Consider the following 112788-nt stretch of genomic DNA (forward strand, 5'->3'; position numbering starts at 1 on the left):
CACTTGCGCTTTCGATCTCTCGTTAGCGGGAGGCGAATTCTACAGCGTTACTCGCTGCTGTCAACACCTCTTTTTCAACTCCTTTCGCGCTTCGATGACCTGAAGCAACTCACTGCCGAAAACCGCGTAACTCTTTGTTTACCAAGGAGTTTTCCGTTTCGACTGCGCCGGAAGTGGGGCGAATTATAGACATCCTGAATCTGCCGTCAAGCACTGATTTTGCTTTTCCTTCAATAACTTATGAAAAGGGCCAAAAACGTGTAGTGCGCACTATATAGAGAGAGACCCAATCACTCCCTCTATATAGAAGGAATGCTCAGAGCACCCCAGCTTGTTTGAAATTCGCTACCGCATCTGCATCCAGCCCCAACACACGCTGCAGAACCTCCAGCGTGTGTTCACCCAATAGTGGAGGCGCATTACGGTACTCCACAGGCGTCTCCGAAAGCCGAATAGGGCTCGCCACCTGCGGAACCATCCCTGCCAGGACGTGAGGCAACTCAATCGCCAAACCACGAGCCTTGACCTGAGGATCGGCAAACATCTGCGCCAGATCATTGATCGGCCCACAGGGCACACCCGCTTGCTCCAGCTGCAATACCCACTCCGCAGTAGTCTTGAACACCGTTGCCTGACGGATGAGCGGGATCAACTCCAGACGATTCGCCACCCGCAGCTTGTTGGTCGCAAACCGCGGATCATCAGCCCACTGCGGTTGACCAGCCACTTCAGCGAACTTGCGAAACTGCCCGTCATTTCCCACCGTGAGGATGAAATCCCCATCTGCCGTAGGAAAGTCCTGATAGGGGACGATGTTCGGATGCGCATTGCCCAGCCGCTTTGGCGCATTTCCGGTAGTGAGGTAGTTCATCGCCTGGTTGGCCAGACATGCCACCTGGACATCCAGCAGCGCCATATCAATATGTTGCCCCCCGCCGTCATGATCTCGATGCGCAAGCGCCGCGAGAACCGCCACAGTCGAATAGAGCCCGGTCAAAATATCGGTCAGCGCCACGCCAACCTTCACCGGGCCTGCGCCCTCATCCCCCTCAGGTCGACCGGTCAGACTCATCAGACCGCCCAACCCCTGGATCATGAAGTCATACCCTGCGCGCTTGGCGTAAGGCCCCGTCTGACCAAACCCGGTGATCGAGCAATAGATCAGATCAGGATTGATCGCCCTGAGCGACTCATAGTCCAATCCATACGCCGCCAACCCCCCGACTTTGAAATTCTCAATTAGGATGTCCGACTTGGCCGCCAGATCACGCACCAGTTGCTGCCCCTCCGGCCGAGTGAAATCGATGGTGACCGATTGCTTGTTCCGGTTGGCCGACAGGTAATACGCTGCCTCGCTGGTGTTCTCACCATAGGCGTCTTTCAGGAACGGAGGTCCCCAGGCGCGCGTGTCATCGCCATTGCCCGGACGCTCGACCTTGATCACTTCAGCGCCAAGGTCCGCCAGAATCTGCCCGGCCCACGGCCCAGCCAACACTCGCGACAAATCCAGTACCCGTAGATGCGAAAGCGCGCCCATGGTCGTTCTCCTATTAATAGAACGCCTGGAGGCCGGTCTGCGCGCGACCAAGGATCAGCGCGTGGACGTCGTGAGTACCTTCATAGGTATTCACCACTTCCAGATTGACCAGGTGACGAGCAACCCCAAACTCATCGGAAATGCCGTTACCGCCCAACATGTCACGGGCCATACGGGCGATGTCCAATGACTTGCCGCAGGAGTTACGCTTCATCATCGACGTGATCTCAACCGCCGCAGTCCCCTCATCCTTCATACGACCCAGACGCAGGCAACCTTGCAGCGCCAGAGTGATTTCGGTCTGCATGTCGGCCAGCTTCTTCTGGATCAGCTGAGTAGCCGCCAAAGGACGCCCGAACTGCTGACGATCCAGCGTGTATTGGCGAGCGGTGTGCCAGCAGAACTCGGCCGCACCCAGCGCACCCCAGGAAATCCCGTAACGTGCCGAGTTGAGGCAAGTAAAAGGACCCTTCAGGCCACGGACATCCGGGAAGATGTTCTCTTCTGGAACAAACACGTTGTCCATGACGATCTCGCCGGTGATCGACGCGCGCAGGCCAACCTTGCCGTGAATCGCTGGAGCGCTAAGGCCTTTCCAGCCTTTCTCCAGAACGAAGCCACGGATGTCGCCTGCATCGTCCTTGCCCCAGACTACGAACACATCAGCAATCGGGCTGTTGGTGATCCACATTTTGTTGCCAGTCAGGCTATAGCCGCCTTCTACCTTACGTGCGCGAGTAATCATCGCGCCTGGATCGGAGCCGTGGTTCGGCTCGGTCAGGCCGAAGCAACCAATCCACTCACCCGTAGCCAGTTTCGGCAGGTACTTCTGTTTCTGGGCTTCAGTACCGAATTCATTGATGGGCACCATCACCAGCGAAGACTGCACGCTCATCATCGAACGGTAGCCAGAGTCGACCCGCTCAACTTCACGAGCGATGAGGCCGTAGCTGACGTAATTCAAACCACTGCCACCATACTGCTCAGGGATCGTGGCACCCAATAGACCCACTTCGCCCATCTCGCGGAAGATCATCGGATCGGTCTTCTCATGGCGGAAAGCTTCCAGGACTCGCGGTGCGAGCTTCTGCTGAGCGAACTGCTCGGCAGTGTCGCGAATCATGCGTTCTTCTTCAGTGAGTTGTTGATCCAGCAGCAGGGGATCAATCCAGTTGAAGCTAGCTTTACCGGCCATGAGCGTGTCCTCTCGAATCGGGTCAAATAACGTGAGCTGATCCTAGGCCCGCTTCGGCTTCTCGGCAAACGAGGATTTCGCATACTGTTGTGCTAATTTATCACTCCGTAACGTCGCTAAAGAGCCTTTATGCGATGTATTAGTGAGGTCGAAGTACATGCGCCGTAAAATCCCTAGCACAACCGCCCTGGTCAGCTTTGAAGCGGCAGCGCGCCACGAAAGCTTTACCAAAGCCGCACAAGAGTTATCGCTTACTCAAGGAGCCATTTGCCGACAGATCGCCAGCCTGGAGGAGTTCCTTAGCGTCGAATTATTCCGACGCTCACGGCGCGGAGTGAAACTGACAGAAGCCGGACTCTCCTACAGTCGAAGGGTCGCGACCCAACTCGATGCAGTTGAGCGAGACACCCTGTCAGTGATGGGCCAACAAGGCGCTAACGTGATCGAACTGGCCGTTGTGCCGACGTTCGGCACCCAATGGTTGCTGCCTCGACTCAAAGACTTCCAACAACAACACCCCGAGGTGACGGTAAACCTTACAAACCGCACAAGGCCCTTCTTGTTCGCCGATACGGACTTCGATGCCGCGATTTACTTCGGCGACGCCGATTGGTCAGGTACAGAATCCCACAGGCTAATGGGCGAAAATCCGATGCCAGTCTGCAGCCCTGGCCTGCTGCAGAAAAAGACCCTGCTGACACCCGGTGAAATTGCCGAGTTACCGCTGCTTCAGCAAACCACACGACCTTATGCCTGGCGTCAGTGGTTCAGCTCACAGAACCTTAATATCCCCAGAGACATGACAGGACCTCGCTACGAGCTATTCTCCATGCTTGCCCAGGCGGCGATGCATGACATGGGTATCGCGCTGATCCCGCCATTCCTGATTCAGCGCGAACTGGCAGAGAAACGACTGGTTATTGCGAACCCTCAGGCCTTATCGAGTATCAAGGCGTATTACCTGATGATTCCTGAGCGAAAGGTCGAATCCGCGTCTTTAAGGGCTTTTCGCGACTGGCTAGTTAATCAAGCACACGGCTACAGCCTAGACGGATGAAGGCTTCACACGCTTAATTGACTTCGTAGTCAGAAAAATTGAAACCCTACAGATGTATCTATCTGTCGCATATTCGTAAACTGTATCTGGAAGCAGTACAGATGTCCCACAAGCAGCTACCACCGTGGTGTTCAGCCTGTTTTCAAGCGCAATGGCGCCTCATTCATATGGCCGATGTGGAATTTATTGAATTTCATTAAAAACCTCACCAAACCCACGGTATGCAAGGGATTCCCTCGGATGGTTGCGACATTCGGTCACGGGGTGACTTGTAGTTAATTTTCCGTCACGGATCATATTCTCTTGAAGGGCACAAAGTTCACCTGCAAAATGCCGCGCCCCGCCCTGATTTGGCGGGATCGTGCTGATCGGCCGCCCCAGCCGCACCATCCGAAGTGCCTGGGTTTACTCAATAAGATCACGCAGGAGATTTGACGTGCACATTGGTGTTCCTCTCGAAACCCAGACGGGTGAAACACGGGTTGCTGCTACCCCGGAAACCATCAAGAAGCTGATCGGCCAAGGTCATAAGGTCACTGTACAAAGCGGCGCCGGCATCCAGGCCAGCGTTGTCGACAGTGCCTATGAGGCGGCTGGCGCAACTATTGGCAGCGCCAACGATGCTTTTGGTGCCGAGCTGATTCTCAAGGTGGTCGCTCCTAGCGACAGCGAACTCGCTCTGATCAAGAGCGGCACCGTTGTGGTGGGCATGCTTAACCCGTTCAGCAATGAAACCATTGCGAAGCTGGCCGAGTGCGGCATTACCGCATTTGCACTGGAAGCCGCGCCACGCACCTCCCGCGCTCAGAGCCTGGATGTGCTGTCCTCCCAGGCAAACATCGCCGGCTATAAAGCCGTGTTGCTGGCCGCTCACCACTATCCACGTTTCATGCCTATGTTGATGACCGCTGCGGGCACCGTGAAAGCCGCGCGCGTACTGATCCTTGGCGCCGGCGTGGCAGGGTTGCAGGCGATCGCTACAGCGAAACGTCTTGGGGCGGTGATCGAAGCGTCTGATGTGCGTCCTGCGGTAAAAGAGCAGATCGAATCCCTCGGCGCCAAGTTCGTCGACGTGCCTTACGAGACCGATGAAGAGCGCGAATGCGCTGTCGGTGTCGGCGGTTATGCCCGACCCATGCCAGCCAGCTGGATGCAACGCCAAGCCCTGGCCGTTCACGAACGAGCCAAACAGGCTGACATTGTCATCACCACCGCCCTGATCCCGGGCCGCAAGGCGCCGACGCTGCTGAGCGCGGAAACCGTAGCGCAGATGAAACCCGGCTCCGTGGTCATCGACCTCGCCGCAGCCCAGGGCGGTAACTGCCCGCTGACCGTCGCTGACCAGGTCGTCGTCGAAAATGGCGTGACCATTTGCGGCCCGACCAACCTGGCCGGCGCCGTGGCTGCAGATGCTTCGGCGCTGTACGCACGCAACCTGCTGGACTTCCTGAAGCTGGTCTTCAACAAAGAAAGCCAGTTCGAGATCAACCTCGAAGACGACATCGTCGCCGCGTGCCTCATGTGCCGCGACGGCCAAGTCATCCGCAAAAACGCCTAAGCAGGGATTCAGACGATGGAAGAGCTTATCTCCCCCGGTATCTACAACCTGATCATCTTCGTGCTGGCGATTTATGTCGGTTATCACGTGGTCTGGAACGTTACACCTGCATTGCATACACCTTTGATGGCAGTGACGAACGCTATCTCGGCGATCGTGATCGTCGGCGCCATGCTCGCCGCTGCGCTGACCGTGACACCTCTGGGCAAGACCATGGGCACCCTTGCGGTTGCTCTGGCGGCAGTGAACGTGTTCGGTGGTTTCCTGGTCACTCGCAGAATGCTTGAGATGTTCAAGAAAAAAGCCCCGAAAGTAAAAGAAGAGGCGCCTAAGTAATGAGCATGAACCTTGTAACGACGCTCTACCTGATCGCGTCGATCTGCTTCATCCAGGCTCTCAAAGGCCTGTCGCACCCGACCACGTCGCGGCGCGGCAACCTGTACGGCATGCTCGGCATGGCGCTGGCGATCCTCACGACTGTTGGCCTCATCTATAAGCTGGGCGCCGAACTGGCCACCGCCGGCATCGGCTACGTCATCGTTGGTTTGTTGGTCGGCGGCACTGCTGGCTCGATAATGGCCAAGCGTGTTGAAATGACCAAGATGCCGGAACTGGTCGCGTTCATGCACAGCATGATCGGTATGGCCGCCGTGTTTATCGCCATCGCGGCCGTGGTCGAACCGCAGTCGTTGGGCATCGTCAAGCAATTGGGCGATGCAATCCCTGCCGGTAACCGTCTTGAGCTGTTCCTGGGTGCTGCCATCGGTGCAATCACCTTCTCCGGCTCGGTCATCGCATTCGGCAAGCTGTCAGGCAAGTACAAGTTCCGTCTGTTCCAAGGCGCACCGGTACAGTTTGGCGGACAGCACAAACTGAATCTGGTGTTGGGTTTAGCGACGCTCGCTCTGGGCATCACCTTTATGCTGACCGGCAACCTGGGTGCCTTCGCACTGATGCTGGCCCTGGCGTTCGTACTGGGCGTGCTGATCATCATCCCGATTGGCGGCGCAGACATGCCAGTAGTGGTGTCGATGCTCAACAGCTACTCCGGTTGGGCAGCAGCAGGTATTGGCTTCTCGCTGAACAACTCGATGCTGATCATCGCCGGCTCACTGGTGGGTTCGTCCGGCGCGATCCTCTCGTACATCATGTGCAAGGCAATGAACCGGTCGTTCTTCAACGTATTGTTGGGTGGTTTCGGCAACACGGCGGAAGCAGGTCCTGCAGGCGCTAAAGAAGCCCGCCCGGTGAAATCCGGCTCGGCTGACGATGCAACTTTCCTGCTGACCAACGCCGACACCGTGATCATCGTTCCGGGTTACGGCCTGGCCGTGGCACGGGCGCAGCATGCGCTGAAGGAACTGACCGAGAAGCTGACCCACCGTGGTGTGACCGTGAAGTACGCGATCCACCCGGTTGCCGGCCGGATGCCTGGCCATATGAACGTATTGCTCGCCGAGGCGGAAGTGCCTTACGACCAGGTGTTCGAGATGGAAGACATCAACTCCGAGTTCGGCCAGGCCGACGTGGTACTGGTGTTGGGCGCGAACGACGTGGTCAACCCGGCCGCGAAGAACGACCCGAAATCGCCGATTGCCGGCATGCCGATTCTCGAGGCTTTCAAGGCCAAGACCATCATCGTCAACAAGCGTTCGATGGCTAGCGGCTATGCCGGTCTGGACAACGAATTGTTCTACCTCGACAAAACCATGATGGTGTTCGGCGACGCCAAGAAAGTCATCGAAGACATGGTTAAAGCCGTCGAGTAAAACCTGCTCTAGCGCAATACCCCAAACCTCAGCCTTTAGTAGGCTGGGGTTTTTTATTGCCCGTCAAAACCCGACCAAAGGCTCTAAATCAGGGCTCTGCATTCGACCATGGTAGCGGGACGAATTTTTTCGAAATCACTAGACTGCACACCTTGCTTCCGTTGCCCGAGATAACAATCCATGTACCGTGATCGTATTCGCTTGCCTTCGTTGTTGGATAAGGTGATGAGCGCCGCTGAGGCTGCCGCTCTGATTGAGGACGGCATGACCGTCGGCATGAGCGGCTTCACCCGCGCCGGCGAAGCCAAAGCCGTGCCCCACGCGCTGGCAGAACGCGCCAAAATCACCCCGCTGAAAATCACCTTGATGACCGGCGCCAGCCTGGGCAACGACCTTGATAAACAGCTCACCGAAGCCGGCGTACTGTCGCGGCGCATGCCCTTTCAGGTCGATAGCACGCTGCGCAAGGCAATTAATGCCGGCGAGGTGATGTTCATTGACCAACACCTTTCGGAAACCGTGGAGCAACTGCGTAACCAGCAACTGAAATTGCCGGACATTGCAGTGATCGAGGCTGTGGCGATTACCGAGCAAGGCCACATCGTGCCAACCACCTCAGTGGGCAACTCGGCCAGCTTTGCCATTTTTGCAAAGCAGGTCATTGTCGAAATCAACATGGCGCACAACCCTAACCTTGAGCGTTTACACGACATCTACATCCCGACGTACCGGCCGACACGCACGCCAATTCCGCTGGTAAAAGTCGATGATCGCATTGGCAGCACGGCCATCCCGATCCCGCCTGAAAAAATCGTCGCGATCGTGATCACCAATCAATCCGACTCGCCGTCCACCGTCCTGCCGCCGGACGTTGACACCCAGGCCATTGCCGATCACCTGATCGACTTTTTCAAAGCAGAAGTGGCCGCCGGACGCATGACGAACAAGCTCGGCCCGTTGCAGGCTGGCATCGGCACCATTGCCAACTCGGTGATGTGCGGCCTGATCGATTCGCCGTTCGAAGACCTGACGATGTACTCCGAAGTGCTGCAAGACTCGACCTTCGATTTGATCGATGCCGGCAAGCTGAGCTTTGCTTCAGGTAGCTCGATCACCTTGTCGGCGCGTCGTAACAGCGATGTCTTCGGCAACCTCGAGCGCTACAAGGACAAACTGGTCCTGCGCCCGCAGGAAATCTCCAACCACCCTGAAGTCGTGCGACGCCTCGGAATCATCGGCGTCAACACGGCGCTGGAATTCGACTTGTATGGCAACGTCAATTCCACACACGTCTGCGGCACGCGGATGATGAACGGCATTGGTGGCTCGGGCGACTTTGCGCGTAACGCGCATCTGGCGATTTTCGTGACCAAGTCGATTGCCAAGGGGGGTGCAATCTCCAGCGTGGTGCCAATGGTCAGCCATGTGGACCATACCGAGCACGATGTTGACATCCTTGTCACCGAGATCGGCCTGGCGGATCTGCGGGGCCTGGCACCGCGGGAACGAGCGCGCGTCATCATCGACAACTGCGTGCACCCGGACTATCGCCAGGCGCTGGATGACTACTTCACCGCGGCCTGTGCGCTCGGCGGGCACACCCCGCATATCCTGCGTGAAGCCCTGAGCTGGCACATGAACCTGGAAGAAACCGGGAGAATGCTGGCGGTGTGATTGGTACAGATTGCGGCTGGCGCACACACAGTTTCGCCAGCCCGCAATCTGAACTCGCCAATAATGAAAAAACTGTACTGCTGTACTGGTCTTTTTCGCGCCTTTCCCTTCTCCAAAATACTCTAAAACACTAAAAGTGCACTGTTTTGATGCGCACAGGTACAGTTGCATCAATTTAGACCAGTACACCCTCCATTAACAGTTAACTGGTACCTCACAATACAAGTGAACTGTATCTAGAGAGACTAGCCAAACAAGAGGATCATTGGCATCAGTTAAACCACTACCTAATCCCGCCACAAGCGGAAGGATGTCAACCATGGAACGTACACTCAGTTCCGAACTGTTCTTCGAAGATACCGCTGCAAAAACCCAGGCTTCGATGCCTCTTCGCGTTATCGCCAACCTGATGTTGTGGCAGCGCCGCATCTCCAGCCGCCACCAATTGGCTCGTCTGGATTCGCGTCTGCTGGCTGACGCCGGGATTAGCGAAGCACAACGCTACGAAGAGCTGAGCAAGCCGTTCTGGCGCTAAGTAGCGTCGCTGGCTCTGACCTGTAGGGTCCACCGCCAGCAACCCGAATTGAACAAACAAGACCCGTCGTGGGAAACCACGACGGGTTTTGTCGTTTCAGGGCTGCTAAAAGAGATACCAGTACAGTTTTAATGAACCATATTTTAATAGGTACAATTTTTACATTGACCGAAGTCTGAGATCTCTTGATCCGTTCTAAACCTCGATTCACAGCTTTCTACAGCGCTTTCACGTCGTTTACTTGGTAATTTGCTGTTCGAATCCATCCGCCGAGGCCTAATATCCTATGGAACGTGGCGAATGAAGCAAAACTGACGTCCGATCCAACAAGCCACCTCTTAATCGGTTCATTTAAAGGAGTTACACCATGTCCCGTCTTCGTCTGCTCAGCGCTGCAGCCCTGCTCGCCGTGGCTGCCAATTCCCACGCCACCAGCTTCATCGTGACCACCGATGCCGTCGTTGGCGCACTGAAATCCAGTTCCGATGCGACTTCCGATGTCACCTCATCCTTTCGCGACGACAAGATCGTACGTGCTGCCCGTGATGACGCCGCCAGCTTTGTCGCCAGCGAAGGCTCCATTCGTGGTGTGAAACTGGAAAGTGCTCTGGATCACATTCGCCATCAGGCACCGCAACTGAACGCAACCGATGCACAGCTGGCCCAGGCCATCCTGACGATCTGAAAACAGCGTTGATTGGGACACGCAGGTCGTGTCCCAATGTTTCAACACTGGCTCTAGAACAGGCATTGCGCTAGCCTTCGGACTCGCTTTCAACTATCGAGTCTCATGCGTTTTCCTCTAAAACTGTTGGTCACACCCCTCTTCCTTTCGGTTTGCTGGTCTTGCCCGGCCGTTGCTTTCGACGCCTTCAATCTTTCTACCCAAGGCATCGTGGCTACCGGCTATGCCACAAGCATGGTGACCTCCGCCCCCTTCGACCGTAAGCTACTGCTCGCTGCGCACGATGATGCTGCTGCGTTCATCGCCAGTGACGGTGCATGGCGAGGCGCGCAGCTTGAATCAGCGCTGGTTTATTTGCGTCAAAGCCGGCCAAAACTTCATGCAAGCGACCTTGAACTGGCGCAAGCAATTCTCGTCCAATAGTTATCTTTGTTATTCCGGAGTCGTTCCATGCGTAACCCGCTGATTGCCGCCACCCTTGGCCTGTTGTTGTTGGCCGATGTGGCCCAGGCGCAAACCCTGGTTGCCACCAGTAACATCATCATCCGTGCCAGCCAGCGCACGCTTGATTTCACTTCCGATACCACCACCTCCATTCGCGATTCGAAAATCGTCCGCGAAGCTCATGATGATGCGGCCAGTTTCGTCGCGAGTAATGGAGACATTCGTGGTGCTCACCTGGAAGCGGCCTTCAATACCTTGCGCACCCGAGTGCCGGAAGCTCGCGACGCCAGTGATCAGGTGCTCGCTGAAGCCATCCTCGCACTGTGAGGTCCCTAGGCGCCTGGCTGCTGGCCGGGGTTGTGTTGCTGCTCGGCAACACGGCCCAGGCCGATCTGCAATTACGACTCAAGACCGAAGGTCTTAGCCCGGCGCAACAGCAGGCCAGTCAGGCATTGCTCGATGAAGCCATGCAGGCATTACCGCCGCGCTTCATTGAACAACTGGACCGACGCATTGACGTTGGCTGGACCGATGATATGCCGAGCAACGCCTACGGACAGGCGTCTCTGGTGTCCGAACTCGACCTGAATAGAAACCTGCTCGCCAGCCTCACCGATGGCAGCGCCGCGAGCAAAAAAACCTATCGCCCCCACGGCACCGTGCGCCGGGAAATGCTCGCCACGGTGCTGCACGAACTCACCCACATTTACGACCGTTCACGCCTGTGGCCAGACGCTGAACGCAAGATGATCCAGCGTTGCACGCAGCGCAACAGCAGCTCCGGACTGGTTGGCCTGCCGGATGAGTGCCGTGGCCAGACGGATCGACGCTTCACCATCAGCGACGACCGGCGCCTGCTCGACCTTGCAGGCTGGCAGCAATATGTGGGTCGCCGCGGTGAACGCGAGCAGCACAATCGGCAGATCGCCCGCAGCCCGGACATCTACGAAACGAGCAGTCCCAAAGAGTTCGTCGCGGTCAACATGGAGTATTTTCTCCTGGACCCGAGTTACGCCTGCCGTCGCCCCGCGCTGTATCGCTACTACAAAGAACACTTCGGCTGGGCACCGGCGGCAAAAGATACGTGCGCCAAGTCCTTCGCCTTCCTCAACGCTGGCAACGATTTCGCCAAGCAACCCTTGGGGCAAGTTGATCCAGAGCGTGTATACGCCGTCGACTACCTGCTGGCTGAAGCCAACCAGAATTGGGTCAGTCGCTGGGGTCACAGCATGTTGCGACTGGTGATCTGTGCCCCCGGTCGTCCCCGTGGCCCCGATTGCCGACTCGACCTGGACCAGCATCTGGTGCTGTCCTACCGCGCCTTTGTGGGCGACGTACAGCTCTCGAGCTGGGATGGCCTGGTAGGAAAATATCCGTCGCGCCTGTTTGTCTTGCCGCTGGCTCAGGTCATCGATGAATACACCAAGACCGAACTGCGCAGCCTGGCTTCGGTACCGCTGAACCTGTCTCGCACAGAGATCGAGGAAGTGGTGGAGCATGCCGCCGAGATGCACTGGAGTTATGACGGCAATTACTTCTTCCTGTCCAACAACTGCGCTGTGGAAGGCCTGAAGTTATTGCGCAGCGGCACCAATAACAAACAGCTCGTCGGCCTGGACAGCATCATGCCCAATGGCTTGCTGGAGGTCATGAAAGGCCGTGGGCTGGCGGACACCAGCGTCCTGGACGACCCCCGCGAAGCCCTTCGCCTGGGCTATCGCTTCGATTCTTTCCGCGATCGCTATCAAGCCATGTTCGAGGTGTTGAAAAAGCACTTGCCGATCAAGCAGGAGAAAGTCGAAGACTGGCTGGCACTCAAGGCCGATGAACGCCGGCAATGGATCGATCAGGCAGACCTGCGCACCAGTGCTGCATTGCTCTTACTGGAGCAGGCAGCGTTCCGACAGCAATTGGTGCTGGCTCAGGACGAGGTCAAGCAACGCTACCTCGGCGCGCGGGAAATGAAGAATGGCGGCATGGACAAAGCCAACGCTACTCTCCAACAGATTCTCGCCAACAGTGGCTTCCTCAGCCGTCCGGCCGAATTGCTCGGAACGGGCGGTTATGGATTGCCCCAGCCGAGTGAATGGCAGCGTCTGGAATCGGAAAGCAGCTTGCGGCAAAAGCAGCTTCAAGTACTGACCGGAGACCTCGACAAAGAAGTGAGAGCGCTGCTTGAACCAAGCCGTGCCGCCGAGATGGCTGCCAATGAAGCCAACCTAAAGCGAATCGGCGAACATCTACGCAAGCTGCACAAGGCAGCGGGTGGCCTGGAACTGCCTTAACGTTCGACAAATGGAAGACACCTGTAGCGAGGGAGCTTGTCGAATCGTCGAATCGTCCCGCCAGGCGGCGGAACCGTCGCCTTGCAGCCCCCGGTACCCTCAGACGTTTCGGCAGTTTCATCAATTGATCCTCACTGCACTTACAGCAAAAAGGGCTTCAGAACGTAGTCCTGAAGCCCTCAGTCTTGCTGATAAGTGCGTGCCGCGAGGCTAATTCCTCTGTATCAGGAACTCAACCTTCAGCTGACGCGAGCCTTGCGTACGCCTTCCGATAACGCAGCACAAAGACTCAATACACCATCAATCGCCTGGTCTGGCGTCGTTGCATTGGCAATGTGATCGATCAGCGCCGAACCCACTACAACACCGTCTGCCAGACGGGCGATAGACGCCGCTTGCTCGGGTGTACGGATACCAAAACCGATGCTGATGGGCAGATCGGTATGGCGACGCAGGCGAGCGACCGCCTCCTCAACGTGCTCCAGCGTAGCGGCGCCAGCACCGGTCACACCGGCAACAGACACATAGTAAACAAAGCCGGAACTGCCATTCAGAACAGTCGGCAGACGCACATCATCAGTGGTCGGAGTGGTCAGACGGATGAAGTCCAGACCCGCGGCCTGGGCCGGATCGCATAGTTCGCCGTTATGCTCTGGCGGCAGGTCCACAACGATCAAACCATCAACGCCGGCCTCTTTCGCGTCAGCAATGAAACGCGACACCCCGTACATGTGAATCGGATTGAAGTAACCCATCAGCACCAACGGCGTCTCGGTGTTGCCCTCACGAAACTCGCGAACCATTTGAAGGGTTTTCACGAGGTTCTGCTTGGCACCCAGCGCACGGATGTTGGCGAGCTGGATGGCCGGACCATCGGCCATCGGATCGGTAAAAGGCATGCCCAACTCAATCACATCGGCACCAGCACCCGGCAGGCCCTTGAGGATCGCCAGTGAAGTGTCATAGCTCGGGTCACCTGCGGTCACAAAGGTCACCAAGGCGGCACGATTTTGTTCCTTGAGTTCGGCAAAACGCGTTTGCAGGCGGCTCATCAGTGTTTCTCCTGCTGGGACGGCTTTTGTTGGGATTTCTCCATGTGGTGCATCACGGTCTGCATGTCCTTGTCACCGCGACCGGACAGGTTGACCACCATCAGGTGATCTTTCGGCAAGCTCGGTGCACGCTTGAACACTTCGGCCAGGGCATGTGCACTTTCCAGCGCTGGAATAATGCCTTCCAGGCGGCAGCATTTGTGGAATGCGTCGAGGGCTTCGTGGTCAGTCACCGAGGTGTACTGAACGCGACCGATGTCGTGCAACCAGGCGTGTTCAGGCCCGATGCCCGGGTAATCGAGGCCGGCGGAAATCGAGTGAGCATCGATGATCTGTCCATCGTCGTCCTGCAACAGGAACGTCCGATTCCCGTGTAACACGCCCGGTACGCCACCGTTCAGGCTGGCGGCGTGCTTGCCGGTTTCAATACCGTAGCCCGCTGCTTCAACACCGATGATTTCGACACTTTTATCGTCAAGGAACGGGTGAAACAGGCCCATCGCGTTGGAGCCACCGCCGATGCAGGCGACCAGGCTGTCTGGCAGACGACCTTCCTGGGCTTGCAACTGGTCACGGGTTTCCTTGCCGATGACGGCCTGGAAATCACGAACCATCGCGGGATAAGGGTGTGGACCGGCAACCGTACCGATCAGGTAGAACGTGCTGTCGACGTTGGTTACCCAGTCGCGCAACGCTTCGTTCATGGCATCTTTCAACGTGCCGGTGCCGGCGACGACCGGGATCACTTCAGCGCCCAGCAACTTCATGCGGAATACGTTGGCCTGCTGACGCTCGATGTCAGTGGTGCCCATATAAATCACGCAATCCAGACCGAAACGCGCTGCCACCGTGGCGGTCGCCACGCCGTGCATGCCGGCACCGGTCTCGGCGATGATGCGCTTCTTGCCCATGCGTCGAGCCAGCAGGATCTGGCCGATGCAGTTGTTAATCTTGTGCGCGCCGGTGTGGTTCAGCTCTTCGCGTTTCAAATAAATCTTCGCACCGCCGCAATACTCGGTCAGACGCTCTGCGTAATAGAGCGGGCTTGGACGTCCAACGTAATCGCGCTGGAAGTAGGCCAATTCCTCTTTGAACGCCGGATCTTCCTTGGCCACTTCGTATTCACGGGCCAGGTCGAGGATCAACGGCATCAGGGTTTCAGCCACGTAGCGGCCGCCGAAGGCGCCAAACAGGCCGCTGGCATCAGGGCCGTTTCGCAGATTGGTCTGGGTCATGGGTCGCTCCAGTTGAATTCGTGTGATGACAATGAGGCTTACTCTACCCCTGACGCTCTATGCTGAAAACCGATAAGATCGCCACAACCTGTCAGGAAAACTCACAGATAAAATGAGCCATGACCTCCCCCCGCTGAACGCACTTCGCGCCTTTGAGGCCACTGCCCGCTTGAACAGCGTCAGCCAGGCTGCGGAACAGCTGCACGTTACTCACGGTGCAGTCAGCCGCCAGCTCAAAGTACTCGAAGAACATTTGGGCGTCAGCCTGTTCATCAAGGAAGGCCGCGGCCTGAAACTCACAGATGCCGGCGTTCGTCTACGCGATGCCAGCGGTGAGGCCTTCGAGCGCCTGCGTACCGTCTGCGCGGAACTGACGCAAAGCCATGCAGATGCACCTTTCGTTCTGGGTTGCTCGGGAAGCCTGCTGGCGCGTTGGTTCATTCCACGGCTGGGACGGCTGAATGCCGATCTGCCTGATCTGCGTCTGCACTTGTCCGCAGGCGAAGGTGATCTCGATCCACGTCGCCCGGGACTGGATGCGTTGCTGGTATTTGCCGAACCACCCTGGCCCGCCGACATGCAGGTCTACGCCCTGGCCAGCGAACGAATCGGGCCGGTGATCAGCCCACGCTTCATCGGTTATGAAAGGTTGCAGCACGCACCCGCCAGCGCCCTGCTCAACGAACCTTTGCTGCACACCACCTCCAGACCGCAAGCGTGGCCGAGCTGGGCACACCAAAGTGACCTCGATGCCAAGTCATTGAAGTACGGGCAGGGTTTCGAGCATTTGTATTATTTGCTGGAGGCGGCGGTTGCCGGACTGGGGGTGGCGATTGCGCCCGAACCGTTGGTGGCAGAGGATTTGAAGGCCGGTCGCCTGGTTGCACCTTGGGGTTTCAAAGAAACCTCGGCGCAACTGGCGTTGTGGCTACCCAAGCGCGCCGCGGACGGGCGCGCAGGGCAATTGGCGCAGTGGCTCAAGAACGAGCTGCGCCAAGCGGATTAGTCACCGCGTTTGCACAGCAGGTAGGCGGCCAGCAGGCCCAGTGCACCCACGGCAACACCGGCTGTAGTCCAAGGGTGTTCCTGGGCGTAGTCCCGCGTAGCAATCCCGGTTTCACGGGTTTTGACTTTGACTTCTTCATAGGCATCGCTGAGCAAGTGACGCGAGTGTTTCAGCGCGTTTTCAGCGTTGCTTTTCAAGACTTTGAGGGTTTTGCGCGACTCGTCCGAGGCGTCGTCCTTCAGGCTTTCCAAAGACTTCAGCAGACTCTCGATCTCGGCTTCCATGCTTTGCAATGAGGCTTTACGTAAAGAGGTGTTGGCCATGGTGGCTCTCCTGCATTGGTGATGAGTGGCGTGTGTTGGTTGGGACTGCACCGGTTCGAGAAAGTGCAGTAAATCTGAACTTCCTTGTCGGTTTAGTCGACAGAAGTAAGAGCAAAAATCACTGCTAGTCTGTATTTCATACCCCAAGGAGATCGCTATGACTGACCACCACACCTATAAGAAAATCGAGCTGGTTGGCTCGTCCGCCAGCAGTATTGAAGACGCCATCAACAACGCGCTCGCCGAAGCCAGCAAGTCCATCAAGCATCTGGAATGGTTCGAAGTGACCGAAACCCGCGGCCACATCAAGGACGGCAAGGCCGCGCATTTTCAGGTAACACTCAAAGTCGGTTTCCGGATTGCCAGCAGCTGAGTTTGAGCTAGTCTTCTGAACTTGCGCGCTGGCCGCATGCCATAGGGAATGGCAAAGCGCTACATGAGTGCATCCGGCGAAAGCTGGATGCCCCTATTGATCCGACCAGGGAGTGCGACCGATGAAGAAGTTTATTTTAGCGGTGGGTTTATTGAGCCTTGCCGGCGCGGCGTTTGCTGATGGCAAGTCTTGCGAGGAATTGAAAGCCGAAATCGCTGCGAAGCTCGATGCCAAGGGCGTTTCCGGTTATTCACTTGAGATCGTTGATAAAGGCGCTGCCGCTGACGGAAAAATCGTCGGCACCTGTGAAAAGGGCAGCAAGGAAATTGTCTACAAACGATAAATCCCCCCACAAATAAAAAAGCCGACGCAGTGACGTCGGCTTTTTTATCAGCGTTTTCCAGGCTTCAGCCTTTCATGACCTGCGCCAGCAGCTCATACGAGCGCACACGATCGGCGTGTTCATACAGGTCGCAGGTGAAAATCAACTCGTCCGCCTGGGTCTGTTCAACGAGCACTTCCAGCTTGGCGCGGATTTTCTGCGGGCTGCCCACCATTGCCAGACCAAGGAAGTCGCCGACCGCTTCTTTTTCATGAGGCAACCACAGGCCGTCCATGGTTTTGACCGGCGGACGTTGCACCAGGCTCTGGCCACGCATCAACGCAAGAATCCGCTGATAAACCGACGTTGCCAGATAATCGGCTTGCTCATCGGTGTCGGCGGCCACCAACGGCACGCCCAGCATGACGTAAGGCTTATCCAGCACAGCTGAAGGCTTGAAGTGATTGCGGTAGACACGAATCGCCTCATGCATGAAGCGCGGTGCAAAATGCGAGGCGAACGCGTAAGGCAATCCACGCTCACCGGCCAATTGCGCACTGAACAGGCTCGACCCCAACAACCAGACGGGAACGTTGGTGCCCGTGCCAGGCATTGCGATGATCCGTTGATCCGGCGTACGCGGGCCGAGGTAGCGCATCAGTTCCGCCACATCTTCCGGGAACTCATCCGCACTGCCCGAACGCTCACGGCGCAGGGCGCGGGCAGTCATCTGGTCAGAACCGGGCGCACGTCCCAAGCCCAGGTCGATACGACCCGGATACAGGCTTTCGAGCGTCCCGAATTGCTCGGCAATCACCAACGGCGCGTGGTTAGGCAGCATCACGCCGCCGGAGCCAACGCGAATAGTCGACGTGCCGCCGGCCAAATAGCCCAGCAATACCGACGTCGCCGAGCTGGCGATACCGTCCATATTGTGGTGTTCAGCCACCCAGAAGCGGTTGTAGCCGAACTTCTCGACGTGTTGCGCCAGGTCCAGAGAATTGCGCAGCGACTGTGCCGCACTGCCATTTTCCCGAACAGGTACCAGATCCAGGGTCGAAAATTTGATGTCGGACAGTCGTTTCATAAACCTGCTTCTCCAAATGGGGTGCAGGTTTGTTCTCGTGAACGAAAACCTGCCGAATCTATAAGCGTGTTTCATGCAATGAGGGCATATACCCGAGTTTCAATAGCCACGAGGAAATTTCCTACGAAAATAGTAGGAGATATCAGATGGGGTGAACTTCTCACCCCGGTCTATCCTCAGAACCCTAGCAACCGAAAACCACGAAGGCGCGACGTTTCGCGCCGGATCTTGAGGAGGCAGACATGGCTATCACTAAGAAAGCATCGGCGCATTGGGAAGGTGACCTGAAAACCGGCATCGGCTCGATTTCCACCGAGACCGGTGTGCTCAGAGAAGCGCCTTACGGCTTCAAAGCGCGTTTCGAAGGCGGTAAAGGGACGAATCCGGAAGAACTGATCGGCGCCGCTCATGCGGGCTGTTTCTCCATGGCATTTTCGATGATCCTCGGCGATGCGGGCCTGAAGGCTGACAGCATCGATACCAATGCCGAAGTCACGCTGGATCAGGTTGAAGGCGGTTTCGCGATTACAGCGGTGAAATTGATCCTCAAAGCGAAAATCCCTGGTGCGACCCAGGCGCAGTTCGAGGAGCTGAGTAACAAGGCCAAAGAAGGCTGCCCGGTTTCCAAGGTGTTGAATGCGAAGATCAGCCTGGACGCCACGCTGGTCAGCTAAGTCGAGTTGTCGCAAAAAGATCGCCGCCAGCGTTGGCTCCCGCACGAAACACTGTTTCATGTAGAAGCTTCCGCTGGCGGCGATATTTTTTGCCTTGAAACAAAACTCGGCTTGTAAAAATGTGGTCGAATAAATGACAGCAGCTTTAGCGCATGACGTGCGCGTTGCCTGAAAAGGAGCTTCAACCATGAAACGTTTTGCCCTGGCGGTTATCTGCGGTGCACTGGCCACTTCGGCCTTGGCAGCACCCAAGGACTGCGAAGAACTCAAAAAAGAAATTGAGATCAAGATCCAGGCGAATGCCGTGCCCTCCTACACCCTGGAAATCGTGTCGAAAGAAGAAGCTGACAAGCATGATGTAGCCATGGTTGTGGGTACTTGCGACAACGGTACCAAAGCGATCATTTATCAGAAAAACAGCAATTGATCCTGCTTACATCACGCAGTTGACTTGCCGGTCTTCAGCAACGATCTCACGCTTGGCGTTGTAGAGCCTCGCGCTGGGGGTGAAGGCCAGATTTCGGGCTTCGAGCAAATAGCGCTGGCCCGCCTCGAAATGGTCGTAGTTGATGGTCAGATAGCACAACCGCTCGACCGGTCCGGTCATCAAGCTTCCGCCCCCGCCAAACACTTCGAAATCGAAACGCACTAACAGCTCGTGGCTGCCAGGAGCGACCTGAAAGTAACGCCCGTCCCGCAGTCGCTGGTTGTCCAGGCGTTCGGCCATGAGCAACTTGCCACCAGGGCTGGGGGTTGCGAAGTCGACCCAGGCCATCTGCGGATTGACGGCCGGCATGGGGCTCTGGCAGCCGGCAACCAGGCTTGCAGCAAGCAACAGCATCATCCTGCGCATGATGAATGTCCCAAGAATTAGACATTCAGCATAGCGCCGATCAGGTGCGCTGACAGCCCGCGGGTTTACCCTGACCAATCACTTTTCGCTGTTGATCATAGAGCTTCGCCCATGGTCGGAAGCCGATATTCCCTGCTTGCAGCTGATATTTCTCACCGGCGTTGAAGTCGTTGAATTTCACGTTCATCTGACAGTCACGCCATAAAGGTTCCGCGTCCGGGCCGATGTTGGTGGGTTGAACCGGGAATTGGTAACGCACCGTCAGCTCGTGACTGCCCGGCTGCACCTCGAAATAACGCTTGTCAGAAGATGCCTTGTCATCGACTTCCAGCGCTTGGAGCGCGGTGTCTTCTTGCTGTGGGTCGAGGTCGATCCAGGCTTGCGAAGGATCTTGTTGAGGTATTCCGAAACCAGCACAGCCTGTCAGCATCAACAGGCCTCCCGTCAGCATCAATTTGCGCATAGCGGAGCTCCAGTGAGGCGGGATAGTCTTGCGGGCAGACTTTCCAGGGATGATTTTATTTTGATCAGGCCGTCTTTGAGCCTTGGGTTACTTGATCGCGTTTTGCGCGTTTTGTTTCCGGGCGTGCTGCTTTTGTTGCTCAGCGGTTGCACCAGCGTCAGCTACTACAGCCAATTGGCCAGTGGTCAGCTCCAACTGCTGCGGGCACGTGAGCCGGTCCAAGAGGTCATTTCCGATCCTCGAAGGGACCCGAATTTGCGTGCTCGCCTGGTTCAATCGCAAGCCGCCCGAACATTTGCCAGCCAGCAACTGCACCTTCCCGATAACAAGAGCTACCGTCTGTACGCCGATATTGGTCGGCCGTTCGTAGTCTGGAACGTCTTCGCCACCCCCGAATTCTCCCTGTCGCCGCAAAACCATTGTTTCCCCATCGCCGGCTGCGTGGCCTATCGCGGTTATTACAGTCAGGGCGCTGCGCGTGGCGAGGCCGCGTTACAACGCCTGCAAGGTATGGACGTGTCGATCGGCGGCGTCGAGGCTTATTCGACGCTTGGCTGGTTCAACGATCCGATAATCAGTTCGATGATGAACTGGGGCGACGAGCGGCTGGCAACACTGATCTTCCACGAGCTCGCGCATCAACGCTTTTATGTGAAGGACGACACCGAGTTCAACGAGTCTTTCGCCACCTTCGTGGAACAGGAAGGCACCCGTCAATGGCGTGCAACTCGAGGCTTGGCGCCGGACAACACGGCAGCGATTCAACGGCGGGATCAGTTCATTCAACTGGTTCTGAATACCCGCACGAGGCTTGAGCAGCTATACGCCCTGCCGCTCTCTGCAGACCAGATGCGACAGCGCAAAGCGGCCGAATTCGAACGGTTGCGCAGTGATTACCGGAAAATGCGTGACGACCAATGGGCCGGGGACAAACGCTACGACGCCTGGATCAACGCGCCGATGAACAACGCCCGGTTGTTGCCATTCGGGTTGTATGACCAATGGGTCCCGGCTTTTGCGGCGCTGTATAAACAGATGAACGGGGATTGGACGAAGTTCTACGCGGCAGTGGAAAAGCTTGGCGCGCTGCCGGCTGACAAACGCAAAGCGGCGCTGAAGGCGTTGGCAGAATCATAAAAGTGTATTGCCAGAACAAACGGCATCGCGGGCAAGCCTTGCTCCCACAGGCGGCGGATCAATTTGTATTGCGTCGAAACCTGTGGGAGCAAGGCGTTGCCCGCGATGGCGTACTGATCAGCCCCGCAAAAACGCCTGATGCAACTCATCCAGCGTTTCGAAGTGATAAGCCGGCGCTTCGGCGCTCAACTCTTCCCGGCTCCCAAAACCGTACCCCACCGCCGCGGCATCGAGGCCATTACTGCGTGCGCCGATCAGGTCGTGCTTGCGGTCTCCGATCATCAGCGTGGTGGCCGGATCCAGACCCTCTTCGCCCATCAGGTGAGCAATCAGCTCGACCTTGTTGGTCCGGGTGCCGTCCAGTTCGCTGCCGTAGATCACCTTGAAGTGTTTGGCGAAATCAAAGTGCCGGGCGATTTCCCGGGCAAAAACCCAAGGCTTCGAGGTCGCGATGTACAGCTGTCGTCCCTGCCCACCGAGGGTTTCCAACAACGGCGTGACGCCATCGAACACGCGGTTCTCATAGAGGCCGGTGACCTTGAAACGTTCGCGATAGAAATTCACCGCTTCCCAGGCTTTAGGCTCGTCGAACGCATAAAACTGCATGAACGCCTGCAACAGCGGTGGACCGATGAAATGTTCGAGTTTGGTCAGGTCAGGCTCATCGATGCCCAGCTTGCTCAGGGCGAACTGGATCGAGCGGGTAATACCTTCCCGCGGGTCGGTCAGGGTGCCATCGAGGTCGAACAGAACGGTTTGGTAATGCATGAAAAATCCTGGGCAATTGCGAAAGGCTTTGTGAAAGGGTGCTTCAGAGCTGGTCGTAGCCTTCCGCCAGGTGCAAATCCTTGAGCTTCACGTAATTCGCCGCACTGTAGGTGAAAAAGGCGCGTTCTTTGTCAGTCAGCGGGCGAACCTGTTTCGCCGGGCTGCCCACATAAAGAAAGCCACTGGCCAGCCGTTTGCCCGGTGGCACCAGGCTGCCGGCTCCGATGATGACGTCGTCCTCAACCACCGCGCCGTCCATGACAATGCTTCCCATGCCAATCAAAACCCGGCTGCCCACACTGCAACCGTGCAGCATGACTTTGTGCGCGATGGTCACATCGTCGCCAATCAGCAGTGGAAAACCGTCCGGGTTGAACGGGCCAGCATGGGTGATGTGCAGGACACAGCCATCCTGAACGCTGGTGCGCTGGCCGATACGGATGCGGTGCATATCACCGCGAATCACCGTCAACGGCCAAACAGAGCTGTCTTCGCCGATTTCGACGTCGCCAATGACCACTGCCGAGCTGTCGACAAAAGCGCCGTTACCCAGCACTGGCATGTGATTCTGATACTTGCGAAGGGTCACGATAGGCTCTCTCTCTTTTGCTGATAGCTGCGGTCGGCGTCGATTGTAATTAAGATGGGGGCATGTTTCTTCCAGCCAAGGTGTCAACCGTGAGCGTGAACAACCCTCTTTTGCAGTCCTACGACCTGCCGCCGTTCTCCGCGATCCGTGCCGAACACGTGCAACCGGCCATTGAACAGATCCTGGCTGACAACCGTGCCGCCATTATCGAGATACTCAAAACCCAAGGCAAACAACCGACCTGGGCGGGCCTGGTGCTGGCGATGGACGAGTTGAATGATCGCCTGGGCGCAGCCTGGAGCCCGGTCAGCCACCTGAATGCGGTGTGCAACAGTGCCGAACTGCGCGAAGCCTATGAGTCCTGCCTGCCTGCCTTGAGCGCCTACTCTACGGAAATGGGCCAGAATCGCGAGTTGTTCCAGGCCTTCGAAGCGTTGGCCAACAGCCCGGAAGCGGCCGGCTTCGACGTTGCGCAAAAAACCATTCTTGAACACTCGCTGCGTGACTTCCGTCTGTCGGGTATAGATTTGCCTGAGGCCGAGCAAAAGCGCTACGCCGACGTGCAAAGCAAATTGTCGGAGCTGGGCAGCCGCTTCTCCAACCAACTGCTCGACGCGACTCAAGCCTGGACCAAACACGTCACTGACGAAGCCACCCTCGCCGGCCTGACCGATTCAGCTAAGGCGCAAATGGCAGCCGCCGCTCACGCCAAAGAACTGGACGGCTGGTTGATCACTCTGGAATTCCCAAGCTACTTCGCCGTGATGACCTATGCGCACGACCGAGCTTTGCGCGAGGAAGTCTACGCCGCCTACTGCACCCGTGCGTCGGACCAAGGCCCAAATGCCGGCCAGAACGACAACGGCCCGGTCATGGAAGAAATTCTCGACCTGCGTCAGGAGTTGGCAAAGCTTCTGGGATTCGCCAGCTTCTCGGAGCTGAGCCTGGCCACCAAAATGGCCGAGTCCAGCGATCAGGTCATCAGCTTCCTGCGCGACCTGGCCAAGCGCAGCAAACCCTTCGCCGCTCAGGATCTGGAGCAGCTCAAAGCGTACGCCGCCGAGCAAGGCTGCCCGGACCTGCAAAGCTGGGACAGCGGGTTCTTCGGTGAAAAACTGCGTGAACAACGGTACAGCGTCGCTCAGGAAGCATTGCGCGCTTACTTCCCGATCGACAAAGTGCTCGGTGGCTTGTTCGCCATCGTCCAGCGCCTGTACGGCATCGAGATCGCCGAGCAGAAAGGTTTCGACACCTGGCACCCGGATGTCCGCCTGTTCGAAATCAAGGAAAACGGCCAGCACGTCGGCCGCTTCTTCTTCGACCTTTACGCTCGCGCCAACAAACGTGGTGGCGCCTGGATGGATGGCGCTCGCGACCGCCGTCGTACGGCTGAAGGCGTATTGCAAAGCCCGGTGGCCAATCTGGTGTGCAACTTCACCCCGGCGGACAGTGGCAAACCTGCCCTGCTGACCCATGATGAAGTGACCACGCTGTTCCACGAATTCGGCCACGGCTTGCACCACCTGCTCACCCGCGTCGAACACGCTGGCGTATCCGGCATCAACGGCGTCGCGTGGGACGCGGTCGAGCTGCCAAGCCAGTTCATGGAAAACTGGTGCTGGGAGCCTGAAGGTCTGGCGCTGATCTCCGGTCACTACGAAACTGGAGAACCGCTGCCTCAGGACCTCCTGGAAAAAATGCTCGCTGCCAAAAACTTCCAGTCCGGCCTGATGATGGTTCGCCAACTGGAGTTCTCGCTGTTCGACTTCGAACTGCACGCCACCCACGGTGACGGCCGCAGCGTGCTGCAGGTGCTCGAGGGCGTACGCGATGAGGTGTCGGTCATGCGCCCTCCGGCCTACAACCGTTTCCCCAACAGCTTTGCGCACATCTTTGCCGGCGGTTACGCAGCAGGGTATTACAGCTACAAGTGGGCGGAAGTGTTGTCAGCCGATGCCTTTTCGAAATTCGAAGAAGACGGCGTGCTCAATGAAGCAACCGGTCGCGCGTTCCGTGAAGCGATCCTGGCGCGGGGTGGTTCTCAGGAACCGATGGTACTGTTCGTCGACTTCCGTGGCCGTGCGCCATCGATTGACGCACTCTTGCGCCACAGCGGCCTGAGTGAGGACGCCGCAGCATGAGTGAGGGTCCTGTGATCACCAAAAGACGCTTTATCGCCGGGGCGGTTTGTCCGGCCTGCAGCGAGCCGGACAAGCTGATGATGTGGAGCGAAGACGATGTTCCGCATCGTGAGTGCGTGGCCTGTGGCTACGCCGACACGCTGAATGAACAAGGCCTGTCTGTACCCAAGGAATTGGGTACGCGGGTGAATACCTCTGCATTGAAAGCGCCGGACGCCAAGGTTCAGGCGGTGCAGTTTTTCCCGAACCCGAAGCTGAAAAAAAAGACTGACGAATAACACTGAAACGCCACCACCTCCCCCACGTCTGATCGGCGAGGGAGGTGGTAACTATCTAATCCCTGCTCCGCGCGCTTCCTTTTTAAGCTGCTTGAACAGTCGCTAATCAAGGAAGACTTCATGCCCAACACCAATCCGCTTTTACAACACTGGGACCTGCCTCCATGGCAGAGCGTCCGGGTCGAGCACCTGGTCCCCGCCATCGAGAAAATCGTCGCCGACAATCGGCTGGCGATCTCGACCCTCATCGATTCGCAATCCACCTACCCGAACTGGGACGATCTGGTACTCGCCGTCGACGAAACCGATGCGCGTCTGGATGAAGCCATGGGTGTCATACAGACACTCGACACGGTGACACGTCCTGACAACGCCTGGCGCCAGGCAGCGGCCGTCTGTGAGGACATCAGCGCGCAGTACAAAATCGAAAAAATGAGTAATGCCGCATTGTTTCGTACCTATCAGACGCTGGCGCAAAGCCCGGCGGCCAAACTATTCGACTCATCTCGAAAAACCGTCTTGAACAGGATTCTTCGCACCTTTCACCCTGGGGGCATCGCGTTGACCGGTTCGCAACAACAAGAACTGGCCAAACTGGATTTCGATACAGGCGCACTCGAGGGCTTGTTTCTGAGTCAATTGAAATGGGCCAGCACGAGTTGGAGCAAACGCATCGAAGACGTCAAACAGCTCGCCGGGATTTCGCAAGATGTCCTGGATCGCCTGGCACTCAACGCCCAACAGGCGGGCCACGATGGCTGGCGGTTGCTGCTGGACGAGGCCACTTACGCTCAGGTCATGACCTACGCCGAAGATCGGGCACTGCGTGAGGAATACTATTGCGCGTACACCACACGCGCCTCCGATCAAGGCCCCCACGCAGACCAATTCGACAATGCACCATTGCTGCAAATGCTGGTGGCCATGCGCCAACGCAAAGCGCGACTGCTCGGATTCGAAAACTACGCACAGTTGAAATTGATCAACCGGATGGTTGAGTCGCCTGAGCAGGTCAAACAGTTCCTGCGTCAGCAGATTGCGCTGGCGACACCCGCTTTCGAGCAGGAGACTCAAGCCATCAAGGACTTCGCACTTACCCAAGGTTTCTCAAGCGTGGAGCCCTGGGATCACGAGTTTCTTGTCGCAAAGCTGCGCGAAACCCACAAAGGCTTTGCACTAAAAGGGCTGCGCAAGTTTTTTCCTTTGGATGCAACACTGCGCAAACTCTGTGTGTTTTGCGAACGTATGTTCGGCATTCGGATAACTGAACTTACGATGTTCGAGCGATGGGACGACAGTATTCAGCTGTTTGAGATCAGTGAAGACGGCCGAGTCATCGGTCACATCTACGTCGACCCCTACCAGCGCAAGGAAGCACCAGACTTCGCCGGGACGTCCACACTTCGTAACCGTCGTAGAAACGCCGAAGGGCGCGTGCCACTACCGATTGCCGTGCTTCATGCCAATTTTTCACGAGGCGCCGCGGGTCAACCGTACTTGCTCACTCATAAAGACTTGCGTGTACTGCTCCATGAATTGGGTCACTGTTTGCAACATGTATTGACTCGCTCACCCCATTACACGTTGTCGGGTATTTCACAGTTGGGCCGAGACACGGCGGAGTTTGCCGGGCAGGTGTTTGAACTCTTCGGAATGTCTCGGGAGTTCCTGTTGTGGCTGGCGGCTCACTATCAAACCGGCGAACGCTTGTCCGAGACGCAGGTCGATAACGCCATCGCTTCGCTCAGGGCCTATGACAGCGGGGCGACCGCGCAACTGCTGATGAGCGCAATGTTCGATCTGGAGCTGCATCTTGGGCAGGGCGAAGCACGTGATGTTCAGCAGGTTTTTGACGATGTACTGCGAGACTTCCCCCACCTGAATCTTCCGCAATGGAGCCGCCTCCCTAATAGCTTCGATTATCTGGTAACCGGGTATGAGGTTTCGGTTTACGCCTATAAATGGTCGGGCGTACTTGCCACCGAAACGTTTGAACGGTTCGAAAAAGATTGGGTGTTCAACGCCCAGACAGGCAAGAATTTTCGTGAGACGGTGTTCGCAGCGGGCGATTCGAATTCGCTGCTGGACGTTCTGGAAACCTTTCTCGGACGCCCGGTTGCCGCCGATCTATTCCCGGCAACGTTAGATCCAGCGAGCATCAGTGCCCGCTCTCCACGTTTGCGGACTTGAACCAGCTCTTCATCGAGCAAGCTGCGAAGGGGCTGGTGCTGCAATCGCCATTGGTCAGCGCCGTGCGCAGCTTGTCGACATCAGCCCGCATCATGTATCGCACACTCTCCTTGAAATGGGTGCTGTCACCAAATCCGCCCTGGGTCATTTCACTCAGGGCGTCTTCTTTACTCCAGCCCTGCACAACGACCCGATACATCGCCGCCATCAAACCGGTGCGGTCCGACCCGTGCTTGCAATGCATCAACACCGACCCGTTGGCTTGCGCGGTTTGAATGGCACGAAGTGCCTTCAACACATCCGCGTCATCCACATGATTAGTCCGATAAGGCAGTTGCACCTGCGCGATGTCTGGCGACGACAGCCAACTCGAATCCGATTCCGGCAGGAAGTTGATCACGGTCGCGACATTGAGCTTTTTGAGCAAAGGCACCGCGCCTTGATCAGGCAGTGCACTACGGTACAGCGTCGGTGACATTTGGTAGAGGTTGTATTGACCCTCAACCGATTGAGCCCATTCCGCCGGACGAGGCAGTGCAGTGTCTTCAGCATGAGCGAACGAAAGGTAGAAGAATGCGGCCAGCGACAGCAGCAACGTCGCAAATGAAAGGCGCAGGAGAGGCATGCTTGAACAACCGTCTGGAGGAGAGTGAATGGATGACGTGCAGTTTCAACCCCGAGCGGTCAAAGGCCTGTGAGACCGTTGTCAAAGAATCGTGAATATAAAAAAACGGCACCTGAACTCAGGTGCCGCTTAATAGTGATTTATTAACAAAACGCTTCAACTCAATAGCGGCTGAAAGCAATGGCTCAATAGCAATCAAGGATTAACAATTTTCGAATACGCTTTCGCCAACAGCACCAAAACCGCTTTGTCCTGCGCATCAATTTGACCATCGCCGTCTATATCGACCTGAGCATCGCGCATGGTGAAGGTCACCCCGCCGTCATTCGATACGGCTTCACGCCTTGTCGAATCCAGCAGAGAGTAAGTGGGCACTCGATTGACCGGATCATAGCCTTCATCTTTTAAAGCAAATTGCATGGAAACCCGAACTTCTTTCGGGCTAGAAGGAGCAGAACTTAACAACTGAAGAAAGACGCCACGCTGATTGTAAAAAGACATTTATTAAATCCTTTTAATAGTGAAATAACGAAGAACTCATGCGCCGTAAAGAATACTGACAGCGCGGATGAACGTGCCAGCCGGCATATGTTTCTCATGATGACCCGCCCGAAATCGCCGAACGGCACTGGTCGATTCCTCCAAGGATCGATACTGTATGCACGTACAGCCAAAGGAGTTTTCGATGACCAGCCCTCTACCTCCGCGTGGTCGCGGCACCGCCACCAACCCGCATAACCGTTTCGCACCAAATCGCTCGGTGGCGGAAGATGACGGCTGGTACCAGGAAGCTCCCGTCACACAAGGCACTGAAGTTCGCATCGAAACGGCGAAAACCATCATCACCCGCAATAACTCACCAGACCTGCCGTTTGATCGCTCGATCAACCCTTATCGCGGCTGTGAGCATGGCTGCATCTACTGCTATGCGCGTCCCAGTCACGCGTATTGGGACATGTCGCCCGGGCTGGACTTCGAAACCAAACTGATCGCCAAGACCAATGCCGCCGATGTGCTCGAAGAGCAGCTGTCCAGACGCGGTTACCAGTGCGCGCCCATCAACCTCGGTTCCAACACCGATCCCTATCAGCCGATCGAGCGTGAACACAAGATCACCCGGCAAACCCTCGAAGTGCTGCTGCGTTACCGTCACCCGGTAACCATCATCACCAAAGGTTCGCTGATTCTTCGGGACCTGGATCTGTTGGCCGAACTCGCCGAACAGCGACTGGTGGCCGTGATGATCAGCCTCACCACACTGGACGACGAGCTCAAGCGCATTCTTGAGCCCCGCGCCGCTGCTCCCAAAGCCCGATTGCGGGCGATCCGTGTCATGCGAGAAGCAGGAATCCCGGTAGGCGTGCTTTGCTCACCAATGATTCCGATGATCAATGACAGTGAGCTCGAAAGCTTGCTGACCGAGGCGCAAGCCGCTGGTGCACAGAGCGCTGCCTACATGATGTTGCGCCTACCGTTGGAAGTGGCGCCGCTATTTGAGGAATGGCTGGCCGCGCATTACCCTCAACGGGCTGCGCATGTGTTGAGTCTGATTCGCCAGAGCCGTGGCGGTGAGCTTTACGACAGCAGGTTCGGCTCTCGAATGCGCGGTGAGGGTCCGTTCGCCGACCTGCTTGCGCAGCGGTTCGCTAAAACCATAAAACGCCTGGGACTTAATCGTCGGGAAGGTTTTAATCTGGACTGCGACGCCTTCTGTCCGCCGGGTCGCCAGATGTCGTTGATTTAGAGACAATTAGCCTATGGTTGAGTAGGAGTAAAAGCATCTTGCCATTACGCCAGTCACGTTTTTTGTGACCTGGAACACACGTTCTAGAGCGGTTGATTCAGTTTGAGTTAAGTTTCGCGGGCTACCTTGTTCATCGAGTGACTGACGGGTCGCGATTTCCGACCTGGATGTTTTTTAGACAGCCACTGGCTTCACACCGGACAAAACGGGAAACTTCCCTGACTCCGCCAATGAGGATCAATTCATGAGTGACAAGGATAAACAGCCGTTGGCTGCGTCGGCTTCCACACCACCTGCTGATGTGGAAAGCGCCGATGCAGCGCTGCGTCATATCGTTGACGGCTTTTTGCATTTTCATCATGAGATCTTTCCGCAACAGGAAGAACTCTTCAAGAAACTCGCAACCGCCCAACAGCCTCGGGCAATGTTCATCACCTGCGCCGACTCGCGCATCGTCCCGGAGCTGATCACCCACAGTTCGCCTGGCGATCTGTTCGTTACCCGCAACGTCGGCAATGTCGTACCGCCTTACGGTCAGATGAACGGTGGCGTTTCCACCGCCATCGAGTACGCGGTGCTGGCGCTGGGTGTGCAGCACATCATCATCTGCGGCCACTCCGATTGCGGCGCAATGCGCGCGGTGCTCAACCCAGATAGCCTGGAAAAAATGCCCACGGTCAAAGCCTGGCTGCGGCACGCCGAAGTCGCGAAAACCATGGTGCATGACAACTGCAACTGCGCCGACGAAAACGAGACGATGCACATCCTCACCGAAGAGAATGTGATCGCCCAATTGCAGCACTTGCGGACTCATCCGTCCGTGGCCTCGCGCATGGCAAACGGTCATCTGTTCATCCATGGTTGGGTGTACGACATCGAAACCAGCGCAATTAAAGCTTACGACGCGGACCAGGGATGTTTCCTGCCGCTGGATGGCACCCATCCGATTCCGGTGGCGACGCCCAAAGCACGCTTCTAAATCCTCCTAAGTGACATAGCCGAGGCTGCAGATCCTGCAGCCTGGCTTTGCCATGCCTGAAGAAAATATCGGGAGAATCACTATGCGTGCCGCGCAACTCAAAGCTGTTCTGCCACGGGAGCTCCTCGCTTCAGTGGTCGTCTTTCTGGTCGCCCTGCCTTTGTGCATGGGCATCGCCATCGCTTCCGGGCTACCACCCGCCAAAGGTTTGATTACCGGAATCATCGGAGGCCTGGTGGTCGGCTGGCTGGCCGGCTCTCCCCTCCAGGTCAGCGGGCCCGCAGCGGGGCTGGCTGTTCTGGTGTTCGAACTGGTGCGCCAGCATGGCATCGCCATGCTCGGGCCGATCCTGCTGCTGGCAGGTTTTCTGCAACTGGTCGCTGGGCGCTTGAAACTCGGTTGCTGGTTCCGGGTGACAGCGCCGGCAGTGGTGTACGGCATGCTCGCCGGTATCGGTGTATTGATCGTGCTGTCCCAGGTGCATGTCATGCTCGACGCCGTGCCCAAACCCTCTGGCCTGGATAACCTTGCAGCGTTCCCCGCGGCCGTCGCGCAAGCTTTACCGTCCTTCGGCTGGCAGGCTGGCTTGCTCGGGCTATCGACGATTGCAGTGATGTGGCTGTGGGAAAAATTCCGTCCGCATTCCCTGCGATTCATTCCTGGCGCCTTGCTTGGCGTAGGACTGGCGACAATCGCCAGCCTGATGCTCGCCCTGCAAGTGAAACGAGTGGAAGTCCCGGCCAATCTGGCACAGGCCATCGACTGGCTGAAACCTGCGGACTTGCTCAACCTGGCAGATCCGACGCTGTTGATTGCCGCGTTTGCCGTGGCGTTTATCGCCAGCGCCGAAACCCTGCTCTCCGCCGCAGCGGTGGACCGCATGCACAGTGGTCAGCGCTCCGATTTTGATCGCGAATTATCGGCTCAAGGCGTGGGCAACATGCTCTGCGGGCTGCTCGGCGCGCTGCCAATGACCGGCGTAATCGTGCGCAGCTCTGCCAACGTTCAGGCGGGTGCTACCACCCGAATGTCAGCGATATTTCATGGCCTGTGGTTGCTGGCGTTCGTGTTGCTGTTATCGAGCGTGCTGCAAAGCATCCCGGTGGCTAGCCTGGCGGGTGTTCTGGTCTACACGGGTTTCAAACTGGTCGACCTCAAGGCCTTTCGTGGCCTGGGTCGTTATGGCCGGATGCCGATGTTCACCTATGCGGCCACCGCGCTGGCGATCATCTTCACCGACCTGCTGACTGGCGTGCTGATCGGTTTTGGCCTGACGCTGGCCAAGCTGGCGTGGAAAGCTTCACGCTTGAAAATCAGCCTCGTGGACCTGCCCCAGGAGGGTGAAATGGAGCTGCGGCTGACGGGCGCCGCGACCTTTTTAAAGGTACCGGCGCTGACCCAGGTGCTGGGGACCATTCCACCGGGCGCGACGGTACACGTGCCACTCAACAACCTGAGTTACATCGATCACTCGTGTCTTGAGTTGCTGGAGGAGTGGGGACGGGCCAATGCGGCCAAAGGTTCGAAGCTGCTGATTGAAGCGCGAGGATTGAAGCGCAGATTGGAGGGGCGGTTGCGGACGACGTCCGGCGTAGGTTCAGCCATGTAGATAACACTGTGGGAGTGAGCCTGCTCGCGATTGCCATGGATCATTCAACAATGATGTCGACTGATTCAACGCTATCGCGAGCAGGCTCGCTCCCACAGGGGGAATGCATCATGCAATGGATCAGGCCGCTGGTTGATCCAGTTCCAGGCCCACGCCTAAGCGGCGTGACATGCACGGCCAGCGCTTCCATGCGGCGCCGGTGTCCGGGCTGCTGAGTTTCTCGCGGTAGGCTTCCACAGATTCCAGCGCGAAGCTTTGATCATCGAGCAGCTCGTCCAGGGCGTGATGCACCACCTCATCCAGCTGGTTGGCAAACGTCTCGCCGATCAGTTGATGGGCAATCAGGTTGGCGACAGTCATGTCCAATGGGATCAATGGCTGGCCCAGATGTTTGATGTACAGGTCATTGACCTCTTCGACAAACCGATGCGCCAGGTAGGCCTCATCCAGCAGGCTGTCGAGCCCGACGTGCCCGGCCATGATCGCCGGCGGTTGGAGAAAGTATTGCTCGGCGATTTTCAGCACCGGTTTGATCTGTGACTCGATACCTGCTTCCTTGGCCACTTCGTTGGCCGCATCCAGCAGATCAGGAACCTCGTCGATGTAGGTCGCGACAAAACGCGTCAGTACGCCGTTGGCGTCAGTCTCCGGCAGTTGGATAGCCGGGTGTAAACGAGGCAGCTTGCTTTCCAGCTGACGAGTCAGCAGGCCGGTTTCGGCTTCATGTTTTTGGGCTTTTTGGATCTGCTCGCGCAATGCGGCGGTGTTCATGAAAACTCCAGGAAACAAAGGCAAAGAAATAGGGAAGACATAACTTAGCTGGCGCAGGAAAAATCCTAAGACGCATTTGTCATAATGATTTCATCCTTAAGACATCAGCGTTATATCCATTTGCCACCATTCGTCTGCATCCTTCTCCATTCGTGCCCTTGAGCGCAAGTCCCGTCTGTTTCAGTTCATTTACGCCATCGCATTGCGGGGTGCCAGTCGCTGTCTATACTCGGGTTGGAATGGAGTTAGCTGATGACGCCCGACTGCACACGCAGCAAGGCCCGGCAATCAAGTTCGTAGTCTGAAAAGCCGCTCCCTTGCCGCAGGTGAAAGCCGGCGGGATAACAAGAACGATAAGGGGAACCCGCAATGATGCGACATCCACACGTCTGGATGGGCCTCCTGTTGTGGTCGATTTTCAGTCAGGCACAAGCGGCCTGGACTGTGAATATGGCGCCTGGAGCGACTGAAATCAGTCACGCAGTATTTGACCTGCACATGACCATTTTCTGGATATGTGTAGTGATCGGCATCATCGTCTTCGGCGCCATGTTCTGGTCGATGATCCTCCACCGCCGCTCGACCGGGCAGGTGGCCGCAAAGTTTCATGAAAGCACTACCGTCGAAATCCTCTGGACCATCGTGCCCTTCCTGATCCTGGTGGCGATGGCGGTTCCGGCGACCGCTACCCTGATCAAGATGTACGACGCCAGTGAGCCGGATATTGATATCCAGGTCACCGGGTATCAGTGGAAGTGGCATTACAAATACCTCGGCCAGGACGTTGAGTTCTTCAGCAACCTGGCGACTCCCGCCGACCAGATCCACAACAAGGAAGCCAAGGGCGAGCATTACTTGCTTGAGGTCGACAAACCGTTGGTGCTGCCGATCGGCGCCAAAGTGCGCTTCCTCGTCACCTCCGCCGACGTGATCCACTCCTGGTGGGTGCCGGCCTTCGCGGTCAAGCGCGACGCGATTCCGGGGTTCGTCAACGAAGCCTGGACACGTGTCGACAAGCCCGGCATCTACCGTGGTCAGTGCGCCGAATTGTGCGGCAAGGACCATGGCTTCATGCCGATCGTGGTCGAGGTCAAGGAAAAGGCCGATTACGAAAAGTGGCTGGGTGAGCGCAAGGCTGAAGCCGCACAACTCAAAGAGCTGACCAGCAAGGAATGGACCCTCGACGAGCTCAAAGAGCGCGGCGACAAGGTTTACCACACCACCTGCGTGGCTTGTCACCAGGCCGAAGGTCAGGGGCTGCCGCCGATGTTCCCGGCACTCAAAGGCTCGAAAATCGCCACCGGCCCGATCAAGGATCACTTGAGCATTGTTTTCCACGGCAAGCCTGGCACTGCCATGGCGGCGTTCGGCAAGCAACTCTCGGAAGTCGATATCGCGGCGGTCGTGACCTACGAACGAAATGCCTGGGGCAACAACAAAGGCGACATGGTCACTCCAAAAGAAGTGCTGGAGCTGAAACAGGCGGAAAGCAAATGACCCAGTCTATTGCGCATGTAAGGAACTGGTCGGGGCAGCGCGCCCCGGCCTGCCCAGCCCATCTGTTTGCAGGAGACACGCCATGAGCGCCGTCATCGATGACCATGGTCATGCCGACCACGCCCACGGTCCCGCCAAAGGCCTGATGCGTTGGGTGCTGACCACTAACCACAAAGACATCGGCACGCTGTACCTGTGGTTCGCGTTTTCCATGTTCCTGCTGGGGGGCTCGTTCGCGATGGTGATTCGCGCCGAGCTGTTCCAGCCAGGTCTGCAAATTGTCGAGCCGGCGTTCTTCAACCAGATGACCACCATGCACGGCCTGGTGATGGTCTTCGGTGCGGTGATGCCGGCGTTCGTCGGCCTCGCCAACTGGATGATCCCGTTGATGATCGGCGCGCCTGACATGGCCCTGCCACGGATGAACAACTTCAGCTTCTGGTTGCTGCCAGCGGCGTTCATCCTTTTGATATCGACCCTGTTCACGCCCGGTGGCGGACCGAACTTCGGCTGGACGTTCTACGCCCCGCTGTCGACGACCTATGCACCGGAGAGCGTGACGTTCTTCATCTTCGCCATCCACTTGATGGGGATCAGCTCGATCATGGGGGCGATCAACGTGATCGCCACCATCCTCAACCTGCGCGCCCCCGGCATGACGTTGATGAAAATGCCGCTGTTCGTCTGGACATGGCTGATCACTGCATTCCTGCTGATCGCGGTAATGCCGGTGCTGGCCGGTTGCGTGACGATGATGCTGATGGACATCCACTTCGGCACCAGCTTCTTCAGTGCCGCCGGTGGCGGTGACCCGGTGCTGTTCCAGCACGTGTTCTGGTTCTTCGGTCACCCCGAGGTGTACATCATGATCCTGCCGGCCTTCGGTGCCGTCAGCTCGATCATCCCCACCTTCTCGCGCAAGCCGTTGTTCGGCTACACCTCGATGGTTTATGCGACGGCGAGCATCGCGTTCCTGTCGTTCATCGTATGGGCGCACCACATGTTCGTGGTGGGTATCCCACTGGTGGGCGAGTTGTTCTTCATGTACGCCACGCTGCTGATTGCAGTGCCGACCGGGGTGAAGGTGTTCAACTGGGCCAGCACCATGTGGCAAGGCTCGCTGACCTTCGAAACGCCGATGCTGTTTGCGGTGGCGTTCGTGATCCTTTTCTCCATCGGCGGTTTCTCCGGGCTGATGCTGGCCATCGCTCCGGCGGACTTCCAGTACCAGGACACCTACTTTGTGGTCGCGCACTTCCACTATGTGTTGGTACCGGGAGCGATCTTCGGGATCTTCGCGTCGGCTTATTACTGGCTGCCGAAATGGACCGGCCACATGTACGACGAAACCCTTGGCAAGTTGCACTTCTGGCTCTCGTTCATCGGCATGAACATGGCCTTCTTCCCGATGCACTTCGTGGGTCTGGCGGGGATGCCGCGGCGGATTCCGGACTACAACCTGCAATTCGCCGACTTCAACATGGTGTCGTCGATCGGCGCATTCATGTTCGGTGCCACACAGATCTTCTTCCTGTTCATCGTGATCAAAACCATCCGCGGCGGCCCGCCTGCACCGGCCAAGCCCTGGGATGGAGCGGAGGGTCTGGAGTGGAGCATTCCATCACCGGCGCCGTATCACACCTTTACAACTCCACCGGAAGTGAAATGAACACCCACCCCCTTGGAGTCGGCGAAGTCCCTGTGGTGAGGGGATTCATCCCCGTTGGGCTGCGAAGCGGCCCCAAAATCTGCAACCGCGCCGTGTCAGACACAACGGGTTCTCAGGTTTTACGACTGCTGCGCAGCCGAACGGGGATGAATCCCCTCGCCACAGAGCCAGCTCCCACAGGGTTCTGCGTAGAGGGTTTGAACCATGGCTGAATCAATTTCAATGAAAAAACTCGTCACCCGGCTGCTGTTGGTGGTGGTGGCGATGTTTATTTTCGGCTTTGCCCTGGTGCCGATCTATGACGTGATGTGCAAGGCGTTCGGCATCAACGGCAAAACCGCCGGGCAATACGAAGGGGAGCAGACCGTCGATATGTCGCGGCAGGTGCGCGTGCAGTTTCTCTCGACCAACTCTGCGGACATGTCCTGGGACTTCTATCCCAAAGGTGATGAATTGACCGCCAACCCGGGTGCTGTGAACGAGATGATCTTCATCGCCCACAACCCGACCGACAAACCGATGAGCGCCCAGGCCGTGCCAAGCATCGCGCCCAGTGCCGCGGCGGCGTACTTCCACAAGACCGAATGCTTTTGCTTCACCCAGCAAGTGTTGCAGCCCGGTCAACGGATCGAGATGCCGGTACGTTTCATTGTTGACCGCGACATGCCCAAGGATGTGAAGCACCTGACGCTGTCCTACACGCTGTTCGATATCACCGCCCGACATCCACCGGTGGCTTTAAACACTGGCGGCTGAGCGTGCCCGATAAGGAGAACAATAAATGGCAACTCATGAGCACTATTACGTACCGGCCCAGAGCAAATGGCCAATCATTGGCACGCTCGGCATGTTTGTCACCGTGTTCGGCCTCGCCACCTGGTTCAACGACCTGAAGGCAGTGCGGCCCGATTCCCACGGCCCGCTGATCTTCTTCGTCGGGAGTCTGTTGCTGGCCTACATGCTGTTCGGCTGGTTCGGGACGGTGGTCAAGGAGGGGCGCGCGGGCTTGTACAGTGCGCAAATGGATCGTTCGTTCCGCTGGGGCATGAGCTGGTTCATCTTCTCGGAGGTGATGTTCTTCATCGCCTTTTTTGGCGCGCTGTTTTACGTGCGGCATGTCTCGGGACCGGCACTCGGCGGTGAAGGCCCCAAAGGCATCGCGCATATGCTGTGGCCGAACTTCGAGTTCGTCTGGCCGCTGCTGAATAACCCCGATTCGAAACTCTTCCCGCCCCCCAAGGAAGTTATCAGCCCGTGGGGCCTGCCACTGATCAACACCGTTCTGTTGGTGAGCTCCAGCGTCACGCTGACCATCGCTCACCATGCCTTGAAAAAAGGCCATCGAGGCGCGCTGAAAATCTGGCTGGCGATCACGGTATTGCTGGGTTGCGCGTTCCTCGGGTTTCAGGCCGAAGAGTACGTGCACGCCTACCGTGAGCTGGGGCTGACACTGGGTTCGGGCATCTATGGCGCGACGTTCTTCATGCTCACCGGTTTCCACGGCGCCCACGTGACCATCGGCACCATCATCCTGTTTGTGATGCTGATGCGGGTCATGCGCGGGCACTTCGACAACGAGCATCAGTTCGGCTTCGAAGCGGCGAGCTGGTATTGGCACTTCGTGGACGTGGTGTGGATCGGTTTGTTCGTCTTCGTCTACGTGTTGTAAGGCCCTACCAGGGCGCGTGAGAAACCAGCTGGCCGCTGAAGAAACCCCAGGCGATCAAGCCGACGGTAATGGCGGCCAGAGCAACGCGAACACTCAAGGCAATGACGAGGCGGTTCGAGCTGCTGTCGTCCTTGACCAGAAAAAAAAGGCCGCTGAACAGGCTGACAACCGTGGCAATCAGCATCAGGACGATGGCTGCTTTGAGCATGGTGAGACTCCGGGGGAAAGGCGATGCACTTGAGTATAGCTATCGCGATTACCGACTTTCTGGCGACGCCATGAAGCGCTTCCGGCCGGGTGTCGTGCCGACACTGGTGGTAGCCCTGTTGCTGCCGCTGCTCGTGTCGCTCGGGTTCTGGCAGTTGAGCCGGGGCGCGGAAAAAAGCGCTCTGCTGCACAGCTACGCCGAGCGTCGTGCCGCCGAACCGATGGCCAGCACCGAACTGCCACACACTGAAGACCCGGCTTTCCGCCGCGTTCGCCTGCACGGTCAGTTCGATGCTGCGCACAGCCTGCTGCTGGATAACCGCCAGCGCGACGGAAAAGTCGGCGTCGAGTTACTGCAACCCTTTCAGGACCAGGCGACCGGCCTATGGCTACTGGTCAATCGCGGTTGGCTGCCATGGCCTGATCGGCGCACTCCGCCGCAATTCACTACACCGACTCAGCCCTTGAGCCTTGACGCCTGGGTCTACGTCTCGCCTGGCGCAACCTTCCAGTTGCATGCCGACCCTAGCACCACAACCTGGCCACAATTGGTGACTGCCGTTGACCCCACGAAGCTCTGGACGGCGCTCGACCGGGAAGGCTTCGACTACGAATTACGTGCGGAATCCGGCCCGGCGACCTACCAGGCCGACTGGCCGGTGGTTGCCATGGGCCCGGAAAAACACATCGCTTATGCCGTGCAGTGGTTCGCCATGTCGATCGCCCTGCTCGGCCTTTTTATCTACCTCGGTTGGCACAACGCAAAGGAGAAACACCATGGGAGCGGCCATGAATCCACCCAGCATGTCTGAGGCGAAAACGCCGGCAAGTCGGCGTAAAGGTCGCTTGCAGCTGCTGCTGATCCTGCTTGGGGTGATCGGTCCGATGATCCTCGCCACCGGCATGTACAAATTGCAGTTCTGGGTGCCGGAGGGTCGCAGTTATCACGGCGAGCTGATCGGCAATGGCCAGACGCGCGCCGACCTTGGCATACAGGCGCAAGAGGACCGCTGGCAGATGCTGGTGACGGCGCCCAGGGATTGCTCGGTGGACTGTCAGCAACTGGTGTATCTGGCCCGGCAGATTCAGATCGGCCTTGGTCGCGACGCGTCACGCGCCAGTCACGCATTGGCTGCCGCGCAGCCGTTGAGCAGCGAGTACGACGCCAAGCTGACCCGCGAGTATCCACAACTGCAACGCTATCCCATGGACCTGACCACCTTCAGCAAGACGACGGGTGACAAGGCTGTGCCGCAGCTGTGGATTATCGACCCCCACGGCAATCTGGTGCTGCGCTACGACCCGACCGTCAAGGGCAAGGACTTGCTTAACGACCTGCGTCATCTGCTGAAACTGTCGAACATCGGATAAGGGCATCGTCATGGCCAAACCTGGATTTCGCCTCGCGCTGTTTGCCACCTTGCTGGCACTGGTTGTGGTGTTGCTCGGCGCCTACACCCGCCTGACTCACGCGGGCCTTGGTTGCCCGGACTGGCCTGGCTGCTACGGCTTTATCAGCGTGCCAAAAAGCGAAGCCCAACTGGCCCATGCCGAACTGCATTTCCCTGATACGCCGGTCGAAGCCCATAAGGGCTGGAACGAGATGATCCACCGCTACTTTGCCGGCACGCTGGGGCTGCTGATTTCGGTGCTGGCAGGACGTGCCTGGGTCCATCGGCGTCATCCGGGGCAACCCGTGAAGTTACCGTTGTTCCTGCTGGCGGTGGTGATTGCGCAAGCCGCATTCGGCATGTGGACGGTGACACTCAAGCTCTGGCCGCAGGTGGTAACGGGGCATTTACTCGGTGGCTTCGCGACCTTGAGCCTGTTGTTTCTACTGACCTTGCGCCTGTCCGGCGTGTTGCCCGCGCTCACCGTGCCACGGCGTTTGCAGTACTGGGCCACCGCAGGATTGCTGCTGGTCATTGGGCAGATCGCGCTTGGCGGATGGGTCAGCTCCAACTACGCGGCCGTGGCGTGTATCGACTTCCCGACGTGCCATGGGCAATGGCTGCCACCGGCAGACTTCGCCAACGGTTTTCATCTGACCCAACACATCGGCCCGAACTACCTGGGCGGGCAACTGGACAGTGATGCCCGTACCGCCATTCACCTGACCCATCGCATCGGCGCGCTGTTGGTGACCCTCGTCTTGCTCGGGCTGGCCTGGCAACTCAAAGTTGTCGGCATGACCCGGCTGGCAGGGCTGGTGCTAATCGCGCTCGGCGCACAAATCACCCTGGGCATCAGCAACGTGATTTTCCACTTGCCGCTGCCTGTCGCCGTCGCTCACAACGCGGGGGGAGCGGCACTTTTACTGACGATGGTGCTGGTCAATTATCACGCGCGAACCAGTCTGGTTCGGGTCAAGCAGCAAACTCCCGCGCGCTGGCGTTTCAGTCCGCGTAAGCATTCAGCCGGGCCCATAACAATAAAAGGAGAGATGCCATGGCGACTCTGATCGGCGAACGTCACAGCCAGGCGATCTGGCGTGACTATCTGGAGCTGACCAAGCCGAAAGTGGTGGTGCTGATGCTCATCACCTCACTGGTCGGCATGTTTCTCGCGACCCGCGCCGGCGTGCCGTGGACGGTGCTGATCTTCGGTAATCTGGGGATTGCCTTGTGTGCCGGTGGCGCCGCGGCGGTCAACCATGTGGTGGATCGGCGTATCGATGCGGTAATGGCGCGGACGCACAAACGGCCGCTGGCTGAAGGTCGGGTTTCACCGGCTGCTGCACTGACGTTTGCCCTGGTATTGGCGATGCTCGGCCAGGCGTTGCTGCTGGCCTTTACCAATCCGTTGACCGCCTGGCTGACCCTCGCCTCGTTGCTCGGTTACGCCGTGGTCTACACCGGATTCCTGAAACGCGCGACGCCGCAGAACATCGTGATCGGTGGCCTGGCCGGCGCTGCCCCGCCACTGCTCGGCTGGACCGCCGCTACTGGCCATGTCAGCGCTGAACCGCTGTTGCTGGTGCTGATCATCTTCGCCTGGACCCCGCCACACTTCTGGGCCTTGGCCATTCACCGCAAAGAGGAATACGCCAAGGCAGACATCCCCATGCTGCCCGTCACCCACGGCGAGCATTACACCAAGGTCCACATCCTGCTTTACACCTTCGCCCTGCTGGCCGTCAGCCTGATGCCGTACGTGATCCACATGAGTGGCCTGCTCTACCTGATTTGTGCGCTCGGCCTGGGCGCGAGGTTTCTGCAATGGGCCGTGGTGCTGTACCGTGGCACTCGGCCGCACGCCGCGATCAACACCTTCAAGTACTCTATCTACTACTTGTTCCTGCTGTTTATCGCGCTGCTCGTAGACCACTACTTACTGTTGAACCTATGACTCGAACCCAGAAAACCGTCTTCATCCTCGTCGCCCTGATCGCGCTGGTCCTGGGCCTGACCATCAACAAAGTGCTGTCCGGCAAAGGCCAGGGCGACCCGACGGCTTTGATCGACGCCGGGATCATTCTGCTGCCGCAAAGCCGTAACCTGCCGGACGTGACAATGACCGATCAGGACGGCAAACCGGTAGCGGTCGACGAGTTGAAGGGCAAATGGTCGCTGCTGTTCTTCGGCTACACCTTCTGCCCGGACATCTGCCCGACCACCCTCGCCCAACTGCGCCAGATCAAAAGCGAACTGCCGCCCGAGGCTGTGGATAAGTTGCAGATCATCCTGGTCAGCGTCGACCCGAATCGCGATACGCCGAAGCAACTCAAGCAGTACCTGGGCTACTTCGATCCGCAGTTCATCGGCCTGACGCCGAGCTCGATCGACGACCTGCAAAAATTCACCAACGCGGTCAGCATCCCTTTTATTCCAGCGGACACCAGCAAGCCGAATTACACGGTTGATCACAGTGGCAACCTGGCGGTCATCGGGCCTGACGGGACACAGCGCGGGTTTATTCGAGCGCCGTTGAACAATGTGAAGCTGGTGTCGCAGTTGCCGGTGATGCTTAAACGCAATTAACTAAACACCGTATAACCCTGTGGGAGCGGGCTTGCCCGCGATAGGGCCGTCAGCGCCAAAGCAGATGCTGAATGTCAGGCCGTCATCGCGGGCAAGCCCGCTCCCACAGGGTCAGAGTTTCAGGCAACAAAAAAGGGGCGCATTCAATGCGCCCCTTTTTTCGTTACAGCTTCAGATCAGAACGCTGGCAGTACCGCGCCTTTGTACTTCTCAAGAATGAAGGCTTTCACTTCCGGAGTGTGCAGGGCAGCAATCAGCTTCTTCATCGCTTCGCTGTCCTTGTCCTCTGGACGAGCGACCAGAATGTTCACGTAAGGCGAGTCGTTGCCTTCGATGACCAGCGCGTCCTTGGACGGATCGAGCTTGGCTTCCAGCGCGTAGTTGGTGTTGATCAGCGCCAGGTCGACCTGGGTCAGCACGCGCGGGATGGTCGCGGCTTCCAGTTCGCGGAATTTAAGGTCCTTGGCGTTTTCGGTGATGTCCTTGACGGTCGACAGGATGTTGTTCGATTCCTTCAACTTGATCAGGCCGGCTTTCTGCAGCAGCAACAGGGCGCGACCGCCGTTGGTGGCATCGTTCGGGATGACCACGTTGGCGCCGCCTGGCAGTTCGGCCAGGGTCTTGTACTTGCTGGAGTACGCGCCCAACGGTTCCAGGTGCACACGGGCAACGGCGACCAGGTCGGTCCCCTTGGCCTTGTTGAACTCATCCAGATACGGCTGGTGCTGGAAGAAGTTGGCGTCCAGGCGCTTTTCGGCGACCTGTACGTTCGGCTGAATGTAGTCAGTGAAGACTTTAACCTTCAGGTCCACGCCTTCTTTGGCCAGGGCCGGTTTAACGAATTCGAGGATTTCTGCGTGCGGGACCGGGGTGGCCGCGACAGTCAGGGTTTCAGCCTGAGCAGAGAACGCAGCAACGGCTGCGAACGCGACGAGTAGTTTTTTCATTCAGCTAACTCCATGTGAGACGCCTGTCTTCGGCGCCTGCCAGCGAATGGCCGGCTCATTTGTTTATTTTCTGGAAAAATGGACAACCAGTTTGTCGCCAACGGTTTGCAGCACCTGCACCAGCACCAGTAGCAGCACCACAGTCACAACCATCACATCAGTCTGGAAACGCTGGTAACCGAAGCGGATCGCCAGGTCACCCAGGCCGCCAGCGCCCACCACACCGGCCATTGCCGTGTAGGACACCAGTGTAATAGCTGTCACCGTAATCGCCGCGAAGATGCCCGGACGCGCTTCCGGCAGCAAGGCATTGGTGATGATCTGCCGGGTCGAAGCACCCATGGCCTGGGTCGCTTCGATGATGCCGCGATCCACTTCACGCAGCGCGGTTTCCACCAGTCGAGCGAAGAACGGCGTGGCGCCCACCACCAGTGGCGGAATCGCACCGGCAACCCCGAGGGACGTGCCGGTGATCAACACGGTGAACGGAATCATCACGATCAGCAGAATGATGAATGGCAGCGAGCGGAGGATATTCACCACCAGCGACAGCATCGCGTAGATACCTTTGGCTTCCAGCAACTGACGCGGGCTGCACAGGAACAACAGCACACCCAGCGGCAAGCCCAGCAACACGGTGAACAACAGCGAGCCGCCGAGCATCAACAGTGTGTCGCCGGTGGCGAGCCAGATTTCGAACCAGTCGATGTTGGAGAAGAACGTTGACAGGGCTTCCATTAGCGCAGCACCTCCATGTGGACGTCAGCCGCGGTGAAGCGGGCAAAAGCCGCCTCCATGTCGCCGCCGGTGACTGCCAGTGTGAGTTGCCCGTAGGGGACGTCTTTGATGCGGTCGATTCGGCCGGCCAGGATGCTGTAGTCCACACCCGTTTCGCGAGCGACCGTACCGAGTAACGGCGCGTAGGTCGCTTCGCCCTGGAACGTCAGACGCACGATACGGCCTGGCACGTGAGCAAAGTCATCGCGCTGCTCGCTTTCGTCTATCTGCTCGCTCTCTTGCACGAAACGCTTGGTGGTCGGGTGCTTCGGATGCAGGAACACATCGGCCACCGAACCTTGCTCAACAATCACGCCTGCGTCCATCACTCCGACCTGATCACAAACCCGGCGGATGACGTCCATCTCGTGGGTGATCAGTACGATGGTCAGTTTCAGCTCGCGATTGATTTCGGCCAGCAATTGCAGGACCGACGCCGTAGTTTGCGGGTCCAGGGCGCTGGTGGCTTCGTCGCACAGCAGGATTTTTGGCTTGGTTGCCAGGGCGCGAGCGATACCGACGCGCTGCTTCTGGCCACCGGACAATTGCGCCGGGTATTTTTTGGCGTGGTCAGACAGGCCCACCCGCGCCAGCAATTCGGCCACACGCAGGTCAATCTCACTGCGCGACAGTTCGCCGGCGAGCGTCAACGGCAACGCGACGTTGTCGGCCACAGTCTTGGATGCCAGCAGGTTGAAGTGCTGGAAGATCATCCCGACCTGCTGGCGAAAGCGCCGCAGGCTATTGGCGTCGAGCGCGGTGACCTCTTCGCCATCGACAAAGATCTTGCCGCCGCTGGAGTTTTCCAGGCGATTGATCAGACGCAGCAGGGTACTTTTCCCCGCGCCGGAATGGCCGATCAGTCCGTATACCTGACCGTTTTCAATCGTCAGATTGGTCGGGTGCAGGGCGGGAATATCCTTACCGGCGACGCGGTAGGTTTTATGGACGTTTTGAAACTCGATCACGTAGCGAACCTTGTGGGGCGCGTTAGAAATGGATCAGCGGTTAGCTGGGCGCGCATTTTAGCCTGTCCGTATAGAGGTTCTTAGCATTTATTTCGCATTCAACCTGTCATTTGGCAATAACGCGATCAAAGGTCAGAAAAAAGGAACGGCTCAAACCCTTCATCAGTCACTAATTAAGCAACTCGATAACCCCAGGTGCCGTGCCTGGAAGATTGCTCACAAGTCCGGCTAGGACGAAATCGCAACGAGGAGTTTACGACTGATGAGTACCAAGAAGCCTGTCACACCCAAAAGCGACCTGGCCGGGACCGACACCCTGGACCGAGGCAATACCAGCACCAAGCTCGAGAGCCTGGAAAAATTTCGCTCGGACGCTACGGGCCAGGCCCTGCGCACCAACCAGGGCGTAAAGGTTTCGGACAACCAGAACACGTTGAAGGTTGGCGCCCGCGGGCCTTCACTGCTTGAAGATTTCATCATGCGTGAAAAAATCACGCACTTTGACCATGAGCGTATCCCGGAGCGCATCGTGCATGCCCGCGGTACCGGCGCTCACGGTTACTTCCAGACGTATGAAAACCATGCGGCGCTGACCAAAGCCGGCTTCCTACAGGATCCGGGCAAGAAAACACCGGTCTTCACGCGCTTTTCTACGGTGCAAGGCCCTCGCGGGTCAGGCGATACCGTGCGGGATGTACGAGGTTTCGCCGTGAAGTTCTTCACCGACGAAGGCAACTTCGACCTGGTGGGCAACAACATGCCTGTCTTCTTCATTCAGGACGCGATCAAGTTTCCTGACTTCGTACATGCGGTCAAACCGGAACCGCACAATGAAATCCCAACCGGCGGCTCGGCCCACGACACCTTCTGGGATTTTGTATCCCTGGTTCCGGAATCGGCCCACATGGTGATCTGGACCATGTCCGATCGCGCGATTCCGAAGAGTCTGCGCAGCATGCAGGGCTTCGGTGTGCACACCTTCCGGTTGGTTAACGCCGAGGGTAAATCACGCTTCGTCAAATTCCACTGGCGCCCAACTGCGGGCACCTGTTCGTTGGTGTGGGATGAGGCGCAGAAGCTCGCAGGCAAAGATACCGACTTCCACCGTCGCGATCTCTGGGAGTCGATCGAGATGGGCGACTACCCGGAATGGGAGCTCGGTGTACAGATCGTTGAGGAGGAAAACGAACATTCCTTCGACTTCGACATTCTCGACCCGACCAAAATCATTCCCGAAGAAATCGTACCGATCACGCCGCTGGGCAAGATGGTGCTGAACCGCAACCCGGACAACTTTTTCGCGGAAACCGAGCAGGTCGCGTTTTGCCCTGGCCATATCGTGCCGGGCATCGATTTCTCCAATGACCCATTGCTGCAAGGTCGTCTGTTTTCCTACACCGATACGCAAATCAGCCGACTGGGTGGACCGAATTTTCACGAGATTCCTATCAATCGTCCGGTGGCGCCATTCCATAACGGCCAACGCGATGCGATGCACCGCACCACGATCGACAAGGGCCGCGCATCTTACGAGCCAAATTCCATCGACGGCGGCTGGCCAAAAGAAACGCCACCTGCGGCACAGGATGGTGGTTTCGAGACTTATCCGGAACGTATCGACGCGAACAAGATTCGCCAACGTAGTGAGTCGTTCGGCGATCACTTCTCCCAAGCCCGCTTGTTCTTCCACAGCATGAGCAAGCACGAGCAGGAGCACATCATTGCCGCGTACAGCTTCGAGCTGGGCAAAGTTGAGCGCGAGTTCATTCGTGCACGTCAGGTGAACGAAATTCTGGCAAACATTGATCTTGAGCTGGCCAAGCGCGTGGCTGAGAACCTTGGTCTGCCTGCACCGAAAGCCGGTACGGTTGAGGTTCCAAAAACATCGCTGGATCGCTCGCCCGCCTTGAGTCAGGCCAACCTGCTGCCAGGAAATATCAAAACCCGCAAAGTGGCGATTCTGGCGGCGAACGGCGTAGATGGCACCGCAATCGACGCGCTGAAGAAAGCCCTGATGGCAGAAGGTGCCCACGCCAAGCTGCTGGGGCCGACGTCGGCGCCAGTGACCACCGCCGATGGCAAGTCGCTGCCGGTGGACGCGTCGATGGAAGGTTTGCCGTCAGTGGCATTCGATGCGGTCTTTGTGCCGGGCGGCGCGGCGTCGATCAAGGCCTTGAGCACGGATGGCGTTGCACTGCATTACCTTCTGGAGGCTTACAAGCACTTGAAGGCGATCGCACTGCACGGCGAGGCCAAGCAGTTGCTGGATGTGCTGAAACTGGAGGCTGATGCGGGACTGATCGTAGGGGCGGATGCGAAGTTGTTCAAACCGTTCATTGCGGCGATTGGGCAACATCGGGTCTGGGATCGGGAGCCAAAGGCCAAAGCCGTTCCGGCTTAAGGTTTAATCGATCGTTGAAATGCCTTCGCGGGCAAGCCTTGATCCTGTAGGAGCAAGGCTTGCCCGCGATGCTTTCAGGGCTTGCGCGGACTCAACACCATCTGCGCCGGAATGTTTCGCAAGATCTGCTTCTGCAGGTTCAGATCAAACTCCGCATCCAGTTTCTTCACTCGCTTGGTCAGCAATGTCGCCAGCCATGGATAGTCCTGGGTGCGCGGCGCCTGAATGCTCACATCACACTCATAATTCACCACATCGGCGGCGATAGCGTCCAATTGACGACGAAGTTTCGTCATATCCGTGAGATTCAACGCGATCGTTGTGCTCTCGGCGGTCGGATCGATGACCTTGGCCCGAGGTTTGGCTTCTGCAGCCATAAGGGCCGCTTCAGCTTTATCCAGCTCGGCCTTGCGCGCATTGACGATAGCGTTGTTGACCCCACCGGTCAGTGCCGGCGCCTTGGGCATGAGCAATCGGGCGCGGCTGAGGGCTGTAGCGGCGGCGTTTACATCGCCTTTCTGCAGCACGATCTGGCTGCGGCGCAGATACGCTTCGGCCAGTTGCCGCTGATATTGCTCAAGGGTTTGATCGTCTGGCGATTGCGCCTGCAAGGCTGCCAATTGATCTTCGGCAGTGGCCAGCTCGCTGCTGGCGAGGCTTTGCTCCAGCTGTGCGATGGCCGTAGCCCGCGCGTCAGTGGCCTGTGTGGCCGCCGGGGGCGTGCTTTGGCAGGCGCCCAGCAGCAAGGAAAATGCGGCAAGGAGCAGATAACGGGAGGTGAACAGCTTCATTCCTGCGACTCTCTATTTGCGCAAAAAACGAGCAAGTCTACACCCCTCGACGGGGCAGGACAAAACTCAGCAGAAACAGGGCGGCCGCCGTTACCACAATCGATGGCCCCGCCGGCGTGTCCTTGAACCAGGACAATGCCAATCCGCCACACACTGCGAGCATGCCCAGCAGGCTCGCGCCCAGTGCCATCTGCTCAGGCGATCGCGCGTGACGCTGCGCCGCAGCAGCCGGGATGATCAACAACGAAGTGATCAGTAATACACCGACGATTTTCATCGCAACGGCAATCACCACAGCGATCAACAACATCAAGGTCAGCCGCAACGACGCTACCGGCAATCCCTCAACCCTGGCCAGTTCCTCATGCACCGTGATTGCCAGCAAGGGTCGCCACAACGTCACGAGCAAGGCCAGAACCGCTGCGCTGCCGCCCAGTATCCAGGCCAGATCGGTCGGGCTGATGGCGAGCAAATCACCGAACAGATAGGCCATCAGGTCGATCCGCACTTCATGCATGAAGCTTAGTACGACAAGGCCAAGCGAGAGGGTGCTTGGCGCGAGAATCCCCAACAGCGTGTCGGATGCCAGTGGCTGACGCTGTTGCAGCGTCACCAGCAACACTGCCAGCAGCAGGCAGCCTACGGTCACCGCGACGGTCGGGCTGACATCCAGCAGAAAACCCAACGCCACACCGAGCAGCGCGGCATGGGAAAGGGTGTCGCCGAAGTAGGCCATGCGGCGCCAGACCACAAATGAACCCAGCGGGCCCGCAACCAGTGCCAGGGCCAAACCTGCAAGCAGGGCGTAGAGCAGAAAATCAGCCATGCTTGCAGCTATCTCCGTGAACATGGGTGTGGGCCGAAGGGGCCGCGCTGACCACTGAGCCATGCAGATCATGAGCATGGTCGTGATGGTGGTGATAGATCGCCAGACTTTGTGCGTTCTTGCCAAACAGCTCGACGAACGCCGGATCGCCGCTGACCTGCTCGGGATGCCCGGAGCAGCAGACATGGCGGTTCAGGCAGACGACCTGATCGGTTGTGCTCATCACCAGGTGCAGGTCGTGGGAAACCATCAATACCCCACAGCCATGTCGGTCGCGCAGCCGCGTGATCAGGCTATAGAGCTCGGCCTGCCCCGCTACGTCCACGCCTTGCACCGGCTCATCGAGCACCAGCAGCTCCGGCTCGCGCAACAGCGCACGCGCCAGCAGCACGCGCTGCATTTCGCCCCCGGACACGCTTTGCACGGGGCTGTCGATAACTTGCTCGGCACCCACTTCCTTGAGCGCCGCCAACGCGCGGGCGCGGTCAACGCCTGGCACCAGGCGCAAAAAACGCAGCACGGAGAGTGGGAGCGTGGGATCGACATGAAGTTTTTGCGGCATGTATCCAACCCGCAATTTCGGCTTGCGCCAGACACTGCCGCTGTCCGGTTTCAACAGGCCCAACACCGCGCGGACCAACGTGGTCTTGCCCGCACCGTTGGGGCCGATCAGGGTGACAATCTGACCAGGCTCGACGCTCAACTCGATGTTATCGAGCACGTTTTGCCCGGCGAAGGTGACGGCGACCTGCTCAAGTCGGATCAACGCGTTGCTCATCAAGCCCCCTGGCAGCCCGAACACAGGCCGACCACTTCAACGGTCTGGCCTTCGACCACAAACCCGACATCCTTGGCGCTGCCAATGATGGCGTCGCTGATGGTTTTTTGTTCAAGCTCGATGGCGGCGTGGCACTCGCGGCAAATCAGGAATTGACCCTGATGCGCATGTTCCGGGTGATTGCAGCCAACGAAGGCGTTGAGGGAGGAGATGCGGTGTACGAAACCGTTCTCCAGCAGGAAATCCAGCGCGCGATACACCGTCGGCGGTGCAGCGCGGCGACCGTCCTGCTCGCTCAACACCGCAAGAATGTCGTACGCGCCCAGCGGTTTGTGGCTCTGCCACACCAATTCGAGCACGCGCCGCCGCAGGGCAGTCAGGCGCAGGCCTTGACGCGCACAGAGGGCATCGGCCTCAGACAGAGCGTTATGCACGCAATGAGAGTGGTCGTGGGGACGGCTGGCAATCGGTGTTTTAGGCATGAGCGGCGACGATTTTTGTGAGAGACGTTATTATGTTACCCGTTCTCGCCTCTTCGAGTGGTCATTGTGTCCCGACTTTTTTCTATTTGTGTCGCAGTTCTCGCCAGTTTTTCACTGGCAGGTTTCGCCCATGCCGAGGTCAAGGTGCTGACCAGCATCAAGCCACTGCAGCTGATCGCAGCGGCTGTTCAGGATGGTGTGGCGCTTCCGGAAGTGCTGCTGCCGCCCGGTGCTTCGCCGCATAACTATGCATTGCGTCCATCCGACGTACGGAAGGTGCAGTCGGTGGATCTGATTTACTGGATCGGTCCGGACATGGAAGGTTTCCTGCCCCGGGTCCTGAAAGGTCGGACGCTGCCGAGCGTCGCCGTGCAGGATTTGCCTGACCTGAAACTTCGCCATTTTGCCGAAGACAGTCAGTCGCACACCGAAGAGCCGGACGAGCACGACCACGATCACCGCCCAGGCACCCTGGATGCGCATTTATGGTTATCGCCAGTGAATGCTCGTGTGATCGCCAGGAAAATGACCGCTGACCTGAGTGCTGCCGATCCCGCTAACGCTGCGCGTTATCAGAGCAACCTCAAGGCGTTCGATGAACGTCTGGATGCACTGGACCTGCGCTTGAAGTCGCGCCTTGCCGGCATTGCGGGCAAACCGTACTTCGTGTTCCACGAAGCATTCGACTACTTCGAAGACACCTACGGCCTCAAGCACACCGGCGTGTTCAGCGTCGCGGCTGAAGTCCAGCCAGGTGCCCAGCACGTCGCGGCCATGCGCACGCGCTTGCAGGAAGTTGGGAAGACGTGCGTATTCAGCGAACCACCGCTGCGTCCGCGCCTGGCAGAAACCCTGGTGGCCGGCCTTCCGGTGAAGCTGGCGGAACTCGACGCCCTGGGCGGCTACACGCCGGCGACTGCTCAAGGGTATGAACAGGTACTGGAGAAGTTGGGGAATGACCTGGCGGGGTGCCTGGAGTCGTTGTAACCGACACACACCCTGTGGGAGCGAGCCTGCTCGCGATAGCGCAATAACATTCAGCATCAATACTGACTGTCCCGCCGCCATCGCGAGCAGGCTCACTCCCACAGGGATTGCAGTGATCCATCTGACCAGCGTTTAAAGGGCAAACGGCAACGGTGTGCTGACCTTCTGCCGCTGCGCCAACCGGCGCTGAAACTCCATCGGATCGTGAATCAACACGTCCTGCCCGGCAAATGACTCCGCCGCGATCAACCTCGACAACCAGAACCGCACGCACGCCACCCGCAGCATCGTCGGCCACAACTCGGCCTCTGCCGCCGTGAACGGTCGCAACGCCGCGTAAGCCCCCAGCAGCGCCCGCGCCCGTGGCCCGTCGATCAGACCTTCGTCGTCCGAACACCAATCGTTCAAGGCAATCGCCACGTCGTAGAGCATCGGGCCGGAACAGGCGTTGTAGAAGTCGATCAACCCCGTCAGGTGCGTGCCTTCGAACATCGCGTTATCACGGAACAGATCCGCATGGATGTTGGCCCGCGGCAGCGCCAGAATTTTCGATTTCTGCTCGCCGATTTCGTCCAGCGCCTGCTTCAGCAAATCGCTTTGCCCGGCGTCGAGATGAGAAAGCAGCTGAGTGCCCTCTTCCAGCATCCAGTCCAGACCACGATCAGTCTTGCGCTTGATCATGTTGGCCTGAGTGGCCAGGTGCAAATGGCCGAGCAAGTCGCCAACCTGAGCGCAATGTTGCGCGTTGGCTTCCTTGATGTGCTTGCCCGCCAGGCGCGGCTGCAACAATGCAGGTTTGCCCGCCAGTTCGCGCAAGGCAACGCCATCGGTGGTTCGCAGCGCGTATGGCACCGGCAGGTCGGCATCATGCAGCACGTCGAGCAACTCGATGAAGAACGGCATTTCCTGCACCGGACCGCGCTCAACCAGGGTCAGGACAAATTCGCCCTGTTCCAGGCTGATAAAGAAATTGGTGTTTTCGCTACCGGCGGCAATCCCCTGGAAATCAAGCAGGCGGCCGAGCCCGTATGGGGCGAGAAAGGTTTCCAGCTCAGGCCGAGCCAGGGGGGTGAACACAGACATGTTTAAACTGCCAGTACGGGCGCCGCAGAATGAGCCAGCGCCGATTGAAATTAAGAAACTATTTCCACTCGAAGATCTTCCACGACGGAATCAGCATATCTGGCTGATCCGAGCGGATGAAGTTTGCATCGGTCCCGTCTGCGCGCACCAGAAAGTAAGGCGGCGCGCCCTTTGGCGTAACCTTGATCGCATACAGGAAACCGTTTTGGCGGTACTCCTGGATGGTTTTATCGCCTTCCGTGCGGATGGTGACTTCCGGCTCCGGCGAGGGTGCATCGTCCGCCGCCATGACGGCCAACGGAGTGATTGCAAACAAGCCAGCCAGCAACAGGCGATTTAGTGTACGCATGATAACCTTGTCCCTTTGTCGTCAACGGTCCCGCTATTCTAGCGCCGGACCCGCCGAAAAGGTTGATCCTGCTCATGAGCCAAGCCCCCCTCGTCCTGGTGGACGGTTCTTCTTACCTGTACCGCGCCTTCCACGCCCTGCCACCGCTCACCACGTCCAAAGGACTGCCGACCGGTGCCGTCAAAGGCGTGTTGAACATGCTCAAGAGTCTGCGCAAGCAGTACCCGGACAGTCCGTTCGCCGTGGTGTTCGACGCCAAGGGTGGAACTTTCCGCGATGACATGTACGCCGAATACAAGGCTAATCGCCCAAGCATGCCCGATGACATGCGCGTTCAAATCGAGCCACTGCACCAGAGCGTCATCGCCCTGGGGTTCCCGCTCCTGTGCGTCGAAGGCGTTGAGGCCGATGACGTGATCGGCACATTGGCTCGCAGCAGCGCGGCGGCCGACCGTCCGGTGATCATCTCCACCGGCGACAAGGACATGGCGCAACTGGTCGACGGCCACATTACCTTGGTCAATACCATGACCGGTAGCGCGATGGACGTTGAGGGCGTGAAGGAGAAATTCGGCGTCGCTCCCGAACAAATCATTGATTATCTGGCGTTGATGGGCGACTCGTCCGACAACATTCCGGGCGTTCCAGGCATTGGCCCGAAGACCGCCTCCGGGCTGCTGGTCGGCGTGAATGGCGGCCTGACCGAGCTGTACGCGAACCTCGACATCGTTCCAACCTTGCCGATTCGCGGCGCCAAGACACTGCCGGCCAAGCTGGAAGAGCACAGGGAGATGGCGTTCCTCTCCTATCAACTGGCAACGATCAAGATCGACGTGCCGCTGGACGTTGAACTCGACGACTTGCAGATGGGCAAACCGGATCACGACAAACTCGCCGAGCTTTACACGTTGCTCGAGTTTAAAAGCTGGTTCGACGAAAATCAGCGCGATGCCAAGCGCTCCGGCCAGGAAGTCGTGGCGCCGGTCGCCGAAGAACCTGCCGTCGATGCCGAACTCAAGTACACCACCATCCTCACCCAGGCCGATTTCGACCTGTGGTTGAAGAAACTCAACGACGCCAAACTGATTGCCTTCGACACGGAAACCACAGGCATCGATGCGCAGCAGGCGCAACTGGTAGGCCTGTCGTTTGCCGTACAAGCCAACGAAGCCGCCTACATACCGCTGACCCACTCCTACATGGGCGTGCCGGACCAGCTGGATCGCGACACCGTGCTGCGCGCACTGAAGCCGATCCTGGAAGATCCGAGCAAACTCAAAGTCGGTCAGCACGCCAAGTTCGATATGAACATCCTGGCGAACTGCGCGATTGGCGGCGACCAAAGCTGCGGGATCACGGTGCAAGGCATCGCGTTCGACACCATGCTGGAGTCCTATGTGCTGGACTCCACCGCCACCCGTCACGATATGGACAGCCTGGCGCTCAAGTACCTGAATCACACGACCACCAGCTTCCAGGACATCGCCGGCAAGGGTGCCAAACAGCTGACGTTTGATCAGATCTCCCTCGAACTGGCCGGGCCTTACGCCGCCGAAGACGCTGACGTGACCTTGCGCTTGCATCAAACGCTGCAGGAAAAGCTCAATGCCATTCCGAGCCTGAGCAAGGTTCTGAGCGAAATCGAAATGCCGCTGGTACCGGTTCTCGCGCGCATTGAACGTCAAGGCGCGCTGGTCGATGCCAATCTGCTGGGCATTCAAAGCGTGGAGTTGGGCGAGAAAATGGTCGCCCTCGAACGCGAGGCGTTTGCCATCGCAGGGGAAGAGTTCAACCTGGGCTCGCCGAAGCAGTTGGGTGTGATCCTGTACGAAAAACTGGGTCTGCCGATTCTGAGTAAAACCGCCAAGGGCCAGGCTTCGACTGCCGAAGCCGTGCTGGCTGAACTGGCCGAGCAGGATTATCCGCTGCCTAAAGTGCTGATGCAGTATCGCTCGATGAGCAAGCTGAAAAGCACTTACACCGATCGCCTCCCAGAGCAGATCAACCCGCGCACCGGCCGGATTCATACCTCTTATCATCAAGCCGTTGCGGCAACAGGGCGCTTGTCCTCCAGCGATCCAAACCTGCAAAACATCCCGATTCGTACCGCTGAAGGCCGGCGGATTCGCCAGGCGTTCGTCGCGCCAAAAGGCTACAAGCTGCTGGCAGCTGACTACTCGCAAATCGAATTGCGCATCATGGCCCACCTGGCCAAGGACGAGGGGTTGCTGCACGCCTTCCGCAATGATCTGGACGTGCACAAAGCCACCGCTGCTGAAGTCTTCGGCGTGGAACTGGCGGACGTCACCACGGACCAGCGTCGCAGCGCCAAGGCGATCAACTTCGGTTTGATCTACGGTATGAGCGCGTTTGGCCTGGCCAAGCAGATCGGTGTGGATCGCAAGCAGTCCCAGGCTTACATCGACCGTTATTTCGCCCGTTATCCGGGCGTACTGGAGTACATGGAGCGCACCCGTGCCCAGGCAGCCGAGCAGGGTTTTGTTGAAACGATCTTCGGCCGGCGCCTGTACCTGCCGGAAATCAACGCGAAGAACCCGGCCCTGCGCAAAGGCGCTGAACGCACGGCCATCAACGCTCCGATGCAAGGCACTGCCGCTGACATCATCAAGAAAGCCATGGTAGCGGTGGATAACTGGCTGACGACGTCTGGCCTGGACGCCAAAGTCATCCTGCAGGTACACGATGAATTGGTGCTCGAGGTGCGTGAAGATCTGGTGGATCAGGTTCGTGAGGACATTCGCACGCACATGAGTGATGCCGCGAAACTGGACGTGCCGCTGCTGGTCGAAGTAGGGGTAGGCAATAATTGGGATGAGGCTCACTGAGCCGTCTGATAGGCTTTTTCTGCTGCGGCATAGTGCCGCGGCAGAAAACGGCGAAGGGCCATTAGTTCGCAAAATGCTCGGCGTTATTCCAAAGCCATTTGAAAATATTCTGAACTAATCCTGTGAATCGTCACTCAGAGTTACTGAATGGCTGGTGAAGCCCTTCGATGCTCCTATGTTGTGTTAAGTGTTGGCAGATATCTGGACCCCGCCCTAGCGGTCCGGAGCTTGAACCCCGGAACTTCCCCCTCCCCATAAGAAGTCCGGGGTTTTTTTTGCCCGCGATTTGTCCAAAGGCCCTTACTCAGCGAGTTCGGCACCCTTGTCTGCCAGCTCCATCCAGCCCGCCAATACAGTGTAGGCGTCTTCCAGACCCAAGCGTTTTGGGGCGGAAAACAGCTGGATGCTGATTGCATCGCCCCAGCCTTTACGAATGTCCGACTGGACTTTAAGCAGGACGTTTTTCGCCGCGCCGTAAGTCAGTTTGTCCGCCTTGGTCAGCAGAATATGCATCGGCATGCCGCTGGCGACGGCCCAATCCAGCATCAGCAGGTCGAAATCGGTCATTGGATGACGGATGTCCATCATCAAAATCAAACCCTTCAAACTCTCGCGACCACCCAGGTAGGCTTCCAGGTGACGCTGCCAGTGAAGCTTCAACGGAATAGGTACTTTCGCGTAACCGTAGCCTGGCAGGTCGACCAGACGGCGATCATCGTCTAGCTTGAAGAAGTTCAAGAGCTGCGTACGACCCGGGGTTTTCGAGGTTCGTGCCAGGCTGGCGTGCGTCAGGGTGTTCAGGGCGCTGGATTTACCGGCGTTGGAACGCCCGGCAAAAGCGACTTCGAAGCCTTCGTCGTCGGGACATTGGTCGACTTTGGCGGCGCTGAGCATGAAGGTGGACTGTTGGCACAGACCGAGGATGGGATTCTTGAGTTGCATGGGATTTCCGATGTGGGCGGCGCCGGGAATGGACGCGGCGAGCAGTGTCGTTTCCGTTTCAGTGACGCCAGTATATAATGCCGCAGATTTTGTGTGCGCTTTGTCCCAGCGTAGGATGAAGTTCACGAGAGCGATAGACCATGATTGCGCATTAGAACGCAGCACGCTCTCAACCCTGAAAAGGTCGTTTTATGACGAAATGGCTGCTAGCTGCCGGTGTCTTGATACCGCTTTACAGCGCTCAGGCTACACAGGATCCGGAAGCTGTGTACAACCGTGTTTGTGGTGCCTGTCATTCCGGCCAACTACCCATGGCGCCCAGAAAGGGCGATCAGGAAGCTTGGACGCCGAGGTTGGCGAAAGGTATGGAGACGCTGGTGCAACACGTGACCCAGGGTTTCAAGGCGATGCCGCCGCGTGGTTTGTGCATGGACTGCAGTGCCGAGGATTACCAGGCCATCATCCACTGGATGAGCGAGTGATTCCGGTCCATAACTCTTTAACCCTTAGCCGTAGTTGGATTAGCTGATGAACAAATTGATCGTGAGTCTGCTGTTGACCGTGGGGATCTCCGGCATTGCCCATGCTGCAGGTGATGCAACTGCTGGTCAGGCGAAAGCCGCAGTATGTGGCGCCTGTCATGGCCCGGATGGCAACAGCATGGCGCCTAACTTTCCGAAACTGGCAGGTCAGGGCGAGCGTTATCTGAACAAGCAGCTGCACGACATCAAGTCCGGCAAACGCCAGGTACTTGAAATGACCGGCCTGCTGACCAACCTGAGCGATCAGGACCTGGCCGATATCGCCGCCTACTTCGCCACCCAGAAAGGCAGCGTTGGCGCCGCCGACCCGAAAGTCGTGGCTCGCGGTGAAGCGTTGTTCCGTGGTGGTGACCTGGCCAAGGGCCTGCCAGCCTGCACCGGCTGCCACTCGCCTAATGGCGCAGGTAACGCAGCCGCCGGCTTCCCGCACCTGGGCGGCCAGCATGCTCAATACGTGGCCAAGCAACTGACCGACTTCCGCAAGGAAGAAGGCGGACGCACCAACGACGGCGACACCAAAACCATGCAGACCATTGCTAAACGACTGAGCGACGAAGACATCGCGGCAGTCTCCAGCTATATCCAGGGTCTGCACTAAGGCCTGTTGATCGAGCGTTGCGAGAGATGTTCATCTCTTGCAATGTTAACGCTCGATTAATCCGTCGATGCAAGCATAAAAAGGGTGGCTTAGGCCGCCCTTTTTTGTGGCCGCTGCCGTTACACTACAGAACTCAAGCCCGCCATGACCTGTCTGAAAACAGGTCGCGCGAGGCGACCAAAATTGTCCAGGAGTAAAGCATGCGTAATCTGATCATCAGCGCCGCTCTCGTCGCTGCCAGCCTGTTCGGCATGACTGCACAAGCCGCCGAAGCACCTGCCGCCCCTTATGTTGAACTGACCAAACCAGTCCCGGTCGCGGTACCTGGCAAGATCGAAGTCGTTGAATTGTTCTGGTACGGCTGCCCGCACTGCTACGCATTTGAGCCGGTGATCAATCCTTGGGTCGAGAAGCTGCCTTCCGACGTGAATTTTGTGCGGATTCCGGCGATGTTCGGCGGCCCTTGGAATGCGCACGGTCAGCTGTTCCTGACCCTCGAAGCCATGGGCGTTGAGCATAAGGTTCACGCCGCGGTGTTCGAAGCCATTCAGAAACAACACAAGAAGCTGGTCGACAAAAATGAAATGGCTGATTTCCTGGCCACCCAAGGTGTCGACAAGGACAAGTTCCTGGCAACTTTCGACTCCTTCGCCATCAAGGGTCAGATCGTCAAGGCCACCGAGCTCGCCAAGAAGTATGAAATCACCGGCGTGCCAACCTTGATCGTCAACGGCAAGTACCGCTTCGATGTGGGTTCTGCTGGTGGTGCCGAACAAGCCCTGCAACTGGCCGACAAACTGGTCGAACAAGAGCGAGCGGCTAACAAGGCTGCTGCCAACTAAGCGCGGAGCCTGCCATGCGCCGCTGGGGAACTGAACGCGTTGTTGGCCTGCATGATCCGCAGGTCAACGAACACCACCTGGTATCGACGGGCTTGCCCGCAGACAGCCGTCTGCGCCTGCTCAGTTTCAATATTCAGGTCGGCATCAGTACCGAACGGTACCGGCACTACCTGACCCGGGGTTGGCAGCACCTGCTGCCCAACAACGGTCGTGCCGGAAATTTGCAAAAAATCGGCAATCTGCTGGGTGACTTCGATCTGGTCGCCTTGCAGGAAGCCGATGGCGGCAGCCTTCGATCGGGCTACGTCAATCAGGTTGAACACCTGGCACAGCTCGGTGCCTTCCCATACTGGTATCAACAACTCAACCGCAATCTCGGTCGCCTCGGCCAGCACAGCAATGGCGTGCTCAGTCGCCTGCGCCCGTGGGCTATTGAGGACCATCCGCTGCCGGGGCCAAAGGGTCGCGGGGCAATTCTGGTGCGCTTCGGCGAAGGCCCCGAGGCACTGGTGGTGGTCATGATGCACCTGGCGCTGGGTGCTCGGGTACGCAGCCTGCAACTGTCCTATATCCGCGAGTTGATCGGCGGCTATAAACACCAGGTGCTCATGGGTGACATGAACACCCACGCCAGCGATTTGCTGCAAAACTCCCCGCTGCGCGATCTCGGCCTGCTGGCACCGCAGCTCGAAGCGACGTTCCCGAGCTGGCGCCCACAGCGCTGCCTGGACCATATTCTGCTAAGTCCGAGCCTGACCCTGGAAAAATTCGAGGTGCTGGCGCAACCCATTTCCGATCACCTGCCGGTCGCGGTAGAGATTCGTCTGCCGGGTTCGCTCACGGCCGATGCATTGCCCGCGCTGAGTCCTGCCCCTTAGCGGAACCCTCGAATGAGCGACGAAGCACAGCGTTGGAAAGAGAAGTACCTTCAAAGCATCGAACAACAGGAAAAACTTGAACGCCGTTGGGATGCCCGCCTCGACTTGCTGCGGCGCGGGCTCGTACGCAGCACGCTGGCGGCAGAGGGTACTGATCGCGCAGTTGACGAATGCATGAAGGAAATGCGCGACGTCGTGCGCACCGATGACATGGATGCCGGACTCGCCGCCCTCCTCCCGCGCCTGGAAAAAGCCGTTCTCGACTCTGAACAACGCCGTGAAACCCGGGTCAACCAAACGAGCGCCGCACTGACGGCGCTGGTTGCTCAGTTGCAAACCCTGCCGCTTCCACGAGAAGTGGCCAGGCCCCTCAAACAATTCGCCAAGCAACTTGATGCACGTGTCGGGCATGCACGTGAGATGCCGTTGCTGCTGAGCGAATTGAGCGGTTTGCAAGGCAAGGCCCTAAGCCAACTTGAAAGCCCGGAAGAACCTGGCCGGCCGGGTTTGCTTCAGCGATTGTTCGGTACCCGTGAGACAGATGAGGTCGCCCCCCTCTCTGCTTCGGTGCAGCTGCCCTCTGCGCAACCAGTGGAAGCCGTTCGCGCATCGGCTGTAGAGACTGCGCAGACTGTACTCACCGTTGATGAACCCGTAAAACCGATCCCCGTCATCGCGCCGGTCGCCGCACTTGATCCCGTGGTGAACGAGCCTCAAGCTGCCGTGCCTGTTCAGGCTGCACCGCAGCCGCAGCCGCAACCGCAACCCAAAATTACACCACCGCCAACGGAGCTACCGGACGTCGAGAAGACCAAAGAGCCGCCGGTGCCGACCACCAAAGCTGACGCTGACACCCACGCCTCAATCATTTCCAGCGAACCTGATTCTCTGGACGTCATCGATAGCCAGCCGATACCCGCCGACACGGTGCCGGAATCGGTCGCCATCAATCCGCAGCCACCGGAACATGACGCGCACTACGCGCTGCCTGTCTCACCCGAGCCTACGTACAGCTCTGTCGCCAAGCATATTGAAGACACCCTACTCGGCCTGCTCGACGATTTGACACTCCCTGAACGCCATCGCCCGCAAGCTGAAGCGATGCGTCATCGCCTGCAAAACGGTTTGAATTGGTACGAGTTGATCCCGATCCTCGACGACCTGGCCACCTTGATGCTGGCCATCACCGGCAGTGGGCAGCACGAGTTCGAAACGTACCTGCAGCAGCTCAACGAGCGCCTAGAAGCGTTTCAGAACAACCTGCAAGCCGCCAGCGATGGCCATGCTGACAGCCGATCCGCCGCACGCGAAATGGACACTCAGATCCGTGAGCAGGTCGATGGCTTGCAAAGCAGTGTGCAAGAGGCCGCGGATCTGGACGATCTCAAGCATGTACTGGAAAACCATCTCGAAGGTCTGCTCGGCACGCTCGATCATCACCAGAAACAGCGCGACCAGCGTGAGCAGGAAGTGGCAACCCGCCTGCAGGGCCTCGCGGATCGAGTGGCCCACATGGAACAGGAAGCCCTGGGTTTTCGCGAACACCTGGAGGAGCAGCGTCAGAAAGCCTTGATCGACCCGCTGACCGGATTGCCCAACCGCGCCGCCTGGAACGAACGGCTGGATCACGAAATCAGCCAGTGGCAACAACATGGCAACACGCTGTTGCTGGCCATGCTGGATCTCGACCACTTCAAGCGCATCAACGATAACTACGGCCACCTGGCCGGCGACAAGGTTCTGAAGATCATTGCGAACGTACTGCGCAAGCGCCTGCGTGGATCTGATTTCATCGCCCGGTTTGGCGGTGAAGAGTTCGTCTTGCTGATACCCGCCACAGCGCTTACGACAGGTGTGAAACTGCTCGAAACCTTACGCGCTGCGGTTGAAGCCTGCCCTTTCCACTTCAAGGGCGAGCCGGTGACCATCACTGTCTCAGTGGGTTTGACCGCTTTCAAAGCAGGCGAACACAGCGATTTGGTGCTCAAAAGAGCCGATCAGGCGTTATATCGCGCGAAACATGCCGGCAGGAACCGCGTCGAGCCGGGCTGAAGACAAAATGTTCCATTTTGTTTAAATACGCAGCGTAGCCCTCCGAGATCAAGGCAGTACGTTACACTGTTGCATTATCGTCTTTGTGTGTAATGCCTTTCACCATGAAATATTTAGCCTTACTCGTTTCGCTGGTCCTATTGGCCGGTTGCGCCAGCGGCCCGCGATATGACACCAGCCACGCCTCCGCCAATCACGACAGTCGCATACAGTTCGTGGTGGTGCATTACACCTCTGCATCGCTCGAGCGCTCGCTCCAGTTGCTGACCCATGGCGAAGTCAGCAGCCACTATCTGATCGGTGACGACAAGGGCGCCACCATATACAAACTGATGGATGAAAACCTCCGCGCCTGGCATGCCGGGGAAAGTGAGTGGCAAGGCAGAACCTGGCTAAACTCAAGCTCCATTGGCATCGAAATCGTCAATCCGGGTTTCAAAGACACGCCAACCGGACGCCTCTGGTACCCCTACAGCGAAGATCAGATCCAGTCCCTGATCGCCCTGCTCAAGGACATCAGCAAGCGTTACGCCATCAATCCCCACAGCATCATCGGCCATAGCGATATTGCACCGCTGCGCAAACTCGATCCGGGCCCGCTGTTCCCTTGGAAACGTCTGGCAGCAGAAGGTCTGGGCGTGTGGCCGAACGAGCAGGCCGTGTCGCGCCTTCAGCCACGATTCGAAACCCAATTACCGGCAATCGGCTGGTTCCAGAGTCAATTGGCGCGCCTGGGTTACAGCACCCCGCAAACCGGTGAGCTGGATGTGGCGACTCGCCATGTGATCGCCGCTTTCCAGATGCACTTCCGGCCCACGCGCTTCGACGGAACGCCGGATGCCCAAACCGCAGCGCTGCTACAGGTTTTGAATCAGACAAAATAATGACGCCCGCCCGACGGTCAACGCTTTTTCTCAATCAGCAGCTATAACTCATTGGTAATTCTTCGGATGTTCACTGATGGCTGCTGCTCGAGAGGCATTGCGTAGCTGGTTCTATCGCCCTTGGTTTTTGGCGACGCTGGCGGCTGTCTTGAGCGCGACACTGCTGATGGCAGGCAGTCTTTTCGTTGCCGTACACCAGGTCGACCAAAACGAAAGCGAAGAAATGAACGCCCAGGGCGAGCGATTTCTCGCCCGCCTGGAGCAACTGTTCGGACAGCTGCGCGAAAGCCTCGACGACCTTGAAGCCCAGCCGCTCAGGCGCTGTGACGACGAAATGATCGCCACCCTGCAGCAAGTCACCTTCAACTACCGCTTCGTTTACGAAGCCGCCTACATGGACGCCTCCCGGATCTGCTCCAACCGCCCTCGCCAGGAAGGGCTATCGATGAGCAGACCACCTGATATCACAGGCCCCACGTACAGTTACTGGCTAAACACCACGACCGAGCCCGACGAAAACCGCGCGGCCTTGATGCTCGGACGTGGCAACTTCCGCGTCGCCACCTCTCGCGGGCACTTGACCGACATGGTCGATCTGTCGCCGGGTAGCAGCCTGCTGGTGGTGCTCGACCGTGGCGCTCGAGCGATCCCTGTTCTGGGCGTCGCACAGGCCTGGCCGCCTCCAGAAGGCTGGCCACCAAAAAGCCGCGATGCGTTGCAGATCACGCAAACCAGTTTGATCTACCGCATGCCCACCAATAATCCCGCGTATCAACTCGTGCTCATCTCACCTCGCACTGTTATTCACGTGCCTGCAGTGTGGTGGTGGTTGCTGCCAGCCAGCGTGTTACTCGGCTGCTTCATGGGTTTCCTGGTGTTCCTGCTGGTCCGTCAGCGACAGTCACTGGATGCCGAGCTCAATGGCGCCATACGCAGGGGCGAGTTGCAGGTGTTGTATCAACCGATCTTCGACCTCGACAGCCGTAATTGTGTCGGGGCGGAAGCCTTGCTGCGCTGGCGTCGACCGGATGGAACCCTGACCAGCCCCGACCTGTTCATTCCCATGGCAGAGAACACCGGTCAGATCCGGCAAATGACCGACTTCGTCTTGCAGCGATTGCTTGAGCAACTGGGACAGCTACTGCGAGCCAATCCAAAGCTGTACATCTCGGTCAACCTGGCGGCATGCGACGTGATGGTGCCCCGTATCGGACAAGTGATGGCGCGTTTGCTGACCCTGCACCGGGTCGCAGCGCAGCAGATTGCGTTTGAGGTAACCGAGCGGGGATTGATCGACGTGGTAGTGGCCAGGGAAAACCTGCAAGCCTTGCGAGATGTCGGGCATCAGGTTTTGATCGATGACTTCGGCACCGGCTATTGCAGCCTCGCCTACCTGCAGACCCTGCCAGTGGACTGCCTGAAGATCGATAAGGCATTCATCGATGCGCTGGGCCACGACGCCGCCAGCAGCGGTGTTGCCCCGCACATCATCCACATGGCCCAGGCCCTGCAACTCAAAGTGATTGCCGAGGGGATCGAACTGGAATCCCAAGCCGCGTTCCTGAGTAGCGAAGGCGTTAAGTACGGCCAGGGCTGGCTATTCGCCCATGCGTTAAGCGCAGTTCAATTCATTGAGCTGATTACACGGGGTCGCCGCTTGGCCGGTAGACGCTTCGACGACGAAGCGTGAACCCACTTTAAACCGCCAGCGCCATATAGAACTGCGTGCCCTGCCCTGGCCGCGAATAAACGCCCATCCGCCCGCCGTGCAACTGCACGATCTCCTTGCACAGCGCCAGACCGAGCCCCGCGCCGCCCTTCTTGCGGCCCACCTGCACAAAGGGTTCGAAGATCCGTCCCTGTTGTCCGTAGGCAATGCCTTCGCCGTTATCCTCGACGCTGATGATGACGCGCTCGCCATGGCGCCGGGCTTGCAAACGGATCTGCCCGTCCGGTCCGGTGTGGCGCAACGCATTATCAATCAGGTTATCGAGCACGCGATCCAGCTGGGCCTTATCAGCCTGCAGCCTGGGCAACGGACCCTGCACTTCAACCAGCAGATCGATACCACTGTCCTGTGCCGCCCCGGAGAACCGCAACCGCGCCTCTTCCAGCAACTCGTCGATGGAACATGGCGCCAGCGTGAGCTTTTGCAATCCGTTCTGGTAACGAGAGAAGTTCAGCAGATCGTTGATCAATTGCATCAACCGCTGCATCTCTTCATTCACGGTATCCAGCAGATCGGCCTCGCGTGAATCTTCAGGAAATTTCGCCCGTTCCCGGAACAGGCCGAAGGCCATGTGCATCCCCGTGACCGGGGTTCGCAACTCATGGGAAGCGCGTAACACGAACTCGCTGCGCACCCGCTCGAAGGCACGCTGCTCGGTCACGTCATGCAGCACCATCACGGCACCGAGAATATGACCCTGCGTATGGCTGACCGGCGTCAGGCTATACGTCAGCAGCCGCGACTCACCATCGACCTCGATACTCAGATCCTCCGGTGCACGCTCAAGCGTGCCGCCGCGCAGAACCAATTGCAGCTGCTCATCCAGCTCGGGGCGTTCGAGAGCAGAGCCCAATCCCTGGCCAAGTCGATCAGCGTCCCAACCCAACTGCCGTTGAGCGACGGGGTTCAAATGCTCCAGATACCCTTCACGGTCGATCATCAGCAACCCGTCATCAATGCTGTCGAGGACCGCCTGCAAACGCTGCTGCCCCGCGAGCAATTCATCGATGTTCGTGGCCTGATGCTCGCGCAATGCCTCGGCCATCATCCCGAAGCGCTTGGTAAGCAGGTTCATTTCCTCCGCCGATGAAATCGGCAGTGTCACTTCGAAATTGCCCTGGCCTATATTGTCTGCCGCTTGGGCTAACGCTTCGATGGGAGCACCGAAACGCCTGGCAATGGCGTGAGCGGTAACAAAACCTATGATCAGCACCGCGAGCCCGACCAACCCAAGCAGTCCCGCGACCAATAACGCCCGGTCGCGCGCGCTGCGCTGGGTTTCATTAATGTTATCCAGCGCACGCTTGTGCTCGGTAAGCAAACCATTGCGCAGCGCATTGAATTTTTCAGTGAGCGCCTCATTGCCACTCAGTACGTGGGTCGTATCACGCGACTGTGTGTAGGCCTCGAGAAAGCTCTGATAATCCGCCTTGGCCTGGCTAAAACCATACTGAATGCCATCGCCCTTCTGCTCATGGGCGATACCTTCATCAAGCAGCTCGAAATACTTCTGCCTGGATCTCTCGAAGGCCCCGTCGTCGGGTTTTTCGCTGAGCATGACGATCAATTGATCGCCCAGGGTTTGCCTCAGTTTCAGCCCCAAATCCAGGGTCGCAAAGTTGTTGCGCACTAGCGCTTCCTGGGAGCTGGCCATCTGCATCACACTGACCAGACCGAGCAACAGCCCAAGTAGCGCAACCGTGATCAGCGCCGAAATACTCAGGAAGAGCCGGGTGCGCAACTTCATCGCCAGTTTCATCGGGGATGACTCACAGGTTGTACTGCTTGCGTTTGCGATACAGGGTCGAAGCGTCGATGCCCAGGGTTTTAGCGGCTTGGTCCAGCGTATCCGCCGTGGCCAGGACCGCACCGATGTGCGCCTTTTCCAATTCGTCCAGACTCAACGCGGCGCCGATGCGTGGCGCGCTGTTGACCGGTGTTTCGGCCATGCCCAGGTGGCTGATCTCTACACGCTCCTGCGGACAGATAATGCTTGCCCGCTCCACGACGTTGCGCAGCTCGCGAATGTTGCCTGGCCAGCGGTAACTCAGCAGCGCTTCCCGGGCTTCGTCGCTGAAACCGCGAGCCGGGCGCGCGTATTCCTTGACGAAGCGCGCCAGGAAACGATCAGCCAGGTTCAGGATGTCTTCGCGACGTTCCCTCAATGGCGGCAAGTGCAAGGTAATGACATTCAGGCGGTAGAGCAGGTCTTCACGGAAGCGACCGTCGCGCACCATGTCTTCAAGGTTAAGGTTGGTCGCTGCGAGGATTCGCACATCGGCGCGGCGGGTCACCGGATCACCGACACGCTCATATTCTTTGTCTTGAATGAAACGAAGCAATTTTGGCTGCAACGTGAGAGGAAAGTCGCCGATCTCGTCGAGAAACAGTGTTCCGCCGTCAGCCTGATTCACACGCCCCAAGGTACTTTCGCTTGCGCCTGTGAACGCACCACGGCTGTGACCAAACAGTTCGCTCTCCATCAACTCGGCGGTCAAGGACGGGCAATTGATAGTTACGCAGGATTTTTTAGCCCGCTTGCTCCAGCCATGAATGGCCTGGGACAGCTCACCCTTACCTGTACCGGACTCACCGAGAATCAGGATGTTCGCATCGGTACTGGCCACCTGGCGTGCTGTTTCAAGCACTACTTTCATGGCCGGGCTGTGGGAATCCAAGCCATCCTTGGGCTTGCGAATTTCACCTTCCAGCGCTTCCAGACGCGCCGACAATTGCCGAACTTCCAACTGTTTGGCCGTCGCAAGGCGCAACTGATCAGGGCTGCAAGGCTTGACCAGATAATCGGCGGCACCCGCCTGAATGGCATCTACAGCCGTGTCAACGGCAGAGTGAGCCGTGACAATGACGACCCGCATCCACGGGGCCTGAATGCGCATTTGGGCGAGTACATCAAGGCCGTTGTCTTCGCCTAGCCGCAGATCGAGAAAGCACAGGTCGAACACCTGGCGTTGCAGTAACGCATCCGCCTGGGCTGCGCTGTTGGCAGTAGCGACACTGTAGCCCTCGTCTTCGAGGCAATAACGGAAAGTTCGCAGGATGGCGGATTCGTCGTCCACCAGCAGAATGCGGCCTTGATGCTCAGTGGCTGACTCCATTTTCCTACGCTCCTTTCTGAATGATCTTGGTTAGTCCCGGAAAAATCGGGCAAGTTGCATGGTTGATTCTGTGCCTTTCCATCTCTGACAGGGTAGCTATCTAAGCGAATCCCAGCCAATGGCCTGATTTCTTTAGTTTTTTATCCAAAATCAGAGCGTTAAGCCGTTGCCCACATCCTTTTCTGACATCTGCGCCCTCCTCTCAATTCAAAAAGAATGAAAGTTCCTACGGCATTATCGTGCATTACGCACGACCGTAGAGAGCCCATCGTGCAGGATGCGTTCAATGCAATTTTTAACTATCTTTTAAGTCGTTGATTTTAAAGGATTAATTCTCATCAAAAAGCTGGCATGCAGGCTGCAATACTCTGGTTAATCAGGGCAAAACCATCGCCCACAACAAGATCACCACCAGAGTGGGAGGAGTTTCCGGATGAATCGCCAACGTGCCGCCCAATTGCGCATCTCGCCACTGCATATCCAGCAAGGTCTGTTCGCCATGCTCGCCCTTTTGATCACTCTGATCGGCGGCCAACAGTTTCTTCTCTGGGAGCAGAGCCAGCAGCCAGAAGCGCCACATGTGTCGCTCAAGCATCCGACTCAGACCCACTTCAGTGCCGTCAGCAGCAATCAGGCTGACACAACCCCGCTACGAATGATGGACGTCGACCAGGCTCAGCCTGTAGATGAGATGCCACGTCAGGAACGCTGGGTGTTCTAACTCACGAACTTGGCGCGTTCGATGCGCCGGGAAACGCACCACCAAGCACTACCTCTAATAGAAGCGTAAGGAGAATCACCATGTTGAGCTGGGCAATCACATTCTTGATCATTGCCATCATCGCCGCCGTACTGGGCTTCGGTGGTATCGCGGGCACCGCCACGGGTATCGCCAAGATTCTCTTTGTCGTGTTCCTGGTGATGTTCATTGCTTCGTTCTTCTTTGGCCGTCGCGGTCGAGGCTGAACATGAGCGTTTCGTTAAAGACACTGGCAGCCGCCCTGCTCTTGGGCGGTAGTGCCATGGCGATGGCGGCCAATGACGGCCAGGCGCGGGTCAACGAGTTGCTGAACACTGACCCGCAATACCGGGAAACCTGGCAAGGCGTGGTGAAGAAGGAAGAACGCCTGCCGGAATGGGTCATGAACCTGTCCGGCGACGCCGAGCAAATGAATGCGGTTGAAGAAGATGGCGATAAGTACCTCGTTGGACCGCTTTGCGAAACGCAGGCGACCTGTCTCAACAAGCGCTTGATCGTCGCCGTTAGCTTCGACAAAAAGGACGCATACGCCATGCTGGTCGAAGTGCCTGCCGGGTTGCCAGCCGACAAGTCGCCTACACGACATGCCGACTATCGCTTCCTTGGAAAGCCGGACGAGGGCATGCAAAAGCTGTTGATGGAACAACTGAAGAAAGATCCGAACTGGTACTGAGTTTGTAACAAGAAAGAGGCCAAATGGCATCTTTCCAATGCGCTACCCGAGGAAGGTAGACGCATGACCAAGGGGTCGGGATGTTCTGCCTGTTTCAGGGGCGGAGTGACCTACGAGTACAGGGAGTACTTGCGAAAGGACCGGGTCAGGAATAGCTGCGACGCAAGTTCGCCGGTGATAGGCATCGACGGACTTGCGGAGAGCTTATGCAACTGAGGCATCGATCTTAGGCCAACCGCTCGGTTGAGCTTCTCTTCTCTACAATTCGAATCAACTTTCTCAAAAAATACTTTTCGCGGTGTTTCGTCGCGACCGTACATCGAGAAAAATTGCCTGATTTTTCAACGGCATCTTCCTGTCGGATTGTCCGATTTCAGCCCCAAAACCCCCTCACCTCACCTGATCAAAAAACACTCAACCTGCTCTATGATGGCCGGTTCACGGCACTTATGCCTGCCGAAATGTCGTATTCGAACCGGTTGGGACGCGAGTTTCACTTAAAAAAGCTCATGCCGATTCGGCATAGGGTAGGCGTTTACGGCATTAGACGTCGCTTCCTTGCATCGGAATAGTTGCGCCTTTTTTCGCCTGCCAGAGAGCCGCAAACACGCGCTTCGGGGCACCTTATACGGAGGCCGATGCACAAGACTTTTTCGCCACGAGCGTTCCAGTTCCGCGCATCTGCCTGAGTCAAACGCAAGTAAGGGTAAAGATATGAAGAAGGCAAAGCTTAGCCTCGCCTGGCAGATCCTGATCGGTCTGGTATTGGGGATTGCAATCGGTGCGCTGCTCAACCATTTCAGTGCCGAAAAAGCCTGGTGGATCAGTAACGTCCTTCAACCCGCGGGCGATATCTTTATCCGTCTGATCAAGATGATCGTGATTCCGATCGTCATCTCCTCGCTGATCGTCGGCATCGCCGGTGTTGGCGACGCGAAGAAACTCGGGCGTATCGGTCTGAAGACCATCATCTACTTCGAGATCGTCACCACGATCGCTATCGTGGTAGGTCTGGTGCTGGCAAACGTGTTCCACCCGGGCACCGGCATCGACATGAGCACCCTGGGTACCGTGGATATTTCCAAGTACCAGGCGACTGCTGCCGAGGTTCAGCATGAACATGCGTTCATCGAAACAATCCTCAACCTGATCCCGTCGAACATCTTCGCGGCCATGGCCCGTGGCGAGATGCTGCCGATCATTTTCTTCTCGGTATTGTTCGGTCTTGGTCTGTCGAGCCTGCAAGCCGACTTGCGCGAACCCCTGGTAAAAATGTTCCAGGGCGTATCGGAAAGCATGTTCAAAGTGACCCACATGATCATGAACTACGCCCCGATTGGCGTGTTCGCACTGATCGCGGTGACGGTTGCCAACTTCGGCTTCGCTTCCCTGATCCCGCTGGCCAAACTGGTCATCCTGGTTTACGTCGCTATTGCCTTCTTCGCCTTTGTGGTGCTGGGCCTGATTGCTCGCCTGTTCGGTTTCTCGGTGCTCAAACTGATGCGCATCTTCAAGGATGAGCTGGTGCTGGCCTACTCCACCGCAAGTTCGGAAACCGTGCTGCCACGCGTTATCGAGAAGATGGAAGCCTACGGCGCGCCGAAGGCCATTTGCAGCTTCGTGGTGCCAACCGGCTATTCGTTCAACCTGGACGGTTCGACGCTTTATCAAAGCATCGCGGCAATTTTCATTGCCCAGCTGTACGGCATCGACCTGTCCATCAGCCAGCAGTTGCTGCTGGTACTGACCTTGATGGTCACCTCCAAAGGCATCGCCGGCGTACCGGGTGTGTCCTTCGTGGTGCTGCTGGCCACACTGGGCAGCGTGGGTATTCCGCTGGAAGGCCTGGCATTTATCGCCGGTGTCGACCGCATCATGGACATGGCACGTACCGCGTTGAACGTGATCGGCAATGCCTTGGCGGTATTGGTCATCTCCCGCTGGGAAGGCATGTACGACGACGCCAAGGGCGAGCGCTACTGGAACTCCCTGCCGCACTGGCGCAGCAAGGAAAAGCTGCCGGCTGGCGAAACCTTGAACAGCTGATACACCCCCTTGAGGCACACAACTCTGTGGTGAGGGGATTTAGCGAAACGTCGCACCGCACCGTTGGGCTGCGAAGCAGCCCCAAATCTGCGACCGAGGTGTATCAGGTATAAAGTGTGCGCTGGTTTTACGACTGCTGCGCAGCCGAACGGGGATAAATCCCCTCGCCACAGGTGCTCCCGCAAGCGCGGTTGCGCACTCATAGAAACCCCGGAGAAATCCGGGGTTTGTCGTTTCTGGCTACCCCGCTATCATTCGCCGCATTCTTCGGGGGATTTGACTCATGCTTAATGGCCTGTGGCTTGGCTTCTTCATCGTGGCTGCCGTTTCGGCACTGGCGCAATGGCTGATCGGCGGCAACGCCGGGATCTTCGCGGCGATGGTAGAGAGCATTTTCGCCATGGCCAAATTGTCGGTCGAAGTCATGGTGCTGCTGTTCGGCACCCTCACCCTTTGGCTCGGGTTTCTGCGCATCGCCGAAAAAGCCGGGATCGTCGATTGGCTGGCGAAAGCCCTGGGGCCACTGTTCCTTCGCCTGATGCCGGAAGTCCCCGCGGGCCACCCGGCCATCGGCCTGATCACCCTCAACTTCGCCGCCAACGGCCTGGGCCTCGACAACGCCGCCACGCCCATCGGCCTGAAGGCCATGAAAGCGTTGCAGGAGCTCAACCCCAGCCCGACCATTGCCAGTAACGCGCAAATTCTCTTTCTGGTGCTCAACGCCTCGTCATTGACGCTGCTGCCTGTGACCATCTTCATGTACCGCGCCCAGCAAGGCGCACCCGACCCGACGCTGGTGTTCCTGCCCATCCTGTTGGCCACCAGTTGCTCAACGCTGGTGGGCCTGCTGTCCGTCGCGTTCATGCAGCGCCTGCGCCTGTGGGATCCAGTGGTGCTTGCCTATCTGATCCCCGGTGCCCTGGCCCTCGGCGGCTTCATGGCTTTGCTGGCGACCCTCTCAGCCACCGCTCTGGCCGGTTTGTCCTCGATCCTGGGCAACCTGACGCTGTTTGGCCTGATCATGTTGTTTCTGGTGATCGGCGCCTTGCGCAAAGTGAAGGTGTACGAAGCCTTCGTCGAAGGGGCGAAAGAAGGCTTCGACGTAGCGAAGAATCTGTTGCCGTATCTGGTGGCCATGCTCTGCGCGGTCGGCGTACTGCGGGCCTCCGGTGCGCTGGATTTTGGTCTCGACGGCATTCGGCATCTGGTGGAGTGGGCGGGTTGGGACACACGCTTCGTCGACGCGCTGCCGACAGCAATGGTCAAGCCATTCTCGGGCAGCGCCGCCCGGGCGATGTTGATCGAAACCATGAAAACGTCCGGGGTCGACAGCTTCCCGGCGCTGGTGGCGGCGACGATCCAGGGCAGCACTGAAACGACGTTCTATGTATTGGCGGTGTACTTCGGCGCGGTGGGCATCCAGCGCGCGCGGCACGCTGTGGGCTGCGCGCTGCTGGCGGAACTGGCCGGTGTGCTCGCCGCTATCGGCGTGTGCTACTGGTTCTTCGGCTAACCACAATCCCTGTAGCAGCTGCCGAGGCACGAGGCTGCGTTGCGTGTCGCAGGACCGCCCTCGGGGGCCGCTGCGCAGCCCAACGCAGCCTCGTGCCTCGGCAGCTGCTACAAAGGATTTGATGCGTTCCTGACAGGCGGTGCCAATCGCTGCCCTTGCTCCACCGCCCAACTCACCACCTGTGTCGTCAACTGGTCACTGGCCAGGCCAAAACCGGCAACAACCGACGGCACCTGCACATCACTCAACGGCTGGCGCACTTCGAAGCGTCGGCTGGCGAGAATCCGCTGGTCATAGCCCCGCACCAGCAACGCATCCAGCCGAACGACCACGCTCGCGACCGTGCCTTGATATTCGGTCTGGAACGCCTGCAAGTGGCCGCCCAGCTCCAGGTCTGCCTGGAAATTGCTGTCGTCGGAGCTCAACAACTGAATTCGACCGTCTCGCTGAAAACCGTCCAGCAGACGATTGCGCAGCAGCACCGGCGCCGGATCGGTCCAGCGTGAACCTTTGTAGCTGCTGAGCAGATCACCCTGGGGGATCACCGCGATGTTCGGGCTGTTCAACGCCTGGCTCGCCTGCGGTTTGGCCAGGCGCAGCGACCAGCGTTGCGGCGTAACGTGGCTGGCCGAGGCGCCGCTCTGGGCCGACGGCAATCGATAGACATCGAACGGTTCGGGCTTGGGCAGGATCGAACAGGCATTGAGCAGCACGAAGCTGGCGAGGAGGGCGACGTGGCTCAGCTTCATGGCGTGAACTCCTTGTTCTTGTCGTTGCCCAGCAGATAACCGCTGGGGTTGGCTTCAAGGCGCTGGGAAATCGCGCGCAACGACGTCAGCGTGTCACGCAGTTCACGCACCGCCGGCGCCAGCCCGTTGAGACCTTGCATGCCGTTGTTCAGGGAATCCTGATTGCTGGAGATCAGCTTGTTGATGGTCGCGCTGCTCTGTTCCAGCGACTTCATTGCCTGCTCGGCACTGCCGAACATCTGCTTGCCCTGATCATTGAGCAGGCCATTGGCGTTACGCATCAGCGCCGAGGTCTGTTCCAGCATGGCACCCGCTTGCTTGCCCACCGATGCCAATTGCTGCATGGCCTGACGGATATCGCCACGTTGATCGGCAATGGTGCCGGTGGTTTGCTCCAGATGCTCCAGGGTCTTGCTGATGCGTTCAACGTTCTCCGTGGAGAACATCAGATTGGCGTTATGCATCAGCGTATTCACACCGGCCATCAGGTCGTTGCTGTCGTTGAGCAGGCGGGCGATGGGTGAGGGCGATGCCACAATCGTCGGCAGGTCACCGCCTTTGCCCTTGAGCGCCGGGCTCTGCGGCGTGCCACCGCTGAGCTGGATGATCGAGGTGCCCGTGATACCGGTCAGCGCCAGTATGGCCCGGGTGTCTTCCTTGATCGGCGTTTCGCCACCCAAGCGGATGCGCGCCAGCACCCGACGCGGGTCTTTCGGGTCCAGGCGCAACGTCACGACATCGCCGACCTTGATCCCGCTGTACTGCACGGCGCTGCCTTTGGACAGGCCGCTGACCGCCTCGTTGAAGACGATTTCGTAATCCTTGAACTCCGTGTCGACACTGGACTTGGCCAGCCACAGGCCGAAAAGCAGGGCGCCTGCCACCACAATTACCGTGAACAGGCCGATCAACACATGATGGGCTCGGGTTTCCATGTCAGACCTCGTTGAGCTGTTGAGCGGCAGTCAGCGCCGCGCGGCCACGAGGGCCATGGAAGTATTCGTGAATCCACGCGTCGTCGGTTTCCGAAACCTTGTCGATGGCATCGGCCACCAGTACCTTTTTCTGCGCCAGCACCGCCACACGGTCGGTGATGGTGTAGAGCGTGTCCAGGTCGTGGGTGACCAGAAATACGCTCAGGCCCAACGCGTCGCGCAGGGTCAGGATCAATTGATCGAAGGCCGCAGCACCAATCGGGTCGAGGCCGGCCGTAGGTTCGTCGAGAAACAGAATATCCGGGTCCAGCGCCAGCGCCCGGGCCAGCGCAGCACGCTTGATCATGCCGCCGGAGAGCGAGGCCGGGTACTTGTCCGCCGCAGACAATGGCAAGCCCGCCAATGCCAGTTTCACTGCAGCCAGGTGCTCGGCATCTTCGCGACTCAAGCCAGCGTGTTCGATGAGGGGCAGGGCGACGTTTTCGGTTACGGTCAGCGAAGAAAACAGGGCACCTTTCTGGAACAGCACACCGAAACGCCGCTCGACCATCGAGCGCTCTTGCTCAGATAACGTCGGGAGGTTTTTACCAAACACCTTGACTACGCCCTCAGTGGGCTGGCGCAGGCCGACAATACTGCGCAGCAGCACCGATTTGCCGCTCCCGGAACCGCCCACCACGGCGAGGATTTCGCCCTTGTACAAGTCCAGGTCCAGATGTTCGTGCACGCTCTGATTGCCAAAGCGATTGCACAGGTCACGGACTTCGATCACGGCCTCGGAGGGCGCTCGGGGTAGACGACTCACCAGCCCATCTCCATGAAAAACAGCGCGGCGACTGCGTCGAGAACGATCACCACAAAAATCGACTGGACCACGCTGGACGTGGTGTGCGCGCCAACAGACTCAGCGCTGCCACTGACCTTGAAGCCCTCAAGGCAGCCAATGGCCGCAATCAGGAAGGCGAAGATAGGCGCTTTGACCATCCCCACCAGAAAGTGCTGAACACCAATGTCCGATTGCAGCAGCGACAGGAACATCGCAGGCGAGATATCCAGCGACACGGCACACACCACGCCGCCGCCGATAATTCCCGAAAGCATCGCCAGAAAGGTCAGCATCGGCAGCGCGACCAGCAGGGCGAGGACACGCGGCACCACCAGCAACTCCATCGGGTCCAGGCCCAACGTGCGGATGGCGTCGATTTCTTCGTTGGCCTTCATCGAACCGATCTGAGCGGTGAACGCACTGGCGGTGCGGCCGGCCATCAGGATCGCGGTCAGCAGGACGCCGAACTCGCGCAGGAAAGAGAACGCCACCAGGTCCACGGTGAAGACCGTCGCGCCAAAGCTCGCCAGCACCGTTGCCCCCAGAAACGCCACAACGGCGCCCACCAGAAAGGTCAGCAGGGCAACGATGGGGGCAGCGTCGAGGCCGGTCTGTTCGATGTGCGCAATCATTGGCGTGATGCGCCAGCGTTTGGGCCGAAACAGGCTGCGGGCGACGGTTTCGAGGATCAGGCCGACAAAACCCAACAGCTGCAAGGTGTCCTGCCAGACCGTGTCGACTGCGCGACCAATGCGGGTCAGCAATTGAATGCCGACGCTGATTTCCGGTTCCTTGATCGGTACGCAGAAGTCCGTCATCGAGCAGTACACGGTTTGCAGCAACGCGCGATCGGCGCCGGACAATGTGCAATCCGGATGTTCGGCGGAGCGGCCGAGACGCTCGGACCCCAGCAACTCCACCAGCAGCGAAGCGCCAGCGGTATCGAGCGCGCCAAGACCATTAAGGTCGATGTGGGCGCTGTCGTCGTATTGGCCGCGAATCTTTTCGCTCAGGCCCTTGAGGTCGGCGTAATGGGCAAGCGTCCAGTCACCCGTAACCCGCAGCTGTGCGGGAGAGTGAGAGGTGTCCAGTTGGGCATTGCCGGCCGTTGTGCTGCTGGTCATAAGCTCCATGCTTGTTCGACTGAGAGGCTGGGCTACGTAATATCACGAAGCGTATTACTTTTCTTTGATCGGTGTGCTGTCCGTGATCTTGAAACGCAACACGCCGATGAGCTGGCCGTCTTCGGTCAGAACACGCACTTGCCAGTTGCCCGCCGGGTTGCCGGGGAAGTTCTGTTTGTGGGTCCAGGCCCGGTAGCCTTCCTTGCGCCCACCGTGGATATCCAGCGGGATGCGATCAACTTCTTTGCCGTTGAACTGCCACACGTGATAAATCCGCTCGTCCAGGCCGCGCGGCGCATTGATCGCGGTATAAGCGTATAGCCCGCCACCGCGTATCTGCTCTGCGCTGACCTCATCAAGACTGTCGCCGGGGGTGCGGTCCTGCAGTTGCGTGCTGATGGCGACATCGGTCATCCAAAGCGTTGCCGGCGGCACCCACGAGCGCAGTACCCAGCCCACGCCACCAATGCCCACGGTGATACACAGAATCGCCAGTGCATTGCGCACCGTACGGATCGGAAAGATCGACGCCAGGCTCGGGAAAGACAGCACGACCGCGATACCCAGTGCCAGTTTGAAGCTCTGGGCGGTGGTCAGGTGCAGGATGACGGGGAGGGCGGTGAGCAGTGCCGCGAACAAAGTCAGCGTATGCAGCGCCAGAAACGCCCAGCGACGGGGTGCCAGCCATTTGTAGTAGAGCGGGTCGATAATGGAAATCAGTGCCGCAATGCACAGCAACCCGGTGAAGAAAAACTGGCCACTGTTCCAGGTGGTGGTGATGAAGAAAAACGGCAAGACGAAGAACAGGCTTTCCTGGTGAATCATCTGCGTGGCGTAACGCAGCAAAGGCTGGGGAATTTCGCGCTTGAACAGTTTCGCGAACAGCTTGGTGAGGCTGTTTTCCAGCATCAGCCAGATCCAGCTGAGCACCATGATGATGGTGATCCAGGTGGCCAGGCCTTGCTGGCGATCAACCAGGATGAAACTGCCGACCCCGGAGATAAACCCACCGAGCGCAATGACCCCAGGGTAGCGCTTCATCAATTCCAGGATGCGCTGGACGTACAGGTTCAGGGTAGGCATTCGGCGGTTCGCACTAGTCGTAGGAAAAATCCTCGACAGGTTACCGCCGAGAAGGGCGGTGTGGCGAGGAGGCCGGTTACTGGGTGGTACACAAACCTGTAGAAACTTAACTGTGGTGAGGGGATTCGAGACATGTGGCGAGGGGATTTATCCCCGTTCGGCTGCGCAGCAGTCGCGAAGATTTTGGAGGCCGCTTCGCAACCCAACGGGGCGGTGCGACGTTTCGCTGAATCCCCTCGCCACGGGACAACCTGCTAAATCCCCTCACCAAAGTGCTATCACCACTGAGTCAGCCGTCAGCGCCTGCGATGAATGCGCCAGGCCAGCAACGCCAGCAGCAACAACCCCAACAACCCGGCAATCGCCCATACCAGCTCATCATCACTCATCAACGGCGTTTCAATCCGTAGATACCCCGGCTGCAGCAGAAGTTCACGCATGGCCTTGTTCGCCTCTTCCAGCGTCACGCCTTGCAGCTCCTTGGCCGGGTTGGCGAAACGACCGTCTTGAAAGTCGCCCAATGCGCTCCAGTAGTAATCCGCCAACGCGCTATTGCCTTGTACCGCCCAGGTCTGTCGCGCGATGGCGGCTTGTTTGAGGCGATTGAAGGTCTCGGCATTGAGCCCGTCCTTGAGCAACCCGGCCTTCAATTCCTCGAGTACCTGCTTGGCTTGCGACAGGTCATCTCGCTCAAGATCGGCGTTCAAGCTCATGAAGCCAACCCCGCCAAACACCTCGCGCTCGGCAGAGGGCCCGTAAGACAAACTGTGAGCCAGACGCATCTGGCGATAGAGCGCCCAGTCCAGATAGTCCTTGAGCAAGTCGAAGGTCTCATCGTGCTGATCCTCCAGCACAGGCTCCGGTACCAGCCAGTGAAGTTTTGCGCCATTGCCAACCAGGCCGTTGCTCAACGTACGCTCGTGCGCTGCCGTCGCCTTGATTTCCGGCAGAGGTGGATGATCGGTCGGATCAACCGCTTCCAGTTCGCCGTATGAGCGTTCCAGATACGCCGGCAACAACCGGTCAAGGTCACCAACGACGATCAACGTCATGTTGTTGGGCGCGTACCAGGCTTTGCGTACCTGCTCGAGTTGCTCGCGGGTCAGGTGATCGACCTCCGCTCGCTCGGGGCATTTGAGGCCCAGTTCCACGGCGAGCTGATTACTCGCCGTGTGCCCCAGGTCCTGCCGGTCCAGCCAGCGTTGCAGGTGCGAATAATGTCCGCCGTCTTCACGCTCGACCACTTGCTTGGCGGCATTGACGGCGTTGTCGTCGAAATGGGTCTGGGTCAGCAGCGCCAGCAGCAGGTCGAGTACCTTGCGCTGGTTTTTCGCCGGGGCTTCGATCACGAACGTGGTATCGGCATTGCTGGTGTAAGCGTTCCACTCACCGCCCAGGGCCTGCATGCGTTCTTCGAGACCGCCTTCGCCGGTGGCGTCGATGCCGCTGAACAGCAAATGCTCGAGCAAATGCGGCAGCTCCTTGTCGGCGCACTCGAAGTCATCCAGACCGACACCAACGACCAGCCGGATTGCCACATGCCCACGGTCAATGCCGGGTTTGAGCAGCAATTGCAGACCATTGGGCAGCGTATAGCCCTCAACCTGGAAGCGGTCCAGGGCAAATGAAGGGAATGATCCAAGCAATAGGCAGGCGAATAACAGGCAACGCATAACGAGCTTCCATACGGCTGATTGGAGATCCGTGTCGTCCTTCAGACCGCTATCGCGGGCAAGCCCGCGCCCACAGGTACCGGGTCGACCAAAGATGTAGGGTCAGCCCCCAATACCTTGTGGGAGTGGGCTTGCCCGCGATGGCAGTCTTGAAGTTGAACCAATGTTACTGACTAGCCACTCTGCCAGACGTTCAAGGCGAATGCGTGATGTCAGCCAAATCGTCCACCACCAACGCGCCCGTGTCGGACGTTTCCAATACAGCGTAGGCACTGCTGCAGAACAATGAGTTCAAGCGTTTCATGTCGGCAATCAATTCCAGATGCAGTGAACTGGTCTCGATACTCTGCACGATCTTACGTTGCAACCGGCTGACATGGGCGTGGGCCAAACGCCGTTCCTGTGCGCGAAAACGACGTTTCTCACGCAGTAACTGACGGGCGCTTTCCTTGTCGGAACTGAGGAACACGGACAGCCCCAGGCGCAAGTTGGCAATCAACTGGCTGTGCAATCCCGCCAACTCTTCCAGGCCGACCTCGGAAAACGACCGACGCTGCGAGGTTTTCTGCTGCTGAACCTTGCGCAACATGCGTTCGATCAAGTCGCTGGCGAGTTTGAGGTTGATTGCCAGCTCAATGATTTCTGCCCAGCGCCGACTATCCTGATCGCTCAAATCTTCCCGGGGCATTTGCGCCAGATACAGTTTTATGGCGCTATAGAGCGCTTCGACATCGTCCGTCAGACGGCGCATTTCCTGGGTCACGGCGGTCTGTTTGCCGTGCAGGACGTCGAGCATGGCTTCCAGCATGTTGTCGATCAAGTCGCCAATGCGCAGGGTTTCACGCGCGGCATTGGCCAGCGCCAGACCGGGCGTGACCAGCGCCGTCGGGTCAAGGTGCCGCGGCTTGGCCATCCCGTTTATTTCCGGCCGCTCTGGCAACAGCCAGGCACACAGCCTGGCCATGGGTCCAACGCTGGGCAGCAGGATCAGGCAACGCGCGGTGTTGTAGAGCAGGTGGAAGCCAATGACCATTTCCTGTGGGCTGTAATCGAGGCTGTCGATCCAGTGCACCAGCGGGTCCAGCACTGGAATGATCAGCAACAGCCCGATCAGTTTGTACAACAGACTGCCCAGCGCGACTTGGCGACCCGCAGCGTTTTGCATGCTGGTGCTGAGAAAGGCCAGCACCCCACTGCCGATGTTGGCGCCAATCACCAGGCCGATGGCCACCGGCAAACTGATCACGCCAGCCCCGGCGAGGGTGGCGGTGAGCAGGACCGCGGCGAGGCTGGAGTAGGACACCATCGCGAACAGCGCCCCGACCAGGGCATCGAGCAGGATGTCGCCGGTCAGGGACGCGAAAATCACCTTCACGCCCTGGGCCTGCGTGATGGGCGCGGCGGACTCGACGATCAGTTGCAGCGCCAGAATGATCAGCCCCAACCCGATGCTGACGCGGCCCATCTGTCCAAGCCGTGTTTGCTTGCGCGACAGAAAGAAGATGACCCCGAGGAAAATCAGCAGCGGCGACAGCCAGGACAGATCAAGCGTCAACACCCGCGCCATCAACGCGGTACCGACGTCGGCCCCAAGCATGGTGGCCAGGGCCGGAGTCAGCGCCATCAGGCCTTGCCCGACAAACGAGGTGACCAGCATTGCGGTTGCGTTGCTGCTCTGAACCATGGCGGTCACGACGATCCCGGCAATGAACGCCAGCCATCGCTTGGACATGTTCTGGCCAATGACGTGGCGCAGGTTGGAACCGTAGACCCGCAAGATGCCGGTTCGGACGATGTGCGTGCCCCAGATCAACAAGGCCACGGCAGATAACAAATTGAGCAGGGTGAGCATAAGGGGCCCCCTGTGGTGGTAGCGCCCCAAAGGGGCAAGTTGACGGTGCCGCGCGACTTTCTACGTTCTGTACTTAAGCTGTAGTTGGCTAACGGTCTGTGCGCCAGCATCGCATAGCTAAAGAGGTGTTTGAAACAAAACTGTCATAAAAACAGCTTGATGCAGAAACGAAAAAGGAGCCCGAAGGCCCCTCTTATCATCACCTGTAGCAGCTGCCGGACGCAGGCTTCGCCAGCTGCTACACCTGCGGGTTACTGGCCAGGAATGTCCTTGCGCAGTTTCACCGGGTCTTGCTGCTTCTTCTTTTTCGCAATCGCGGTGCGCATCTTGATGTTGATCGCTTCCACGGCCAGCGAGAACGCCATGGCGAAGTAGACGTAGCCTTTTGGCACATGTACGTCGAACGATTCAGCGATCAGCACGGTACCGACGATCAGCAGGAACGACAGCGCCAGCATCTTGAGCGACGGGTGCTTGTCGATGAACGAGCTGATGGTGCCGGCAGCCAGCATCATCACCAGTACGGCGACGACGATTGCCGCAACCATGACCGGCACATGGGAAACCATGCCGACCGCAGTAATCACCGAGTCCAGAGAGAACACGATGTCGATGATCGCGATCTGGATGATCGTGTACAGGAAGTTGCCGCCTTTGCCTGTTGGCTCTTCGTTGGTTTCGTCTTCACCTTCCAGCGCGTGGTACATCTCTTGCGAGCTCTTCCACAGCAGGAACAGACCACCGAAGAACAGAATCAGGTCGCGTCCGGAAATACCCTGGCCGAGGACCTCGAACAGATCGGCGGTAAGTTGCATGACCCAGGTGATCGACAGCAGCAACGCGATTCGCGTGACCATCGCCAGCGCCAGACCGAAGATCCGGGTGCGCTGCTGCATGTGCTTGGGCATGCGGCTGACCAGGATCGAGATCATGATGATGTTATCGATACCCAGGACAATTTCCAGGGCGGTCAGGGTAAAGAAGGCAACCCAGATTTCAGGGTTGGTCAGCCATTCCATGTGTATTCCTTTGAGCGAGTGTTAAACCACGAAGGGCCCGGGCTTCAACAAACAAAGCCTGGACCCGTCTTGGTGAGTCTTGAGCTTATAGAGTGCTGAACAGCGGAAAAATCCCCATCAGCACTGCTGCAACCAGTATGCACATGCACACCAGCACTGCCCACTTCAGGGTAAAGCGCTGATGATCACCGAAGTCGATCCCGGCCAGAGCCACCAACAAGTACGTCGATGGTACCAACGGGCTCAGCAAGTGGACGGGCTGACCGACGATCGAGGCACGTGCCATTTCGACTGCGGTTATACCGTAATGACTCGCGGCTTCGGCAAGTACTGGTAACACGCCGTAATAAAAAGCATCGTTCGACATGAAAAACGTGAACGGCATGCTCACCAGCGCGGTAATCACAGCCAGGTACGGGCCGAGGAAATCCGGGATGACCGCCAACAGGCTTTTCGACATCGCATCGACCATGCCGGTGCCCGTCAGGATACCGGTGAAAATACCAGCCGCGAAGATTAAACCGACCACTGCCAACACGCTACCGGCATGAGCGGCGACGCGGTCTTTTTGCATTTGCAGGCACGGGTAGTTGACGATCATCGCGATACTGAACGCCACCATGAACAGCACCGGCAGCGGCAACAGACCGGCGATCAGGGTGCACATCAAGGCCAGCGTCAAAGCGCCGTTGAACCAGATCAGTTTCGGACGACGGGCATCCGGGAACTGCGAAACGCTGATCTCGCTGTGGTCGATTTCATCGCCAGCCAGGTGCAATTCACCCAGACGAGCGCGCTCGCGTTTACCGTAGAAGTAGGCAATCGCCAGGATTGCCACGACGCCCGCCAGCATCGCCGGAATCATCGGTACGAAAATATCGGACGGGTCGACATGCAGCGCACTGGCTGCACGCGCGGTCGGACCGCCCCAAGGCGTCATGTTCATCACGCCACCGGCGAGGATGATCAGGCCGGCCATGATTCGCGGGCTCATGCCGATGCGGCTGTAGAGCGGCAGCATGGCGGCGACGCAGATCATGTAAGTGGTCGCGCCGTCACCATCGAGGGAAACGACGAGCGCCAGTACGGCGGTACCGACCGAAACCTTCAGCGGGTCGCCCTTGACCAGTTTGAGGATCTTGCGCACGGCAGGATCGAACAGGCCGGAATCGATCATCAGGGCGAAGTACAGAATGGCGAACATCAGCATCACGCCGGTCGGCGCAAGCTTGGTGATGCCTTCGAGCATCATCGGACCGATCTTCGGTGCAAAACCACCGAACAGGGCAAAAACAATCGGGATGATGATCAATGCGATCAGCGCGGACAGGCGCTTGGTCATGATCAGGAACATGAACGTGATGACCATGGCAAAGCCAAGGAAAGTCAGCATGGGAATACTCCAGGCGTAGCGCGGCTAAGGGAAATGGGCGAACCGCAAGGGCTCAGCGCAGAACGGGAAGCAGGAGGCGTACGGGCGGAGTGACAGCGAAGCGGCGGGAAGTAGAGGACATCAGAATCACCATTGTTGTTGTTAAATGGACCGTGCGAGCGATAAAACACTGGCAGTGGCCAACCGGTCTGTTGCCGGGAGTAGGGCGATCCTAATCGTGAAAGCTTTCACCCAGCTTTCGCTGGTAAACGCATTGACCGGACGTGCAACCGGTCGTCGGGCAGAGGAATGTAGTCGGATCGCGTCGCGGCCATCGAGAGCGCACAGATTTATGGTCGCTGGAGATCCCTGTAGGAGTGAGCCTGCTCGCGATGGCGTCGCCAACTACTCAGAGGAAGGAATGTCATGAACGAAATTCACACCGGCGGTTGCCACTGCGGCCAATTGCGCTATCAGTTCAGCGGGCCGTTGCACGACATCGCCCACTGCCACTGTTCAATCTGTCGAAAGGTCAGCGGCGGCATCGTCACCACCTGGATCACGACGCCCGCATCAGCCTTCGAATGGTTGAAAGGGACGCCCGCGCAGTACGAATCATCATCCAGCTGTGTGCGATATTTCTGCCGCAACTGCGGGGCGCAACTGGCATTGGTGACACGCCTGAGCCCCGAGAGCATTGACGTTACGATCGCCACGCTCGATCACCCGGAACAGGCGCCGGCAGAGCGGCACATCTGGACCGACAGCCGTTTGCCGTGGCTGCACCTGGACGAACACCTGCCCTCTGAGCCCGAAGAAACGCTCTGATCAGAACACCGACAGGTTCAGCGGCCGGACCTCGCCCATCCAGATCGCGTGCTCCGTGTGATCCAGCAGATCGTCACCGGTGTCCGGGTGCAGGAACACCACCAACCCTTTGCGATTAAGCGCCAGCCACGGCAACACATCGCCGATGTAGTGCGGTTCGAACGCCAATTGGCAGCTCCAGTCAGGGTGCGGCCCGACCGGACGCTCGTGCACGCGCCCCATCTTCACCGGAAACAACTGCGCTGCCTGCTCACACAAGGCCCGCGCCTGATCGATGCTGTTGGCGTCGAAATACACATGGGCGTGATAACCCTTGATCCCTTGCATCTGAATACCTCTAAAACCCAGTCGAACCCTCACCGATCCCCACAGGTCACACGCCATATACGTAGGAATCAAGGAAGCTCAGCCATGAAAAATGCCGAAACCCCCGTTGTGAAAGTGGTGCTCTATGGTGCCATGAGTAGCCTGGGCAGTGCGCTGATGGCTGAAATGCTGCGGCGCCAGCACGAAGTGATCGCCATACTCGACGACCTGACGGCGCTCGCGCCACGACCAGGCTTGCGCACCAAGAGCGGTGACTTGTTTGATGCCGAACGGGTCAAGCAGAGCGTTGCAGGCAGCTCGGCGGTGGTCTGTCTTTTAGACGCACCAGGGCTGCCGTTCAACAGTGAGCACGTGGAAAAAACCATCGTACCGGGACCGGTCGAGCAAGTGCTGGCGGTCGATGCGTTGATCGAGGGCATGCAGGCATCAAACATTCCCCGGCTGTTCCTGGTGGGCGATTTCGAATTGCTGGACGATCCGGAAATAGAAGATCGCCTGCAACGCCACGCTGCTGAAGAAATTCGCGAAGCCCTGCAAAGCAGCTCATTGCAATGGACGATGGTCAACGCGCCTCGCGGCGTGCATGGGTTGACCATTGAACATTTCAGCCAGGTCAGCAGCAGTCTGGAGCCCGGTTTGGCCGAGCCACTTGAACGGTTGAACAGGGTCGCAGTGGGGATTGCCGATGAGCTGCATCTGAACCTGCACGTGGGTGAGCATGTGAATTTCGTTGCGGCTTCGACACATTAGAGGATCACACCGCAATCGAAGGCAGCGGTAACCCATTCAGCGACTGCGCGCTATTTGCCTGCTCTGCCATCAACCAATCCACGAACTGACGAATCAACACCCCACGCCGCTTGCGCTGGGGCAGGACAACGTAATAGCCCAGCCGCGAAATAACCGTTTCGGCGATGGGTCGGCACAACAACCCCTGGGCGAGCAAGTTATCCACAAGGTGGCGCCAGCCAATGGCGACGCCCTGACCGCCGATCGCCGCTTGAATGAGCAAGGTGTAGTTGTCGAAACGCAGCTGCCCGGGCGCGGGTGCCGAGTTGATCCCCAGCTCGCGAAAGACGCCGCTCCAGTCAAACCAGTTGCTGCCGTTTTCACCCCGCAAGTGCAGCAACGGAAACTCAAGCAATGAGGGGACGGGCAAGGGCAGAGGTCGGTCCTTCAATAAGAGAGGGCTACACACCGGGAACACTTCTTCGCTGAACAGCCAATGACTCTCACCCTGCTTGAACCGACCTTCCCCGAACAATACGGCGACATCGATATCCGTACGCAGCATGTTCTGACTGCGCTCACTGGTGACGAGACTGACGTCGACGCTGGGATGCGCAGCGTGGAAGCGGTGCAGTCGCGGCATCAACCAATAGGCGGCGAAAGCAAAGTCCGTGGCGACCTGCAGTACCTCGTGTTGATTCTGTGTGCTGATCGCACTTAATCCTGCATCGATATTCTGCAAACCGAGCTGAACTTGCTCAAACAGAATAGCGCCAGCCTCGGTCAATTCGATGCCGCGATAGATACGATCAAACAAGCGGATGGCGAGTTGATCCTCCAGTCGTTTGATCTGCTGGCTAATGGCCGGCTGCGTAGTGCCAATCTCCGCCGCGGCAGCCGTGAAGCTGCGCTGACGCGCGGCGGCTTCAAATGCACGCAACAGGTCGAGGGACAAATCACCAAGGGCGTCATACATAAGCTGGGCTTATCCTAGTCATTGCTTGGCATGGGCTTTACCTCAAACTCTATGGATCCCATGCTCGGTCGCAGCACTCTCGCATAAATATTCACTATGGAATGCCGCGATCACATGAAGCGCAAGAATATTCTTTTCATCATGGCCGATCAGATGGCCGCGCCAATGTTGCCGTTCTACGGTCCTTCGCCAATCAAATTACCCAATCTCAGTCGCCTCGCCGCCGAAGGCGTGGTGTTCGACGCCGCCTATTGCAATAGCCCATTGTGCGCGCCGTCGCGCTTTACCCTGGTCAGCGGCCAGTTACCGAGCAAGATCGGCGCCTACGATAACGCGGCGGACTTCCCCGCCGATGTGCCCACTTATGCTCACTATTTGCGTCGCCTCGGTTACCGCACGGCACTGTCAGGAAAAATGCACTTCTGCGGTCCCGACCAACTGCATGGCTACGAAGAGCGACTGACGAGCGACATTTACCCCGCGGATTATGGCTGGTCGGTCAACTGGGACGAGCCGGACGTTCGACCTACCTGGTTTCACAACATGGCATCAGTGCTCCAGGCCGGGCCGTGCGTGCGTACCAATCAGTTGGATTTCGATGAAGAGGTGGTGTTCAAGGCCCAGCAATATCTGTTTGACCACATCCGTGAGGATGGCGATCAGCCTTTCTGCCTGACCGTTTCCATGACGCATCCACACGATCCGTACACCATTCCAAAAGCCTTTTGGGACCTGTACGACGACGCCGACATCCCGCTTCCTGAAACGCCGCCTCAGTCCGACCTGGACCCACACTCTCAGCGACTGCTCAAGGTTTACGACCTGTGGGACAAGCCGCTGCCTGTGGATAAGATTCATGACGCACGTCGCGCTTATTTCGGAGCTTGCAGCTATATCGACAGCAATGTCGGCAAACTCCTGCAAACCCTCGAAGATACGGGCTTGATTGACGACACCATCATTGTGTTTTCCGGCGACCATGGCGACATGCTCGGTGAGCGTGGGCTCTGGTACAAAATGCATTGGTTCGAAATGGCGGCCCGTGTGCCGCTGCTGATCAGTTCGCCCGGGCAGTTCGGTGCGGGCAGGATCAGCGCAGCCGTTTCCACTGCCGATTTGTTGCCAACCTTTGTCGAATTGGCTGGCGGATCGCTGGAGCCTGGATTGCCGCTGGATGGCCGCTCGCTGGTTTCGCACTTGAAGGGGCAGGGTGGTCATGACGAAGTGTTCGGCGAGTACATGGCCGAGGGCACCATCAGCCCGTTGATGATGATTCGCCGGGGAGCTTACAAATTCATCTACAGCGAAGACGACCCTTGCCTACTCTTCGATGTACACAACGACCCACGAGAACAGGAAGAGCTCAGTCAGTCGCCGCAGCATCAGCCACTGTTCGCCGAATTTCTCGCCGAGGCACGCGCCAAATGGAATATCCCGGCGATTCACCAACAGGTGCTCGCGAGTCAGCGGCGTCGGCGGTTTGTTGCCGATGCGCTGACTATCGGCAAGCTGAAGAGCTGGGATCACCAGCCGCTGGTGGACGCCAGTCAGCAGTACATGCGCAACCACATCGACCTCGATGATCTGGAGCGCAAAGCACGTTATCCACAACCCTGCCAAAACCAATAATGTTAAGGGGAAGTCCATGCAAAGGTTATCCACAGTACTGACGGTCGGGCTAATGGCGCTGGGCAGCGCTTCGGCTTTTGCCGAGCAAAGCTGCGATACGGTGAAAATGGCCGATCCTGGCTGGAGCGACATCGCCGCGACTAACGCCATTACCGGATTTTTGCTGGACGGCATGGGCTACAAGGCCAAAGTCGACACGCTTGCGGTGCCGATCACGTTTGGGGGACTCAAGGACGGCCAGGTCGATGTATTTTTGGGCAACTGGATGCCCGCGCAGCAGGGGTTTTACGACAAGTTCGTCGCCACTGGCGATGTCACTCAATTAGCGAAGAACCTGGACGGAACCGAGTTCACGCTCGCGGTACCGGATTACGTCTGGGATGCGGGTGTGCATAATTTCGCCGACCTGAACAAATTTGCCGACAAGTTCGAGAAAAAAATCTACGGCATCGGCTCTGGCGCGCCAGCCAACATCTCCTTGCAAGACATCATCAAGAAAAACGATTTCGACCTGGGCCAATGGAAACTGGTTGAGTCCAGCGAACAGGCGATGCTGGCGGAAGTGTCGCGTGCCGTGAAGAAACAGAAGTTCGTGACCTTCCTCGGCTGGACCCCGCACCCTATGAACGTGCAGCTGAAGATGCATTACCTCAAGGGTGGCGAGAAATACTTTGGCGATACCGGCGCGGTTTATACATTGACCCGAAAAGGTTATGCACAGGCCTGCCCGAATGTCGGCAAGTTGCTCACCAACCTGAGCTTCACCCAGGAAATGGAGAACAGCATCATGGCTGAGGTGGTGAACAAGAAAGTCAGCAACGCGGACGCCGCTAAAGCCTGGATCAAGGCTAATCCTGCAGTGCTGGATAAATGGCTTGATGGCGTGAAGACGGTCGATGGTAAAGATGCTTTGCCGGCAGTGAAAGCCAAACTCTGAACCGCCGCCGATCGTTGATCGTTCCCACGCTCCGTGTGGGAACGATCAGCGAACCCAGCGGGACGGTGCGACGATTCGACGAGCGCCCTCGCCACAATGATTGCGTTGAGCCTGCTACCCTTGCGCAAAACCTTGACCGAGAGGACCCATGGCCTTCCCCAGCCGCCATTCGCTCTTCCCCTTCTTAAGCTGGTTGCCCAGACAAACCCGCGCCAGCGTCGGGCGCGACCTTGTCGTCGGCCTGAGCGGTGCGATTCTCGCGTTGCCGCAGTCCATTGCCTACGCCCTGATCGCCGGTCTGCCACCGGAGTATGGCTTGTACGCGGCGATCATCCCGGTCCTGATCGCCTGTCTCTGGGGTTCGTCGTGGCATTTGATCTGCGGTCCCACCGCAGCGATTTCCATTGTTCTGTACGCGAGTGTCAGCCCTCTGGCCGTTCCTGCTTCACAGGACTACATCACCCTTATCCTGCTGCTTACGCTGTTGGCCGGCATTTTTCAGTGGCTGCTGGGCTTGCTGCGTTTCGGCGCCCTGGTGAATTTTGTCTCCCACTCCGTGGTACTGGGCTTCACGCTCGGGGCAGCGGTGGTGATTGCGATCGGTCAGTTGCCGAATTTACTGGGGCTGGACCTGCCCAGTCAGGCCACGGCGCTGGACAGTGTCATGACGCTGCTCCAGCACCTCGGCCAATTTGACAGGGCCTCACTGATCCTGGGCCTGGCGACCGTTGTCGTGGGCGTCTTCTTGAAATGGCTGCTGCCACGCTGGCCGACGCTGCTGATCACGCTGGTACTGGCCGGGCTGCTGGTGTGGCTTTGGCCGTCGATGTTCGATCATGTGAAATTGGTCAGTGCCTTTGTCGGACGGCTGCCGCCGTTCAGCCCGGTGCCACTGGATCTGGACCTGATCCTGCGCTTGCTGCCCAGCGCAGTGGCGGTTGGAATGCTTGGGCTAGTGACGAGTTTGTCGATCGCACGCTCCCTGTCGGCGCGATCGCAGCAACTGCTTGATGCCAATCAAGAGGTCCGCGCCCAGGGTTTATCAAACATCGTCGGCGCATTTTTTTCCGGATCACTGTCAGCCGGCTCGTTTACTCGCTCGGGCCTGAGCTACGAAGCCGGCGCCTGCTCGCCATTGGCTGGCGTGTTTTCAGCGTTGTGGGTGGCGCTGTTCGCGATTTTCGGTGCGGCGTTGATCGCGCACATTCCCATTCCAGCGATGGCCGGCAGCATTTTGTTGATCGCCTGGGGGCTGGTGGACCATCGCGGCATTCGCGCGCTATTGCGGGTCAGTCGCGCCGAATTTGTCGTGATGGCGCTGACCTGTGTCGCCACGCTGCTGCTGGAATTGCAGACGGCGATCTACGCCGGGGTGCTGGCTTCGCTGTTTTTCTACCTCAAGCGCACCTCGCAACCGCGGGTGCAGCATTGGCGTGAGGGCGACGAGGACATTTTGCGCGTGGGTGGTTCGATCTTTTTTGGCGCCAGCCATTACCTGCAGGTGCGTCTGCAACGCATGCACGGTGAGCGCGTGGTGATCGAGGCGCAGCAGATCAATTTCATCGACTACTCGGGCGTTGAAATGCTCCACCAGGAAGCGCGACGCCTGCTCAAACAGAATCGCAGCCTGACCCTGCGGCGGGCTCGACCTCAAGTGGTGGAAGAGTTGAGAAAACTGGAGGGCGCGGAACACTGCCCGATCCGGTTTGAAGATTGAAACAACGTTTCTGTAGTAGCAAGGCTTGCCCGCGATGAACGTTAAGGTGGGGTAACAGGTACACCCCGGCGCCTGAATCGCGGGTAAGCCTTGCTCCTACAGGGATTACGCGGCCAATTGCCGGCGCAGTTCAGCCAGCACCGGCGCCGTGTCCGGGCGCACGCCGCGCCACAGGTAGAACGCTTCCGCCGCCTGTTCTGCCAGCATCCCCAACCCGTCCATTGCCACGGCCGCGCCATGCGCCTGGGCCCAGCGACAGAACGAAGTCGGTTCCTTGCCGTACATCATGTCGTAGCACACCGTTTTGCCCGGCTCGATCAAGCTGCTGGCAATCGGTGGGACATCGCCTGACAGGCTCGCGGAGGTCGCGTTGATGATGAGGTCTACCGATTCCTTCAACCAATCAAAACCACTGGCCGACACCGGTCCGAGATCGTCAAACAGCTCCGCCAGCAACTCGGCTTTTTCCACCGTGCGGTTGGCGATGATCACAGAGGCAGGCTGTTCAGCGAGCAACGGCTCCAGCGCGCCACGTACCGCGCCACCGGCGCCCAGCAACAGAATGCGCTTACCCTTGAGGCTGAAACCGGCATTCACCGTCAGGTCCCGCACCAGCCCGGCGCCGTCGGTGTTGTCACCCAGCAACGTGCCATCGGCCAGTTTGCTCAGGGTGTTCACCGCTCCGGCCCGTTGTGCCCGCTCGGTCAGGCTGTCAGCAAGGCGATAGGCCTCTTCCTTGAAGGGCACCGTGACATTTGCACCCCGACCTTCACGGAAAAACGCCCGGGCAAAGTCGGAAAAATCGTCGAGCGGCGCCAGCGAGGTGCTGTAGTCCAATTGCTGCGCGGTTTGTTCAGCGAACAGACGATGGATCAATGGCGACTTGCTGTGGCCAATCGGGTTGCCGAATACGACGTAACGGTCCATCGGTAGTGCTCCTTCAGGCCTTGGCCAACCAATCGCGGTCTTGCAGGAAGTACTCGGTCAGGCGTGCTTCTTCGCTACCCGGTTCGGCCTTCCAGTCATAGCTCCAGCGCACTTGCGGAGGCAGGGACATGAGGATCGATTCGGTACGCCCCCCAGATTGCAGGCCAAACAACGTGCCGCGGTCGTAGACCAGGTTGAACTCGACATAACGGCCACGACGGAACTCCTGGAACTCGCGCTGCCTGGCAGTAAATGCATCGTTCTTGCGGCGCTGAACGATCGGCAGGTACGCGTCGATGAACGCGTCACCGATAGCGCGCATGAAGGCGAAGCTGGTGTCGAAATCCCATTCGTTCAAGTCATCGAAAAACAGGCCGCCGATACCGCGCGGTTCGTGGCGATGCTTGATGTGGAAGTAGCTGTCGCACCACGCCTTGTAGCGCGAATAAACATCCGGGCCGAACGGCGCACACGCCTGCTCGGCAACGCGGTGCCAGTGCACGCAGTCTTCTTCATTGCCGTAGTAAGGAGTCAGGTCGAAGCCACCACCAAACCACCAGACCGGCTCCTCTCCTTCTTTTTCAGCAATGAAAAAGCGCACGTTGGCGTGGGAAGTCGGTACATGCGGGTTGTGCGGGTGGATCACCAGGGACACGCCGAGCGCTTCGAAGCCACGACCGGCCAGTTCTGGTCGATGAGCGCTGGCAGACGGTGGGAGACCGCTACCAAACACGTGGGAAAAGTTAACGCCGCCTTTTTCGATGACCGTCCCGTTTTCAATCACTCGGGTACGGCCGCCACCGCCGGCCGTCCGGGTCCAGGCGTCTTCGACGAAGTGCGTACCGCCGTCTTCGGCTTCCAAAGCAGCGCAAATGCGGTCTTGCAGGTCGAGCAGATAGGCTTTTACGGCCTCGGTGCGGGTCGTCATGTCATCACCTTGAATCGGGCAAAGCTACGCGGCGCACTAATGGCCGGCGGCAAATTGCTGCGTAGGATAACACCGCACCCTGTTCAACCGCAGTTGACGAAGATCAAGGTTGGGAGTTCGATAGGCTGCTTTGCGCTACAACACTCGTAGCCAAGACCTGAGGAGAGTTCTGATGGCAAAACGTATCCAGTTCCGCGCCCACGGCGGACCAGAAGTGCTCGAGTACGTCGACTACCAACCCGCCGAACCCGGCCCGCAGCAAGTGCGCGTGGCCAACAAGGCCATCGGCTTGAACTTCATTGACACCTATTTCCGCAGCGGGCTGTATGCACCGCCAGCCCTGCCATCGGGCCTGGGCGCAGAAGGCGCGGGGGTGGTCGAGGCAGTCGGCAGTGAAGTCACCCGTTTCAAGGTCGGTGATCGAGTGGCCTACGGCAGCGGCCCATTGGGCGCTTACAGCGATCTGCACGTACTGCCGGAAGCCAATCTGGTGCACCTGCCTGATGCGATCAGTTTCGAACAGGCAGCCGGAGTGATGCTTAAAGGACTGACCGTCCAGTACCTGCTGCGCCAAACCTATGACCTCAAGAGTGGCGAGACCATTCTGTTCCACGCTGCCGCGGGTGGTGTGGGTTCATTGGCCTGCCAGTGGGCCAAAGCCTTGGGAGTGAAGTTGATCGGCACCGTCAGCTCCCCGGAAAAAGCCGCCTTGGCGAAGGCGAATGGCGCTTGGGCGACCATTGATTACAGCCACGAAAACGTAGCGCAGCGCGTGCTGGAACTGACCGACGGCAAAAAAGTCCCGGTGGTGTATGACGGTGTTGGCAAGGACACCTGGCTGACGTCGCTCGACAGCGCTGCGCCTCGCGGCCTGGTGGTGAGTTTCGGCAATGCGTCGGGCGCGGTGGACGGCGTGAATCTGGGGATTTTGTCGGCGAAGGGTTCGCTGTACGTGACCCGTCCCACGCTCGCCACTTATGCCAACAACGCCGAAAACCTGCAGCGCATGGCGGACGAGCTGTTCGAGATGATCATCAGCGGGAAGTTGAAAGTGGATATCAGCCAGAAATATTCCTTGGCCGATGCGGCGAAGGCGCAGACGGAGTTGTCAGCGCGGCGTACCACGGGTTCGACTGTTCTGTTGCCTTGAAGACGCCATCGCTGGCAAGCCAGCTCCCACGGATTCAGTGTCGTAAACATGCTATGTGGACGACCAAAATCCTGTGGGAGCTGGCTTGCCAGCGATGAACGATGACCCGGTCTCAATCCGGGCGCACAACATGCCCGGTGGCCAGGTCCCGAATGACGCTCGGGTTCTTGCGCCCGCCGAGGTTTCCGCCCAGGACCAGATCAACCTGCCCACGGAAATACTGCTCGACGCGAATCCGCGTACGCGCCGCCGGCCTGCCTTGCGGGTTTGCCGAGGTCGACACCAACGGCCCGACCAGCGAACACAAATCCCTGACCTGCGGGTGATCACTGACGCGCAGCGCCACGGTTTCATGCACGCCGGTAATCCACTGGGGCAACAGGTTCTGATGCGGCACCAGCCAGGTATTAGGGCCCGGCCAAGTGCTGGCCATGCGGTCCATCCACAGCTCTGGGAAGTCTTCGAAAAGAAAGTCGAACTGCCGAATGTTGTCGGCCACCAGAATCAGTCCCTTTTCCATGGATCGGCCCTTGATCATCAGGAGCCGCTGTACCGCTTGTTGGTCCCACGGATCGCATCCCAGACCCCACACCGCTTCGGTTGGATAGGCAATGACCGCTCCTGCGCGAACGGCTTGCGCGGCTTGTTGCACACGCCAACTGTTGACCATGAAAAACTCTCCGGAATAAGGCTCTGCGCAGTTTACCGTTCTTCCCTGTAAAACCTAGCTCACCCGCGCAAACCAGCGCCCGCTTTCACAAACGGCCCTGCCATCCATTTCCAGCTCCGTCAAAGCAGCCAGCACTTTCGGCAAAGCCCAGCCGCTGCTGATGGATAGCGCCTCACTGGTGTGCGGCGCCGCATGGAGCAGGATAAGCAATGGATGACTCACGGGCGGTGTCTCTGGAGACAACGGCAATTGTTGCCAGCCGCGTAACGCTTCAAGAATGTGCTCAATGGTTTCAACCAGCACCGCACCGTCGCGGATCAGTTGGTGACATCCCTTGGCACCGGGATGATGAATCGATCCTGGAATCGCATACACCTCCCGACCTTGCTCCGCCGCCAGTCTCGCGGTGATCAACGAACCGCTGGCAACACTCGCCTCGACCACCAGCACGCCGAGGGATAAACCGCTGATGATTCGGTTGCGCCGGGGGAAGTTGCTGGCGGTGGGTCCGGCGTCCAGCGGGAACTCCGAAACGACCGCGCTGCCCGACGCAATCATGGCATCCGCCAGGCGTTGATTGCGCTGTGGATAAAACTTTTCAAGACCCGTGCCAAGTACCCCGACCGTTCGACCACCGACATCGACCGCCGCTTGGTGCGCCGCGGCATCAATCCCCAACGCCAGGCCACTGGTAATCACAAAACCGGCCCCGGCCAGGCTTCGAGAAAACGCTGCGGCCGTGTCCATCCCCGGACGTGATGCACGACGGCTGCCCACCATCGCCAACTGAGGCTTTTCCAGAATGCCCGGATCACCTGCCACGAACAGCAGAGGAGGCGCATCGCTGATTTCGGCCAGCAACGCCGGGTAGTCAGGCTGGTCCCACATCAGTAAATGCTGGCCCGGACGCTCTAACCAGGCCAATGCATGACTGGCGCCGTCACGAACTTCAACGGCTCGACGAGCCTCTGCACAAGCAAAAGGCAAACCCAGGGACTTCCAGGCACTCGCCGGCGCGCCAAGCGCTTTGGACGCCGAACCGAAGGCTTCGAGCAGTTTCTTGAATCGCACAGGACCGAGTTCAGGCAAACGGTGCAGGCGTAAACGGGCTTCCAGTTCCGCCGGGGATACTGGTGTCACGGCTGGCAGTTTCATGGATCATCCTTGATCGTTATGAGCCCCGTTCAAACGGGAATAAGCTGTGGATAACTCTGTTGGTAACTTGTGGAGCAGGCTAAGGATTTCGCACCTTGTCCATCACCGCCAAAGAGCGCGATGCATTCAGGACCAATCCATAGCTGAGCTTGTCGTAGGTGCGAAATACCATAAGCAAACCGGCACGCTCATCAGGGATTTTCAAGGGTTGGCCAGTGATCCGGTCCCGTACTGTTTCACCGGTTTTCATCACCACCAGGACGTTGCCTTCCGCCAGACCATCGCGCTGACCCTTGTTGAGCGTGACCACATCCATCGCGCCAATCTGCGTGACGCCGCGTGGCACATCGATGATCAAGCCGTTGATTTCACTTTTTGGCGAGCTGGGCATGAACGTCGAGTTGATCGATCGTTCTTCGCCGCTGAACAATCGATCACCGAGGCGTATTTCCTGCGTGGTGCGTTGCACGGCGAGGGTAGCGACATCGCCCTCGGTGGCCACAATCTCGCCGCCGCCGATGTCGTCCGCGTTGATGCCCAGAAATTCCTTGCTGTCCGGATCGGTGTAGACCTTGCCCTGACGGAAGATGCCGTACACCGGCTGGTTCGGATCGAAATGGCCGCGAGCGAAAATCCGGTCGCCGTTGCCACTGAGCACGCGCTCCGCATCGCCAGCGACGATGTAGGGCGCCTTGTCGAAGTCTTCAGCCTTGTCGACGATGCGATTGCTGAGCAGGAAGCTGTTGATCGACTGCAGTGGAATGCTCGGAATGGCCTCCGCCATCGGCGAACTGCGGATGCGCGGCGACAACTTGATGGTGCCCCTGGAGGCCCCGCGATTGAGGGTCAGGCGCGGCTGGCCGTTGACGTAGACCAGCGAAAGCGAATCGCCGGGATAAATAAGATTGGGGTTTTCGATCTGGGGATTGGCCTGCCACAGCTCTGGCCATTTCCACGGTTCACGGAGGAATTTTCCCGATATGTCCCAGAGTGTGTCTCCAGCCACCACTGTGTATTGCTGTGGAAAACCTTCCCTGAGTTGCACTTGCCCATGTGCCAAACCGGCCGAAGCCAGAAGGAGCAGGGCGAGTAGTGATTTCCTCATGCGGTGAATCCCTTTATTATGTGCGTTCGCGTGAAACGCCAGAGCCCTCGTGGCTCGCTCCCGACTCTTGAGAGAAAAGGGAGCTACGCTTCACAACGGTAGCCTGCATCTTCGGACCCGCCAGGCCATCGACCCGACTTTACCTCACACGTGCAGCAAATAAGCTTATGGCCATTTTAGACATCCTCGAATTTCCCGACTCGCGCCTGCGCACTATCGCCAAACCTGTGGCCGTAGTGGACGACGAAGTGCGTCAGTTGGTCGACGACATGTTTGAAACAATGTATGAAGCGCCAGGCATCGGCCTCGCCGCGACCCAGGTCAACGTGCACAAACGTATCGTCGTGATGGACCTCTCCGAAGACCGTACGGAACCCCGGGTGTTCATCAACCCCGAGTTCGAATCCCTGACCGACGAGATGGAGCAGTATCAGGAGGGTTGCCTCTCGGTACCAGGCTTCTACGAAAACGTCGATCGCCCACAGAAGGTCAAGGTCAAGGCCCTGGATCGCGACGGCCAGCCTTACGAACTGATTGCCGAAGGCCTGCTCGCCGTGTGCATCCAGCACGAATGCGACCACCTTAATGGCAAATTGTTCGTTGATTACCTGTCCAACCTCAAACGCGACCGAATCAAGAAGAAACTGGAAAAGCTCCATCGCCAGAACGCTTGATGCCCTCCTTTCAAAGGCTTGCTGCGGCAAGCCTTTTTCTTTTCAGAGATTGCTCCCATGACTGAGCCACTGCGCATCGTCTTTGCCGGCACCCCGGAATTCGCCGCCGAACACCTCAAGGCCCTGCTCGACAGCCCCTACGAGATCGTTGCGGTCTACACCCAGCCGGATCGTCCGGCGGGCCGTGGGCAAAAACTGATGCCAAGCCCGGTCAAGCAGCTCGCGCTGGAAAACCAGATTCCGGTGTTGCAGCCACCGACCCTGCGCAACGAAGACGCTCAGGCAGAACTGGCCGCGCTCAAGCCGGATTTGCTGGTGGTGGTGGCCTACGGTTTGATCCTGCCGCAAGTGGTGCTGGATATTCCGCGTCTGGGTTGTATCAACAGTCACGCGTCCTTGCTGCCGCGCTGGCGCGGAGCGGCACCGATCCAGCGTGCCGTTGAAGCCGGCGACAGCGAAAGTGGCGTAACCGTGATGCGCATGGAACTGGGCCTCGATACCGGGCCAATGCTGCTCAAAGCCATTACACCGATCACGGCGCAGGACACGGGCGGCAGTCTCCACGACCGTCTGGCTGAACTTGGACCACCGGCAGTCCTGCAGGCGATTGCCGGTCTCGCTGCCGGTACGCTGGTCGGCGAAGTGCAGGACGACAGCCTCGCCACCTACGCGCACAAACTGAACAAGGACGAAGCACGCATCGATTGGAGCCGCCCTGCCGTTGAGCTGGAGCGCCTGGTTCGCGCTTTCAATCCGTGGCCGATTACCCACAGCACGCTCAATGGCGAAGCACTGAAAGTGCTGGCCGCAAGCCTCGTCGAAGGGAAGGGCGCACCCGGAGAAATTCTCGGTGCCAGCAAAGATGGCTTGATCGTCGCGTGCGGTGAACAGGCGCTGTGCCTGACCCGTCTGCAATTGCCCGGCGGCAAGGCGCTGAACTTCAGCGACTTCTTCAACAGCCGTCGTGAAAAATTCGCCGTCGGCACGGTGCTTGGTCAAGTGGCGGACGCTCAATGAACCCGCGTCTGGCCGCCGCCAAGGCACTGGCTGCTGTTCTGAACGGAAAAGCCTCGCTCAACAGTTCGCTGCCGACGCAGATGGACAAGGTTGAAGACCGCGACCGTGGTTTCACCCAGGACCTGGCGTTCGGAACCGCTCGCTGGCAGCCGCGTTTGTCCGCACTGGCAGCCAAGCTATTGCAGAAACCCTTCAAGGCAGCAGACGCCGATGTCGAAGCGCTGTTGTTGGTCGGTCTCTACCAACTGCTTTACACCCGCGTCCCGGCCCACGCGGCCATCGGCGAAACTGTCGGTTGCGCCGACAAACTGAAAAAGCCGTGGGCGAAGGCTTTGCTCAACGCCGTGCTGCGCCGCGCCCAACGCGAAAGTGAAGCGTTGCTGGCTGAACTGGAACACGACCCGGTAGTGCGCACCGCGCATCCGCGCTGGCTGCAAAAATCCCTCAAGGCGTTCTGGCCTGAACAATGGGAAGCGATTTGCGCTGCGAACAACGCTCATCCACCGATGATTCTGCGGGTCAACCGCCGCCATCACTCCCGTGACGCGTATCTCGGTTTGCTGAGTGACGCCGGCATTGCTGCCAGCGCGTGCGTATACAGCCAGGACGGCATCATCCTCGACGCCGCGGCCGACGTGCGCAGTCTTCCAGGTTTCGCCGAAGGCTGGATCAGCGTGCAGGACGAAGCGGCACAGCTGGCTGCCGATCTGCTGGATCTGGCCCCGGGCCAACGAGTACTCGACGCCTGCTGCGCACCGGGGGGCAAGACCTGCCACATTCTTGAAGCCGAGCCTGCACTTGCAGGAGTTGTGGCGGTAGACCTGGAAGCCAAGCGCCTGGTGCGCGTGCGGGAAAACCTTGCACGCCTGGGACTGAGCGCGGAACTGATCGCTGCCGACGGCCGTGACACGGCTACCTGGTGGGACGGCAAGCCGTTCCAGCGCATCCTGCTCGACGCACCGTGCTCGGCGACTGGCGTAATCCGTCGCCACCCAGACATCAAGCTGACTCGCCAACCCGACGACATCGCAGCATTGGCGGTCATTCAGGGCGAGTTGCTGGACGCCATGTGGATCACCCTGGAAGTGGGCGGAATTCTTCTGTACGCCACCTGCTCCACGCTACCCACTGAGAACACCGAAGTGATCGAGGCTTTCCTGGCTCGCACACCAGGTGCCCGCGAGCTGGATCTCGCCACAGCGGCCGGCATCAAGCAGCCCCATGGTCGCCAATTGCTGGCGCAGCAAGGTGGGCACGACGGTTTCTACTACGCCAAGCTGATCAAGATCGCCGCCGCGCGCGGTTAACCGGTTTAAGGGAGTGACTGGATGAAAATCATCATCCTCGGCGCAGGGCAGGTCGGCGGTTCGCTGGCGGAACACTTGGCCAGCGAAGCCAACGACATCACCGTGGTCGATACCGATAGCGAACGCCTGCGTGACCTCGGTGACCGGCTGGACATTCGAACCGTGCAAGGCCGCGGCTCGCTGCCAACGGTGCTGCGTCAGGCCGGCGCGGACGACGCCGACATGCTGGTGGCCGTGACCAACAGCGACGAAACCAACATGGTGGCCTGCCAGGTTGCCCACACCCTGTTCCATACGCCGACCAAGATTGCCCGTGTCCGAGAAGCTGCGTACCTCACACGCGCCGAACTGTTCGACAACGAAGCGATTCCGGTGGACGTGCTGATCAGCCCGGAACAAGTGGTCACCAATTACATCAAGCGTCTGATCCAGCATCCGGGCGCGTTGCAGGTAATCGACTTCGCTGAAGGCAAGGCGCAGTTGGTGGCCGTGAAGGCTTACTACGGTGGACCTTTGGTGGGTCAACAACTGCGGCAACTGCGTGAGCACATGCCGAATGTGGAAACCCGCGTCGCTGCGATTTTCCGTCGTGACCGACCGATTTTGCCCCAAGGCGACACCGTGATCGAAGCGGATGACGAAGTTTTTTTCATTGCCGCCAAAGCGAACATTCGCGCGGTGATGAGCGAAATGCGCCGCCTTGATGAAACCTACAAGCGCATCGTTATCGCCGGTGGCGGGCAAATCGGTGAGCGTCTGGCCGAGGCCATCGAGAGCCGCTATCAGGTCAAGATCATCGAGATGAACCCGACCCGCTGCCGCCATCTGTCCGACACCCTGGACAGCACGGTCGTGTTGCAGGGCAGCGCCTCGGACCGCGATTTGCTACTCGAAGAAAATATTGCAGACGCAGATCTCTTCCTGGCCCTGACCAACGACGACGAAGCCAACATCATGTCTTCGCTACTGGCTAAACGTCTGGGTGCGAAGAAGGTGATGACCATCATCAACAACCCGGCCTACGTGGATCTGATCCAGGGCGGCGATATCGACATCGCCATCAGCCCGCAGCTGGCCACCATCGGCACCTTGCTCGCCCACGTGCGTCGCGGCGATATCGTCAGCGTGCATTCATTGCGTCGGGGGGCGGCGGAAGCCATCGAGGCGATTGCCCATGGCGATGCAAAGTCGAGCAAAGTGATTGGCAAGGCCATCGAGAACATCGGCCTGCCACCGGGCACGACTATCGGGGCAATCATTCGTGATGAAGAAGTGATCATTGCCCATGACGACACGGTGATCGAAACGGGCGACCATGTGATTCTGTTCCTTGTGGATAAAAAGCATATTCGCGACGTGGAGAAGCTGTTTCACGTGGGGCTGAGCTTTTTCTAACAGATCATTCCCACGCTCTGCGTGGGAATGCCTCAACGTACGCTCCGCGTTCGGCTTTAAAGGGACGCGGAGCGTCCTGGGCTGCATTCCCACGCGGAACGTGGGAATGATCTGCATAAAGAGGTGCTAACCATGATCGAATCCCTGGAAAAGATGCTCGCCAAGGGTGTGGATAACGCTTTGCTGCGCTTCGGCCTGGGCAAGGGTTATCTGGATCTGGGCGAAAACGCCAAGGCGGCCGAGCATTTCCAGCGTTGTGTCGAATTCGACCCCAAATATTCGGCGGCATGGAAGCTGTTGGGCAAAGCCTGGCTGGCGTTGGCGGACTTTCCGGCTGCGCGTCAGGCATGGGAACAGGGCATCGAAGCCGCCCGCGCCCATGGCGACAAGCAGGCGGAAAAGGAGATGACGGTGTTTCTGAAGAAGCTTGAGCGTCAGGCTCAGTAATCAGAGATAGCGCAGGCCAATGCCATCGGCATCTACCAGCACCACTTCCATGCGCACTCGCGGCGCACCTGTGGGTAACCCCTGCACCTGACCATAAACCACCGCGCCTTTGGGCAACGACGACAGGCGCGGATGCTTGACGTAGACACCCGTGGTCGACAGATTGCGGGTCTGGCCGAGGCATTCGCCGAAGCTGTCGTGAATGATCTTGATGCGAAACGATTTGCGGTGTTCGGACATCTTCTGCGCCCTTATTAACCGGGTTGTGGATAACTGGATTTTTTTGTAGGAGCACAGCTTGCTCGCGAGGCGATATGCCATCCAACACCCATGTTCAATTTAATGAAGTCTTCGCGTGCAAGCATTGCTCCTACAGGTTATCCACAGAGCGTGCCAATTATGTCAGTACCACCGTTCTTCACCTGGCGGCCGCTTCTTGAAGCGTTTCATGCTCCACATGTATTGGCTTGGATAAGCCGCTACATAGCGCTCGACCACTTTGCTCATGGCGGCACAAGACGTTTCGGTGTCTGTGCTGTACATGGCCTCCGGCGCGGCTTCGAGAATCACTTTATAGCCTGAGCCGTCCGGCAGCCGCAGGGCGTGCAGAAACACACCGACCGCTTTGCCCCCGGCCAGCATGTTGGGCACGAATTTGCTGGTCAGGGCCTTGGTGGCGAAGAAGGGCACGAAGATTCCGGCAGATTCGGACGGTTCCGGGTCAGCCGGAATACCCACTGCACCACCTTTGCGCACTTCCTTGATCACACTGAGAATGCCTTCCTTGGTGGAGGCCGCTACGCGGTTACCCAGTTGCACCCGCTGCTTGCGCAGCAAATCATCCACCGCCTTCAATTTTGGCGGGCGATAAAAAATAATCGGCTTGCACTGGCTGCAATAGAAGTGATTCAGCACCTCCCAGTTGCCCAGATGACTGGTGATGCCGACCACGCCTTTACCCGACGCCAGGGCGTCCTTCAAAACATCGAGACCTTCGACTTCACGCACCAGATCGATGGAGCGCTGAGCCGGCCAGATCCAAGCGCAGGCGCTTTCCGTCAGGGACTTACCAATGTCTTTCAGGCTCTGGCCAACCAGGCGCTCGCGTTCGGCCGGGTCCATGTCCGGAAAACACTTGGCCAGGTTGATCCGCACCACGTCACGGGAACGATTAGGGGTTTTCCACATCATCCAGCCAATCGCCGAACCCACTGCCTGCACTGCCCGCCATGGAAGCAGGGCAAACAACCGCAGAGCGCCTACCAGCAAGGCGCCTTTAAACTTATCCACAGGTCACTCCTGATCTTGTGCTGTGCGCGAGGCGGTCATTCTAACCGCCGTTCGCCAACGTCGCGTAGCGATCGCAATCCTGGGTATGGTCCATGACCATGCCCGAGGCCTGCATCAGCGCATAACAAATGGTCGGTCCGACGAACGTGAACCCGGCCTTTTTCAAGCCTTTGCTCATTTCCACGGCGACCGGGGTCACCGCTGGCACTTCGCTGCGATCCTTAAAATGATTGATCACTGGCGTACCGCCAACGAAAGACCAGAGAAACACCACCGGGTCCTCCAACGCCAGCCAGGCTTGGGCATTGCGCCGGGCAGCATTGAGCTTGAGACGATTGCGAATGATCCCCGGATCGAGCATCAGCTCATCGATTTCCGCATCGCTCATTTGCGCCACGCGCTGGACGTCGAAGCCGAACAGCACCTCGCGATAACGCTCGCGTTTGCGCAGCACGGTGATCCATGAGAGGCCGGCCTGGAACCCTTCGAGCAAAAGCAACTCGAACAATCCCTGCGCATCGCGAAGCGGCGCGCCCCACTCCTGATCGTGATAAGCCATGTACAGCGGATCTTCGGAACACCAAAAGCAGCGTGGCATAAGGCTCCAGGGGGCGTGCGCAGGACCGAATCGGGTATACTCCCGCTCTTTAAATCGCAGCCCAAGAAACAGGTGAATTTCGTGAGCCAGCCTACGCCAGCCGTGCGTACCTTCCAAGACTTGATCCTCGCCCTCCAGCAATACTGGGCCGAGCAAGGTTGCGTGGTACTTCAGCCCTACGATATGGAAGTAGGCGCCGGCACTTTCCACACAGCCACGTTTCTGCGTGCCATCGGCCCGGAAACCTGGAACGCCGCTTATGTGCAGCCCAGTCGTCGCCCGACTGACGGCCGCTACGGCGAAAACCCGAACCGTCTGCAGCACTACTACCAGTTCCAGGTAGTCCTGAAGCCGAACCCGGACAACTTCCAGGAACTGTACCTGGGCTCCCTCAAGCACGTCGGTCTGGACCCGCTGGTCCACGACATTCGTTTCGTCGAAGACAACTGGGAGTCGCCGACCCTGGGCGCTTGGGGTCTGGGCTGGGAAGTCTGGCTCAACGGCATGGAAGTGACGCAGTTCACCTACTTCCAGCAAGCGGGCGGCATCGAGTGCTACCCGGTGACCGGCGAGATCACCTACGGTCTCGAGCGTCTGGCCATGTACCTGCAAGGCGTGGACTCGGTCTACGACCTGGTCTGGGCTGACGGCCCGATGGGCAAAGTGACCTACGGCGACGTGTTCCACCAGAACGAAGTCGAGCAGTCGACCTACAACTTCGAACACGCCAACGTCGAAAAGCTGTTCGAGCTGTTCGACTTCTACGAGAGCGAAGCCAAACGCCTGATCGAACTCGACCAGCCGTTGCCGTTGCCGAGCTACGAAATGGTGTTGAAGGCCTCCCATACCTTCAACCTGCTGGATGCGCGCCGGGCAATCTCGGTGACCGCGCGTCAGCAATACATTCTGCGCGTGCGCACCCTGGCGCGTTCCGTTGCGCAAGCCTACCTGCTGGCTCGCGCCAAGCTGGGCTTCCCGATGGCGACCCCGGATCTGCGTGATGAAGTGTTGGCTAAGCTGGAGGCTGCACAATGAGTGCTCTGGATTTTCTGGTTGAACTGGGCACTGAAGAACTGCCACCCAAAGCCCTGAACACGCTGGCTGATGCGTTCCTGGCCGGTATCGACAAGGGCCTGCAAGCGGCTGGCCTGAACTACGAGACCAAAACCGTCTACGCCGCACCGCGCCGACTGGCTGTGCTGATCACCTCGCTGGCCACCCAGCAGCCGGATCGCAGCATCAACCTCGACGGTCCGCCACGTCAGGCGGCCTTCGATGCCGAAGGCAACCCGACTCAAGCAGCCTTGGGCTTCGCCAAGAAGTGCGGCGTCGATCTGAGCGAAATCGATCAGAGCGGCCCGAAACTGCGTTACAGCCAAAGCATCGCCGGCAAACCGACCGCCAGCTTGCTGGCAACCATCGTTGAAGATTCGCTGAACGACCTGCCGATTCCAAAGCGCATGCGCTGGGGCGCTCGCAAGGAAGAATTCGTACGTCCGACCCAGTGGCTGGTGATGCTGCTCGGTGACCAGGTTATCGATTGCACGATCCTCGCCCAGAAGTCTGGCCGCGATTCTCGCGGTCACCGTTTCCATCACCCGGAAAACGTGCGCATCACTTCGCCGGCCAATTACCTGAACGATCTGCGTGCTGCTTACGTGCTGGCCGATGCCAATGAGCGTCGCGCGCTGATCAGCAAACGTACCGAAGAACTGGCTACGCTGCAGGAAGGTACGGCGATCGTTCCACCTGCGCTGCTCGACGAAGTCACCGCGCTGGTTGAATGGCCTGTGCCGCTGGTGTGCTCGTTCGAAGAGCGCTTCCTCGACGTGCCGCAAGAAGCGCTGATCACGACCATGCAGGACAACCAGAAGTACTTCTGCCTGCTGGACGCCGACGGCAAGTTGCTGCCGCGTTTCATTACCGTGGCCAACATCGAAAGCAAAGACCCGCAGCAGATCATCGCCGGTAACGAGAAAGTGGTTCGTCCACGTCTGACCGACGCCGAGTTCTTCTTCAAGCAAGACAAGAAGCAGAAACTCGAAGACTTCAACCTGCGCCTGCAAAACGTGGTGTTCCAGGAAAAACTGGGCAGTGTCTACGAGAAGGCCGAGCGCGTTTCCAAACTCGCCGCCTTCATCGCTCAGCGCATCGGCGGCAACGCTGCATGGGCTTCCCGTGCTGGCCTGCTGTCCAAGTGCGACCTGGCGACCGAGATGGTCGGTGAGTTCCCGGAGATGCAAGGCGTCGCCGGTTACTACTACGCCCTCAACGATGGCGAGCCGGAAGAAGTCGCTCTGGCACTGAACGAGCAGTACATGCCACGCGGTGCTGGCGCCGAGTTGCCAACCACCCTGACCGGTGCGGCCGTGGCCATCGCTGACAAGCTCGACACCCTGGTCGGCATCTTCGGCATCGGCATGCTGCCTACCGGTAGCAAAGACCCGTACGCCCTGCGCCGTGCTGCCCTTGGCGTGTTGCGCATCCTGATCGACAAGAAGCTCGACCTCGACCTGAACGACGCGGTGGCATTCGCTGTGAATGCCTTCGGCACCAAGGTCAAGGTTGCCGGCTTGAACGACTCGGTACTGGAGTTCATCTTCGACCGTCTGCGTGCCCGTTACGAAGACGAAGGTGTCGATGTGGCGACGTACCTGTCGGTGCGTGCTTTGAAGCCGGGTTCTGCGCTGGACTTCGATCAGCGTGTTCAAGCCGTACAAGCCTTCCGTCAATTGCCGGAAGCGGCTGCTCTGGCAGCGGTGAACAAGCGCGTGTCGAACTTGTTGAGCAAGGTCGAAGGCTCGGTGCCGACGGTTGTTGAAGCCAAATATTTCGACAACGCCAACGAGTTCTCCCTGTACTCGGCGATTCAACAGGCTGACCAGGCTGTCCAGCCGATGGCTGCTGCGCGTCAGTACAGCGAATCCCTGGCGCGCCTGGCTGCCTTGCGCGAGCCGGTGGACGCGTTCTTCGAAGCCGTGATGGTCAACGCGGAAGACGCCAACGTGCGCGCCAACCGTTATGCGTTGCTGGCGCGTCTGCGTGGTCTGTTCCTCGGCGTCGCCGACATTTCGCTGCTGGGCTGAGGGGCTGCTGTTGAAACTGCTGATTCTCGATCGGGACGGGGTGATCAATTACGACTCCGACGCTTACATCAAGTCGGTGGAGGAGTGGATTCCACTGCCCGGCTCGATCGAAGCCATTGCGCAGTTGAGCAAGGCCGGCTGGACGGTAGCGGTTGCTACCAACCAGTCGGGCATCGCTCGCGGTTACTACGACATCGCCACCCTGGACGCCATGCATGAGCGACTGCGCTCGCTCGTGGCGGAGCAGGGTGGGGAAGTCGGGCTGATTGTCTATTGCCCGCATGGGCCGGACGATGGCTGCGATTGCCGTAAGCCAAAACCCGGGATGTTGAAAAACATCGCCACTCATTACAACGTATCGCTGACCAATCTGTGGTTCGTCGGCGATAGTCTTGGTGACCTGGAAGCCGCCAAAGCCGTCGATTCTCAGCCTGTGTTGGTTAAGACCGGAAAGGGCGAAAAAACGCTGGGCAAGACCTTGCCGGTGGGCACCTTGATTTTTGACGATCTGGCGGCGATTGCCGCAGAACTTATCCACAATTAGAGCGTTTTCGATATTCTGACCAAGGATTGATCGGGAGTGCGCTTTATAACGACGGGCAAAGCCCGCACGGTAAATGTCGCCATGTCGATACTGCAGGCCATCAGAACTTTCCTCTTTTACCTGTTGCTGGGCACCAGCTCTTTGCTTTGGTGCAGCCTGAGCTTTTTTATCGCGCCTTTCCTGCCGTTCAAGGCGCGCTATCGCTTCATCAATGTTTACTGGTGCCGCTGCGCCTTATGGCTGAGCAAGGTTTTCCTGGGGATCAGTTACGAAGTGAAGGGCGCAGAAAATGTGCCTGACCAACCCTGCGTCATTCAGTCGAATCACCAGAGCACCTGGGAGACGTTTTTTCTCTCGGCCTATTTCCAGCCATTAAGTCAGGTCCTCAAGCGCTCGTTGCTGTTTGTGCCGTTTTTCGGCTGGGCCATGGCCATGTTGCGTCCGATCGCGATTGATCGCGACAACCCGAAAGCAGCGCTCAAGCACGTAGCCAAGAAGGGCGACGAGTTGCTCAAGGATGGTGTTTGGGTACTGATCTTCCCGGAAGGAACGCGGGTACCTTACGGCACCGTTGGCAAATTCTCCCGCGGGGGCACCGCGCTAGCTGTTAATGCTGCGCTTCCAGTGCTGCCGATTGCACATAATGCCGGCAAGTTCTGGCCAAAAACCGGTTGGGCCAAGAAGCAGGGCGTGATTACCGTAATCATCGGTGAACCGATGTATGCCGAAGGCAGCGGACCGCGAGCCATCGCCGCACTGAACGATCGGGTTCAAGCCTGGAACGAGCAAATGCAGCGCGAGATGGGCTCGATTCCACCTGCGCCGCAGGCACCGGTCGAGACCGATCAAATGGCTGTCTGAGATTCTGTGGATAACCTGTGTACCGTTTGATTGAAAATCGACGTAATTCGTTTGTAGGTTAATGATTTATATACATATTTCTTAAACTCATAAAATTACCGAAATGGTGCATAAGTTTTTTTAGGGCGTAAAAAAACCGGCTGATATAGCCGGTTTTTTTATAGGTAAAAATCAAGCCGCAAACAAAAAGGCCAACGCTTGTGCGTTGGCCTTTTTATTTAGCGGGGGAAAGCTGAATCAGAAATCCAGGTTCGAAACCGCCAAGGCGTTGCTTTCGATGAAGTCACGACGAGGCTCGACCGCATCACCCATCAGGGTGTTGAAGATCTGGTCCGCGCCAATGGCGTCTTCGATGGTCACTTTGAGCATCCGGCGCTGCGCTGGGTCCATGGTAGTTTCCCACAGCTGATCAGGGTTCATCTCACCCAGACCTTTATAGCGCTGGATGGTGTGACGCTTAGTGCTTTCAGCCATCAGCCATTCAAGAGCTTCCTTGAACTCGGTGACGGGCTTCTTGCGTTCGCCACGCTGGATATACGCGCCTTCGTCCAGCAAGGTGCTCAATTGAGCGCCCAGGGAAACAACGGTCTTGTAATCGTTGCTGCCGAAGAAGTCACGGTTGAAAGTGACGTAGTTCGACAAGCCGTGGGAGATCAGTTCGACCTCTGGCAGCCAGACGTTACGTTCACGATCTTCACGCAGGCTGGCTTTGTAAACCAGGCCGGATTTCTCGACAGTGCGCAGACGAACTTCGTACTTGGTCAGCCAGTCTTGCATCGCTGCGTGATCGGACAGCTGCTCCATGCTCACCGCAGGCAGGTAGATGAAGTGCTCGGTCAGCTCCTGCGGGTACAGGCGCGACAAACGCTTGAGGGTCTTCATCACCAGACGGAAGTCATTCACCAAGCGCTCCAGCGCTGGTCCGGAGATACCCGGGGCTTCTTCGTTCAGGTGCAGGCTCGCGTCTTCCAGGGCCGACTGCGTCATGTACTCTTCCATGGCGTCGTCGTCTTTGATGTATTGCTCTTGCTTGCCTTTCTTGACCTTGTACAGCGGTGGCTGAGCGATGTAGATATAGCCGCGCTCGATCAGCTCCGGCAACTGACGGAAGAAGAAAGTCAGGAGCAGGGTACGGATGTGCGAACCGTCGACGTCAGCATCGGTCATGATGATGATGTTGTGATAACGCAGCTTCGCAATGTTGTATTCGTCGCGGCCGATCCCGCAGCCCAGAGCGGTGATCAAGGTGCCCACTTCTTGCGAAGAGATCATCTTGTCAAAGCGCGCCTTCTCGACGTTCAGGATCTTGCCCTTCAACGGCAGGATGGCCTGAGTCCTACGGTTACGTCCCTGCTTGGCGGAGCCGCCAGCAGAGTCACCTTCCACGAGGTACAGTTCGGAGAGGGCAGGGTCTTTTTCCTGGCAGTCAGCCAATTTGCCCGGCAGGCCGGCGATGTCCAGCGCACCTTTACGACGGGTCATCTCACGGGCTTTACGCGCCGCTTCACGAGCCCGTGCCGCATCGATCATCTTGCCGACGACCAGTTTGGCTTCGTTCGGGTTTTCCAGCAGGAAGTCGGAGAAGTATTTGCCCATTTCCTGTTCGACCGCGGTCTTCACTTCGGAAGAAACCAGCTTGTCTTTGGTCTGGGAGCTGAACTTCGGATCAGGAACCTTTACCGAAATGATCGCAGTCAGGCCTTCACGAGCGTCGTCACCGGTGGTGGCAACCTTGTGCTTCTTCGCCAGGCCTTCCGCTTCGATGTAAGTGTTCAGGTTACGCGTCAGTGCGGAACGGAAACCCACCAGGTGAGTACCGCCATCGCGCTGTGGAATGTTGTTGGTGAAGCACAACAGGTTCTCGTTGAAGCTGTCGTTCCACTGCAGGGCGATTTCTACGCCGATACCGTCTTCACGCTGGATGTTGAAGTGGAATACCTGGTTGACCGGAGTCTTGTTGGTGTTCAGGTATTCAACGAATGCACGCAGGCCACCTTCATACTTGAACAGCTCTTCCTTCCCGCTGCGTTCGTCTTTGAGGACGATGCCGACACCGGAGTTGAGGAAGGACAGTTCACGAATCCGCTTGGCCAGGATGTCCCAGCTGAAGTGGATGTTTTTGAACGTCTGGTCCGACGGTTTGAAGTGGATCTGTGTACCGGTTGTTTCGCTCTCGCCAACGATCCTCATCGGCTCTTGAGGAACACCGTGGACATACGTCTGTTCCCAGATCTTGCCGCTGCGTCGCACCGTGAGAATAAGCTCTTCGGACAGGGCGTTAACTACCGACACACCTACACCGTGAAGACCACCGGATACTTTGTAGGAGTTGTCGTCAAACTTACCGCCAGCGTGCAGCACGGTCATGATGACCTCGGCTGCAGAAACGCCTTCTTCTTTGTGCACGTCTACCGGGATGCCACGGCCGTTGTCGCGAACGGTGATGGACTCATCCGGGTGGATGATGATGCTGATGTCGTCGCAGTGGCCGGCGAGAGCTTCGTCGATCGAGTTGTCGACCACCTCGAACACCATGTGGTGCAGGCCGCTACCGTCGTCGGTGTCACCAATGTACATACCGGGACGTTTGCGTACGGCATCCAGGCCTTTCAGCACTTTAATGCTCGTTGAGTCGTACGTATTTTCTTCGCTCAATGCCTTCACTCCCGATGGTCGTGGGTCTGGGTGATACGGCCCTGTTCCACGTGGAACAAAGCGACTGGCGTTTCCGTCTGCCAGCCTTCCCTCAATAATTCGTGATCTACACAGGTGATAAATACCTGGCAGCGTAAGTCTTCCAGCAAGCGGCAAAGCGCGCGGCGATGTTGCTCGTCCAGTTCGGACGGCAAGTCATCCACCAGATAAATACACTGGCCGCGTCGGGCTTGGCTGACCAGATGCCCTTGAGCGATCCGCAAGGCACAAACCACCAGCTTCTGCTGACCCCGGGACAAGATATCCGCGGCGTTATGCGCACCTAATCTAAGACGCAAATCAGCACGTTGTGGTCCCGCCTGGGTGTGACCCATTTGCTGATCCCGCTGAAGGGAGCCGGCGAGCACTGCACTCAACTCGCGATCTTTATCCCAACCGCGGTAATAGCTGAGCGTTAATCCCTCAAGCTCTACCAATTCGCTCAAGGTCTTCTCAAAGACTGGTTTCAAGGCTTTGATATAGGCGCGGCGGTATTCATCAATTTCAGCGCTGGCCTGACACAGTTCCCTGTCCCAAACCGCTTGCGAAACGGCGTCAAGTGTACCATGCCGCAGCCAAGAGTTTCTCTGGCGCAGGGCCTTCTGTAACCGTTGCCAGGTCGACATGAAGCGGGGTTCCACGTGGAACACTCCCCAGTCGAGAAACTGTCTGCGAATCTTCGGTGCGCCTTCAAGCAGACGGAAGCTGTCGGGGTTAATCAACTGAAGTGGCAGAATCTCCGCCAACTGCGCCGCGCTGCGGGCATTCTGTCCGTCGATGCGAATCTGGAACTCGCCGGAGCGGTCCCGAGATATCCCCAGGGCACTGTTCCCGCCCTCGGCCAGCTCAACCTGGCCAAACACCGTACAGGCCAGCTGTGCATACTGAATGACGGGTAAAAGCCGGCTGCTGCGAAACGACCGGGCGAGCCCCAGCAGATGAATGGCTTCCAGAACACTGGTTTTGCCGCTGCCGTTAGCGCCGTAAAGAATGTTGATTCGGGGGGAGGGGGAGAAGGTCACCGGGTGCAGATTGCGCACCGCGGTGACCGAGACGCGACTTAGAGACATCTAGCTTATGCTGAGCATGATTACAGACGCATCGGCATGACAACGTAAGCCGAATCGTCGTTGTCGGACTCTTGCACCAGCGCACTGCTGTTAGAGTCGGACAGAATCAAACGAACTTGCTCGGTCGTCATTACGCCCAGCACGTCCAGCAAGTAACTAACGTTGAAGCCGATTTCCAGATTGCCGCCGTTGTATTCAACGCCGACTTCTTCTTCCGCCTCTTCCTGTTCCGGGTTGTTCGCCTGGATTTTCAGCTGACCATTGGCCAGTTGCAGACGGATACCACGGTACTTCTCGTTGGACAGAATCGCGGTACGGCTGAACGCTTCGCGCAGCGCCTGACGATCGCCTAGTACCAGCTTGTCGCCGCCTTTAGGCAGCACGCGCTCGTAGTCAGGAAACTTGCCGTCGACCAGCTTCGAGGTGAAGGTGAATTCACCCGTGGTAGCACGGATGTGGTGTTGACCCAGGACGATACTGACAATGCCGTCCGGCTCGGTCAGCAAACGCGCCAACTCAAGGATACCCTTGCGTGGCACGATGACCTGGTGGCGATCCGGCTGACCGATATCAGCCTGCATCGAGCACATCGCCAGGCGGTGACCGTCCGTAGCGACAGCGCGGATGATACCGGCCGAGACTTCCAGCAGCATGCCGTTCAAGTAGTAACGTACGTCTTGCTGGGCCATGGCAAAACTGGTGCGCTCGATCAGACGACGCAGTTTGCTTTGCTCGAGGCTGCAGGTCAGCGAGCCAGGACCTTCTTCCACCGTCGGGAAGTCATTGGCCGGCAACGTCGACAGCGTGAATCGGCTACGTCCGGCTTTGACCACAAGCTTCTGCTCGTCGACTTTGATGTCGATCAGCGCGTCGTTGGGCAGGCTCTTGCAGATGTCCATGAGCTTGCGTGCCGGCACAGTGATGGAACCCGGGTCAGCAGGCTCTTCGAGTTGTACACGACCGACCAGCTCGACTTCCAGGTCGGTACCGGTCAGCGACAGTTGCTGGCCTTCGACAACCAGCAGCACGTTGGAGAGCACCGGCAAGGTCTGTCGACGTTCGACGACGCCTGCGACCAGTTGCAGGGGTTTCAACAGGGCTTCGCGTTGAATGGTGAAATGCATGGTCTAGTCCCTTGCCTTAATAAGCTGCGCTGGTGTTCATCAAGTGGTCAGTGTACGCAGCAGGTTCTTGTAGTCCTCGCGGATGTCCGCGTCGGATTCCTTAAGTTCGTTGATCTTGCGGCAAGCGTGCAAAACAGTCGTGTGGTCGCGGCCCCCAAACACGTCACCGATTTCCGGCAGACTGTGGTTGGTCAGTTCCTTGGACAAGGCCATGGCAACCTGACGCGGACGGGCAACCGAACGTGAACGACGTTTGGACAGCAAGTCGGAGATCTTGATCTTGTAGTACTCGGCGACAGTGCGCTGAATGTTATCCACAGAGACCAATTTATCCTGGAGAGCCAAGAGGTCCTTCAGGGATTCGCGAATCAGCTCAATGGTGATATCGCGGCCCATAAAGTGCGAGTGGGCAATCACGCGCTTGAGCGCGCCTTCCAGTTCGCGGACGTTGGAACGAATGCGTTGGGCGATGAAGAACGCCGCATCGTGTGGCAGATCGACTTTGGCCTGGTCGGCCTTTTTCATCAGGATCGCGACACGGGTTTCCAGCTCCGGCGGCTCGACGGCAACCGTCAGGCCCCAGCCGAAGCGGGATTTCAGGCGCTCTTCGAGGCCTTCGATTTCTTTCGGATAGCGGTCACTGGTGAGAATGACCTGCTGACCACCTTCAAGCAACGCGTTAAAGGTGTGAAAAAACTCTTCCTGTGAGCGTTCCTTACGGGCGAAGAACTGAATGTCATCGATCAGCAACGCATCTACCGAACGGTAAAAGCGCTTGAACTCGTTGATCGCGTTCAGCTGCAAGGCCTTGACCATGTCCGCTACAAAACGCTCGGAATGCAGGTAAACGACCTTCGCATTCGGATTCTTCTTTAGTAGGTGGTTACCCACAGCGTGCATCAAGTGGGTTTTACCCAAGCCGACGCCGCCATAAAGAAAGAGCGGGTTGTATCCGTGCTTTGGGTTATCAGCCACTTGCCAGGCCGCAGCTCGGGCCAGTTGGTTGGACTTGCCTTCGACGAAGTTTTCGAACGTGAACGTACGGTTCAGGTAACTGGTGTGCTTGAGCGCACCTTCGACTTGCACGGTGCGCTGCTCGGCGCGAACCGGTGCCTGTTGCGAGCTCGCACCCGCCATCGGGTCAAAGCTGTCACGAGACGGCTCTTCACTGACATCAGCC

110 protein-coding genes (1 of these 110 only partly in view) are annotated in these 112788 nt (G+C 58.2%); 61 read left to right on the plus strand and 49 right to left on the minus strand.

Features of this window, described 5'->3' with window-relative positions; genetic code table 11:
* Positions 1–316 precede the first annotated feature (316 nt).
* Entirely contained in the window at positions 317–1537 is a 1221-nt protein-coding gene (locus H7698_RS05065; RefSeq protein WP_162438939.1) for a CaiB/BaiF CoA transferase family protein, read from the minus strand.
* Between the two features lie 13 nt (positions 1538–1550).
* The gene (locus tag H7698_RS05070) at positions 1551–2732 is read right to left on the minus strand and encodes an acyl-CoA dehydrogenase (protein WP_162438938.1); all 1182 of its coding nucleotides are present in this window, start codon (positions 2730–2732) and stop codon (positions 1551–1553) included.
* Between the two features lie 157 nt (positions 2733–2889).
* Between H7698_RS05070 and H7698_RS05075 the strand changes: the two genes are divergently transcribed.
* The 10 genes from H7698_RS05075 (at position 2890) to H7698_RS05120 (ending at position 12739) form a co-directional block, all read left to right on the plus strand.
* A complete protein-coding gene (locus tag H7698_RS05075; RefSeq protein WP_194690787.1) occupies positions 2890–3789 on the plus strand; it encodes a LysR family transcriptional regulator in 900 nt (299 codons plus the stop codon).
* 436 nt (positions 3790–4225) lie between these two features.
* Positions 4226–5347 carry a Re/Si-specific NAD(P)(+) transhydrogenase subunit alpha gene (locus H7698_RS05080; protein WP_194690788.1) on the plus strand — a complete coding sequence of 374 codons (1122 nt, stop codon included), beginning with the start codon at positions 4226–4228 and terminating at the stop codon, positions 5345–5347.
* Between the two features lie 15 nt (positions 5348–5362).
* Positions 5363–5683: an NAD(P) transhydrogenase subunit alpha gene (locus H7698_RS05085; protein ID WP_003187417.1), complete on the plus strand. Its 321-nt coding sequence runs from the start codon at positions 5363–5365 to the stop codon at positions 5681–5683.
* Complete coding sequence (locus H7698_RS05090) at positions 5683–7116, plus strand: NAD(P)(+) transhydrogenase (Re/Si-specific) subunit beta (RefSeq protein WP_162438935.1); 1434 nt, start codon at positions 5683–5685, stop codon at positions 7114–7116. Before H7698_RS05085 ends, H7698_RS05090 begins: the two co-directional genes overlap by 1 nt.
* Positions 7117–7296: 180 nt before the next feature.
* On the plus strand, positions 7297–8790 hold the full coding sequence (locus H7698_RS05095; RefSeq protein WP_194690789.1) for an acetyl-CoA hydrolase/transferase family protein: 1494 nt from the start codon (positions 7297–7299) through the stop codon (positions 8788–8790).
* A 319-nt stretch (positions 8791–9109) separates the two neighbouring features.
* Positions 9110–9325, plus strand: a complete 216-nt coding sequence (locus tag H7698_RS05100; RefSeq protein ID WP_007902752.1) for a DUF1127 domain-containing protein — start codon at positions 9110–9112, stop codon at positions 9323–9325.
* 367 nt (positions 9326–9692) lie between these two features.
* Positions 9693–10010, plus strand: a complete 318-nt coding sequence (locus H7698_RS05105; RefSeq protein WP_162438933.1) for a DUF2388 domain-containing protein — start codon at positions 9693–9695, stop codon at positions 10008–10010.
* A 105-nt stretch (positions 10011–10115) separates the two neighbouring features.
* A complete protein-coding gene (locus tag H7698_RS05110; protein ID WP_162438932.1) occupies positions 10116–10433 on the plus strand; it encodes a DUF2388 domain-containing protein in 318 nt (105 codons plus the stop codon).
* 27 nt (positions 10434–10460) lie between these two features.
* Positions 10461–10781, plus strand: a complete 321-nt coding sequence (locus H7698_RS05115; protein WP_162438931.1) for a DUF2388 domain-containing protein — start codon at positions 10461–10463, stop codon at positions 10779–10781.
* Positions 10778–12739: a DUF7844 domain-containing protein gene (locus H7698_RS05120; protein WP_194690790.1), complete on the plus strand. Its 1962-nt coding sequence runs from the start codon at positions 10778–10780 to the stop codon at positions 12737–12739. Before H7698_RS05115 ends, H7698_RS05120 begins: the two co-directional genes overlap by 4 nt.
* Positions 12740–12978: 239 nt before the next feature.
* On the opposite strand, the gene trpA is transcribed toward H7698_RS05120, so the two are convergent.
* Together trpA and trpB are read right to left on the minus strand one after the other, a co-directional pair.
* Entirely contained in the window at positions 12979–13791 is an 813-nt protein-coding gene (gene trpA / locus H7698_RS05125) for a tryptophan synthase subunit alpha (RefSeq protein WP_194690791.1), read from the minus strand.
* Positions 13791–15026 carry a tryptophan synthase subunit beta gene (trpB, locus tag H7698_RS05130; RefSeq protein WP_194690792.1) on the minus strand — a complete coding sequence of 412 codons (1236 nt, stop codon included), beginning with the start codon at positions 15024–15026 and terminating at the stop codon, positions 13791–13793. Before trpB ends, trpA begins: the two co-directional genes overlap by 1 nt.
* A 112-nt stretch (positions 15027–15138) precedes the next feature.
* Between trpB and H7698_RS05135 the strand changes: the two genes are divergently transcribed.
* Positions 15139–16032 (plus strand): LysR family transcriptional regulator, encoded by an 894-nt coding sequence (locus H7698_RS05135; protein ID WP_162438927.1) that lies wholly within the window; start codon positions 15139–15141, stop codon positions 16030–16032.
* Here the strand turns inward: H7698_RS05135 and H7698_RS05140 are convergent.
* Positions 16029–16355, minus strand: coding sequence for a DUF883 family protein (locus tag H7698_RS05140; protein ID WP_162438926.1), 327 nt, complete (start codon positions 16353–16355; stop codon positions 16029–16031). The genes H7698_RS05135 and H7698_RS05140 overlap by 4 nt on opposite strands.
* 157 nt (positions 16356–16512) lie before the next feature.
* Here H7698_RS05140 and H7698_RS05145 point away from each other — a divergent pair, with 157 nt between their 5' ends.
* Complete coding sequence (locus tag H7698_RS05145) at positions 16513–16728, plus strand: dodecin (protein WP_162438925.1); 216 nt, start codon at positions 16513–16515, stop codon at positions 16726–16728.
* A gap of 121 nt (positions 16729–16849) precedes the next feature.
* Positions 16850–17071, plus strand: coding sequence for a DUF1161 domain-containing protein (locus H7698_RS05150; protein WP_162438924.1), 222 nt, complete (start codon positions 16850–16852; stop codon positions 17069–17071).
* A 64-nt stretch (positions 17072–17135) separates the two neighbouring features.
* Here the strand turns inward: H7698_RS05150 and H7698_RS05155 are convergent, their stop codons facing one another.
* Positions 17136–18137, minus strand: coding sequence for an LLM class flavin-dependent oxidoreductase (locus H7698_RS05155; protein WP_162438923.1), 1002 nt, complete (start codon positions 18135–18137; stop codon positions 17136–17138).
* Between the two features lie 242 nt (positions 18138–18379).
* On the opposite strand from H7698_RS05155, the gene H7698_RS05160 reads away from it, so the two are divergent.
* Positions 18380–18811, plus strand: a complete 432-nt coding sequence (locus tag H7698_RS05160) for an OsmC family protein (RefSeq protein ID WP_064675278.1) — start codon at positions 18380–18382, stop codon at positions 18809–18811.
* A 187-nt stretch (positions 18812–18998) separates the two neighbouring features.
* Positions 18999–19238, plus strand: a complete 240-nt coding sequence (locus tag H7698_RS05165; RefSeq protein WP_162438922.1) for a DUF1161 domain-containing protein — start codon at positions 18999–19001, stop codon at positions 19236–19238.
* Between the two features lie 6 nt (positions 19239–19244).
* Here the strand turns inward: H7698_RS05165 and H7698_RS05170 are convergent, their stop codons facing one another.
* Positions 19245–19664 carry a PA0061/PA0062 family lipoprotein gene (locus H7698_RS05170; protein WP_194690793.1) on the minus strand — a complete coding sequence of 140 codons (420 nt, stop codon included), beginning with the start codon at positions 19662–19664 and terminating at the stop codon, positions 19245–19247.
* Positions 19665–19704: 40 nt separating this feature from the next.
* On the minus strand, positions 19705–20127 hold the full coding sequence (locus H7698_RS05175; protein ID WP_162438920.1) for a PA0061/PA0062 family lipoprotein: 423 nt from the start codon (positions 20125–20127) through the stop codon (positions 19705–19707).
* A gap of 60 nt (positions 20128–20187) precedes the next feature.
* Between H7698_RS05175 and H7698_RS05180 the strand changes: the two genes are divergently transcribed.
* Positions 20188–21264, plus strand: coding sequence for an aminopeptidase (locus tag H7698_RS05180; protein WP_194690794.1), 1077 nt, complete (start codon positions 20188–20190; stop codon positions 21262–21264).
* A 117-nt stretch (positions 21265–21381) separates the two neighbouring features.
* Here H7698_RS05180 and H7698_RS05185 read toward each other — a convergent pair whose 3' ends face one another.
* Together H7698_RS05185 and H7698_RS05190 are read right to left on the minus strand one after the other, a co-directional pair.
* Entirely contained in the window at positions 21382–22032 is a 651-nt protein-coding gene (locus H7698_RS05185; RefSeq protein ID WP_194690795.1) for an HAD family hydrolase, read from the minus strand.
* A 43-nt stretch (positions 22033–22075) separates the two neighbouring features.
* On the minus strand, positions 22076–22621 hold the full coding sequence (locus H7698_RS05190; protein WP_194690796.1) for a gamma carbonic anhydrase family protein: 546 nt from the start codon (positions 22619–22621) through the stop codon (positions 22076–22078).
* A 62-nt stretch (positions 22622–22683) separates the two neighbouring features.
* Here H7698_RS05190 and prlC point away from each other — a divergent pair, with 62 nt between their 5' ends.
* The 3 genes from prlC to H7698_RS05205 all read left to right on the plus strand — a co-directional run bounded on the left by prlC (position 22684) and on the right by H7698_RS05205 (position 27230).
* Positions 22684–24762, plus strand: coding sequence for an oligopeptidase A (prlC, locus tag H7698_RS05195; protein ID WP_194690797.1), 2079 nt, complete (start codon positions 22684–22686; stop codon positions 24760–24762).
* Positions 24759–25040: a YheV family putative zinc ribbon protein gene (locus H7698_RS05200; protein ID WP_162438915.1), complete on the plus strand. Its 282-nt coding sequence runs from the start codon at positions 24759–24761 to the stop codon at positions 25038–25040. The genes prlC and H7698_RS05200 overlap by 4 nt, the downstream gene beginning before the upstream one ends.
* A gap of 120 nt (positions 25041–25160) precedes the next feature.
* Positions 25161–27230: a M3 family metallopeptidase gene (locus H7698_RS05205; RefSeq protein ID WP_194690798.1), complete on the plus strand. Its 2070-nt coding sequence runs from the start codon at positions 25161–25163 to the stop codon at positions 27228–27230.
* On the opposite strand, the gene H7698_RS05210 is transcribed toward H7698_RS05205, so the two are convergent.
* A complete protein-coding gene (locus H7698_RS05210) occupies positions 27199–27855 on the minus strand; it encodes a dual specificity protein phosphatase family protein (RefSeq protein WP_194690799.1) in 657 nt (218 codons plus the stop codon). The two genes, H7698_RS05205 and H7698_RS05210, sit on opposite strands and share 32 nt — an antisense overlap.
* A 195-nt stretch (positions 27856–28050) precedes the next feature.
* Positions 28051–28356: a hypothetical protein gene (locus H7698_RS05215; RefSeq protein ID WP_194690800.1), complete on the minus strand. Its 306-nt coding sequence runs from the start codon at positions 28354–28356 to the stop codon at positions 28051–28053.
* 184 nt (positions 28357–28540) lie between these two features.
* Between H7698_RS05215 and H7698_RS05220 the strand changes: the two genes are divergently transcribed.
* From H7698_RS05220 to H7698_RS05230, 3 genes are all read left to right on the plus strand, one after another.
* Positions 28541–29599: a PA0069 family radical SAM protein gene (locus H7698_RS05220; RefSeq protein WP_194690801.1), complete on the plus strand. Its 1059-nt coding sequence runs from the start codon at positions 28541–28543 to the stop codon at positions 29597–29599.
* Positions 29600–29843: 244 nt separating this feature from the next.
* Positions 29844–30578: a carbonic anhydrase gene (locus tag H7698_RS05225; RefSeq protein ID WP_162438910.1), complete on the plus strand. Its 735-nt coding sequence runs from the start codon at positions 29844–29846 to the stop codon at positions 30576–30578.
* An 82-nt stretch (positions 30579–30660) separates the two neighbouring features.
* A complete protein-coding gene (locus H7698_RS05230) occupies positions 30661–32187 on the plus strand; it encodes a SulP family inorganic anion transporter (RefSeq protein WP_194690802.1) in 1527 nt (508 codons plus the stop codon).
* A 120-nt stretch (positions 32188–32307) separates the two neighbouring features.
* Here the strand turns inward: H7698_RS05230 and H7698_RS05235 are convergent, their stop codons facing one another.
* Positions 32308–32958, minus strand: coding sequence for a hypothetical protein (locus tag H7698_RS05235; RefSeq protein ID WP_162438908.1), 651 nt, complete (start codon positions 32956–32958; stop codon positions 32308–32310).
* A 369-nt stretch (positions 32959–33327) separates the two neighbouring features.
* Between H7698_RS05235 and coxB the strand changes: the two genes are divergently transcribed.
* From coxB to H7698_RS05255, 4 genes are all read left to right on the plus strand, one after another.
* Positions 33328–34455: a cytochrome c oxidase subunit II gene (coxB, locus tag H7698_RS05240; RefSeq protein WP_162438907.1), complete on the plus strand. Its 1128-nt coding sequence runs from the start codon at positions 33328–33330 to the stop codon at positions 34453–34455.
* 82 nt (positions 34456–34537) lie between these two features.
* The gene (gene ctaD, locus H7698_RS05245) at positions 34538–36124 is read left to right on the plus strand and encodes a cytochrome c oxidase subunit I (protein ID WP_162438906.1); all 1587 of its coding nucleotides are present in this window, start codon (positions 34538–34540) and stop codon (positions 36122–36124) included.
* A gap of 204 nt (positions 36125–36328) precedes the next feature.
* Positions 36329–36880 (plus strand): cytochrome c oxidase assembly protein, encoded by a 552-nt coding sequence (locus H7698_RS05250; protein ID WP_194690803.1) that lies wholly within the window; start codon positions 36329–36331, stop codon positions 36878–36880.
* A 25-nt stretch (positions 36881–36905) separates the two neighbouring features.
* Entirely contained in the window at positions 36906–37793 is an 888-nt protein-coding gene (locus H7698_RS05255) for a cytochrome c oxidase subunit 3 (RefSeq protein ID WP_194690804.1), read from the plus strand.
* 4 nt (positions 37794–37797) lie between these two features.
* Here the strand turns inward: H7698_RS05255 and H7698_RS05260 are convergent, their stop codons facing one another.
* Entirely contained in the window at positions 37798–38001 is a 204-nt protein-coding gene (locus H7698_RS05260) for a twin transmembrane helix small protein (RefSeq protein WP_008064738.1), read from the minus strand.
* Between the two features lie 70 nt (positions 38002–38071).
* Between H7698_RS05260 and H7698_RS05265 the strand changes: the two genes are divergently transcribed.
* The 5 genes from H7698_RS05265 to H7698_RS05285 are packed head-to-tail and all read left to right on the plus strand — an operon-like array spanning position 38072 to position 41980.
* Positions 38072–38812, plus strand: coding sequence for an SURF1 family protein (locus H7698_RS05265; protein ID WP_194690805.1), 741 nt, complete (start codon positions 38072–38074; stop codon positions 38810–38812).
* The gene (locus H7698_RS05270) at positions 38778–39371 is read left to right on the plus strand and encodes a hypothetical protein (RefSeq protein ID WP_162438902.1); all 594 of its coding nucleotides are present in this window, start codon (positions 38778–38780) and stop codon (positions 39369–39371) included. The genes H7698_RS05265 and H7698_RS05270 overlap by 35 nt, the downstream gene beginning before the upstream one ends.
* Positions 39372–39381: 10 nt before the next feature.
* Entirely contained in the window at positions 39382–40461 is a 1080-nt protein-coding gene (locus tag H7698_RS05275; protein ID WP_162438901.1) for a COX15/CtaA family protein, read from the plus strand.
* The gene (gene cyoE / locus H7698_RS05280) at positions 40449–41348 is read left to right on the plus strand and encodes a heme o synthase (RefSeq protein ID WP_162438900.1); all 900 of its coding nucleotides are present in this window, start codon (positions 40449–40451) and stop codon (positions 41346–41348) included. The genes H7698_RS05275 and cyoE overlap by 13 nt, the downstream gene beginning before the upstream one ends.
* Positions 41345–41980 carry an SCO family protein gene (locus H7698_RS05285; RefSeq protein WP_194690806.1) on the plus strand — a complete coding sequence of 212 codons (636 nt, stop codon included), beginning with the start codon at positions 41345–41347 and terminating at the stop codon, positions 41978–41980. The genes cyoE and H7698_RS05285 overlap by 4 nt, the downstream gene beginning before the upstream one ends.
* A gap of 176 nt (positions 41981–42156) precedes the next feature.
* Here the strand turns inward: H7698_RS05285 and H7698_RS05290 are convergent, their stop codons facing one another.
* The 3 genes from H7698_RS05290 to H7698_RS05300 form a co-directional block, all read right to left on the minus strand.
* Complete coding sequence (locus H7698_RS05290; protein ID WP_162438898.1) at positions 42157–42927, minus strand: MetQ/NlpA family ABC transporter substrate-binding protein; 771 nt, start codon at positions 42925–42927, stop codon at positions 42157–42159.
* 63 nt (positions 42928–42990) lie between these two features.
* Entirely contained in the window at positions 42991–43665 is a 675-nt protein-coding gene (locus H7698_RS05295) for a methionine ABC transporter permease (protein ID WP_194690807.1), read from the minus strand.
* Entirely contained in the window at positions 43665–44672 is a 1008-nt protein-coding gene (locus H7698_RS05300; RefSeq protein ID WP_194690808.1) for a methionine ABC transporter ATP-binding protein, read from the minus strand. Before H7698_RS05300 ends, H7698_RS05295 begins: the two co-directional genes overlap by 1 nt.
* Positions 44673–44934: 262 nt before the next feature.
* Here H7698_RS05300 and katE point away from each other — a divergent pair, with 262 nt between their 5' ends.
* Positions 44935–47073 carry a catalase HPII gene (gene katE, locus H7698_RS05305; protein ID WP_194690809.1) on the plus strand — a complete coding sequence of 713 codons (2139 nt, stop codon included), beginning with the start codon at positions 44935–44937 and terminating at the stop codon, positions 47071–47073.
* A 74-nt stretch (positions 47074–47147) separates the two neighbouring features.
* Here katE and H7698_RS05310 read toward each other — a convergent pair whose 3' ends face one another.
* Genes H7698_RS05310 through zur form a run of 4 tightly spaced genes read right to left on the minus strand, consistent with a single transcriptional unit; the run spans position 47148 to position 49950 of the window.
* Positions 47148–47864, minus strand: a complete 717-nt coding sequence (locus H7698_RS05310; protein ID WP_162438894.1) for a PA5502 family lipoprotein — start codon at positions 47862–47864, stop codon at positions 47148–47150.
* A gap of 37 nt (positions 47865–47901) precedes the next feature.
* Positions 47902–48690 carry a zinc ABC transporter permease subunit ZnuB gene (gene znuB, locus H7698_RS05315; RefSeq protein ID WP_162438893.1) on the minus strand — a complete coding sequence of 263 codons (789 nt, stop codon included), beginning with the start codon at positions 48688–48690 and terminating at the stop codon, positions 47902–47904.
* Positions 48683–49468: a zinc ABC transporter ATP-binding protein ZnuC gene (gene znuC / locus H7698_RS05320; RefSeq protein WP_162438892.1), complete on the minus strand. Its 786-nt coding sequence runs from the start codon at positions 49466–49468 to the stop codon at positions 48683–48685. Before znuC ends, znuB begins: the two co-directional genes overlap by 8 nt.
* A complete protein-coding gene (gene zur, locus H7698_RS05325) occupies positions 49468–49950 on the minus strand; it encodes a zinc uptake transcriptional repressor Zur (RefSeq protein ID WP_162438891.1) in 483 nt (160 codons plus the stop codon). The genes znuC and zur overlap by 1 nt, the downstream gene beginning before the upstream one ends.
* Before the next feature lie 66 nt (positions 49951–50016).
* Here zur and H7698_RS05330 point away from each other — a divergent pair, with 66 nt between their 5' ends.
* Positions 50017–50937 (plus strand): zinc ABC transporter substrate-binding protein, encoded by a 921-nt coding sequence (locus H7698_RS05330; protein WP_194690810.1) that lies wholly within the window; start codon positions 50017–50019, stop codon positions 50935–50937.
* Between the two features lie 132 nt (positions 50938–51069).
* Here H7698_RS05330 and H7698_RS05335 read toward each other — a convergent pair whose 3' ends face one another.
* Positions 51070–52020: a homoserine kinase gene (locus H7698_RS05335; protein ID WP_162438889.1), complete on the minus strand. Its 951-nt coding sequence runs from the start codon at positions 52018–52020 to the stop codon at positions 51070–51072.
* Between the two features lie 58 nt (positions 52021–52078).
* Positions 52079–52369, minus strand: a complete 291-nt coding sequence (locus H7698_RS05340; protein ID WP_162438888.1) for a DUF2782 domain-containing protein — start codon at positions 52367–52369, stop codon at positions 52079–52081.
* A 74-nt stretch (positions 52370–52443) separates the two neighbouring features.
* On the opposite strand from H7698_RS05340, the gene polA reads away from it, so the two are divergent.
* Positions 52444–55215: a DNA polymerase I gene (gene polA, locus H7698_RS05345; RefSeq protein ID WP_194690811.1), complete on the plus strand. Its 2772-nt coding sequence runs from the start codon at positions 52444–52446 to the stop codon at positions 55213–55215.
* 300 nt (positions 55216–55515) lie between these two features.
* On the opposite strand, the gene yihA is transcribed toward polA, so the two are convergent.
* The gene (gene yihA, locus H7698_RS05350; protein ID WP_162438886.1) at positions 55516–56157 is read right to left on the minus strand and encodes a ribosome biogenesis GTP-binding protein YihA/YsxC; all 642 of its coding nucleotides are present in this window, start codon (positions 56155–56157) and stop codon (positions 55516–55518) included.
* 191 nt (positions 56158–56348) lie between these two features.
* Here yihA and H7698_RS05355 point away from each other — a divergent pair, with 191 nt between their 5' ends.
* The 7 genes from H7698_RS05355 to H7698_RS05385 all read left to right on the plus strand — a co-directional run bounded on the left by H7698_RS05355 (position 56349) and on the right by H7698_RS05385 (position 63643).
* Positions 56349–56639 carry a c-type cytochrome gene (locus H7698_RS05355; protein WP_150702330.1) on the plus strand — a complete coding sequence of 97 codons (291 nt, stop codon included), beginning with the start codon at positions 56349–56351 and terminating at the stop codon, positions 56637–56639.
* A gap of 46 nt (positions 56640–56685) precedes the next feature.
* A complete protein-coding gene (locus tag H7698_RS05360; protein ID WP_162438885.1) occupies positions 56686–57297 on the plus strand; it encodes a c-type cytochrome in 612 nt (203 codons plus the stop codon).
* A gap of 200 nt (positions 57298–57497) precedes the next feature.
* Positions 57498–58139 (plus strand): thiol:disulfide interchange protein DsbA/DsbL, encoded by a 642-nt coding sequence (locus tag H7698_RS05365; protein ID WP_162438884.1) that lies wholly within the window; start codon positions 57498–57500, stop codon positions 58137–58139.
* Between the two features lie 14 nt (positions 58140–58153).
* The gene (locus H7698_RS05370; RefSeq protein WP_162438883.1) at positions 58154–59017 is read left to right on the plus strand and encodes an endonuclease/exonuclease/phosphatase family protein; all 864 of its coding nucleotides are present in this window, start codon (positions 58154–58156) and stop codon (positions 59015–59017) included.
* 12 nt (positions 59018–59029) lie between these two features.
* A complete protein-coding gene (locus H7698_RS05375) occupies positions 59030–61069 on the plus strand; it encodes a GGDEF domain-containing protein (RefSeq protein WP_194690812.1) in 2040 nt (679 codons plus the stop codon).
* Between the two features lie 104 nt (positions 61070–61173).
* The gene (locus tag H7698_RS05380) at positions 61174–61953 is read left to right on the plus strand and encodes an N-acetylmuramoyl-L-alanine amidase (RefSeq protein WP_194690813.1); all 780 of its coding nucleotides are present in this window, start codon (positions 61174–61176) and stop codon (positions 61951–61953) included.
* A 76-nt stretch (positions 61954–62029) separates the two neighbouring features.
* Positions 62030–63643, plus strand: a complete 1614-nt coding sequence (locus H7698_RS05385) for an EAL domain-containing protein (RefSeq protein ID WP_194690814.1) — start codon at positions 62030–62032, stop codon at positions 63641–63643.
* Between the two features lie 7 nt (positions 63644–63650).
* Here the strand turns inward: H7698_RS05385 and H7698_RS05390 are convergent, their stop codons facing one another.
* Both H7698_RS05390 and algB read right to left on the minus strand, forming a co-directional pair.
* Entirely contained in the window at positions 63651–65441 is a 1791-nt protein-coding gene (locus tag H7698_RS05390) for a KinB sensor domain-containing domain (RefSeq protein ID WP_194690815.1), read from the minus strand.
* 10 nt (positions 65442–65451) lie between these two features.
* Positions 65452–66798 (minus strand): sigma-54-dependent response regulator transcription factor AlgB, encoded by a 1347-nt coding sequence (gene algB / locus H7698_RS05395; protein ID WP_162438878.1) that lies wholly within the window; start codon positions 66796–66798, stop codon positions 65452–65454.
* A 433-nt stretch (positions 66799–67231) separates the two neighbouring features.
* Here algB and H7698_RS05400 point away from each other — a divergent pair, with 433 nt between their 5' ends.
* From H7698_RS05400 to H7698_RS05420, 5 genes are all read left to right on the plus strand, one after another.
* Positions 67232–67519 carry a hypothetical protein gene (locus H7698_RS05400; RefSeq protein ID WP_162438877.1) on the plus strand — a complete coding sequence of 96 codons (288 nt, stop codon included), beginning with the start codon at positions 67232–67234 and terminating at the stop codon, positions 67517–67519.
* Between the two features lie 80 nt (positions 67520–67599).
* Positions 67600–67764: a DUF1328 domain-containing protein gene (locus H7698_RS05405; protein ID WP_003177151.1), complete on the plus strand. Its 165-nt coding sequence runs from the start codon at positions 67600–67602 to the stop codon at positions 67762–67764.
* A 2-nt stretch (positions 67765–67766) separates the two neighbouring features.
* Complete coding sequence (locus H7698_RS05410; protein WP_162438876.1) at positions 67767–68231, plus strand: inhibitor of vertebrate lysozyme family protein; 465 nt, start codon at positions 67767–67769, stop codon at positions 68229–68231.
* A 714-nt stretch (positions 68232–68945) separates the two neighbouring features.
* Positions 68946–70277, plus strand: coding sequence for a glutamate/aspartate:proton symporter GltP (gene gltP, locus H7698_RS05415; RefSeq protein WP_194690816.1), 1332 nt, complete (start codon positions 68946–68948; stop codon positions 70275–70277).
* 283 nt (positions 70278–70560) lie between these two features.
* Entirely contained in the window at positions 70561–71790 is a 1230-nt protein-coding gene (locus H7698_RS05420) for a nucleoside recognition domain-containing protein (RefSeq protein ID WP_194690817.1), read from the plus strand.
* A gap of 107 nt (positions 71791–71897) precedes the next feature.
* On the opposite strand, the gene H7698_RS05425 is transcribed toward H7698_RS05420, so the two are convergent.
* The 9 genes from H7698_RS05425 to H7698_RS05465 form a co-directional block, all read right to left on the minus strand.
* Positions 71898–72539: an ABC-type transport auxiliary lipoprotein family protein gene (locus H7698_RS05425; protein ID WP_194690818.1), complete on the minus strand. Its 642-nt coding sequence runs from the start codon at positions 72537–72539 to the stop codon at positions 71898–71900.
* Complete coding sequence (locus tag H7698_RS05430; protein ID WP_162437571.1) at positions 72536–73474, minus strand: MlaD family protein; 939 nt, start codon at positions 73472–73474, stop codon at positions 72536–72538. Before H7698_RS05430 ends, H7698_RS05425 begins: the two co-directional genes overlap by 4 nt.
* A 1-nt stretch (position 73475) precedes the next feature.
* On the minus strand, positions 73476–74279 hold the full coding sequence (locus tag H7698_RS05435; protein ID WP_162437572.1) for an ABC transporter ATP-binding protein: 804 nt from the start codon (positions 74277–74279) through the stop codon (positions 73476–73478).
* Positions 74276–75424: an ABC transporter permease gene (locus H7698_RS05440; protein ID WP_194690819.1), complete on the minus strand. Its 1149-nt coding sequence runs from the start codon at positions 75422–75424 to the stop codon at positions 74276–74278. The genes H7698_RS05435 and H7698_RS05440 overlap by 4 nt, the downstream gene beginning before the upstream one ends.
* 54 nt (positions 75425–75478) lie before the next feature.
* Entirely contained in the window at positions 75479–76507 is a 1029-nt protein-coding gene (locus tag H7698_RS05445) for a DUF5924 family protein (RefSeq protein ID WP_194690820.1), read from the minus strand.
* A 296-nt stretch (positions 76508–76803) separates the two neighbouring features.
* Positions 76804–78180, minus strand: coding sequence for a M16 family metallopeptidase (locus H7698_RS05450; protein ID WP_194690821.1), 1377 nt, complete (start codon positions 78178–78180; stop codon positions 76804–76806).
* A gap of 193 nt (positions 78181–78373) precedes the next feature.
* Complete coding sequence (locus H7698_RS05455) at positions 78374–80032, minus strand: Na/Pi cotransporter family protein (protein WP_162437576.1); 1659 nt, start codon at positions 80030–80032, stop codon at positions 78374–78376.
* Positions 80033–80283: 251 nt separating this feature from the next.
* Entirely contained in the window at positions 80284–81051 is a 768-nt protein-coding gene (locus H7698_RS05460; RefSeq protein ID WP_162437577.1) for a TerC family protein, read from the minus strand.
* An 85-nt stretch (positions 81052–81136) separates the two neighbouring features.
* The gene (locus H7698_RS05465; protein WP_162437578.1) at positions 81137–82444 is read right to left on the minus strand and encodes a CitMHS family transporter; all 1308 of its coding nucleotides are present in this window, start codon (positions 82442–82444) and stop codon (positions 81137–81139) included.
* Positions 82445–82849: 405 nt separating this feature from the next.
* Between H7698_RS05465 and H7698_RS05470 the strand changes: the two genes are divergently transcribed.
* Positions 82850–83251, plus strand: coding sequence for a GFA family protein (locus H7698_RS05470; protein ID WP_194690822.1), 402 nt, complete (start codon positions 82850–82852; stop codon positions 83249–83251).
* Here the strand turns inward: H7698_RS05470 and H7698_RS05475 are convergent, their stop codons facing one another.
* Positions 83252–83578 carry a DOPA 4,5-dioxygenase family protein gene (locus H7698_RS05475; RefSeq protein ID WP_194690823.1) on the minus strand — a complete coding sequence of 109 codons (327 nt, stop codon included), beginning with the start codon at positions 83576–83578 and terminating at the stop codon, positions 83252–83254. It lies immediately after the preceding gene.
* An 84-nt stretch (positions 83579–83662) separates the two neighbouring features.
* On the opposite strand from H7698_RS05475, the gene H7698_RS05480 reads away from it, so the two are divergent.
* Positions 83663–84328: an NAD(P)-dependent oxidoreductase gene (locus tag H7698_RS05480; RefSeq protein WP_194690824.1), complete on the plus strand. Its 666-nt coding sequence runs from the start codon at positions 83663–83665 to the stop codon at positions 84326–84328.
* Positions 84329–84332: 4 nt separating this feature from the next.
* Here H7698_RS05480 and H7698_RS05485 read toward each other — a convergent pair whose 3' ends face one another.
* Positions 84333–85283, minus strand: coding sequence for a choline sulfate utilization transcriptional regulator (locus H7698_RS05485; protein ID WP_194690825.1), 951 nt, complete (start codon positions 85281–85283; stop codon positions 84333–84335).
* A 114-nt stretch (positions 85284–85397) separates the two neighbouring features.
* Here H7698_RS05485 and betC point away from each other — a divergent pair, with 114 nt between their 5' ends.
* The 3 genes from betC (at position 85398) to H7698_RS05500 (ending at position 89566) form a co-directional block, all read left to right on the plus strand.
* The gene (betC, locus tag H7698_RS05490) at positions 85398–86912 is read left to right on the plus strand and encodes a choline-sulfatase (RefSeq protein ID WP_194690826.1); all 1515 of its coding nucleotides are present in this window, start codon (positions 85398–85400) and stop codon (positions 86910–86912) included.
* A gap of 16 nt (positions 86913–86928) precedes the next feature.
* Positions 86929–87849, plus strand: a complete 921-nt coding sequence (choX, locus tag H7698_RS05495; RefSeq protein ID WP_194690827.1) for a choline ABC transporter substrate-binding protein — start codon at positions 86929–86931, stop codon at positions 87847–87849.
* A gap of 148 nt (positions 87850–87997) precedes the next feature.
* Positions 87998–89566: a SulP family inorganic anion transporter gene (locus tag H7698_RS05500; RefSeq protein ID WP_194690828.1), complete on the plus strand. Its 1569-nt coding sequence runs from the start codon at positions 87998–88000 to the stop codon at positions 89564–89566.
* 105 nt (positions 89567–89671) lie between these two features.
* Here the strand turns inward: H7698_RS05500 and aroE are convergent, their stop codons facing one another.
* Complete coding sequence (aroE, locus tag H7698_RS05505; protein WP_194690829.1) at positions 89672–90493, minus strand: shikimate dehydrogenase; 822 nt, start codon at positions 90491–90493, stop codon at positions 89672–89674.
* A gap of 13 nt (positions 90494–90506) precedes the next feature.
* Positions 90507–91421 carry an oxygen-dependent coproporphyrinogen oxidase gene (gene hemF / locus H7698_RS05510; protein WP_162437587.1) on the minus strand — a complete coding sequence of 305 codons (915 nt, stop codon included), beginning with the start codon at positions 91419–91421 and terminating at the stop codon, positions 90507–90509.
* A 172-nt stretch (positions 91422–91593) separates the two neighbouring features.
* On the opposite strand from hemF, the gene H7698_RS05515 reads away from it, so the two are divergent.
* A complete protein-coding gene (locus H7698_RS05515; RefSeq protein WP_162437588.1) occupies positions 91594–92571 on the plus strand; it encodes an NADPH:quinone reductase in 978 nt (325 codons plus the stop codon).
* Positions 92572–92683: 112 nt separating this feature from the next.
* Here H7698_RS05515 and H7698_RS05520 read toward each other — a convergent pair whose 3' ends face one another.
* The 3 genes from H7698_RS05520 to H7698_RS05530 form a co-directional block, all read right to left on the minus strand.
* Positions 92684–93241: an L-threonylcarbamoyladenylate synthase gene (locus H7698_RS05520; protein WP_162437589.1), complete on the minus strand. Its 558-nt coding sequence runs from the start codon at positions 93239–93241 to the stop codon at positions 92684–92686.
* Positions 93242–93295: 54 nt separating this feature from the next.
* Positions 93296–94396 carry a DNA-processing protein DprA gene (dprA, locus tag H7698_RS05525; RefSeq protein WP_194690830.1) on the minus strand — a complete coding sequence of 367 codons (1101 nt, stop codon included), beginning with the start codon at positions 94394–94396 and terminating at the stop codon, positions 93296–93298.
* Between the two features lie 79 nt (positions 94397–94475).
* Positions 94476–95501, minus strand: coding sequence for a LysM peptidoglycan-binding domain-containing protein (locus H7698_RS05530; protein ID WP_194690831.1), 1026 nt, complete (start codon positions 95499–95501; stop codon positions 94476–94478).
* Between the two features lie 167 nt (positions 95502–95668).
* Here H7698_RS05530 and def point away from each other — a divergent pair, with 167 nt between their 5' ends.
* The 5 genes from def to H7698_RS05555 all read left to right on the plus strand — a co-directional run bounded on the left by def (position 95669) and on the right by H7698_RS05555 (position 100341).
* Entirely contained in the window at positions 95669–96175 is a 507-nt protein-coding gene (gene def, locus H7698_RS05535) for a peptide deformylase (RefSeq protein WP_162437592.1), read from the plus strand.
* Positions 96176–96232: 57 nt separating this feature from the next.
* A complete protein-coding gene (gene fmt, locus H7698_RS05540; RefSeq protein WP_162437593.1) occupies positions 96233–97192 on the plus strand; it encodes a methionyl-tRNA formyltransferase in 960 nt (319 codons plus the stop codon).
* Positions 97189–98499 (plus strand): 16S rRNA (cytosine(967)-C(5))-methyltransferase RsmB, encoded by a 1311-nt coding sequence (rsmB, locus tag H7698_RS05545; protein ID WP_194690832.1) that lies wholly within the window; start codon positions 97189–97191, stop codon positions 98497–98499. The genes fmt and rsmB overlap by 4 nt, the downstream gene beginning before the upstream one ends.
* Positions 98500–98520: 21 nt before the next feature.
* A complete protein-coding gene (gene trkA / locus H7698_RS05550; RefSeq protein WP_162437595.1) occupies positions 98521–99894 on the plus strand; it encodes a Trk system potassium transporter TrkA in 1374 nt (457 codons plus the stop codon).
* Positions 99895–100026: 132 nt separating this feature from the next.
* Entirely contained in the window at positions 100027–100341 is a 315-nt protein-coding gene (locus tag H7698_RS05555; RefSeq protein WP_194690833.1) for a tetratricopeptide repeat protein, read from the plus strand.
* Here the strand turns inward: H7698_RS05555 and H7698_RS05560 are convergent, their stop codons facing one another.
* The 3 genes from H7698_RS05560 to tag all read right to left on the minus strand — a co-directional run bounded on the left by H7698_RS05560 (position 100342) and on the right by tag (position 102229).
* Complete coding sequence (locus tag H7698_RS05560; protein WP_162437597.1) at positions 100342–100581, minus strand: PilZ domain-containing protein; 240 nt, start codon at positions 100579–100581, stop codon at positions 100342–100344.
* A gap of 162 nt (positions 100582–100743) precedes the next feature.
* Positions 100744–101631, minus strand: a complete 888-nt coding sequence (locus H7698_RS05565) for a lysophospholipid acyltransferase (RefSeq protein WP_162437598.1) — start codon at positions 101629–101631, stop codon at positions 100744–100746.
* Positions 101632–101671: 40 nt separating this feature from the next.
* Positions 101672–102229, minus strand: coding sequence for a DNA-3-methyladenine glycosylase I (gene tag / locus H7698_RS05570; protein ID WP_162437599.1), 558 nt, complete (start codon positions 102227–102229; stop codon positions 101672–101674).
* 81 nt (positions 102230–102310) lie between these two features.
* On the opposite strand from tag, the gene glyQ reads away from it, so the two are divergent.
* The 4 genes from glyQ to H7698_RS05590 all read left to right on the plus strand — a co-directional run bounded on the left by glyQ (position 102311) and on the right by H7698_RS05590 (position 106720).
* Complete coding sequence (gene glyQ, locus H7698_RS05575; protein WP_008155694.1) at positions 102311–103264, plus strand: glycine--tRNA ligase subunit alpha; 954 nt, start codon at positions 102311–102313, stop codon at positions 103262–103264.
* Entirely contained in the window at positions 103261–105315 is a 2055-nt protein-coding gene (glyS, locus tag H7698_RS05580; RefSeq protein ID WP_162437600.1) for a glycine--tRNA ligase subunit beta, read from the plus strand. Before glyQ ends, glyS begins: the two co-directional genes overlap by 4 nt.
* 4 nt (positions 105316–105319) lie before the next feature.
* Entirely contained in the window at positions 105320–105859 is a 540-nt protein-coding gene (gene gmhB / locus H7698_RS05585) for a D-glycero-beta-D-manno-heptose 1,7-bisphosphate 7-phosphatase (RefSeq protein ID WP_178114297.1), read from the plus strand.
* An 81-nt stretch (positions 105860–105940) separates the two neighbouring features.
* Positions 105941–106720: a lysophospholipid acyltransferase family protein gene (locus H7698_RS05590; protein WP_194690834.1), complete on the plus strand. Its 780-nt coding sequence runs from the start codon at positions 105941–105943 to the stop codon at positions 106718–106720.
* Between the two features lie 237 nt (positions 106721–106957).
* On the opposite strand, the gene gyrB is transcribed toward H7698_RS05590, so the two are convergent.
* The 4 genes in view from gyrB to dnaA are tightly spaced (at most 39 nt apart) and all read right to left on the minus strand, a layout consistent with a single transcriptional unit that may run on beyond the window.
* The gene (gyrB, locus tag H7698_RS05595; protein WP_162437603.1) at positions 106958–109375 is read right to left on the minus strand and encodes a DNA topoisomerase (ATP-hydrolyzing) subunit B; all 2418 of its coding nucleotides are present in this window, start codon (positions 109373–109375) and stop codon (positions 106958–106960) included.
* 5 nt (positions 109376–109380) lie between these two features.
* Complete coding sequence (gene recF, locus H7698_RS05600) at positions 109381–110484, minus strand: DNA replication/repair protein RecF (RefSeq protein ID WP_194690835.1); 1104 nt, start codon at positions 110482–110484, stop codon at positions 109381–109383.
* 20 nt (positions 110485–110504) lie between these two features.
* Positions 110505–111608 carry a DNA polymerase III subunit beta gene (gene dnaN / locus H7698_RS05605; RefSeq protein WP_017341709.1) on the minus strand — a complete coding sequence of 368 codons (1104 nt, stop codon included), beginning with the start codon at positions 111606–111608 and terminating at the stop codon, positions 110505–110507.
* Positions 111609–111647: 39 nt separating this feature from the next.
* Positions 111648–112788 carry the 3' portion of a chromosomal replication initiator protein DnaA gene (dnaA, locus tag H7698_RS05610; protein WP_194690836.1) on the minus strand. 380 nt of this gene lie beyond the right edge of the window, so 1141 of the gene's 1521 nt are visible here — the last part of the coding sequence; its start codon lies beyond the right edge, outside the window; its stop codon occupies positions 111648–111650.

The sequence above is a fragment of the Pseudomonas sp. p50(2008) genome (assembly GCF_015351605.1).
In the GTDB taxonomy this organism is placed as follows: Bacteria; Pseudomonadota; Gammaproteobacteria; order Pseudomonadales; family Pseudomonadaceae; genus Aquipseudomonas.

What these genes read in the sequence shown, in the direction of transcription:
- H7698_RS05065 (WP_162438939.1), bottom strand. Translation starts at nt 1,537, where the DNA reads ATGGGCGCGCTTTCGCATCTACGGGTACTGGATTTGTCGCGAGTGTTG.
- H7698_RS05070 (WP_162438938.1), bottom strand. Translation starts at nt 2,732, where the DNA reads ATGGCCGGTAAAGCTAGCTTCAACTGGATTGATCCCCTGCTGCTGGAT.
- H7698_RS05075 (WP_194690787.1), top strand. Translation starts at nt 2,890, where the DNA reads ATGCGCCGTAAAATCCCTAGCACAACCGCCCTGGTCAGCTTTGAAGCG.
- H7698_RS05085 (WP_003187417.1), top strand. Translation starts at nt 5,363, where the DNA reads ATGGAAGAGCTTATCTCCCCCGGTATCTACAACCTGATCATCTTCGTG.
- H7698_RS05090 (WP_162438935.1), top strand. Translation starts at nt 5,683, where the DNA reads ATGAGCATGAACCTTGTAACGACGCTCTACCTGATCGCGTCGATCTGC.
- H7698_RS05095 (WP_194690789.1), top strand. Translation starts at nt 7,297, where the DNA reads ATGTACCGTGATCGTATTCGCTTGCCTTCGTTGTTGGATAAGGTGATG.
- H7698_RS05100 (WP_007902752.1), top strand. Translation starts at nt 9,110, where the DNA reads ATGGAACGTACACTCAGTTCCGAACTGTTCTTCGAAGATACCGCTGCA.
- H7698_RS05105 (WP_162438933.1), top strand. Translation starts at nt 9,693, where the DNA reads ATGTCCCGTCTTCGTCTGCTCAGCGCTGCAGCCCTGCTCGCCGTGGCT.
- H7698_RS05110 (WP_162438932.1), top strand. Translation starts at nt 10,116, where the DNA reads ATGCGTTTTCCTCTAAAACTGTTGGTCACACCCCTCTTCCTTTCGGTT.
- H7698_RS05115 (WP_162438931.1), top strand. Translation starts at nt 10,461, where the DNA reads ATGCGTAACCCGCTGATTGCCGCCACCCTTGGCCTGTTGTTGTTGGCC.
- trpA (WP_194690791.1), bottom strand. Translation starts at nt 13,791, where the DNA reads ATGAGCCGCCTGCAAACGCGTTTTGCCGAACTCAAGGAACAAAATCGT.
- trpB (WP_194690792.1), bottom strand. Translation starts at nt 15,026, where the DNA reads ATGACCCAGACCAATCTGCGAAACGGCCCTGATGCCAGCGGCCTGTTT.
- H7698_RS05135 (WP_162438927.1), top strand. Translation starts at nt 15,139, where the DNA reads ATGAGCCATGACCTCCCCCCGCTGAACGCACTTCGCGCCTTTGAGGCC.
- H7698_RS05140 (WP_162438926.1), bottom strand. Translation starts at nt 16,355, where the DNA reads ATGGCCAACACCTCTTTACGTAAAGCCTCATTGCAAAGCATGGAAGCC.
- H7698_RS05145 (WP_162438925.1), top strand. Translation starts at nt 16,513, where the DNA reads ATGACTGACCACCACACCTATAAGAAAATCGAGCTGGTTGGCTCGTCC.
- H7698_RS05150 (WP_162438924.1), top strand. Translation starts at nt 16,850, where the DNA reads ATGAAGAAGTTTATTTTAGCGGTGGGTTTATTGAGCCTTGCCGGCGCG.
- H7698_RS05155 (WP_162438923.1), bottom strand. Translation starts at nt 18,137, where the DNA reads ATGAAACGACTGTCCGACATCAAATTTTCGACCCTGGATCTGGTACCT.
- H7698_RS05160 (WP_064675278.1), top strand. Translation starts at nt 18,380, where the DNA reads ATGGCTATCACTAAGAAAGCATCGGCGCATTGGGAAGGTGACCTGAAA.
- H7698_RS05165 (WP_162438922.1), top strand. Translation starts at nt 18,999, where the DNA reads ATGAAACGTTTTGCCCTGGCGGTTATCTGCGGTGCACTGGCCACTTCG.
- H7698_RS05170 (WP_194690793.1), bottom strand. Translation starts at nt 19,664, where the DNA reads ATGCGCAGGATGATGCTGTTGCTTGCTGCAAGCCTGGTTGCCGGCTGC.
- H7698_RS05175 (WP_162438920.1), bottom strand. Translation starts at nt 20,127, where the DNA reads ATGCGCAAATTGATGCTGACGGGAGGCCTGTTGATGCTGACAGGCTGT.
- H7698_RS05185 (WP_194690795.1), bottom strand. Translation starts at nt 22,032, where the DNA reads ATGCATTACCAAACCGTTCTGTTCGACCTCGATGGCACCCTGACCGAC.
- prlC (WP_194690797.1), top strand. Translation starts at nt 22,684, where the DNA reads ATGTTTCTTCCAGCCAAGGTGTCAACCGTGAGCGTGAACAACCCTCTT.
- H7698_RS05200 (WP_162438915.1), top strand. Translation starts at nt 24,759, where the DNA reads ATGAGTGAGGGTCCTGTGATCACCAAAAGACGCTTTATCGCCGGGGCG.
- H7698_RS05205 (WP_194690798.1), top strand. Translation starts at nt 25,161, where the DNA reads ATGCCCAACACCAATCCGCTTTTACAACACTGGGACCTGCCTCCATGG.
- H7698_RS05210 (WP_194690799.1), bottom strand. Translation starts at nt 27,855, where the DNA reads ATGCCTCTCCTGCGCCTTTCATTTGCGACGTTGCTGCTGTCGCTGGCC.
- H7698_RS05215 (WP_194690800.1), bottom strand. Translation starts at nt 28,356, where the DNA reads ATGTCTTTTTACAATCAGCGTGGCGTCTTTCTTCAGTTGTTAAGTTCT.
- H7698_RS05220 (WP_194690801.1), top strand. Translation starts at nt 28,541, where the DNA reads ATGACCAGCCCTCTACCTCCGCGTGGTCGCGGCACCGCCACCAACCCG.
- H7698_RS05225 (WP_162438910.1), top strand. Translation starts at nt 29,844, where the DNA reads ATGAGTGACAAGGATAAACAGCCGTTGGCTGCGTCGGCTTCCACACCA.
- H7698_RS05230 (WP_194690802.1), top strand. Translation starts at nt 30,661, where the DNA reads ATGCGTGCCGCGCAACTCAAAGCTGTTCTGCCACGGGAGCTCCTCGCT.
- H7698_RS05235 (WP_162438908.1), bottom strand. Translation starts at nt 32,958, where the DNA reads ATGAACACCGCCGCATTGCGCGAGCAGATCCAAAAAGCCCAAAAACAT.
- coxB (WP_162438907.1), top strand. Translation starts at nt 33,328, where the DNA reads ATGATGCGACATCCACACGTCTGGATGGGCCTCCTGTTGTGGTCGATT.
- ctaD (WP_162438906.1), top strand. Translation starts at nt 34,538, where the DNA reads ATGAGCGCCGTCATCGATGACCATGGTCATGCCGACCACGCCCACGGT.
- H7698_RS05250 (WP_194690803.1), top strand. Translation starts at nt 36,329, where the DNA reads ATGGCTGAATCAATTTCAATGAAAAAACTCGTCACCCGGCTGCTGTTG.
- H7698_RS05255 (WP_194690804.1), top strand. Translation starts at nt 36,906, where the DNA reads ATGGCAACTCATGAGCACTATTACGTACCGGCCCAGAGCAAATGGCCA.
- H7698_RS05260 (WP_008064738.1), bottom strand. Translation starts at nt 38,001, where the DNA reads ATGCTCAAAGCAGCCATCGTCCTGATGCTGATTGCCACGGTTGTCAGC.
- H7698_RS05265 (WP_194690805.1), top strand. Translation starts at nt 38,072, where the DNA reads ATGAAGCGCTTCCGGCCGGGTGTCGTGCCGACACTGGTGGTAGCCCTG.
- H7698_RS05270 (WP_162438902.1), top strand. Translation starts at nt 38,778, where the DNA reads ATGGGAGCGGCCATGAATCCACCCAGCATGTCTGAGGCGAAAACGCCG.
- H7698_RS05275 (WP_162438901.1), top strand. Translation starts at nt 39,382, where the DNA reads ATGGCCAAACCTGGATTTCGCCTCGCGCTGTTTGCCACCTTGCTGGCA.
- cyoE (WP_162438900.1), top strand. Translation starts at nt 40,449, where the DNA reads ATGGCGACTCTGATCGGCGAACGTCACAGCCAGGCGATCTGGCGTGAC.
- H7698_RS05285 (WP_194690806.1), top strand. Translation starts at nt 41,345, where the DNA reads ATGACTCGAACCCAGAAAACCGTCTTCATCCTCGTCGCCCTGATCGCG.
- H7698_RS05290 (WP_162438898.1), bottom strand. Translation starts at nt 42,927, where the DNA reads ATGAAAAAACTACTCGTCGCGTTCGCAGCCGTTGCTGCGTTCTCTGCT.
- H7698_RS05295 (WP_194690807.1), bottom strand. Translation starts at nt 43,665, where the DNA reads ATGGAAGCCCTGTCAACGTTCTTCTCCAACATCGACTGGTTCGAAATC.
- katE (WP_194690809.1), top strand. Translation starts at nt 44,935, where the DNA reads ATGAGTACCAAGAAGCCTGTCACACCCAAAAGCGACCTGGCCGGGACC.
- H7698_RS05310 (WP_162438894.1), bottom strand. Translation starts at nt 47,864, where the DNA reads ATGAAGCTGTTCACCTCCCGTTATCTGCTCCTTGCCGCATTTTCCTTG.
- znuB (WP_162438893.1), bottom strand. Translation starts at nt 48,690, where the DNA reads ATGGCTGATTTTCTGCTCTACGCCCTGCTTGCAGGTTTGGCCCTGGCA.
- znuC (WP_162438892.1), bottom strand. Translation starts at nt 49,468, where the DNA reads ATGAGCAACGCGTTGATCCGACTTGAGCAGGTCGCCGTCACCTTCGCC.
- zur (WP_162438891.1), bottom strand. Translation starts at nt 49,950, where the DNA reads ATGCCTAAAACACCGATTGCCAGCCGTCCCCACGACCACTCTCATTGC.
- H7698_RS05335 (WP_162438889.1), bottom strand. Translation starts at nt 52,020, where the DNA reads ATGTCTGTGTTCACCCCCCTGGCTCGGCCTGAGCTGGAAACCTTTCTC.
- H7698_RS05340 (WP_162438888.1), bottom strand. Translation starts at nt 52,369, where the DNA reads ATGCGTACACTAAATCGCCTGTTGCTGGCTGGCTTGTTTGCAATCACT.
- polA (WP_194690811.1), top strand. Translation starts at nt 52,444, where the DNA reads ATGAGCCAAGCCCCCCTCGTCCTGGTGGACGGTTCTTCTTACCTGTAC.
- yihA (WP_162438886.1), bottom strand. Translation starts at nt 56,157, where the DNA reads ATGCAACTCAAGAATCCCATCCTCGGTCTGTGCCAACAGTCCACCTTC.
- H7698_RS05355 (WP_150702330.1), top strand. Translation starts at nt 56,349, where the DNA reads ATGACGAAATGGCTGCTAGCTGCCGGTGTCTTGATACCGCTTTACAGC.
- H7698_RS05360 (WP_162438885.1), top strand. Translation starts at nt 56,686, where the DNA reads ATGAACAAATTGATCGTGAGTCTGCTGTTGACCGTGGGGATCTCCGGC.
- H7698_RS05365 (WP_162438884.1), top strand. Translation starts at nt 57,498, where the DNA reads ATGCGTAATCTGATCATCAGCGCCGCTCTCGTCGCTGCCAGCCTGTTC.
- H7698_RS05370 (WP_162438883.1), top strand. Translation starts at nt 58,154, where the DNA reads ATGCGCCGCTGGGGAACTGAACGCGTTGTTGGCCTGCATGATCCGCAG.
- H7698_RS05375 (WP_194690812.1), top strand. Translation starts at nt 59,030, where the DNA reads ATGAGCGACGAAGCACAGCGTTGGAAAGAGAAGTACCTTCAAAGCATC.
- H7698_RS05380 (WP_194690813.1), top strand. Translation starts at nt 61,174, where the DNA reads ATGAAATATTTAGCCTTACTCGTTTCGCTGGTCCTATTGGCCGGTTGC.
- H7698_RS05385 (WP_194690814.1), top strand. Translation starts at nt 62,030, where the DNA reads ATGGCTGCTGCTCGAGAGGCATTGCGTAGCTGGTTCTATCGCCCTTGG.
- H7698_RS05390 (WP_194690815.1), bottom strand. Translation starts at nt 65,441, where the DNA reads ATGAAACTGGCGATGAAGTTGCGCACCCGGCTCTTCCTGAGTATTTCG.
- algB (WP_162438878.1), bottom strand. Translation starts at nt 66,798, where the DNA reads ATGGAGTCAGCCACTGAGCATCAAGGCCGCATTCTGCTGGTGGACGAC.
- H7698_RS05400 (WP_162438877.1), top strand. Translation starts at nt 67,232, where the DNA reads ATGAATCGCCAACGTGCCGCCCAATTGCGCATCTCGCCACTGCATATC.
- H7698_RS05405 (WP_003177151.1), top strand. Translation starts at nt 67,600, where the DNA reads ATGTTGAGCTGGGCAATCACATTCTTGATCATTGCCATCATCGCCGCC.
- H7698_RS05410 (WP_162438876.1), top strand. Translation starts at nt 67,767, where the DNA reads ATGAGCGTTTCGTTAAAGACACTGGCAGCCGCCCTGCTCTTGGGCGGT.
- gltP (WP_194690816.1), top strand. Translation starts at nt 68,946, where the DNA reads ATGAAGAAGGCAAAGCTTAGCCTCGCCTGGCAGATCCTGATCGGTCTG.
- H7698_RS05420 (WP_194690817.1), top strand. Translation starts at nt 70,561, where the DNA reads ATGCTTAATGGCCTGTGGCTTGGCTTCTTCATCGTGGCTGCCGTTTCG.
- H7698_RS05425 (WP_194690818.1), bottom strand. Translation starts at nt 72,539, where the DNA reads ATGAAGCTGAGCCACGTCGCCCTCCTCGCCAGCTTCGTGCTGCTCAAT.
- H7698_RS05430 (WP_162437571.1), bottom strand. Translation starts at nt 73,474, where the DNA reads ATGGAAACCCGAGCCCATCATGTGTTGATCGGCCTGTTCACGGTAATT.
- H7698_RS05440 (WP_194690819.1), bottom strand. Translation starts at nt 75,424, where the DNA reads ATGACCAGCAGCACAACGGCCGGCAATGCCCAACTGGACACCTCTCAC.
- H7698_RS05445 (WP_194690820.1), bottom strand. Translation starts at nt 76,507, where the DNA reads ATGCCTACCCTGAACCTGTACGTCCAGCGCATCCTGGAATTGATGAAG.
- H7698_RS05450 (WP_194690821.1), bottom strand. Translation starts at nt 78,180, where the DNA reads ATGCGTTGCCTGTTATTCGCCTGCCTATTGCTTGGATCATTCCCTTCA.
- H7698_RS05455 (WP_162437576.1), bottom strand. Translation starts at nt 80,032, where the DNA reads ATGCTCACCCTGCTCAATTTGTTATCTGCCGTGGCCTTGTTGATCTGG.
- H7698_RS05460 (WP_162437577.1), bottom strand. Translation starts at nt 81,051, where the DNA reads ATGGAATGGCTGACCAACCCTGAAATCTGGGTTGCCTTCTTTACCCTG.
- H7698_RS05465 (WP_162437578.1), bottom strand. Translation starts at nt 82,444, where the DNA reads ATGCTGACTTTCCTTGGCTTTGCCATGGTCATCACGTTCATGTTCCTG.
- H7698_RS05470 (WP_194690822.1), top strand. Translation starts at nt 82,850, where the DNA reads ATGAACGAAATTCACACCGGCGGTTGCCACTGCGGCCAATTGCGCTAT.
- H7698_RS05475 (WP_194690823.1), bottom strand. Translation starts at nt 83,578, where the DNA reads ATGCAAGGGATCAAGGGTTATCACGCCCATGTGTATTTCGACGCCAAC.
- H7698_RS05480 (WP_194690824.1), top strand. Translation starts at nt 83,663, where the DNA reads ATGAAAAATGCCGAAACCCCCGTTGTGAAAGTGGTGCTCTATGGTGCC.
- H7698_RS05485 (WP_194690825.1), bottom strand. Translation starts at nt 85,283, where the DNA reads ATGTATGACGCCCTTGGTGATTTGTCCCTCGACCTGTTGCGTGCATTT.
- betC (WP_194690826.1), top strand. Translation starts at nt 85,398, where the DNA reads ATGAAGCGCAAGAATATTCTTTTCATCATGGCCGATCAGATGGCCGCG.
- choX (WP_194690827.1), top strand. Translation starts at nt 86,929, where the DNA reads ATGCAAAGGTTATCCACAGTACTGACGGTCGGGCTAATGGCGCTGGGC.
- H7698_RS05500 (WP_194690828.1), top strand. Translation starts at nt 87,998, where the DNA reads ATGGCCTTCCCCAGCCGCCATTCGCTCTTCCCCTTCTTAAGCTGGTTG.
- aroE (WP_194690829.1), bottom strand. Translation starts at nt 90,493, where the DNA reads ATGGACCGTTACGTCGTATTCGGCAACCCGATTGGCCACAGCAAGTCG.
- hemF (WP_162437587.1), bottom strand. Translation starts at nt 91,421, where the DNA reads ATGACGACCCGCACCGAGGCCGTAAAAGCCTATCTGCTCGACCTGCAA.
- H7698_RS05515 (WP_162437588.1), top strand. Translation starts at nt 91,594, where the DNA reads ATGGCAAAACGTATCCAGTTCCGCGCCCACGGCGGACCAGAAGTGCTC.
- H7698_RS05520 (WP_162437589.1), bottom strand. Translation starts at nt 93,241, where the DNA reads ATGGTCAACAGTTGGCGTGTGCAACAAGCCGCGCAAGCCGTTCGCGCA.
- dprA (WP_194690830.1), bottom strand. Translation starts at nt 94,396, where the DNA reads ATGAAACTGCCAGCCGTGACACCAGTATCCCCGGCGGAACTGGAAGCC.
- H7698_RS05530 (WP_194690831.1), bottom strand. Translation starts at nt 95,501, where the DNA reads ATGAGGAAATCACTACTCGCCCTGCTCCTTCTGGCTTCGGCCGGTTTG.
- def (WP_162437592.1), top strand. Translation starts at nt 95,669, where the DNA reads ATGGCCATTTTAGACATCCTCGAATTTCCCGACTCGCGCCTGCGCACT.
- fmt (WP_162437593.1), top strand. Translation starts at nt 96,233, where the DNA reads ATGACTGAGCCACTGCGCATCGTCTTTGCCGGCACCCCGGAATTCGCC.
- rsmB (WP_194690832.1), top strand. Translation starts at nt 97,189, where the DNA reads ATGAACCCGCGTCTGGCCGCCGCCAAGGCACTGGCTGCTGTTCTGAAC.
- trkA (WP_162437595.1), top strand. Translation starts at nt 98,521, where the DNA reads ATGAAAATCATCATCCTCGGCGCAGGGCAGGTCGGCGGTTCGCTGGCG.
- H7698_RS05555 (WP_194690833.1), top strand. Translation starts at nt 100,027, where the DNA reads ATGATCGAATCCCTGGAAAAGATGCTCGCCAAGGGTGTGGATAACGCT.
- H7698_RS05560 (WP_162437597.1), bottom strand. Translation starts at nt 100,581, where the DNA reads ATGTCCGAACACCGCAAATCGTTTCGCATCAAGATCATTCACGACAGC.
- tag (WP_162437599.1), bottom strand. Translation starts at nt 102,229, where the DNA reads ATGCCACGCTGCTTTTGGTGTTCCGAAGATCCGCTGTACATGGCTTAT.
- glyS (WP_162437600.1), top strand. Translation starts at nt 103,261, where the DNA reads ATGAGTGCTCTGGATTTTCTGGTTGAACTGGGCACTGAAGAACTGCCA.
- H7698_RS05590 (WP_194690834.1), top strand. Translation starts at nt 105,941, where the DNA reads ATGTCGATACTGCAGGCCATCAGAACTTTCCTCTTTTACCTGTTGCTG.
- recF (WP_194690835.1), bottom strand. Translation starts at nt 110,484, where the DNA reads ATGTCTCTAAGTCGCGTCTCGGTCACCGCGGTGCGCAATCTGCACCCG.
- dnaN (WP_017341709.1), bottom strand. Translation starts at nt 111,608, where the DNA reads ATGCATTTCACCATTCAACGCGAAGCCCTGTTGAAACCCCTGCAACTG.